This is a genomic window from Ciceribacter sp. L1K23 (assembly GCF_018122705.1).
Classification (GTDB): Bacteria; Pseudomonadota; Alphaproteobacteria; order Rhizobiales; family Rhizobiaceae; genus Allorhizobium.
This window is the reverse complement of record NZ_JAGRRC010000001.1, coordinates 1046162-1161504: the sequence shown is the minus strand read 5'-3', so window position 1 is coordinate 1161504 and position 115343 is coordinate 1046162. Positions and strand designations below refer to the sequence as shown.

The window sequence follows — 115343 nt, the reverse complement described above, 5'->3', positions numbered from 1 at the left end:
CTGCAGTTCCTCGATACCCGATTCGGCGAGACGCATGCGGCGCGCGCCTTCGAAATGGAACGGCTTGGTGACGACGCCGACAGTCAGGATGCCCTTGTTGCGTGCCGCCTGGGCAACGACCGGAGCCGCACCCGTGCCGGTGCCGCCGCCCATGCCGGCGGTGACGAAGCACATGTGGGTGCCGTTCAGGTGGTCGATGATCTCGTCGATGCACTCCTCGGCGGCTGCACGACCGACTTCCGGCTGCGAGCCGGCGCCAAGGCCTTCGGTGACGTTGACGCCGAGCTGGATGATGCGTTCGGCCTTCGTCATGGTGAGCGCCTGGGCATCCGTGTTGGCGACTACGAAGTCGACGCCCTGGAGGCCGGCGGTGATCATGTTGTTGACGGCGTTGCCGCCGCCCCCGCCCACGCCGAATACGGTGATGCGCGGCTTCAGCTCGGTGATGTCTGGCTTTTGCAGCTTGATAGTCATTTACCCATTCCTTCTCTTCTCGGCCGCATCGCCAAGCCGGCCAGATATGCTAACTTCCCAGCCCTGCCCGAACCTTGTGTCGGGCGAGGACAAACTCAAAAACTTTCCTTCAGCCACTGTCCCATGCGGGCAAACCGCCCTGAGCCGTGGTTGAACGGTGAAAACAGGCCGCCCTGCCCGGCATGGGTCTCCATGTCGGCCACCTGCGGATAGATCATCAGACCCACGGCCGTGGAGAACGCCGGCCCCTTGGCTGCGGCCGGGAGGCCGGCGACACCCATGGGGCGACCAATCCGCACGTTGCGGGCCAGGATGCGGCGCGCCGCTTCCGGCAGGCCGGTCAGTTGGCTGGCGCCGCCCGTCAGCACGACCCGCTTGCCGACCACAGGGCCGAAACCCGACTTCTGGATTCGGTCGCGCATCATTTCGAGCGTTTCCTCGATCCGGGCGCGAATGATGCGGGTCACAAGTGCACGCGGCACCTGATGCGGCTGGTCGCGCTCGTCCTCGCCGATCGGCGGGATGGAGATCAGATCACGTTCGTCCGTACTGTTGGCGAGCGCCGAACCATGAACAACCTTCAGACGTTCGGCGTCTTCGATCCGGGTGGACAGGCCGCGCGCGAGGTCGGTCGTTACGTGATGACCGCCAAGGCCGATCGCGTCCGTGTGGATGAGCTTGCCTTCCGCAAAAACCGAAATCGTCGTGGTACCGCCGCCCATGTCGATCGCGGCGCAGCCGAGTTCAACCTCGTCGTCGACCAGAGCAGCAAGACCACTGGCATAGGGCGTCGCCACGACGCCCTCGACGGTAAGGTGGGCACGGTTGATGCAAAGCTCGAGATTTTTCAGCGCGGCGCGTTCGGCCGTCACCACGTGCATGTCGACCCCGAGCGCGTCGCCGAACATGCCGAGCGGATCGCGGATACCGCGTTCGCCGTCGAGCGAGAACCCGGTCGGCAATGAATGCAGCACGGCGCGGTCATGGTTCTGCGACTGCTGGCCTGCCGCGACGAGAACCTTCTTCAGATCGCTTGCCTCGACTTCCTGGCCGCCGAGATCGATGGTCGCCGTGTAGACGTCGCTGGTGATGCGACCGGCCGACACATTGACGATCAGGCTATCGATGGTGAGACCCGCCATACGCTCGGCGGCATCGACCGCCAGACGGACGACGCTCTCCACCTGATCGAGATCGGCGATGACGCCCGACTTGATGCCGCGCGACCGCTGGTGGCCGATACCAATGATCTCGACGCTGTGTGTGCGACCGGGCAGGATCGCGCTTTCCTTGCGCGGCGTCAGCCGTCCGATCATGCAGACGATCTTTGTCGAGCCGATATCGAGAACGGAAACGACGTGAGACCGCTTCGACGACAGCGGCTTTATGCGCGGGAGGCCGAAGCCCTGGGAACCAAAGAAGGGGGTCATGTGCGCTGCCCCTGCTTCTTGAGAAACTTCTCGCGCTCGGCCAGCGCCTGCTCGCGCCGCTCCTGTGCCTCGGGCGTCAGGCGGATGGCGATCCGGTCAGGGAGACGAAGATCGATGGCGGCGATGTCGCGCTCCAGAACCTGCTGCTCCGCTTCCAGACGACCCAGACGATCCATGGCCTCCGCCATGCCGGTTTCCGGCAGCTTGATGATGACGCCATTATCGAGATGCACGTCCCAGCGACGGCTGGCGACGCGGACATAGGCCTTGATCTGCGGCGTGATGGCCGGCCAGCTTGCGAATTCGGTCTCGATCGAAGACGCCGCCCGCTCGGCATCGCGACCGACGAACAGCGGCAGCGAGGCGAACTTGTTGTCGCGGAGCGGCGCAATCACGCTCCCGTTCTTTTCGATGATCGAGAGTTCGGACCCATGCTGCCAGATGCCGAAGGCCTGACGCTCTTTCAGCATGACTTCGACGGTCCGCGGATAAACCTTTCGCACCTCGGCCGTTTCGACCCAAGGCAGCACAGACAGCGCCTGACGCGCCGCACCGATATCGAGGGCGAGCAGCGACGTGGTCCCATCAAGACCCAGAAGCTGAAGGATGTCGATTTCCGATGTGTGCTGATTGCCCGAAACACGGACGTCCTCGATCGCGAACCCGGCCGCCGACGTTAGCGACTGGGCGACGGTTTGGCCGTGTCCGCCGGCGATAACGCCGTAGCCGACAACGAAGGCACAGTAGGCAGCAAACGAAAGGCGACCGAGCGCAGGCGCGATCGTGATCCGGCCGGTGCAAAGCCCGATGACGAAACGCACGGCACGGCGCAGCGGACGAGGCAGCACGAACTGCTCCGCCTGTGGTGCGACCGCCAGCCGCCCCGCCATATCGTACCGACCATGGTCGTCTAGCGAGCGCACGACGCGTCCTCCACCATCCAACGAACGAAATCACCAAAAGAATAACCGGCGTGAGCGGCCATTTCGGGCACCAGGGAGGTCGGGGTCATGCCCGGCTGGGTATTGACTTCCAGCCAGATCAGATCGCCATCCCCACCGAGACGGTCGTCGTAACGAAAGTCCGAGCGACTCACGCCACGGCATCCGATCGCCTGATGCGCCTTGACCGCGAAGTCTTGTATTTTTTGGTAAATTTTCGGTGAAATTTCCGCAGGAAGAACGTGCCGGGAGCCTCCGGCGACGTACTTGGAATCGTAATCGTAGAAGCTGTGGCCCTGCGGCACGATCTCGATGACATCGAGCGCCTTGCCGTCCATAACGCCACAGGTCAGCTCGCGGCCAGCGACATAACGCTCGACCATGACACGATCGCCATAGCGCCATTCGGAGGAGCTCAGCACCTGCGGCGGATGAGACTGATCTTCCTGCACGATCACGACGCCGAAGCTGGACCCCTCGGTGACCGGCTTCACGACGTAGGGCGGCTTGATCGGATGCTCGTGACCGATCTCCTGGCGCATCATGATCCGCGCCTCGGCGACGGGAACTCCGGCATTGGCCGCAACGATTTTTGCCTGCCCCTTATCCATGGCAAGCGCGGAGGCAAGAACGCCGGAATGCGTATAGGGAATCTGGAGATATTCGAGCACACCCTGGATGGTGCCATCCTCGCCGAAGGGCCCATGCAGCGCGTTGAAGGCGACATCGGGCTTGAGGTCTGCGAGAACGGCGGCAATGTCGCGACCGACATCGACCCGCGTCACCTTGAAGCCCTCGCCTTCCAGAGCCTCGGCGCAAGCCTTGCCCGAAGAAAGACTGACCGGCCTCTCAGAGGACAATCCACCCATCAGGACGGCGACGTGCTTGCTACCCATGAACGCTCCGGGAATTACCGACTACCACACTGCGACGAAGCGACTCGAAGACAGTGCGCGCCGACGTGGGAGCAGTAGAACGACATTAAGGTTAATGAAGCGTTTACTTTTCTTAACCGGGAGCTGCGCCGAGCGGAAATTTTGCGAACCGTAGCCAAGCTTCATCGTTCCCGCCGGACGCTGGCCAGTTCAAGTCGACTGGCATCCGACACCGGCAAGTTCATGGCTTGAGAGGGCTTTTCGCCACTGTGGTTGCGCCGCCTGTTCTGCTATCGTCCGCCCTAAGGCCGCCACGGGAGAAGTTCGCAATGCTCACCAGACGTTCCTTCATGGGCGCCCTCTCCGCCGCCACCGTCTCCACCATAAGCGGTCCGCTCCGGGCCGCCACATCGACCGACATCACCTTCCTCGTGATCAACGACATACACGCCTGCCGGATGGGCGACGTGCTCAGCCCCGGTTGCGCCGAGGAGGGAAAAACCGATGAAAACCTGCTGCGCCACATAAGGGCTCTCAACGGCATCGCATCCCGTCAGTGGCCCCTGGAGATCGACGGCAAGCCAACGGACCTTCGGAGCGCCGGCACGGCGATCGGCCATCCTGTCGGGGTGGTCGCCTGCGGCGACCTGACAGATGATGGCGGTGGCCAGACGGCCGAGCTGTCGGAAGGATCGCAGCTGAAGCAATTCGCGCAACGCTACCGCCTTGGCTCGACACCGGACGAGGTCAATTACCCCGTCTATGTCGGCCTCGGAAATCACGACCTCGACCAGGACGGTCGATCGCCCAATACGGACTGGTACCGCGACGAACTGCGCGATTATGTCCGCATCAACCACAAGCCCAGTGCCTTCTTCAAGGCGCCCTTGCCGGCGGAGAACTATCACGAGGCGTCTGACAGCTATTCCTGGAACTGGCAGAGGCTGCATCTCGTGCAATTGCAGCGTTTCGGCGGGGATACGAGGAAAGGCGCGGCGACCGCCCTCTCCTGGCTGAAGAGCGATCTGGCGGAATTCGCTGCCGACGGGCGGCCGGTCGTTCTTTTCCAGCACTACGGATGGGACCGGTTTTCAACGGAGCGATGGGACCCGGAACGCACGTCCTTCGACGAGACCGGGAGCGGGCCGCCGCACTGGTGGAGCGACGAGGAGCGCAAAGCGCTCCTGGATACGCTGTCGGGCTATAATATCGCCGCGCTCTTTCACGGACACGAGCACGATGCGCCGATGATCTACAAGGCCGACGGCCTAGATATCGCCAAGGCAACGGCCGCCTACAAGGGCGGTTTCGGCATCGTTCGGATAACCGACGATTTCATGGATGTCGCGCTGGCGGAGGCGATCGACGACGAGGGCGGCGTGCGGTTCCTCGCCGCCCATCGCAAGTCACTGCCGAGCCTCTTTACTCGGCGGTGACGCCCATGAACGGTTTCACCTCGCGCCCCGGCATGAAGATGCCCAGGCGCTTGATCTCCCATTCGAGCTTGACGCCGGCGTTTTCGAACACTCGTTGGCGAACTGTCTCGCCGAGATATTCCAGATCGTAGCCGGTCGCGTGGCCCACATTGATCATGAAGTTGCAGTGAAGCGACGACATCTGCGCGCCGCCGATCATCAGCCCCCGGCAACCAGCCTCGTCGATCAGCTCCCAGGCCGAGTGGCCTTCCGGGTTCTTGAACGTCGAGCCGCCGGTCTTTTCCTTGACCGGCTGCACCGTCTCGCGGTGATGGCGAACCGCATCCATGTCGGCCCGGATCTTCGCCTTGTCCTCGGGGTATCCCTCGAAGGTGGCATGCGTGAAGATCAGGTCGGATGCGGCGGACGAATGGCGGTAGGAATAGCCCATCTCCGCCTTGCTGAGCCGGACAATATTGCCCTTGCGATCGACCGCCTCGACCTCGACCAGACGCTCTGACGTATCACCGCCATTGGCGCCGGCGTTCATGCGCACGGCGCCGCCGATCGATCCCGGAATGCCGTAGTAGAAATGGAAGCCGCCAATATTGTTGTCCATCGCCATGGCGGAAATGTGCTTGTCAGGGCAGATGGCACCGGCGCGGATCAGGTTTTCGCCGGCGAGTTCGACCTGGCCGAAGCCCTTGGCCGACAGCCGGACAACCACGCCCGGAATGCCGCCGTCACGCACCAGAAGGTTGGAGCCGACGCCGACCACCGTCAACGGAACCTCTTCCGGCAGCAGTTTCAGGAAGGCGATGAGATCGTCGACGTCGTGCGGCTGGAACATAAGCTCGGCGAGACCACCGGCCTGGAACCAGGTGACGCGATCCATCGGAGCGTCGGGCGTCAGGCGCCCTTTGAGCTCGTTGGCGCCCGGTCCGAGCGATGCCAGCAGTTTTTCTCCGTCGACCTGTTTCATTCACGCACTTCCTGTCAGGGCTTCCAATTCCTTGGGCAGCGCTGCCGCCCACTGCGTAATATTGCCCGCTCCGAGCAAAATGACAAAATCTCCGGGCTGCGCCACTGAGGCAACAAGTCGCGGAAGATCGGTGGGCGTTTCCAGGTAGCGGGCGTCGCGATGGCCGCCCGACTTGATGCGCGAGACCAGCGCTTCGGAATCCGCACCCTCGATCGGATCCTCGCCCGCCGCATAGACCGGCGCCAGCAGGATGCTGTCTGCATCGTTGAAGCAGTTGGCGAAATCCTCGAACAGGCTCGACAGACGGCTGTAGCGATGCGGCTGGTGGACGGCGATGATCCGGCCCTTGCACGCCTCGCGCGCGGCTCGCAGCACGGCGCGGATTTCGACCGGATGGTGACCATAGTCGTCGAACACCTGCACGCCGTTCCAGGTCCCCGTCAGCGTGAAGCGGCGCTTGACGCCACCGAAGCCGGAGAGCCCCTTGCGGATCGCGGCCTCGTCGATCCCGAGACGATTGGCGACAGCGATCGCAGCGCAGGCGTTCGAAATGTTGTGGCGGCCGGGCATGGGCAGCATGAGATTGTTGAAGTTGAACACCTTGCCGGTGCGGCGACGGCGGATCTCCACATCGAAGAACGATTGCGTGCCTTCCAGCCTTACGTTGGAATAGCGCACGTCGGCCTGCGGGTTTTCGCCATAGGTAATGACCTTGCGGTCCTCGATCTTGCCGACAAGAGCCTGAACTTCCGGGTGATCGAGGCACATGACGCCGAACCCGTAGAACGGCACGTTCTCGACGAACTGCCGGAAGGCGGCGCGAACGGCGTCGAAATTGCCGTAGTGGTCGAGATGTTCGGGATCGATGTTCGTGACGATCGCCACCTCGGCCGGCAGCTTCAAGAAGGTGCCGTCGGATTCGTCAGCCTCCACCACCATCCATTCGCCCTCGCCCATGCGGGCATTGGTGCCGTAGGCGTTGATGATGCCACCATTGATGACGGTCGGGTCGAGCCCGCCAGCATCGAGCAGCGCCGCGACCATGGAGGTCGTCGTCGTCTTGCCGTGCGTGCCGCCGATGGCGATCGCATTGCGGAAGCGCATCAGTTCGGCGAGCATCTCGGCGCGCCGGACGATCGGCAGCAGCTTTTCGCGCGCGGCGATCAGTTCCGGATTGTTCTTCTTGATCGCTGTCGAAACGACAACGACTTCGGCCTCGCCAAGGTTGGCCGCCTCGTGCCCGACGAAGACCTCGATGCCCTTGGCGCGCAACCGCTGGACATTGGCGCTGTCGGACTGGTCGGAGCCCTGCACCTTGTGGCCGAGGTTGTGTAGCACCTCGGCAATGCCGCTCATGCCGATGCCGCCAATGCCGATGAAGTGGACGAGCCCGATGGAGGTCGGCATTTTCATCTTGTCATTCCCTTGTAGTCCGAAACGCGTTTGCCAGCGGCAATAGCCTCCACAAGGTCCGCAAGCAAGCGCGCGGCGTCAGGTTTGCCGACATGGCGGGCGGCCGTTGCCATGGTGGAGAGCTTGTCAGGCTGCGTCATCGCGTTCTTGAGGAAGTCCGCAAGCTTCTCCGGCGTCAGCTTCGCCTGGGCGACGACCTTGGCCCCACCGCTTGCCTCGAGCGCCGCGGCATTCGCCGCCTGGTCATGATCGAGCGCGTAAGGATAAGGCACAAGCAGCGACGGACGGCCGATCACCGAAAGCTCCGACACCGTCGACGCACCGGAGCGGCAGATGACGAGATGCGCGGCGGCGATGCGGGCCGCCATGTCGGTGAAGAAGGGCGCGATCTCGGCGGCGATGCCCATCTTGGCGTAGCACTCCCTGACCCGCTCCTCGTCCTCGGGACGCGCCTGCTGCGTGACGACCAGACGCCGGCGCAGATCATCATCAAGCAGCGTGATCGCATTGGGGATGGCGGAGGAGAAGAACTGCGCGCCCTGGCTGCCGCCGAACACCACCAGCCGGAAGGGACCTCCCTCGGGCGACGGGGCATAAGGGATGTCGGCGGCCGCGATCACCGGCGGCCGTACCGGATTGCCCGTCAGGACCGTCTTGTCGAGATAAGCCGCGTCCTCGACGAGGAAACCGCCGGCGATCGCCCTCACCCTCTTGGCGAGCGCGGTATTGGCGCGCCCCATGACGGCGTTCTGCTCGTGTATCATCGTCGGCACGCCAAGGCCGCTTGCAGCCAGCAGCGGTGGCACCGTCGGATAGCCGCCGAAGCCGACGACAACAACCGGCTTGACCTCACGCACCAGACGGCGGGCCGCGCGATAGCCACTCCAGAGCGTCAGCAGAGCCCTGGCGATCGCGACCGGGTTCTTCGAGCCGATCGTCGCTGACGGAATGGAGTGGACGGCCTCGGCCGGAAAGCTGCCCGCGTAGCGCTGGACCCGGCTGTCGGTGACGAGGTGGACACGATAGCCGCGATCCGTCAGCGTATGCGCGAGCGCCTCAGCCGGAAAGAGATGCCCGCCGGTCCCGCCGGCGGAAAGAAAGACGATGCCCTTGGCCATGTTCGCTTACTCCGCCGGCACGCCGTGCATCGACCGGAACAGGCTGCGCTCCTGGGCGCGTTTTTCAGGTCGGTGACGCGTCAGCGCCAGGATGAAGCCGGCCGTCACGCAGATCGCGATCATCGACGAACCGCCGTAGGAAATCAGCGGCAGCGTCATGCCCTTGGCCGGCAAAAGTTCAAGATTGACGCCGATGTTGATCATCGACTGGCTGCCGATCTGCAACACCAGCCCGGCAACGGCGAAGCGGTTGAAGTCATCGCGCTCCCGGTAGGCGTGGCTGAGCCCGCGCAACACGAGGAAGGCAAACAGCGCCACAAGCGCCATGCAGAACAGGATGCCGAACTCTTCCGCCGCGACGGAGAAGATGAAGTCGGTATGGCTGTCGGGGATGATCCGCTTGACCACGCCCTCGCCCGGCCCCTGGCCGAACCAGTCACCGCGAATGATCGCCTCGCGCGCGGTATCGACCTGGAAGGTATCGCCCTCGCCGGTCCAGAACCGGTCGATACGCCCCGCCACGTGGGGCAGTGTCACATAGGCCGCGCCGAGCCCGGCGACGCCGATGCCGCCCAGGATGGTGATCCAGAGCCACGGCATTCCGGCCATAAAGAACATTGCGCCCCAGACGACCGTGGTGAGGATGGTCTGGCCGAGGTCGGGCTGCGCCACGAGAAGCGCGGCAACGACACCGAACAGGATGATGGCGAAGAGATTGCCGGGAATGTCGGGATGGCGGGCGTGTTCGGCGAACAGCCAGGCACAGATGACGACGAAGGCAGGCTTCATGAATTCCGAAGGCTGGATGGACAGACCTGCGATAGACACCCAGCGTCGCGCGCCCTTGACCTCAACCCCGAAGAACAGCGCAAGCACCATCAGCACGATGGAAATTGCAAGCAGCAGCACGGCGGCGCGGCGCACCTGTCTCGGAGACAGAAAGGACAGGCCAATCATCACGCCGATCGCGGGCAGCATGAAGAAGGCATGACGCTTGACGAAATGGAAGCTGTCGAGACCGAGGCGCTCGGCCACAGCCGGCGACGCGGCGAAAGAGAGCATGAAACCGATGCCCATCAGAAGCAGGAACAGCACCAGGAACAGGCGGTCGATCGTCCAGAACCAATCGGCGAGCGGTCCACGCTCTGCGCGGCTGACCATGTCATTTGCCTCCTTCGGGCACGTCCACGAGCATCGTCACACCGGCAAGGCCGGCAACATGCGCGACGAACGAATCACCACGCACTTCGAAATTCTTGTACTGGTCGAAGCTTGCGCAAGCCGGGGATAGCATCACGGCGACCTCCTGCCCGTCCGCTGCCGCATCGGCCGCCGCATGTGCCACGGCCCGCTCCAGCGTCCCGGAAATCTCGTAGGGCACCACGTCGCCGAGCGTTGCCGCGAAGGCGGAGGCAGCCTCGCCGATCAGATAGGCCTTGGCGATGCGCGAGAACAGCGGCTGCAGGCTGGTGATCCCCCCTTCCTTGGGAAGACCGCCGGCGATCCAGTAGATTCGATCGTAGCTTGACAGCGCCGGCGCCGCCGCCTCGGCGTTCGTCGCCTTGGAATCGTTGACGAAAACCACGCTTCCGATGCGGCCAACCGGTTGCATGCGATGCTTGAGGCCTGTGAAGGAAGACAGACCGGCCCGGATTTCGTCGGGCGTGACGCCGACGGCGAGGCAGGCGGCGATGGCCGCCGCGGCATTCTGGGCATTGTGGCTGCCACGCAGCGTCTGGATGCCGTTGAGGTCGGCCAGAATCGATGTCGCACCCTGGTGCGCCTCGATGATACGGTGCCCCTCGTTATAGAACCCGCTTGCGAGCGGCTGGCGTTTGGAGATGCGCACCACCTTGCCGCCGCCGTTTTCGATGCGGTCGGCGATCAGTGCGCAATAGCTGTCGTCCACGCCGACAATGGCCACATCGCTACCAGCGACCAGCCGTTCCTTAACCTCGGCGTAGTGCTGCATCGTCCCGTGCCGGTCGAGATGATCGGGCGTCAGGTTGAGCAGGATGCCGGCGGTCGGATTAAGCGTCGGCGCAAGATCGATCTGGTAGGACGAGCATTCGACAACGAAATACCGCCCGCCTTTCGGCGGCTCCAACGTCAAGACGGCACGGCCGATATTGCCGCCGAGCTGCGTGTCGCGGCCGGAGCTGGACAGGATATGAGCGATCAGCGCCGTCGTCGTCGACTTGCCATTGGTGCCGGTGATGGCGATGAACGGGCAGTCGGGCGCCAGCGCGCGACGCTCGCGCACGAAGAGCTCGACGTCGCCGATCACCTCGACCCCGGCGGTCTTCGCGAGCGTCACCGTCCAGTGCGGCTTCGGATGGGTGAGCGGAACGCCGGGGGACAGAACGAAGGCCGAAAGCGGCGTCCAGTCGATCTCATGCAAATCGCGCGTTGCGATCCCCTCGCCGGCGGCCTTGGCGACACTGTCGGGATTGTCGTCCCAGCAGACCACATCCGCCCCGCCGGCAACGAGCGCGCGTGCTGTGGCAAGGCCGGAACCGCCAAGACCGAACAGCGCGACCTTCTTGCCAGCAAAGGTGGTGACGGGGATCATGGAGCCCTCACCGCAGCTTGAGCGTCGAAAGGCCGAGCATCGCGAGGCCGACGGCGATGATCCAGAAGCGGATCACGACTTGGCTTTCCGTCCACCCGAGCTTCTCGAAATGGTGGTGAATAGGCGCCATCAGAAAGACGCGTTTCCCCGTCCGCTTGAACCAGAAGACCTGGATGATGACCGACAGCGTCTCGGCCACGAACAGTCCCCCGATGATCGCCATGACGATCTCGTGCTTCGTCGCCACGGCAACGGAACCGATGAGACCGCCCAGCGCAAGCGAGCCGGTATCGCCCATGAAGATTGCGGCGGGCGGTGCGTTGAACCACAGGAAGCCAAGACCCGCCCCGATGACCGCGCCCAGCAGTACCGCAAGTTCTCCGGTACCGGGCACGAAGTTGATCTGCAGGTAGTTCGCGAAGACCGCGTTACCGGAGACGTAGGCGATCACGCCGAACGAGGCGGCGGCGATCATGACAGGCACAATGGCGAGGCCATCAAGACCATCGGTGAGGTTCACCGCGTTGCCGGCAGCCACGATAACGAAGCCGCCGAAAAGCACGAAGAAGATGCCGAGATTGAGCAGCAGATCCTTGAAGAACGGGAAAGCCACCGACGAGCCGAAGGTCGAGCCCTGCGGACCCGAGGCCAGCGCGGTGCGCATCATGAAATAGACGGCGATGCCGGCGATCAGGAACTCGATGCCGAGGCGCGCCTTGCCCGAGAACCCCTTGTCGCTCTGCTTCGTGACTTTGAGGTAGTCGTCATAAAAGCCGATCGCGCCGAAACCGAGCGTGACGAGGAGGGTAGCGACGACATAGGCGTTTGACAGATCGGCCCACAGCAGCGACGAGCCGACGATACCCGCCAGGATCATCAGACCGCCCATGGTCGGCGTGCCCGCCTTCTTGAAATGCGTCTGCGGACCGTCGGCACGGATGGGCTGGCCCTTGCCCTGACGAACCCTCAGCGAGTTGATCATGGCGGGGCCGAACAGGAAGACGATCATGGCACCGGTGAACATCGCCGCGCCGGTTCTGAACGTAATGTATCGAAAGAGATTGAAAAATTGCAGGTCGCTCGACAGTTCCACCAGCCAGATCAGCATGGGAGCCCTTTCCGAAAAGCTCGATTAATTCAGGCGCTCCGTCTCGTGGAATGCCGGATACTTGTCAAGAAGCGCGGCCACGATCTTGCCGAATCCGGTTCCGAGCGAGGATTTCACCATGAGCACGTCGTTGGCCTTGACCTTGGTCAGCGCGAACTTCGCGAGATCCTCGGTCTTTTCCCGGTACTCGACGTGAACGCTGTCCGGCAGGGCATCGCGCAGCGCCCGCATCTCCGGTCCGGCAAGCCAGACGTGGCTCACGCCCGCGGCAAGGAGCGGGCTCGCCAGTTCAGCGTGCACCTTTTCCGAAAACGCCCCCATCTCCAACATGTCGCCAAGAACCGCGATCTGCCGCCCCTCGCCCTTCGCAGGCGTTTGCGCCAGAAGCGCTATTGCCGCACGCATCGATGCGGGATTGGCGTTATAGCTTTCATCGATCAGGGTGAAATTGCCCCTGCCGATCTTGAGCTTGTGGCGCTGTCCACGCCCCTTCACCGCCGCCAGTCCGCCAAGCGCCTGAACCGCCGCGTCGACATCCGCGCCGAGCAGTTTCACTGCGCCAAGCGCCGCCACCGCATTCTCGGCGATGTGCTTGCCGGGAGCAGAGATAAAGACTTCGCGCGTCTCGCCGCCGAAACTGGTCCAGATCGTCGAGCTCTCGGCCGAGCCGTCATATTCGGCAAGACGGAATTCGGCTTTCGCATGCTGGCCGAAAGCATGGATGTTGTCGACGCCGGCGGCCTGGGCGGCCTTGTCGAGGAAGTCGTAAAAGGCGTTGTCGCGGTTGAGAAGCGCGTGACCGCCGGGCTCGACGCCTTCGAAGATCTCCGCCTTGGCGGCAGCGATTTCCTCAAGACTGTTGAAGTTGCCGAGATGGGCGGCGGCGATCGTGGTGATGATCGCAACATGCGGCCTGACCAGCTTGACCAGCGGCCGGATTTCGTTCGGATGGTTCATGCCGATCTCGAACACACCATAGTCTGTGTCCTCCGGCATGCGCGCAAGCGTCAGCGGAACACCCCAATGGTTGTTGAAGGATGCGACGGCGGCGTGAACCTTGCCGGACGGTTCGAGAACAGTGCGCAGCATTTCCTTGGTGGTGGTCTTACCCACCGAGCCGGTGACGGCGACGATGCGGGCACGGCTGCGGGCACGAGCCGCGACGCCAAGCCGCTCCAGCGCCTGCAACACGTCATCGACCACGATCATCGGAACGGTGAGACGGCCAAGCGCCGGCAGCTTTGCCTCGCTGACGACGAGAAGCGATGCGCCATTGGCGACCGCAAGGCTTGCGAAATCATGGCCGTCGACGCGCTCGCCCTTGATGGCGAAGAAGGCTTCTTCCGGGCCGATCGAACGGCTGTCGATGGAAATACCGTTGACGCCCTCCGGCATCTGGCCGAACGGGCGCCCGCCCATGGCATCGGCCATTGCCTGCGATGTCCAGAGATAAGTCAATTCTTGAGCTCCTCCAATGCCTTGGTGAGTTCCGCATGGTCCGAGAACGGCAGCGTGACCGACCCGACTGTCTGTCCCTCCTCATGACCCTTTCCGGCGACGATCAGCGTGTCGCCGGACGACAGCATCGATACGGCAGTACGGATCGCCTCGGCCCGGTCGCCGATCTCGGTGGCACCGTTCGTCGCGGCCATGATCTCCGAACGGATCGTGGCAGGCTCTTCCGAACGCGGATTGTCGTCGGTGACGATCACCACATCCGCCAGCCGGCAGGCAATCTCCCCCATGATTGGCCGCTTGCCCTTGTCCCGGTCACCGCCGCAACCGAAGACGACGATGACGCGGCCGGTCGTGAAGGGCCGCACGGATTCCAGAACATTCTTCAGCGCATCAGGCTTGTGGGCGTAGTCGACGTAAGCGAGCGCGCCGTTTTTCGTGTGGCCGACCAGTTCCAGACGCCCGGCGGCACCCTTCAGATGCTCGAGCGCCTTCAAGGCCTTCGCCGCAGGCACGCCGGTCGATATTGCAAGACCTGCCGACACAAGCGCGTTCGCGATCTGAAAGTCACCGGCAAGCGGAATGTGCACCTCGAAGATATCGGAACCGGCATGGACCTCGGCGACCTGCTTGTGCCGGAAGTGCTCGACCCGCTTCAGCGTCAGGTAACCCCCTGCGCGACCGACGGTCCGCACATCGAGCCCGGATGCCTTCGCAACGCGGATGGCTTCCGCCGACCAGGGATCGTCGGAAAAGATCACCGCCGGAGCCCCCTTCGGCAGAAGTGTATCGAAGAGCCGCATCTTGGCGGCCATGTAGTCCTCGATCGTCGGATGGTAGTCCATGTGATCGCGGCCGAGATTGGTGAAGGCACCGGCAGCAAGCTTCACGCCGTCGAGGCGCGACTGATCGAGCCCGTGGCTGGAGGCCTCCATCGCGGCATGCGTCACGCCCTCTGCGGCAAGTTCGGAAAGCAGCTTCTGCAGCGCGACCGGATCGGGGGTGGTGAGCGAACCGTACTCCTCGCGGGTCGGCGAGATCACACCCGTGGTGCCGATCTGCGCGGCTGCGAGGCCGGCGGCGGCCCAGGTCTGGCGCGTGAAGGAGGCGACCGACGTCTTGCCAGCGGTGCCGGTGACGGCGACCATGGTTTGCGGTTGCGCACCGAAAAATCGTGCCGCGGCAAGCGCCAGGAAACGGCGGGGATTGTCGACAACGATGACCGGCACGTCCGCGTCGACGGCATGGCCGGCCACAACGGCAACCGCCCCGCGCGACACGGCATCGGCCACATAAGCGGCGCCATCCGCCTTCGATCCGGACAGCGCGACGAACAGCGCTCCGGGCGTCACCTTGCGACTGTCAGCTGTGAGACCCGCGACCTCCAGTCCGCCGGCACCGGCCGGAAGAGTTTCAAGGGGTGCCAGGTCGGATGCAAGATCGGTCAGTTTCATACATGTATTCCAATTGTCGGCCCGGCCTCCAGGAGACCGGACGAATCGCTGTTCACTCAGTAAGACACAAGCATGGACGAGCCATCTTCGCCAAAACTGGGTTCTACACCGAGAATTGCGGCGCTTCTGCGAATGAGATCCTTCGTCACCGGCGCGGCGGTATAGCCGGCGGTTGGACCGCCATTGTCGTCACCCGTCTTGGGCTCGTCGACGAAGGTCATCACCACGTATTTTGGGTCGGAAATCGGGAAGGCAGCGATGAAGGCATTGAAGTTCTTGTCGCTCGAATAGCGGCCGTTCACAACCTTTTCGGCGGTCCCGGTCTTGCCGCCAACGTCGAAGCCTTCGACGCGGGCACGACGACCGGAGCCCTGCGTTCCGTTCCATTCGAACAGGAAGCGCATGTCGTCGCTGGTCGATGGCTTCATGACCACCTGAGCGAGTGTATCGGCCTCCTCGCGAGAACGCGGGAGAAACGTCGGTGGAATGAGCTTGCCACCGTTGACAAGGGCCGAAACCGCGACAGCCGTCTGCAATGGCGTCGTCGAGACACCATGTCCGAACGAGATCGTGACCGAGTTGATCAGCTTCCACTCGCGCGGCTGCGTCGGCGTCGCGACTTCGGGAATCTCCGTGTCCATCTTGGTCAGCAGACCGATCCGCGTCAGAAACTCTTTGTGGGCTGCGATACCGACCGATTCCGCCATGCGGGCGGTCCCGATGTTCGATGAATACTGGAAGATTTCCGGAACGGTCAGGACGCGTCCCTTGCCATGAAAGTCCTTGATCGTGAAACCGCCAATGCGGATCGGATAGCGTGCATCGAAGCTCGACTGGAGCGTCACCTTACCCGAGTCGAGTGCCATCGCCGTCGTGAAAGCCTTGAAGGTCGACCCCATCTCGAACGTGCCGTTCGACATACGGTTCAGCCAGCCCTCCTTGGCGCCGACGGTCGGATTGTTCGGGTCGAAATCCGGAACCGATCCCATGGCGATGACTTCGCCGGTATGCGCGTCGAGGATGACCGCACCGGCGCCGAGGGCTCCGTATTTCGAAACGGCGTTGACTAGCACCTCGCGAACGATGTTCTGCACCCTCAGATCGATGGAAAGCCGGACCGGCTCGAGCGGAGCATTGCTGGTCAACCCCGCTGCGGCGAGATCGGCAAGGCCTTGCTGGTCAATATAGCGTTCCATGCCCGCCATGCCGCGATTGTCGATATTGACGAAGCCGACGATATGGGCCGCCGTCGGTCCGCCGGGATAGAAACGGCGCTTTTCCGGCCGGAAGCCGATGCCGGGAATGCCGAGCGCGAGAATCTGGCTCTGCTGCTTCGGCGTCAGCTGGCGCCGCAGCCACTGGAAATGCGAGCGCGGATTGGAGAGCTTGCGATAGGTGCCCTTGATGTCGAGGTCCGTCAGGACTGTCGCGAGCTTCTCGACCGCTTCATCCGGATCGACGATCTTGTGAGGCTCAGCGAACAATGAGACGGTGCGGATGTCGGTCGCCAGAACCTCGCCATTGCGATCCAGGATATCGGGGCGCGACGCCATCAGACGGTCGGCCGGCAGGATGGAGGAGACGACCTCCGGATGAGCATAGCCATATTGCACGAGGCGGCCGCCGATAACTGCGTAGAAGGCGACGAAGCCGGCCATCATCAGGCCGACGCGCTTGCGGGCCAGTTCCGCCTTTCGCTTGCCCGTACCCTTGAAGGTTCCGGTGTTGAGCGAGACACCGACCCTCTGGCTGTTGGCCGAGAAATGGGCCTGGCTTTTCAGAAGCATGATCCGTGACAAAAATGACATCAGGGCTTCACCGAACCTGTTTTGATAATATCCGTCACCGAAAGTCCGTCCTCTTCGGCCACTTCGGGCTGCGGAAGCTGCGAACGAAGCATCGGGAGTTCCGCCGGACGCGCCAGCTGCGTCGACTCCGTCGGCTGAAGCTTCAGCTCATCGCCATAGACCTGGACAAGACGGTCCAGCCTGTTCGGCTGCGTCAGCAGGGCCCAGTCCGCCTTGAGCAGGTCGATCGTGTCGTGCTCCAGCTTGATCTCGGCCTCGATACGGCGAACCTCTTCCAGCTTTTCCTCGGCGTGATGCTTGATCTTGTAGGTGACCGTCGCGGTGGCGACCATGGCGCCGATCATGATGAGGTCGAAGGTGCGCAGCATGTCAGCCTCCCAATCGCTCGAGGCTCGCCAGAGCCGGAAGGTCGAATATGGCCATGTCGGCCTTGGGAGCCGGCGCAGCGGTGCGGATGCCGGCCCGCAGCTTGGCCGAGCGCGCACGGGGATTGGCCTCGGCCTCCTCCTCGCTTGCGGACACCATGCCCTTGCCGAGCGGTTCGAAGATCGCCGGGGCAACTGCCGCCATCGGCATGTGCCGCGATCCGCCGCTCTTGCCGGAGCGCTCGGAGAAAAACTTCTTCACGATGCGATCCTCCAGCGAATGGAAGGTCACGACGACAAGGCGACCGCCTGGCTTGAGAACCTGCTCGGCAGCAAACAGCGCCTTGGCAAGCTCGCCCAACTCGTCGTTGACGAAGATGCGCAACGCCTGGAATACGCGCGTCGCGGGATGGATGCGGTCGGTCATCTTGCGCGGGGTGACGATCTCGATAAGTCCGGCAAGATCGCGGGTCGTGCGGAAGGGCTCTTTCAGCCGCTGCTTCTCGATCGCGCGGGCGATTCGGCCCGCTTGCTTCTCCTCGCCGAGAAACCCGAAGATGCGGGTGAGATCGGAGACCTTGGCGCGATTGACGACGTCGGCAGCAGAGACCCCCGAGGCCGACATGCGCATATCGAGCGGACCGTTCTTCTGAAACGAGAAGCCGCGCTCTGCCTCATCGATCTGCATGGAGGAAACGCCGATGTCGAGCACGACGCCATCAAGGCCGCCATCAGGGGCATGCTCGGAAAGACGGGAAAATTCCGAATGGATGAGCTTCAACCGGCCACCATAGCTCGCAACAAGCGCCTGACCGGCGACAATCGCGGTCGGGTCGCGGTCGAGCGCGATGACATCGGCACCTTTTTCCAGAATGGCCGAGGTGTAGCCGCCGGCGCCGAACGTACCGTCAAGAACGACCTGCCCCGCTTCGGGCGCAAGCGCCGCGAGAACCTCTGAAAGAAGAACCGGAATGTGGCGAACCGGTCCGCCTCCGGCTTCAGCTGAACCTCCGCCAGGATTCGCCATCATTCCGTTTCCTCGTCCTGCAGGGGCCGCTAGCCTCTCGGCTTGCGCCCCTCCCTCGCCGCCGTCTGCGCCGTCTGAAACGCATCGGGCCGCCAAAGCTGAAAACAATCCGACCGTCCGACAAAGGTCACTTCCGAAGTGATTCCGGTGAAATCGCGGATAAAATCCGTGACCATCAACCGGCCTTCGCCGTCCAGCCGCATATGAACGCCACCGCCATGCACGAGAAGCGACAGATCGTTCGCCTCCTGCGAAAACGGATCGAGCTGGGCAAGCTGCCGCTCGTACCGTTCGAACAGGTCCGGACCACCCACAGTGATCGCCGGAAAGACGAAGTCCTGCAGGCAATAGAGATCCTGGACCTCCTTCGCCATCAGGACGGCACGAAACGGCGCAGGCACGGAGACCCGGCCCTTCGCATCGATCCTGTTCGTTGCATTGGACAAGAAGCGGTTCATGAAAACCAGAAGCCGCCCCTATCGGCAGAAGGCGGAAAACCCGCCCGGTAAACCCAACAAATCGACATGCCACCGAGGAGCGAAAAGACCCGGCAAAAACACCGGAATGCGACCGGAACGACCGCTCTCGCCCTTGAGAAATACGAACCTTCATCGGCCCTTGCGTGGCGTGATTATGGGATACCATGGGACAATATGGGCGTCAATGGGACGGAACTCGATTCCCGACCTTCGTCGATCAATCATTTATATCCGGTTAAGCTTAACGAAAGGTTAGGAAACACCATCGACTCGCCCAATCGAGAGAGCGCCCGAGAAGAGAAATAAGTATTTATTTTCAGATATTTACGAGATTTTTCTTCACTCGCGCGAAGCTCTGGAAGGTGATCGCCAGTCGGCCTGTAAGCCGGGTTCTGTATGGCCCCGGTTTCCCGGAACGTGGCAGCCATTCATCTGGGACAGCACTTGCGCGCTGCCTCGTGCAACCCACCCGGATGACTGGCCCGGAAACCGGCTGGCTCGGGTTGCCCCGCGCCGCGTCATCCCTATTCGGTCTTGCTCCCGGTGGGGTTTACCATGCCGTCCCTGTCGCCAGGTCCGCGGTGGGCTCTTACCCCACCCTTTCACCCTTACCCCGAAGACGGGGCGGTTTGCTTTCTGTGGCACTTTCCCTGAGGTCGCCCTCGCCGGACGTTATCCGGCACCGTGTTTCCGTGGAGCCCGGACTTTCCTCACCCCACCGCCTTTCGGCATTGGTGGAGCGCGGCTGCCCGGCCGACTGGCAGGGGCTCCTTAGCGGAGACGGTTCGCGAATGCCAACAAATTCTCCCCGGGAGACGAACGGCGACACGTCGATCAGACGAACGTGGCGTTAAACTCCACCCCGTAGTCTCCGCCCGAGCGTCCTTCGAGCAGCAGCCCCGCGCCAAGCCGCCCGATCTCGTCGGAACTCTTGGCCGCCGCACCGCAGCCACCGGTAAGCACGCCGATCCGCTCGCTGGCGAAATCAACCGCGGGATAGCCGCTCGGCGTGAACGAGGTCACACAGGCAGCCATGGTCGGCGGAACATGCGCGAGATCGGGAACAAGACGGTCGATAATGCGCTTGAGGTGATCGCGCGTGCCCACCCTCCCGCCACTGCGGAACCACACCCGCACATCGGGCTCGTTCGAAAGCCGCAGATCATCCGGATCACCGCCGATCTTCAGATAGACCTTGCCGTCCGGATAACGAACCGGCGGCAGGAGATAGATGTGCTCGGAGGGGTCGTCCGGCTGGTGGATCAGCGACGGCATGCCCTCGAACAGATCGCTTCTTTCAGGCGTGATTTCGAAGAAGGCAACGGTGCGCGCGTAGACGCTGAGATCGAGCCGACGCGGCAGCAGCCTTTCGGCGATCGAGAAGCCGCCGGCGGCCACGAGCACCTTCTCCGCCGTATAGGAAGCGCCGCTATCGGTGGAAACAACAACGAGACTGCCCTCCTCCCGCACGGACACGACCGTTTCGGAAATCAGGGTCGCGCCAGCCTTTTCTGCCAGCCGCGACTGCGCCTCGACCAGCCGACGCGGATTGACGTAGCCGGCGTTCGACGCCTCGTGAACACCTTCGCAGGCATGGCCGAAACGGAAATAGGGAAATCGTGTCGCAAGCGTCGATGCATCCAGAAGTGTGGCCGCGACTCCAAGCGTTTGCGCTGCATCCCAGACGCGCTCGACATAGGGATCGCTGCCACCCCGCTTTGGTCCGACGACAAGGCAACCGGCCTCGACGTAGAAATCGATGCCGCTCTCGCTTGCGATTGCGTCGTATCGGGCGATGGAGCGGTTGGCGAGCAGGGCCCAGACGGGGCTCTGGTCGATCGTGCGGGTGATGCGCGCCTCATCGTAGTGACTGGCAAAAACGCCGGCATGACTGGCGGGATCGGCAGGTTCGGACGGGCCGATGACGGCAACGCCTTCGCTGTGCCAGGCGAGATACTTGGCCGCGGCGCTTCCCATCATGCCTCGGCCGATGATGATATATTTGAACTGTGCCGTCATCGATTCCCAACATCCGTTGTCCTGGAAATCGCGATAGCACGATAGAAATCCGCGCGCATCCGGGCAAATGCAAACCGGATGCGCAGCCGGGAAATGTCGTCAGTCGAGCAGGGCCATAACTTTGCCGCAGTAGCGCTTCGAAACCGGATTCATGCGCTTCGCGCCATGGCCGGCATTGTATTTCAGGATGGTCCTGCAGGTTTCGCCCCCGCCGAGCTGGTGTGCGGCTGCGAGATACTTCATGCCGAAGCGGATATTGGTGTCAGGATCGTAGAGGCCCTTCACGGAACCGCTATAGCCCATGGAGCGTGCTGTGGCGGGCTTGATCTGCATGAGACCAACCTCGCCTGCGCTGCCCCGCGCCTTGGGATTGAAGTTGCTCTCGATACGTACGACCGCATGTGCAAGGCTGACAGGCACGCCGTATTGCTTCGCATACTTGGCGATGATGTCGCCGTACGGGCCTTTCTTGGCGGCCTTGTCCTTCGAGCTTTCCGAACCGAACAGCGGCTTGATATGAACCTTGGTCTTGTCGTTGTCCCGGGCAAGGGCGGTGCCGGATAGAGGCATGGCGAGGGCAATGCTTGCCGCAGCAGCAACAATCAATCTGATCATGTGGGTATTCAGTCTCCGAACCTTAAGGGCGTGTTTTCAGGCTTTCGGCAAAGCTCTCTTGTTCGGCGTCCCGTAGGGAAGCCGGCCGATGATGCCCTTTCGTTGATGTTATGCGGTGGCGACCAACACGGGTGCCCGACCGCCTTTCAGCGCGGCCTTTAGACCCTGAATTTAAGGAATTCCTGTGGCACTGCGGGAAAAACGCGTCTGAGAGGATCCGAAGCGGCGCCTCGCCTCAACGGTAGCGCGGTAGCGCCGTCAACAAACGATGCAGCGTTTCGACGGTCGACATGTCGGCTATGCCATCGACGCGCTCCGGCCGGAAATGACGCTGGAACGCAGCAACGACGCCTTCGGTCGCGGCGCAGAATTCACCCGTGATCTCAACATTGTAGCCATAGAGCGACAGCATCGACTGCAAGGCTTCGACCGGCTGGCCGCGATCGCCGCGCTGGAAGAACCGCCCACCCCCGACCGGAACCGGATCGACGTAGTGGCCGACGCCGGCGGCAAACAGACTTCCCCAAGGGAAGTTCTCGCCCGGATCGACCTTGCGAACAGGGGCCACATCGGAGTGCCCGAGCACCCGCTCCGGCGGGATTTGCCAGCGCTCGCCGCAATCCCGACACAATTCGGCAACCGCGGCGATCTGCTTTTCCGGAAAAGGCGGCAAGCCGGCCGGATGCCCCGCATTGGCGATCTCGATCCCAATGGAGTGGGAATTGATGTCGGTTTCGCCCGCCCAGAAGCTTTTTCCGGCGTGCCAGGCCCGCATCCCCTCGGGCACGAGTTGCACGATCCGACCGTCTTCATGAACGAAGTAATGCGAGGAAACCTCGCTCTCCGGATTGCAGAGCCACGACAGCGCGCCCTCAGCCGACGGCATGCCGGTATAGTGCAGGAGGATGATATCGGGTGCATCGCAACCCACGCGCGGACCGCAATTGGGCGACGCCTGAACGCGCGCGCCCTTGAAATCCGGCTGGAATGGCTTCATGCGGCGCGGCGCTCTTTCTCGATCGCGGCGTAGGCAGCGTTGAATTCGGCCATGCGCTGGTTGGCGACGGCGTGAAACTCGACCGGAACGCCGCGCGCATGCAGGCGGTCGGGATGATGTTCCGCCGCAAGGCTCCTGTAGCGCTTGCGGATCGCCGCGAAGTCGTCCTCAGGCGAGACCCCGAGCACCCGGTAGGGGTTGCCCTCTAGATGCAGGTGGCGTTCGACGATGTCGGCGAAGCGCTGCTCGTCGATCCCGAAGATCTCGGCTATCCGGCTGACGAAGCTCAGTTCGCGTTCATGCACGGCTCCGTCGGCCTTGGCGATATGGAAGAGACCGTCGATGATGTCCTCGAGGACCGGGCATGCCTTTTCGCAGGTCCGGCACATGGCGGCGAGCCGCTCGGCGTAGGATTCGTAACCGGCGATGTCCTGCTTGGCGAGATTGTAGAGACGAGCGACGTTGCGCGCCTCTTCCGGCGGATAGTCAAAAATCGACCGGAAGGCGTCGACCTCCGCCGTGGTCACGACTCCGTCGGCCTTGGCCATCTTGGCAGACAGCGCGATGATCGACACGGAGAATGCGACGCGCCGCCGCGTGTCGGGATCGCCTTCGAACAGAGTTCGCACGGCTTCTATCATGCCCGACAGTGCGTTTCCGGCGGTATCGGCGACTACGCCGACAAGCCGGTCCCACAAGGATTGAATCTGTTCACAGGCGAAATCGAATATCATGATTCAGCATGACCAAATACCGCGTCCAAAAGCAAGCGAAGACGGCTGATGCGACATTAAACTTTATTCATCTTGCCTACCGGATGGATAACACCCCTTGAAAAGACGGGCCAACGTATACGCGAAGCCTCGCCTGCCGCTCTCACCACCACGACACCCAGGCAGCGATGATGAGACCGTGACAACCCAGGAGTGCGCCGCGAAAAATTGAAACGATTATATTCGCGCGATCTCTGTGGATTGGCCGAAAGCCCTCAATTTCCTGACAAATTTTCTTTACAGATGCGCCTTAACTGTCGCATCCATTCGCCCGAAAAGCCCTTGTCGGCATGTCTTTGTGTTTCAGGAGAGTTCGATGGCCAAACAAAAAGTTGCAATGCTGACCGCCGGCGGTCTCGCCCCCTGTCTCTCGTCCTCGGTCGGCGGCCTGATCGAACGCTACACCGATATCGCGCCCGACATCGACATCATCGCCTACAAGTCCGGCTTCCGCGGCCTGCTGATGGACTACAAGATCGAGATCACCAGCGGGATGCGTGAAAAGGCGTATCTGCTGCATCGTTATGGCGGCTCTCCGATCGGCAACAGCCGCGTGAAGCTGACCAATGCCGCCGACTGCGTGAAGCGCGGCCTGGTGAAGGAGGGTGAAAACCCGCTCCGCGTCGCCGCCGAACGGCTCGCTGCAGACGGCGTCACGATTCTCCATACGATCGGTGGCGATGACACCAACACGACGGCGGCCGATCTCGCCGCCTATCTGGGCGCCAACGGCTACAACCTCACCGTCGTCGGCCTGCCGAAGACGGTCGACAACGACGTCTACCCCATCAGACAGACGCTCGGCGCCTGGACGGCGGCGGAAGTCGGCGCTCGCTTCTTCGACCATGTCTCCAACGAACAGAGCGCCTCGCCGCGCACGCTCGTCATCCACGAGGTCATGGGCCGCCACTGCGGCTGGCTGACGGCGGCGACCGCCCGTGCCTACATGCAGCGCACCCGTCACAACGAGTATATCGAGGACTTCATGATGAACGAGGAGCTCAAGAACATCGACGGGCTTTACCTGCCGGAAACGCATTTCGACATGGAGTCGGAGGCGGCGCGCCTGAAGGACATCATGGACCGTACCGGCTTCGTCACCCTGTTCGTCTCGGAAGGCGCCTGCATGGACGAGATCGTCGCCGATCGCGAGGCAGCCGGAGAGGAAATCAAGCGTGACGCCTTCGGCCACGTGAAGCTCGATACGATCAATGTCGGCAACTGGTTCCAGAAGCACTTCGCCAAGCTGCTCGATGCAGACCGGTCGATGGTTCAGAAATCGGGCTACTATGCCCGCTCGGCGCCCGCGAACTACGACGACCTCCGCCTCATCCAGAGCATGGTCGACCTGGCAGTCGAAAGCGGCCTCAACAAGGTTTCCGGCGTCACCGGCCACGACGAGGACCAGGGTGGAAGACTGCGCACAATCGAGTTCCCGCGCATCAGGGGCGGCAAGCCTTTCGACCTCGATACGCCCTGGTTCAAAGAAGTGATGGACTACATGGGCCATAAATACCAACCGGCCCGTTGACGACTCCCCCAATCGGTGTCTTTGCTTTTCACCGGGAGGATGCGGATATGTCGTTTGAACTCTGGATCGCCTTCGTCGCGGCCTCGGCGGTTCTGGTTGCAATACCGGGACCGACGATCCTGTTGGTGGTCTCATACGCTCTGGGTCACGGTCGCCGGACGGCGGCGGCCACGGTCACGGGTGTGGTCCTCGGCGATTTCGTCGCGATGACCGCCTCGATGCTCGGTGTCGGCGCGCTGCTGATGGCCTCCGCCGATGCCTATGCGATCCTCAGGATCATCGGCGGCGCCTATCTCGTCTACCTTGGCATTCGCCTCTGGCGCGCACCGGTCGGAGACGGCCCTTTGGCAGACAACGACAACCTGCCCGAAGAAAAGCCGCTGCGAATCCTCGGTCACGCCTTCGTCGTGACGGCGCTCAATCCGAAGAGCCTGATCTTCTTTGTAGCCTTCCTGCCCCAGTTCATCGATCCGGCAAGACCGTTCCCGCTGCAGATGGCGATCCTAGAAGTCACCTTCCTCACCATCGCGGCGGCGAACGCGCTTGCCTACGCCTTAATCGCGGAAAAGGCGCGCGCTTACATCCGCCGCAAGGCGGTGCGCAAGGCGATCAACCGCACCGGCGGCACGCTGCTGATTGCCGCTGGCGCCGTTACGGCAGGGTACCGCCGCATCGCCGCGTGACCCGGCACGCTTGCGACGATGGTACGCCTCGGTTTATAACTGCCTCCGCATCGCCGCTTTTGCCGCAATTTGGCCGCCGGATTGTGAAAATCGACGAGACAGGATTCGGGACCGAAAAGGGATTCGGATCATGACGGGGACAATGGACGTTGGCATGACCTTTAGCAGACCTATCGCCCTCAAGCTGGGGACCGCCGCCCTTATCGTCGCAGGCATCAGCGGATGCAGCTCGAGCATGGAAGACGCGGCCCGACAGGAACTGAAGGCCAATCCGAAGGTTGCAACGCCCATCAGCAGCGATCAGGCGCTCATTGCCGCCCTCACCCCTGCCCCCGAGGATCCTGCCACGGCGACGCCGGCACCGGTTATCCCCGGCACGAACACACCAGCACCGCTTCCGAACTTCCGGGTCATGGCTCTGGCCGCATCAAGCGTGCCGCCGACGCCCGCCGAGGCGGAGGCCGTTGTCAAGGCACAGGAACAGGCTGCCCTTCAGGCGCCCGCCATGCCCACGACCTCGACCGAGCTTGTGACGACACTGGCTCCAGCGGGCGGACCGGACGAGGCAGACGATGTCGCCGCCACCACCACCCTTGCCACAGCAGCGACGGCCGTACCGAGCGCCAAGCCGGCGGGAGGCGCTCTCGCGTACGCGGCGACGCCGGCGGTCGCATCGTTCTCCGTGCTCGAAAACAGCTATGACGTGACACCGCCAGGCCCGCCGCCGGTTCTCGACAAGCCGGCGACGACAGGCCCGACCGTTCTCAACGCGCTGATCAAGAAATACGCTGCGCTATATGAGGTCCCCGAATCACTGGTTCACCGGGTCGTGCATCGCGAAAGCCGTTATAATCCCGCCGCATACAGCAAGGGCAACTACGGCCTGATGCAGATCCGCTACAACACGGCCAAGTCCATGGGCTACGACGGTCCGGCCTCCGGCCTGTTCGACGCCGAGGCGAATATCAAGTACGCGACGAAATACCTGAAGGGCGCATGGCTCGTGGCCGACAAGGACGCGGACAGCGCTATCCGGCTCTATGCCCGCGGTTATTATTACGACGCCAAGGCGAAAGGCATGCTGCACCTCGTGCAGTAACCTCTCTCTCGTCAGTTCAGGGCATCAATGACGGCCTTCACCAGCAATTGAGGCCGGTATCCCTTGTTGTAGGGCGTGAGCCCCATTCTGAGAACAGCCAGTCGCAGGCTCGGCACGATGGCGATGGTTTGTCCGTCATGACCCTGAAGCCAGAACGTGTCGGGCGGCAATCCGTAGTCTTCCCTTGCATCAAAGCCCGGTCCCACCGTCCAGGTCTGCATTCGAGAATAGCGTCCGCCTGACGCTTCCGTCGGCTCCGCCATGGCGGCGACATAGCCCTCCGGCAGCAGCCGTTCGCCGTTCCACATGCCGTCCTGCAACAGGAAGAGTGCGAACCTGGCCCAGTCGCGCGGGGTCGCATACATGTAGGAACTGCCAACGAACGTGCCTCGGGCATCTGTCTCGAAGACAGCGCTGGTCATGCCGAGCGGACGAAACAGGGCTTCGTCCGGATAGGCCAGAGCCTCGGGCCTGTCGCCGATCCGGTCCATCCACAGACGCGACAACAAGACGGCGGTTCCCGAGGAATAGTTGAATGCGGTTCCGGGGGCCTCGACCTTTGGCCGGGCACTGGCAAAAGCCGCCATGTCAGGTTCAAGGAACAGCATCCGCGTCACATCGGTAACGTCGCCATAGAGTTCGTTGAAGCGCAGGCCATCTTCCATCGCCAGCAGCGATCGGATTGTAATCGCCGAACGCGGATCGCCTTTCCAGTTACTGAAGAGATTGCTCTCGTCGAGCGACATCCGATCCTCAAGCACGAGACGGCCGAGAATTGCGGCATTGACGGTTTTCGTCATCGACCAGCCGAGCAGTGGCACGTCTGGCCCGAACCCGGCGCCATAGGTTTCACCGAGGATTCGGCCGTCCTGAACGACAACGACGCCGCGCATGCCGGGGCCCTGCAGGGAGGCATCCACAAGAACGGAGGCGATACGCGCATCAGTGACTGTGACATCGGTTCCCTCAGGCCACACACCGTCGGAGATAGCGGAAACAGTATCTTTCGGCGGCAGGTCACGCGCACGCTCAACATCACCGTCGGCCACGTTGGCACAGCCGAAGCCGGGTCGATTGACCGCCAGCGACGGCGCGATGAAGCCGAGCATGCTGGCTCGCACCGTGCCGGCGTCCCGATCGACGTTGACCGTCACAAGTCGCAACAGCGGATGACCCGGCGCCTGCACGTCGACGGCCAGAACCGACTCCGCGTCGCGTCCGGCAAGGAAGACATTCGAGCAGACCATCTTGGCGGCGTAGCCCGTTCCGACAAGAAGCAGGCTCGGAGGACTGACCACCAGCCAGCCCAGACCTGCGATGATCAGAACCACGAGACCGATCGCGAGACCTCGCAGCAGCTTTCCGACAATCCGCATCAAGCGCCTCCCGTTTTTTGTCATCGTTACCATGCAAGCAGGAAACGGCCCGGCATGAAACCCCCGTCGGTTGTCGCGGCGGCCGCATCCCCGGTTTTCCAAGGGGCCGTCATCAAACTGTAGCAGGAGGGGTCTAGAGCCCTTCGAACCGTAAAAGGGGATGGCAGAATCGATGACTGACCTCGCACCCGCTGCCGGCTTTCGCAAGAACGGAAAGCTGAAAAGCGCCCTGCTCCAGCACAAGGCGCTGTCGAAGGACGGATTTTCCGAGCGTCTGTTCGGCCTCCTGTTCTCCGGCCTCGTCTATCCGCAGATCTGGGAAGATCCGGACGTCGACATGGAGGCGATGGAGCTCGGCGAAGGTCATCGTCTCGTGACGATCGGCTCCGGCGGTTGCAACATGCTGGCCTATCTTTCGCGCAGCCCCGCAGCCATCGACGTCGTCGACCTGAACCCCAATCACATCGCACTCAACCGGCTTAAGCTCGCGGCTTTCCGGCATCTACCCGATCACGGCTCTGTCGTCCGCATGCTGGCAAGCGACGGAGTGGCGACCAATAGCCGAACCTTCGACCGCTACATCGCGCGGCATCTGGACGAGGTTACGCGCGCCTACTGGAACCGCAGGACGGCATCCGGTCGCCGGCGGATCGACGTCTTCAACCGCAATTTCTACCGCACCGGCCTGCTCGGCCGCTTCATCGGCGCCGGCCACTTGCTCGCCCGTATTCATGGAATCCGGCTGGAGGATATCACGAAGACCCGCTCGCTGCGCGAACAGCGGCAGTTCTTCGACGACGCGATTGCGCCGCTGTTCGACAAGCCGTTCGTCAAATGGCTGACGAGCCGCAAGAGCTCGCTGTTCGGCCTTGGCATCCCGCCGCAGCAATACGACGAACTCGCAAGCCTGTCGGACGGTGGCACCATCGCTCCTGTTCTGCGTCTCCGCCTGGAAAAGCTCGCCTGCCATTTTCCGCTCAAGGACAACTACTTCGCCTGGCAGGCCTTTGCCCGCCGCTATCCGAAGGCCGGCGAAGGAACCCTTCCCGTCTACCTGAAGCAGGAGCACTACGCAGCGATCCGCGCCAATGTTGACCGCGTCAGCGTTCACCACGCCACCTTCACCGAACTGCTGTCGACCAAGGCGGCGTCGAGCATCGACCGCTACGTTCTGCTCGATGCGCAGGACTGGATGACGGATGGCCAGCTTTCAGAACTCTGGGGCGAGATCACCCGCACCGCAGCGCCAGGCGCGCGGGTGATCTTCCGCACCGCCGCTGAAAAAAGCATCCTCGACGGCCGACTGCCGCAAAGCCTGCACGACCAATGGGTCTATCACGCCGACCGTTCGCATGCGCTGAACCTCAAGGATCGCTCTGCGATTTATGGCGGCTTCCACGTATACGAGAAGAAGGCCTGATGGCGACCGGCTCGATCATCTCCGGGGACGGCCATGCCGAACGCATGGACCGGATGTACCGCTACCAGAGGCACATCTACGACATCACTCGCAAATACTATCTTCTCGGCCGAGACCGGGCGATTGAAAAACTGGATGTGCCAGCCAGCGCATCCCTCCTGGAGGTGGGCTGCGGCACGGGTCGCAACCTGCTGCTGGCGCATAAACGCTATCCAGAGGCGCGCCTCTTCGGACTCGACATCTCCGAAGAAATGCTGTCGTCCGCACGCGCGAATTTCCGCTCCGCGGCCACAGCGCCCGAATTCCGCGTGGCCGACGCCACGAGCTTCACGCCCGCAGATTTTGGCACCGATGGCTTCGACCGGATATTGATCTCCTATGCATTGTCGATGATCCCAGACTGGGAGCGCGCGATCCAAGCCGCGCTGGCCGCCCTCGCCCCCGGTGGATCGCTGCACATTGTCGATTTCGGCCAGCAGGAGGGCCTGCCGCGCTGGTTCCATCACCTGCTCATACGCTGGCTCACGCGTTTTCATGTGACGCCAAGGGCGGAACTGGAGCATGTTATCCGGACAAACGCCGAAAAACGCGGCGCGCTGCTGGAGTTCGACCGGATCGGTCGCGGCTATGCCTGGCACGCGATCGTCAGGATCTGAGCAAAATCTCCGGTTGATCGTCATCTCATTTTCAGGATGATGGCTTCGAATCGCGCGCCATGTTCCATGCCGACTTGCAAGCGCGCATCGGATGCCCTCGATCTACGGACCGTTTCTTCATGCGCTGGCTCATTACGGCCCTCCTGCCAATCGCGTTTCTGGTCGGCGGCTGCACCGCATCGGGCTATGACGTGCTGGAAACGGCATCGGCCAAGCCGCGCTTCGCCGACAAGGATCCCCAGGATTTCGGCAGTGTCACGCCGCACCACCATTCGGTCCACGGCATCGACGTGTCGAAGTGGAATGGCGACATCGACTGGCCCAAGGTCCGGAAGTCAGGTGTTTCCTTCGTCTTCATCAAGGCGACCGAGGGCAAGGACAGGCTCGACCCGCGCTTTACGGACTACTGGCGCGGCGCCCGCGCCGCCGGCATCCCGCACGCGCCCTACCATTTCTATTACTTCTGCTCGACCGCCGACGAGCAGGCCGACTGGTTCATTCGCAATGTTCCCAAGGAATCCGTGCACTTGCCACCGGTTCTTGACGTGGAATGGAACCCGAGTTCACCGACATGCACCTACCGGCCCGGCGCTCTGACCGTCCGCACAGAAATGCAGCGTTTCATGGACCGGATCGAAGCCCACTACGGCAAGCGCCCGATCATCTATACCTCCGTCGACTTCCATCGCGACAATCTCGTCGGCGCCTTCAAGGATTACCACTTTTGGGTCCGCGCCGTCGCACAACACCCGAAGCACATCTATGCCGACCGCCGCTGGGCCTTCTGGCAATACACCTCGACGGGCCTCATCCCCGGTATCGAGGGAGACACCGACATCAACGTCTTTGCCGGTACGGAGAAGAACTGGCGCAACTGGGTCGCGACCGTTTCGAAAGGTTGAACCGGACGATTTTCATCCTTTGGCCTTGTTCGCAAGGCAGGAGAGGCTTGACTTTCGCCCCACTGTTGCGATCCGCTAAAACAGACAATTATTGAAGGACCTTCGAATGCGCGCACCCTTACGCCTTGCTCTCGCACTGTCGCTCTCCACCATGGTCGCAACCCCGCTTGCCGCCCAGCAATGCGGCGGCGATCTTGGCGCTTTCCTCGAAGGCGTGAAGCAGGAGGCAATCGCCAACGGCGCATCGCCAGAAGCGGCGGAAAAGGCGCTGCGCGGGGCGCAGATCGACCAGAAAGTGTTGTCACGCGACCGCGCGCAGGGCGTCTTCAAGCAGACTTTCCTTGAGTTCTCGCAGCGCACCGTCAGCCAGGCCCGCCTCGACATCGGCCGCCAGAAGATGAAACAGTATGCCGATGTCTTCGCCCGCGCCGAAAACGAATACAGCGTGGCCCCCGGGGTCATCACCGCTTTCTGGGCGATGGAAACCGACTTCGGCGCCGTGCAGGGGGATTTCAACACCCGCAACGCGCTGGTCACGCTGGCGCACGACTGCCGCCGCCCGGAACTCTTCCGTCCGCAGCTGCTGGCGCTGGTGATGATGGTCCAGCATGGCGACCTCGACCCTTCATCGAACACCGGCGCCTGGGCAGGCGAAATCGGTCAGGTGCAGATGCTCCCCAAGGACATCATCGAATTCGGCGTCGACGGCGACGGTGACGGCCATGTGAACGTCAAGCAGAGCTCGCCCGACGCCATCCTGACGGCGGCGAAGTTCATCCAGCATCTTGGCTACACCAAGGGCGAGCCGTGGATCCAGGAAGTGACGGTTCCCGACAATCTTCCATGGGAAAAAACCGGTTTTGACGCCGGAATGAAGGCCGGAGACTGGTTCGCCCTTGGCGTAACGCCGCGCGACGGCAATACCGCGTTTTCGCATCTGGAAGGAGAAATCCTGCTGCCGCAGGGGCGCAAGGGACCGGCCTTCCTCGCCTACCCGAACTTCAACATCTACCTCGAATGGAACCAGTCGTTCATCTACACGACGTCCGCCGCCTATTTTGCGACGCGCCTGTCCGGCGCCGAGCCGTACCGGAAGGGCAATCCGGAGCAGGGTCTCGATGACGGTCAGATGAAAGCGCTGCAGACAAAGCTGCAGGCGATGGGCCACGACGTCGGCAAGATCGACGGCATTCTTGGCGGCGGCACCCGCGTCGCTGTCCAGAAGGAACAGCAACGCCTCGGCATGCCGGCCGACGGATGGCCGACCCCGGCCCTGCTCAACGCGCTCTGAGTATGAAGGGTAGAGAATTTGAAGCCGCGGTCCCTGGCCGCGGCTTTTTCTTTACACCCATACAGATGCAATAATGACAAGAAACGGGTGGCGAGAGGCAATGAGGCCTTCTAGGAAGGAGGCAACGGAATTCCACTGTCGCACCGGATGCTTCCATGGCCGCGCCGCAAGACTATCGCCTCACCTCCAAAGCATGGCTTCTTCTTGTCCTCCTGGGACTGATCTGGGGAGGCTCCTTCTTTTTCGCCCGCATCGCCGTCGCCTATGTGCCACCCTTCACGCTGGTCCTGCTGAGGCTGTCGCTTGCCGCACTCGCTTTGCATGTCTGGCTGCGCGGCAGCTCCGATCTCTACGGCTCTCTAAGGCGGCACTGGAAGGAATTCCTGCTGATGGGGCTTCTCAACAACGCCCTGCCCCACAGCCTCATCTTCCTCGGGCAGACGCAGATCGGTGCAGGGCTTGCCGCCATCCTCAACGCAACCACGCCAATCTGGACAGTGATCATTGCCCATCAGATGACGGCCGATGAGAAGCTGTCGACCGCCAAGGTCACAGGCTGCCTGCTCGGTCTTGCCGGCACCATGGTGCTCATCGGGCCTAGCGCCCTGGCCTTGACCGACATACCGCTCTGGGCTGTCATTCTACCCGTCTCGGCCGCGCTGTCGTACGGTTTCGCGACCATCTATGGCCGTCGCTTCAGGCATCTTCCGCCACAGGTCACGGCCACCGGTCAGCTGACCGCGTCGTCGATGATCATGCTGCCGGTGGCGCTTCTCGTCGATCAGCCCTGGAATATCGGCCTTCCGCCCCTGACGGCGATCGCGGCGATCCTTGCGCTGGCCTGGCTGTCAACGGCCTACGGCTACATCCTGTTTTTCCGCATCATGGCGATTGCCGGCGCCACGAACACGTCACTCGTGACCCTGCTAGTGCCGCCGAGCGCGGTTCTGCTCGGGGCCGTGTTTCTCGGGGAACGGCTGGCTGTCACCGATCTGGCAGGGATGTTGCTGATTGGTTGTGGCCTCGTCGTTCTCGACGGGCGGCTCTTCGCACGCCGCGCGCGACCAGCCTAGCGGCGTGATCGAATCCCTTATTCACGCAATTAGTGTCCCGTTAACGCACGTTGGTAACGCCTGCGGCAATTTGCCGGCAACCAATTGGGATATCCATTAGAGATGTCGGATGAAATATTCGTCAGATATTTCAACAAATTGCCTGTTCTGGGCAAAAGTTTTCCACCGTTCCCCACTGCACCGCAGCACAGAATTCCCTTCCCAAGCGACACAAAACGGACATATTATCTAACGGTCAACACAAGGAGGCAGACATGGGACTGACCAATTCTCTCAATGTCCTGATCGTCGGTGCGGCGTTTGTGTTCATCGCGACAATGCTGTTCATCTAGCCGGAGGTGATGGACGGATCGGATGGAAAGCCATCCGGAGGCTCGGCAAAATGAGCCCTTAGCAATCAGTAGAAAGGCGCATGCGACAGGGCATGCGCCTTTTCTTTTTGTCGGAACTGAAAGCGAGGATCAGGCGGCGGCGCCCGTCTGGACCGGTTGCCCATCCCGGACACCGAGAAGCGACAGGACGGACGAGACAAGCGGTGCCTTGTTCATCGTATAGAAGTGAAACTCGGAGATGCCGCGACGGCGCAGGTCGTCAATCTGTTCGGCTGCCAGTTCGGCCGCCACCAGCGCACGCGCCTGCGGCTTGTCGTCAAGACCGACGAAGCGCTTTTCCAGCCATTGCGGCACCGAGGCTCCGCATGCGGAAGCGAAGCGCTTCAGCTGGTTGAGGTTCTGCACCGGCATGATACCAGGCACGACAGGAATGGAAATCCCGGCCGCGCGGACCCGCTCGAGGTAGCGCTCATAGACATCGTTGTCGAAGAAGAACTGGGTGAGCGCGCGGTCGGCACCGTTGTCGACCTTACGCTTCAGCATGTCGATGTCGGCGTCCACATCGCGGCTTTCCGGATGCTTCTCCGGATAGGCGGACACGGAAATCTCGAAATCGCCCATCTCCTTCAGCCCGAGGACCAGTTCGGCTGCATTGGCAAAGCCGCCCTCGTGCGGCCGATAGGTCGAGCCGACACCATCGGCCGGGTCGCCGCGCAACGCCACGAAATGACGAACGCCCGCTGCCTGGAAGGTCCGGACGACCTCGCGAACCTCGTCCTTCGTCGCACCAACACAGGTCAGGTGCGAGGCGGTAGCAAGCGGCGTATCGGCGATCAGCCGTGTGACGGTCGAGAGCGTCGGAGCCTGCGTGCTTCCGCCGGCGCCATAGGTGACGGAAACGAATTGCGGCTGAAAGCGCGACAGCTCGGAAATGCACTGCCAGAGCTGGCCGTCGGCCTCCGGCGATTTCGGCGGGAAGAACTCGAACGAGAACCTGATCGGCTGCGGACGATTGTCGGTGCGGGTCATCTCGGTTGCTCCCTTGATTTACGCGGCGGATTGCGCGGCCGCCGCAGGACGGCGGGCGAGCCAGATGGTGACGGTCAGCCCCTGAGGACCCTTGCCGGCGGGGCGAAGGTCGACGATCTTCTCGACCTCGAGACCGGCACGAGACAGCCATTCGGACATGGTCGAATGCGAGAAGCCGAGACGCACATGGGCATGCTCGTCGCGCAGGAATTCCAGCGAGTGCGGCGCGAGGTCGATGACGACCAGTCGCCCGCCGGGCGAGAGCATGCGCGAGGCCTCGCCAAGGGCGAGCTCGGGCTGCACGAGGAAGTGCAGCACCTGGTGAATGAGCACCAGGTCGAACTCGCCGCCATCGAGCGGCAGATTGAGAATATCGCCGAGGCGAACGGACGCTTTCAGGACACCCGCCTTATCGAGGTTCGCGCGAGCGACCGCGAGCATGTCGCGGCTTGCGTCAACCCCAACGGCGCGGCGATAGTTTTCCGACAGCAGCTGCAGCATGCGGCCGGTGCCGGTCCCGAGGTCGAGCAAGGAGTCCACCGGATCAGCGCCGACCAGCTTCAGCAGCGCAGCCTCGACCTCGGTGTCGTCGACATGCAGCCGGCGCAACTCGTCCCACTCGTCGGCATGCTGGCTGAAATAGGCCTGCGCCTTCTCCGCCCTCGCCCGCTTGACGCTGCCGAGACGTTCACCGTCGCGCTGGACCACCGGATCGCCGACATCGACCGCTGCAAGAAGCGTGCGCGCCAATTCCGCCGCACGCCCGTCCTGCTTCAGCCGGAAATAGGCCCAGGCGCCTTCCTGATAACGATCGACCAGACCGGCCTCCGCCAACAGCTTCAGATGCCGGGAGATGCGGGGTTGCGATTGGCCCAGTATATCGGTCAGATCGCTGACGGTGAGATCGCCGGAGGCGAGAAGCACCAAGAGCCGCAGCCGCGTCGGCTCGCCGGCGGCTTTCAGAAGTTCGACAAGTTCGTCACTGGAAAAGATCACGCTCGCCACCAAATGCAATCAAGATATAAACATGTCTTTATATCAACAATTGCACGAGTGCAAGCGGGAAACACGAAAGCGCCATTTCGTGGCCGGACAACGACAGGACTTGCTCACGTCAAGCGTCGCAGGACAAACAAAAACCCCGGCAAACGCGCCGGGGTTCCTGAACGAAAATTTTTGAAATGATCAGCGGGTCAGACGCTTGTAGGTGACGCGCTTCGGGTTGACCGCGTCAGCACCGAGGCGGCGGATCTTGTCCTGTTCGTAGTCTTCGAAGTTGCCTTCGAACCACTCCACGTGGCTGTCGCCCTCGAATGCGAGAATGTGCGTCGCCAGACGGTCGAGGAACATGCGGTCGTGGCTGATGATCACGGCGCAGCCGGCGAAGTTTTCGAGCGCGTCTTCAAGCGCACCGAGCGTTTCGGTGTCGAGGTCGTTGGTCGGTTCGTCGAGCAGCAGCACGTTGCCGCCGGCCTTCAGCATCTTCGCCAGGTGCACGCGATTGCGCTGACCGCCGGAGAGATTGCCGACCTTCTGCTGCTGGTCGCCACCCTTGAAGTTGAAGGCACCGCAATAGGCTCTGGAGTTCATCTCGAACTTGCCGAGCTTGATGATGTCGTTGCCGCCAGAGATTTCTTCCCAGACGTTTTTCGACCCGTCCAGCGAATCGCGGCTCTGGTCGACATAACCGAGATGCACCGTCTCGCCGATCCGGATTTCACCGCTGTCGGGGGTCTCCTGGCCGGTGATGATGCGGAAGAGCGTCGACTTACCGGCCCCGTTCGGCCCGATGATGCCGACGATGCCGCCGGGGGGCAGCTTGAAGGACAGGTTCTCGAACAGCACCCGGCCGTCATAGGCCTTCGTCAGGTTTTCCGCCTCGATGACCACCTGGCCCAGGCGTTCGCCGACCGGAATGATGATCTGCGCTTCGCCGGGACGACGGTTCTCGGCGGCTGCCACCAGTTCGTCATAGGCGCGGATACGGGCCTTGGACTTGGCCTGGCGGGCCTTCGGGGAGGAGGCGATCCACTCCTGTTCACGCGACAGCGCCTTTTGGCGACTACCTTCCTCGCGCTCTTCCTGGGCAAGACGCTTCGCCTTGGCCTGCAGATAGGCCGAGTAGTTGCCCTCGTAGGGGATGCCGCGACCGCGGTCGAGCTCGAGAATCCAGCCCGTGACGTTGTCGAGGAAGTAGCGGTCGTGGGTGACCATCAGGATGGCGCCCGGATATTCGCGCAGGTGCTTTTCGAGCCAGGCGATCGTCTCGGCGTCCAGGTGGTTGGTCGGCTCGTCGAGAAGCAGCAGGTCGGGCTTGCGCAGCAGCAGCTGGCAGAGCGCCACACGGCGACGCTCACCACCCGACAGTGTGTCCACGGCCGAGTCACCCGGCGGGCAGCGCAGCGCGTCCATGGCCATTTCGACCTGGCTTTCCAGATCCCAGAGGTTCTGGCTATCGATGATGTCCTGAAGCTTCGCGCCCTCTTCCGCCGTCTCGTCGGAGTAGTTCATCATCAGTTCGTTGTAGCGGTTCAGGATCGCCGTCTTGTCGGCAACGCCTTCCATCACGTTCTCGAACACGGTCTTCTTCGGATCGAGCTGAGGCTCCTGCGGCAGATAGCCGAGCGTGGCACCATCGGCGAGCCAAGCCTCGCCCGTCCATTCCTTGTCGAGCCCGGCCATGATCTTCAGAACGGTCGACTTACCGGCGCCGTTCGGACCGAGAATGCCGATCTTGGCATCGGGATAGAAGGACAGGTGGATGTTCTCAAGGATCTTCTTGTTGCCATAGGCCTTGTTGAGGCCGGACATGTGGTAGATGAACTGGCGTGCCATGAAGTGTCTGCTCCGCGCGTCAAAGGGAAAGTGGCCGCTATGTAGGCCAAAGCGGCACCTGGGGCAATGCCGGACGGTGGCTTCGGGTCCGATTGGGCCGGAAGTTGCGAATATGGTTGTGGATCGAAACGCTGCAGGCGTACCAAGGCCGCAAACGACATTGCGCCCGTGAAAAAAATCCCCTTCTGTCTCGCCATACATCGTGGAGGAGGATCCGGATGTTTTCCGAAACAAGGCGCCTTTCGAGCCCGAGCGGCGCCCTTCTTGCCTATCATTACGAGGAAGCGTTGGCTCCCGCCCGCGCGACCGTAGTCATATGCCATGGACTGATCGAGCATTCCCGTCGTTACCAGTCCTTCGCAAAATCGCTTTCAGCCAACGGTTTCAATGTTTATGCGCATGACCATCGCGGGCACGGCGAAAGTTGCTCGACGCATGCGCCCCTCGGGATTTTCGCCTTGTCCGGGGGGCCAGACAAGGTGATTCAGGACGTTCTGGCGATGCGGGAAGTCGCGCGGTCGGAACATCCGAGGCTGCCGCTGATTCTGTTCGGCCATTCCATGGGCGGATTGATCGCGCTCAATGCGGCGATCGCATATCCGCAGGCAATGGCCGGTCTGGCCATCTGGAACTCGAATTTCAACACGGGACGTGAAGGCAAAGCAGCGAAGTTCGTGCTGGCCCTGGAGCGCATGCTCAAGGGCTCTGACGTCCCGAGCAGCATCCTGCCAAGGGCCACCTTTGGTGCCTGGGGTAAGTCGATCGAGGATCGTTCGACCGAGTTCGACTGGCTGTCGCGCGACCCCGACGTCGTTGCCCGTTATGCCGCCGATCCGCTCTGCCGCTTCGACGCCAGCATCTCGATGTGGCAGGACGTTCTGGAACTGGCGCAGCGACCGATGCGCAAAGGTGCCCTGTCACCGCTCAACAAGCTAATGCCGATCCATCTCGTCGGCGGCGGCCAGGACCCGGCGACGCGAAATGCTGCCGACGTGCGCTGGCTGGCGAAACGGCTGCGGCATGAGGACTTCCGAAACGTCACCATGCGGATCTACGAGGAGATGCGGCACGAAACTGTCAACGAGATCGGACGCGAGCAGGCCATCGACAATTTTTGCGACTGGATCAACGGCGTCGCCAGAAAGGCGTCGCATTCGTGAGGCGATGATCTTTCGTCTGATCCGGAATGAGGTCATGACATAACTTCAAGTGCCTGGCGACGGCCGCCGGGCTATAGGGAAAGCATGACCATGGCGACGACCAGCCTTCCGCATTCGACCGCAACGAACAGGATCGTTCACGGCCTGGGCCTGATGGTTCTTGCCATGCTTCTCGCGCCACTGATCGACGTCTTCTCCAAGTTGGCCACGCAAACAGCGTCGCCGGCGATGATCACGGCCGGTCGCTTCTTGTTCCAGGCCCTGTTCATGCTGCCTTTCGTCATGGCCAACAGCGGATGGCGCGGCCTGTCCTGGCGCCAGAGCAAGTATCATGCAATCCGTGCCGTTCTGATCACGCTGTCGATGATCTGTTTCGTTGCCACGCTTGCCGTCATGCCGGTCGCCGATGCCGTCGCAATCTTTTTCGTCGAACCCATCATCTTGACCGTTCTCGCCAGCATCTTCCTCAAGGAAACCATCGGCTGGCGGCGCTACCTCGCCTGCGTGGTTGGCTTCATCGGGGCGATGATCGTCATCCGTCCGAGTTTTCAGGAGGTCGGCTTCATCACCCTGCTGCCGATCGTCACCGCATTCTGTGTCGCCGTCTTCGCGCTGATGACGCGCGCCCTCTCGCAAAAGGAAGATCCCTGGACGATGCAGTTCCAGATGTCGCTATGGGGACTACCGATCTGTGCGGTCGTGCTTTTCGTCGGGAACTTTGCAGGCTTCGCGCCGCTGACGCCGTCGCTGCCGGATAGCCTGACGATCGCATGGATGGCAGGGGTCGGGTTCGCTGCTGCGCTCTCCGGCATCCTTGCCGTCTTCGCCTATCGCGAGGCGCCGGCGTCCGTCCTGGCGCCGATGCAGTATCTCGAGATCGTCTCGGCCACGCTTTCGGGCTGGCTGGTGTTCGGTGACTTCCCGAATGCCGTCAAATGGCTCGGAATCTCCATCATCATTGGCTCGGGCCTCTTCATCATCTGGCGCGAGCGCAGGGCCGCATCCCGCCCGGTGACCGAGACCGAAAAGATCACCGCCACAGTTGAACCATGACAGACACGAATTCGAAACAGCCTCCGCTCAAGGGTATCCGCGTCATCGAGCTTGCTCGCGTGCTGGCCGGTCCGTGGGCTGGACAGATGCTCGCCGATCTCGGCGCAGACGTCATCAAGGTGGAAAACCCTGAGGGAGGCGATGACACCCGCGCCTGGGGACCGCCCTTCGTCGAGGGCAAGGATGGCGAAAACCTGTCGGCAGCCTATTATCACTCGACCAACCGCAACAAGCGCTCGATCGCCATCGATTTCCGCACCGAGCAAGGTCGCGACATCATCCGCCGGCTGGTCGCCACCGCCGATGTCGTCATCGAGAACTTCAAGCTCGGCGGCCTGAGGAAATACGGTCTCGACTACGACAGCCTGAAAGCCATCAACCCCAGGCTCGTCTACTGCTCGATCACCGGCTTTGGCCAGAACGGCCCTTACGCCGAATTCGCCGGCTACGACTATATCGTGCAGGGCATGTCCGGCTTCATGTCGATCACAGGCGAGAAGGACGGCGAGCCGATGAAGGCAGGCGTCGCGATCGCCGACATTTTTACCGGCATCTATGCCGTCACCGCGATCCAGGCGGCCTTGATCCATGCCATGAAGACCGGAGAAGGCCAGTTCGTCGACATGGCGCTGCTCGATGTCATGTCGGCCGTGCTCGCCAACCAGAACATGAACTACCTCGTTTCCGGCAAGGCGCCGGTGCGACTGGGCAACGCCCATCCGAACATTTCGCCCTACGAGGTCGTCCCGACCTCTGACGGCCATCTCATTCTCGCCGTCGGCAATGATGGCCAATTCCGCAGGCTTTGCGCCATCCTGGGGATCGCAGACATCGCGGATGACGAACGCTTCGCAACCAACAAGGCCCGCGTCGCCAACAAGGTCGAAACCCGCGAGATCGTGACCGCCCAGACGGTGAAATGGACGAAGCGCGACCTGCTGACCGCCTGTGAGACGAATGCCGTGCCCGCCGGCCCGATCAACTCGATCGCCGAGATGTTCGATGACCCGCAGGTCAAGGCGCGCGAGCTCCGGATCGACCTCGAGGACACCGACGGCAACAGCATACCCGGCGTGCGCACCCCGATCGTGCTGTCCGAAACACCCCTGACCTACAAGCGGCCGAGCCCGCGCGTCGGCGAGCACCAGGACGAGATCCTGGCTGAACTCGCGGAAATCGAACGAAAGGCATCGAAATGACAAAGAAGACCGGCGGCGAACTGATCGTCGAAGCCTTGAAGGCGAACGGCGTCAAGCGTGTCTCCTGCGTGCCCGGAGAAAGCTATCTCGCGGTCCTCGACGCGCTTTACGAAAGCGGCATCGAGACGCTGGTCTGCCGCCAGGAGGGTGGTGCGGCGATGATGGCGGACTGCTGGGGCCGGCTGACCGGAGAACCGGGCATCTGCATGGTCACCCGCGGCCCCGGCGCCACCAATGCCAGCGCCGGCCTCCACATCGCCCGCCAGGATTCGATCCCGATGATCCTTTTCATCGGCCAGGTTGCCCGTGACATGCGCGAACGCGAGGCCTTCCAGGAAGTCGAATATCGCCGCGCCCTGACCGAATACGCAAAATGGGTCGGCGAGATCGACGACGCCCGCCGCATCCCGGAATTCGTCACCCGCGCCTTCGCCGTCGCGACCTCGGGTCGGCCCGGACCGGTCGTGCTGTCACTGCCGGAGGACATGCTGACGGATATCGTCGAGGCCCCCGCCGCCCTGCCCTATACGGCCGTTGAAAGCCATCCGGGCCGCAGCCAGATTGCTGCGTTCGAGACCTTGCTGAGGAATGCCGAGCGGCCGATGTTCATCCTCGGTGGCACACGCTGGACCGACGAGGCGATCGCCGGCATCCAGGATTTCGCCAGCCGCTTCAAGCTGCCCGTCGGCTGCTCCTTCCGGCGCCAGATGCTGTTCGACCACATGCACCCATCATACGCGGGCGATGTCGGTATCGGCATCAATCCGTCGCTTGCAAAGGAAATCAAGGAGGCCGACCTGCTGGTCCTGATCGGCAGCCGCATGTCGGAAATGCCGTCCTCCAGCTACACCTTGATCGATATTCCCTACCCGAAGCAGAAGCTGGTCCACGTCTTCCCCGATCCGGGAGAACTCGGCCGGATGTATCGTCCCGATCTCGCGATCTGCTCCGGCCCCGCGGAGTTCGTGGAAGCCTTGAAGGACCTTGAGGCGCCTGCCGCTCCGATCTGGGCTGAGCGGAAATCAGCGATGCACGACGCCTATCTCAGATGGTCGACGCCGCCGAAATCCGGACCCGGCGACGTTCAGATGGGACCGGTCATGGAATGGATCGAGGCCAATACGGCTGACGACACCATCTTCACCAACGGCGCCGGCAACTACGCAACCTGGGTGCACCGCTTCCATCGCTTCCGCAAGTTCCGCACCCAGGCCGCCCCCACTTCCGGCTCCATGGGTTACGGCCTGCCGGCGGCGGTCGCCGCCAAGCAGCTGTATCCGGAACGCGAGGTCGTCTGCTTTGCCGGCGATGGCTGCTTCATGATGCACGGCCAGGAATTCGCGACCGCCATGCGCTACAATCTGCCGATCATCGTGATTGTCATCAACAACGGCATTTACGGCACGATCCGCATGCATCAGGAGCGGGAATATCCCGGCCGCGTCAGCGCCACCGGGCTCACGAACCCGGATTTTGCCGACCTCGCCCGCGCCTATGGTGGACACGGCGAAACGGTCGGGAAGACGGAGGAGTTCGCGGATGCCTTCCAGCGGGCTCGCGCCTCGGGCAAGCCCTCGATCATCGAGATCAAGCTCGATCCGGAAGCGATCACGCCGGCGCGGACATTGAGCGAGATCGCCGCTGCAAGCAGGAACGGCTAGAACATCACGAGGTGGGCTGGTCCTCAGCCCGCCAGTGACCGGATCGTATCCGTGTCGAGCGCGCAGAGCCGGCGGGCATCGTCCGCCGGCATGGCGCGGCCGAAGAGAAACCCTTGGCCGACATCGCAACCAAGCTCGGTCAGCGCTTTCAGCTGGCTTTCGCTCTCTATGCCTTCGGCGGTCATCGTGAGGCCGAGACCCCGGCCGAGGCCAAGCACGGCGCGAACGATCTTCGCCTGCCGTTCGTCTGTCTCGAACCCTTCCACGAAGCTTCGATCAATCTTGATCTTGTCGAAGTTGAATCGGGAGAGCTGGGAGAGGCTTGAATAGCCGGTTCCGAAATCATCGAGAGCGACGCGAATTCCCGCCGCATGCAGTGTGGATACCGTTATGTCGGCCTGATGCAGATCCTGCACCAGCGCCGTCTCGGTGATCTCGATCTCCAGCCTGTGGGGCGGCAGCCCGGTTTCGCCGAGGATCTGGATGATGCGCAGGCCGAGCTGCGGGTCGCGGAACTGCACCGGCGAAATGTTGAAGGCGAGATTGATATGGTTCGGCCAGCTTTTCGCCTCGATCGACGCCCGGCGCAGGAGCTGGTCGGTCAGTTCCACGATGAGCCCCGTTTCCTCCGCGAGGGCGATGAATTCCATGGCGGGTATGAATTCGCCGTTCTGCTCCCATCGGGCCAGGGCCTCGAAGCCATGGACCTTGCCGCTTTTGAGATCGACCAGAGGCTGGAAGTACGGGACAACGACATGTTCCCTGAGCGCGTTGCGCAGATCGCGCTCAAGCTCGATGCGGTGCTTCAAGGCGTCCTTCATCGAAGGCTCGAACCAGACTGTCTGGTTGCGGCCGCCGCGTTTGGCGACGTACATCGCAGCATCGGCATGTTGCAGGGCTGTCCGGACACCGCCCTTCCCCTTGGGCACGGAGGCAATGCCGATACTGGCGCCGATCTCGGCCGTCGTTCCGCTGAGCGCAAAGGGTTCGGAAAGCGCCGCCACGGCCGCGCTGGCTTTCGCCTGCGCCGCTTGGGCGTCGGTGGACCCCTGCAGCACGACGAATTCGTCGCCTCCGACACGAAACAGCGCGTCGCTTCCGTAGATGCCGCCGAGCCTGCGGGCGACCTCGAACAGCGCCTGGTCGCCGGCCTCGTGGCCCAGCAGGTCGTTGATCTTCTTGAAGCCGTCGAGATCGATGGAATGGACGGTGTAGCGGCCCGTGGTGCCGTTGGCCTCCATCGCCGCGACGGCCGCGTCGAGCCCCCTGCGATTGTGAAGATGGGTGAGCGGATCGTGTTCGGCGAGCCAGGCGGTGTCGCTTTCGGCGCGCTCCTTGGCTTTCAAGGCACGGGCAAGCTCAACCACACGCAGAGCAGCGTAGATCAGGCTGCCGATGCCGGCGGTGGCGAGAGCGAGGATCAGTTCGTCGAGCTGGTAGTCTTCATGGTCAGCGACATAGTCGACAAGGCTCTCGAAGGCATCGTGGCGAATCGCGGAGATCAGGACCAGCAGGCAGAACGCCGCCAGGATGATCGCGTCGGAAAAAGCCCGATTTCTGAAAAGACTGCGCACCGTATACGTCCACCCCCGCCTTCGTCCGGCCGTTTCCTGAACGGAAACCCTGGCCAGGCGCTCGGACAGTAGGACACACATATATTAAGCTATCCTTATAAAAGAGTAGAGATAGCGTTCTTTCTATCTTTTCCTGGTGTCTGCTTTGTGATTTCGCCGACTACGTCGCTGTCTCGGTCGCATTCGCAGCCGCGATCGCCCAAACGACAAAGCCGGCGTATCGGGGGATACGCCGGCCGATTGGCAATCGATCGTCGAAAGCTCAGAGCGCTGCAGTAACGATGAACTCGACCTTGTAGTCCGGGGTCGCGAGAGCGGCTTCGCTTGTCGCGCGCGCCGGCGGGTTCGCCGGGTCGATCCAGCCTTCCCATACGGCGTTCATTTCGCCGAAGGTCGACATGTCCGAGAGATAGATGATCGTCTGAAGAATCTTCGACTTGTCGGTACCGGCGGCGGCAAGCAGGCGATCAACTTCGGCAAGCGCCGACTTCGACTGTTCGGTCACGCTCGTGCCCTCGCCCACTTGGCCAGCCAGATAGACAGTGTTGCCGTGAACGACGGCGCCGCTCATGCGCTTGCCGGGCTCGATACGCTTGATGGTCATGGAAATGCTCCTGTTGGTGTCAGATATTGGTCCGGCTGGAACGCCGGCTCAGCCGCGCTGGTGGAGCGCGAGTTCGTAGGTGCGCGTGGAGCGCGCTCCGGAACGGCAATAGCCGAGCATCGGACGGTCGAAGTCGTCAAGCGCATCGACCATGTCGGCGACCGCCTCCGGCGTCACGCCCATCGGGCCGACGGGCACGTGCTTGATCTTGATCCCAAGTTCTTCCGCGCGAGCCGCGATCTCCGCGAATGTCGGCTGGCCCGGTTCCTCATTGTCAGGACGGTGGCAGACGATCGACTGGAAACCCTGCGCCTTGATCTCATCGAGATCGGCAACAGTGATCTGGCCTGTGACGGCGTATTCGTCGTTGATCTGCCTGATATCCATCGCCATCGTGCTCCTCGAATGAATGTGGCAAACACTTAAGGTGCCATCGGCAGGGCGTCAATCTAAACGAAGGCAAAGGTCAGCGCGTATTCACGGGTCTCGCCCGGCGCCAGCATGTCGAGCTCGCCCGCCTTTTCCAGTTCCGCCCGCCCGACCCAGCGGTGCGAGACGGGTTCGATGCCGAGAACGGCAGCCGGAGCGGACTGGTTGTGCCACATCTGCAGAAACGGCAGCGTGTCGGTGCGGAACCGCACGATGAGCGTCCGGCCACCGATAGCGGCGATCGGTCCGAGCCGTACCTCGGCCCAGCCGCCCTTGCCCGCCGGCACACAGAACACCTGACCCGCCGGATCTCCGAACCGCCAGCCAAGCGAACCCTCCTCGATCATGGCGCCGGATATCCGAGTGGCCTCGTCGAGATGCTTCGAGCCGATGTTCATGTGGTACATCAGCATCGCGGGGAACGGCGTCTCGCCGGAATTGCAGAGCGTATCGCGCAGATGCACCTCACCGTTGGCGCCGTCGATCCGCCAGTGTCGCGTCAGCAACGCCTTTCCGCCGTCGGCGAGGTCGACAGGCACTCTTGCCCGGCAATCCGCGTCGTCTCCGAGGCTGACATCGAGAATATCGGCCGGATGGGACGAGAACGAGCCATGCAGCGGATAGTTCGCGCCCACCTTGCCCGGTATTGGTTCAGGATGACGGATGTGATCGGGACCGCAGGTGAAGAGAAAGCCTTCAAGCGAATGGTCGATTCGGGGGTCGCCATCATCGGGAATCGCGCGACCCGGCGACAGGTCCACGCCGTCGACGACACAGGAACGAATGTCCAGCACGGACGTTGGATCGAGTGAAAGCCGCGGGCCCTTTGCCGCATTGAAATCCATGGAAAGCCGCCTCATCTGAATTTTTCGTGACACCGCCGATTTGCCATAAGGAAGGCATTGCTTTGCCACACTTTTCCCGCATCAAGCCGAAGCTGTTAAGACGGTGTTCACCATGAATTCACCTTTTGCGGCCTACTGTCAAATGGGGAATTTTGCCGAATACCGGAGTGGAATCTCAATGAAGGCTACCGTGACGAAAAGATGGATGACAGGCACGGCGCTTGCAGCTCTGGCGGCAGCGACATCGCTTTTTGCCACGCCCTCGGTGGCTCAGGATGTCTACGGCCGCTCACAGACGCTCCTGGTGACGCCAGAGGGCGACTTGCTGGGCTACACGCCCGAACGGGGTGAAGTCGTCGTGCGATACGACAACAGCGGTCGCCGCATTCTCCTCGACCGCTACGGCAACATGATCGCTTACGAGATGCCGGCGGAGGAGTATTTCCCGCGCCGCCATCGCGAACCCTACTGGGGCGGTCAGGTTGCCAACGCGCCTGTATGGGAAGATGACGTCATGACCGGATCGGTGCCAGGCGATCCCGCGATCGAGCGGCAACCGTTGGAGCAAGCCCTGCCCGGCTTCCCGGACGACAGCTTCGGCGCTCAGGAGCAGCCTGAACAGCCGATGACGAAAAAGGCGATCCCTGAAATCCCGGTCGGCAAGCTGTCGCGCCCGGAGGTCACGGCGTTGCAGGTCTTCCTCGACCGCGAAGGCGTGTCGCCCGGCGTCATCGACGGCAAGATGGGACAGAACGTCAACAAGGCGATCGTGGCCTGGGAACAGATCACCGGCGAGACGCTGGACCCGAATGACGCCGATGGCATCATCGAGCGGCTCCGCCTCTCCGGAGGCCTCGCCTTCATGAGTTACACAATCACTGCCGGTGACGCCGCGGGTCCCTATGTGGCGGCAATTCCGGAGGATTACGCCGAGAAGGCCGCGCTTCCGGCTCTCTCCTACACTTCGACCGCCGAGATGCTGGCCGAGAAATTCCACATGGATGAAGCCTATCTCCGCGAACTTAATCCGGGGGTCGATTTCACCATTCCGGGCACCATCATCAAGGTGGTAGATCCCGGCCCGGCCAAGAAAGGTTCGGTTGCGCGCATCATTGCCGACAAGGGATTGAAGCAGGTTTTCGCCTATGGTGAAGACGGCGCGCTGATCGCGGCCTATCCCGCGAGCATCGGCTCTACCGATACGCCGTCTCCCTCTGGAACCGTCACGGTCGAGCGAATCGCCCTCAATCCCGGCTATACATACAATCCGAAGGTAAACTTCAAGCAGGGCAACAACGACCGCGTTCTGTCGATCCCACCGGGTCCCAATGGTCCTGTCGGCACCGTGTGGCTGGCGCTGTCGAAGCCGACCTACGGCATTCACGGAACGCCGGAACCCTCGAAGATCGGCCGCACCCAGAGCCACGGCTGTATCCGCCTAACCAATTGGGACGCGACCGAACTTGCCAAGATGGTGAAGCCGGGCGTGACGGTCGAGTTCATCGACTGATCGTGACTTTGGCTCCTGAAACGAAAGAAGCCGCCGGATGGGATTACGGCGGCTTCTTTCGTTTGGCTTGGGAGGTTATCAGGCGGCGTTGCGCACCAGCCGCAGGAAGCGACGCGGCGTCTGCGAGCGGATGACCTTGACCGGCAGAAGCCGCATGACTTCGGCCGCAAATGCACGGGCGTTTTCCTGGGCCTTGTCGAGATTGCTGATCTTGGCAGGATCCATCCCGTACAAGGTGCCGCCACAGTCGAAAATCTCGCGATAGGCGCTGCGCTCGACGATCGGGGTATTGATGACGTTCACGCCGCGCGCCGAGAGCAAGCCCTTGATGGTCAGCAAGGCACGCGTCGTGACCATGGAGGTAACCCGGGTCAGAACGACGGAGTGCGCGACCTTCAGGTTACCCGCCTCCTCCATGAGTCGGATCAGATCGAGGATCTGGGCACCACCCTTGGCATCCATGGCACAGCCCTGGATCGGGATCATGACGTGGTCGGAGAGACCGATCGCCGCCGTCACCACCGCATCCCGGGCGCCGGCGAGGTCAACGACGACATAGTCGGAGGTAGCCGACAGCTCGCGCAGGTGCCCCTGCAGCGATGCGAGCGATACTTCGGAGACCACTTCGATATTGTGCTGCGGGCCGGACAGTTCGAACCACTGGCTGATCCACCGTTGAGGATCGGCGTCCAGAATGGCGACGCGGTAGCCCTGGTGGGCGAGTTCGGTCGCGAGAAGCAGAGCGGCTGTTGTTTTGCCCGCGCCGCCTTTGGCATTGGCAAAGGAGATGACTGGCATTCTAGATCCTCAAACGTATGGCCCGAGCCAATCATTGCTCTGCGGGACACCGGCTCATGGTGCCATATTCCCACTCTTTCTAATTATGGTTAACAAACCTTCAAGAATGGGGCGAAGATCTCATCTTTAAGAAATTTCTGATATATTTTCAGTGAATTGATATCAAAAAGAAAATCTCCCGACACGTTGTGCCGGGAGACGAAGGGGCACCCCCTGAATTGAGGGGTTAGAAGCAGGCTTCGAAAAGGCTCTTGGTGTTCTCCAGCGTCATCTTTACAGGATTGCCGCCGGCACTCGGGTCCTCGATCGCCATGGCCGACAATTCGTCGATCCGGTCGGGCTTGATTCCCATCGCCGTCAGATTGTCCGGCACGTTGAGTTCGGAACGAAGCGCCAACACGTAATCGTAGAAGCCATCGAAGCCGCCGGCGATACCGAGATAAGCTGCGGCGCGCTCGATCTTGTCCTCGATGGCGTCCCGGTTGAACTTGAGTACCGGCGGCATGACAACGGCGTTGGTCATGCCGTGGTGCGTGTTGTAGACCGCGCCGATCGGATGCGACAGCGCGTGGATGGCGCCAAGACCCTTCTGGAACGCGACCGCGCCCATGGCGGCAGCCGACATCATGTTGGTCCGTGCCTCGATGTCGGTCGCATCCTTGTAGGCGCGCGGAAGGAATTCCTTGACGAGCCGCATGCCTTCGAGCGCGATGCCCTGGCTCATCGGATGGTAGAAAGGCGAGGAATAGGCTTCCAGGCAGTGGGCGAAGGCATCCATGCCCGTGCCGGCGGTGATCATCTTCGGCATACCGACCGTCAGTTCCGGATCGCAGATGACGACACCCGGCAGGAACTTCGGATGGAAGATGATCTTCTTCACATGGGTTTCGGAATTGGTGATGACCGAGGCTCGGCCGACTTCCGAACCGGTGCCGGCCGTTGTCGGCACGGCGACGATCGGGGCGATGCCGTCGGAATTGGCCCGCGTCCACCAGTCGCCGATATCCTCGAAATCCCAGACGGGCCGCGTCTGGCCGACCATAAAGGCGACGCACTTGCCGAGGTCGAGACCGGAACCGCCGCCGAAAGCGACGACCCCGTCATGGCCACCATCCTTGTAGGCCTTGATGCCGGCCTCCAGGTTCTTCTCGTTCGGGTTCGGATCGACATCGGCGAAGAGTGCGCGGCCAAGGCCCGCCTCTTCCAAAACGTCGAGTGCCGTCTGTGTAATCGCCATGGGCGCCAAGCCCCGATCAGTGATCAGCAGCGGCTTCTTCATGCCGAGCGATTTGCAAGCGTCCGCCAGTTCCTTGATGCGGCCACGTCCCATCTTGACGGCGGTGGGATAGCTCCAGTTGGCGACGATGTTCATTTCGTGACTTTCTTCAGGTGATAGGATTTTGGACGGGTAAGGTTCTGGAAGCCGAGTACGGAAAGAGAGCCGCCCTTGCCGGTTTCTTTCACGCCGGTCCAGCAGAGCGCCGGGTCGAGATAGTCGGCGCGGTTCATGAAGACGGTGCCGGTTTCGATGTCGCGGCCGATACGGGCGGCCCGCTCCGGATCCTGCGTCCAGAGAGAGGCAGTCAGGCCGTAGGGGCTGTCGTTCATCAGGCCGAGCGCCTCGTCGTCGTTCTTGACTTTCATAATGCCAACGGCCGGACCAAAAGTCTCGTCCTTCATGAAGGCCATGGAGTGATCGACGTTCACCAGGACCTGCGGCATCAAGTAGGCGCCCCCATCGTCCTGCGGGAACAGCTTCGGATCGACAAGCGCCTTGGCGCCCTTCGAAACCGCATCGGCGATCTGCTCGCGCACGACCTTGGCGAACCGCTTGTTGGCCATCGGGCCAAGGGTCGTTTCCTTGTCGAGCGGATTGCCCAGCTTGTAGTTCGACACCCAGGCGACAGACTTCTCGACGAAGGCGTCGTAGAGGCTTTCATGCACATAGATGCGCTCGATGCCGCAGCAGCACTGGCCGGAATTGTAGGTCGCGCCGTCCATCAGCGTGTCGACGGCAGCGTCGAGATCGGCATCCTCCATCACATAGCCAGGATCCTTGCCGCCGAGCTCGAGGCCGAGACCCGCAAAGGTACCGGCAGCAGCGCGTTCGATCGAGCGACCGCCTTCAACCGAACCGGTGAAGTTGATGAAGTTGAAATTGCCGGCCGCGATCAGAGCGGACGTCGTCTGGTGGTCGAGGAAGAGGTTGATGAACACGTCATCAGGCACGCCAGCCTCGACGAAAGCGCGCACCATCCGCTCGCCAACTAGCAGCGTCTGCGTCGCATGCTTGATGACCACGGTGTTGCCCGCCATCAGGGCCGGCGCGATCGTGTTGATCGCGGTCATGTAGGGGTAGTTCCACGGCGCAATGACGAAGACGACACCATGCGGCTCGCGCTCGATGCGACGCTCGAAGGATGCGCTCTCTTCGATGACCAGCGGCTTCAGCGAGTCCGCAGCGATGGAGGCGACATAGTTCGAACGTTCGTTGAAGCCCTTGTATTCGCCGCCGTAACGGACCGGCCGGCCCATCATGTGGGCCAGTTCCGGCACCACCTCGTCGGCCATCTCGTTGAGGCGCGCCACACCCTTCAGCACGAGTTGCACGCGCTCCTCGAGCGGCCGGCGCGCCCAGGCCTTCTGCGCCTTGCGGGTACGCGCAACCGCCTCGGTCGCCGCTTCAAGCGACATGGCCGGGCGTTCGGCGTAAACCGATCCGTCGATCGGCGAAATGCATTGGATCATGGTCATTCCAGGGTGCTCCTCAAAAGCTCTTTGTCGCCGATACCGCGCCTCGATCCGTACCGCCATCCGTAAAGGTGACGCAGGGGTGCGTCATCGCGCTTCCCCTGGATCGGTCCGTCCGGCATGCCCTCCCTGATCGAGAGGTCGCCTAACTCTTCATATCGCCGCGATCGCGGCTTCGATATCTCCCCAAAGGGGTATCCTTAGCTCCCAGCCGATTATGCTCGCTCGAAACCGCGCGCGACTTCCCAGTCGGTGATCCGCCGATCATACTCCTCCTGTTCCCATTCCGCAGCACGGACATAGTGATCGACAACGTCATCGCCGAACGCCGCCCGCAGCATCTGGGAGTCCTTCAGAGTTTCGGCGGCCGCCCGCAGCGTGCGCGGGATTTCGCGGACGTCCCGCGCGCCATAGGCATCCCCCGTGAAGGCCGGTTCGAGCTCCATTTTCTTCTCGATCCCGTCTATGCCCGCGGCCAAAAGCGCTGCCATGGCGAGATAGGGATTGAGATCGGAGCCACCGACGCGGCATTCAACGCGGATACCCTTGGTGCCGTCGCCGCAAAGGCGGTAGCCGGCGGTGCGGTTGTCCTTCGACCAGATCGCCTTGGTCGGCGCAAATGTGCCAGCCATGAAGCGTTTGTAGGAATTGATGTATGGCGCGAGGAAATACGTGATCTCGGAGGCGTGGTTGAGCAGGCCGGCCATGTAGTGCGTCATGGTCTGCGACATGCCGTACTGACCCTTCTCATCGAAGAACAGAGGCGTCTTGCCATCCGCAGACCAGAGCGACTGGTGGATATGGGAGGACGAACCGGCAGCGTTGTAATGCCACTTGGCAAGGAAGGTGATGGCCTTCCCCTTCGACCAGGCGATCTCCTTGCAGCCGTTCTTGATAATCACATGCCGGTCGGCCATGGTTAGGGCGTCGGCATAGCGCACGTTGATCTCTTCCTGGCCGGCAGAGGCCTCGCCCTTGGAGTTTTCGACAGGGATGCCGGCGCCCTGCAGGCCCTTGCGGATCGCCCGCATCACGTCCTCTTCCTTGGTCGTCTGGAAGATGTGGTAGTCTTCGTTGTATCCAGAGACCAGTTTCAGGTCGCGATAGCCGGAAAGCCGCGCCTCGTCATAGGTCTGGTCGAAGAGGAAGAATTCGAGTTCCGTCGCCATGAAGGCCTTCATGCCCATGGCTTCGAGCCGGGCGACCTGCTTCTTCAGGATCGCGCGCGGCGAATGTGGCACCTCGGCATGGGTGGCATGGTCGAGCATGTCGCAGAGAACGAGTGCGGTGCCTTCGAGCCAGGGGATCCGACGCAACGTCGACAGATCCGGCTTCATGGTATAATCGCCATAGCCCTTTTCCCAGCTCGTCGCCTTGTAGCCGGAGACGGTTTCCATCTCCATGTCGGTGGCAAGCAGGTAGTTGCAGCTATGCGTTTCCTTATAGGCACTCTCGACGAAATACTCCGCCTGGAAACGCTTGCCCATCAAGCGTCCCTGCATGTCCACCTGACACGCCAGAATCGTGTCAATGCGCCCCTCGGCGACGTCCTTTTTCAGATCTTCGAATGTGTACGTGGTCATCTCGGTGTTCCCAGGGCAGCGATTGGCTCATGCCGTCTTGTTTTGTGAGGGCGACCCGGTCGAAACCGGATCGCCATGTCATGTCTTAGCCGTAACGGTAAGGCTTACCGGCCTTTTCCATGTCGGAATTGTACTTCTTGAGGATCTCGACGACCTTGCCGGTGCGCGGGGTCTGCTTGGCGACTTCCTCCCAGAACACATGCGCGGCATCTTCGACGGTCTTCCACTCAGCGTCCGGGATGCTCGTCAGTTCAAGACGACCACCTTCGGCACGCAAGCGCGCTTCGCCGCCCCAGTACCAATGCAGGCGCTTGTAGTGCGACGAATCCATGCACATCTGCCAGAGCGTCTGCAGATGCGGCGGGACTTCCTTCCAGCGGTCGGCATTGGCGAAGAACGAACCGCACCAGCCGCCGGAGACGTTGTTGGTGAGGAAGTACTTGGTCACGTCGACCCAACCCGAGGTGAAGACCTCAGTGATGCCAGACCAGGCGATCGCGTCGATTTCACCGGTCTGCATGGCAACCGGAACGTCTTCGAACGGGATGGTGACAGGGACGACGCCGAACTGCGACAGGAACTGACCGGCCGTCGGGAAGGTGAAGACGCGCAGGCCCTTCAGGTCATCGAGTTTGGTAATTGGCTTGTTGGTGGCGAAATTGCACGGATCCCAGGCGCCGGCCGACAACCACTTCACACCCACTTCCGTATAGGCTTCGTCCCAGATCTCGGCGAGGCCGTATTCGTAAAACAGCGTCGGCACGTCGAGGCTGTAGCGCGAGGCGAACGGGAAGTAGCCGCCGAACACCTTGATATCGACCGGCGAGTTCATCGAGTCGTCGTCCGACTGCACCGCATCGATGGTGCCGGCCTGCATGGCGCGGAAGAGTTCGCCGGTCGGCACCAGCTGGTCAGCCGTATAGAGCTGGATTTCCATCTCGCCGTTCGCCGCCTTGTTGAAGGCATCGACCGCAGGCCGGATGACGAATTCGGCAAGCGCAGCACCGGCATAGGTCTGCAGGCGCCAGGTGATCTTGGCGTTTTGCGCCTTCACGTAGGGCGCCGCCAGAACGGCGGGGGTGGCCATCGCGGCCGTCTTCAGGAATGAACGTCTGCTGTTGGTCATGTTGTTTCCCTCTTTTCTTCGTTTCTCTGGAAGACCGCGGGAACCTCAGGTCCTGCGGGTAGTGCTTGTACCGAGCCCGTTTGCCGGGCCTCTTGTCATTCGAACGCTAACCTCGAAGATAGATTTGGCTCGGGAGCCAGGTTGCGATCTGCGGAAAGACCATGATGATCACCATACCGAGCAACATGATCAAAACGAACGGCACGACAGAGCGGTAGATATCGATTAACCGGAAATCGGGCGGCGCCATCGCCTTCATGAGGAACAGATTGTAGCCGAAGGGCGGGGTCATGTAGGCGATCTGGCAGGTGATCGTGTAGAGCACGCCGTACCAGATCAGCGCGTTGTCGATCCCGAGATCGAGCTTGCCGACGAGCGGGATGTAGAGCGGCGCGACGATGACCAGCATCGCCGTGTCGTCGAGAAACGCGCCCATGACCAGAAACGACAGCTGCATCATGATCAGGATCTGCCAGGGCGATAGGCCGATATCGTTGACCAGCAGGTTTTCGATCGCGCGCACTGCACCCAGTCCGTCAAAGACCGCGCCAAAGCAGAGTGCAGCCAGGATGATCCACATGAACATGCAGGAGATGCCGAGCGTCTGCTCAAGCACCCGGTTCCAGACAGCCTTCGTCAGGCGGCCCTTGTACCAGGCCGCGAACAAGGCACCCAATGCCCCGACCGCCGAGCTCTCGACAAGGCTGGTGATGCCCATCAGGAAGAGACCCATCATCAGGAAGAAGATGATGAATGGCAGCACGCCGGCACGCGCAAGCTTCAGCTTCTCGACCATCGGCATGTCGCGCTCTTCCTTGGGAAGGGCCGGACCAAGCGCCGGATTGAGGCGGCAACGGATGATGATGTAGATGCAGAACAGCGTTGCAAGCAGCAGGCCCGGGAACACGCCGGCGAGCCAGAGCTGGCTGACCGGCTGGCGCGCGATCATGCCGTAGAGCACGAGAACGACGCTTGGCGGGATCAGGATCCCCAGCGAACTGCCCGCCTGGATGACGCCCGAGACCATGATCTTGTCATAGCCGCGGCGCAACAGTTCGGGCAGCGCGATCGAGGCACCGATCGCCATGCCGGCCACGGACAGGCCGTTCATGGCCGAGATCACCACCATCAGGCCGATCGTGCCGACGGCGAGACCGCCCGGCATACCGCCAAACCAGACGTGAAAGGCCTTGTAGAGATCCTCCGCGATACCGGATTCCGACAGCATGTAGCCCATGTAGATGAACAGCGGCAGCGTCAACAGCGGATACCACTTCATCAGCTTCATGCCGGCCGAAAAGCCCATTTCGAAGCCGCCATTGCCCCACAGCACCGCAGCAGCAACCACGCCGACGAAGCCGATGGTCGCGAACACGCGCTGCCCGGTCAGCATCGACATCATCATCGACGAGAACATCAGGAGCGCGATCATTTCATAGCTGAGGAAGTCGGTCACGCGATCGGCCTCCCGATGGCGACCGCCAGATCCTTGATGAAGATCGACGTCGCCTGCAGGAAGGTGAGCAGGATGCCGATCACCATGACAATCTTGACCGGGGCCATATAGGGGGACCAGGAGGAGTAGCTGGTTTCGCCGTACTCAAGCGCGTAGGTCGTGCTCGACACGCCGCCCCACAGGAGGAAGAACAGGTAGACGAACAGCATCATGATCGTGATCACGTCAACGAGCGCCTTGGTCTTCGGCGACCAGCGGCCATAGAGCAGGTCCATGCGCACATGGCTGTCGAGCTGAAGCGAATAGGCGCCGCCCAGGAGATAATAGCCAGCCATCACGAACTGCGCCATTTCGAGTGTCCAGTGCGCCGGCAGGAACATGCTCTTGGACAGGGAAGAATAGAGCAGGATGCCCATCATCACGAAGACGCCATACATGACGATCCGTCCGACGCGCCGGTTGAACGCATCGATCACGCGCACATAGGTCCTGATCGCCTCAGGCATGAGCCACGTCTCCCGCTTTTATCTTCAATCGCATGCGTTCCCTCTTTTTTCTCGTATGCGCTTGCGTTGCTATTTCAGCCCGTTCAGGGGGCGAAGGTACCAAGGGCGGCATTGATGAGCCGCGCCAGATAACCGGCCGCCCTCTCCTGCCCGTCCACATCCGCGATCAGGTCGTTCCTGACCTCGATCATGACATTCAGCAGACCGAACGGAAGAGCGTGAAGCCTCAGGCTGTGCGTCACCCCGTCGGCAGGACCATAGGGCTCGTTGCGCTCCACTCGGTAGCCCTCCGTCGCACCATTGAGCATGGCATCGGCGAGACGGCTGTCGTCGTCGTGCAGGATGCCGATTTCGACATCGCGGCGCTTTCCCATGTACACGGGTGTGAAGCTGTGGATCGTAACCAGAACCGGCGCCGCGCCCCGCTGCCGACGAAGCGCGATCTCGCTTGCGACCCGGTCGTGGAACGGCACGTAGAGCGCGGCCGTACGGGCGAACTTCTCCGCCGGCGAGAGGTCGCGATTGCCGGGTATCTCGTAGATTTCGCTCACCTCCGGCATCGCCGAAGGCGATTCCGGAGGTCGGTTGCAGTCATAGATCAACCGGGAAAATCGCTGTGAAATCAGCGTCGCGTCCAAAAGCTCCGCCATGCGCTTGGCAACGGCAAGCGCACCGGGATCCCAGGCAATGTGGCTGATCAGGGCATCTGACGAAAGACCGAGATCGCCGACGCTGGCCGGCAGTCGTCGCGATGCATGCTCGCAGACGAGCAGCACGCGGCCCTGGCTCTCCGGCCTGTGCACCGCCACGGCTGCGCCGTCGCTTGCCGCCAGGATGTCCGATCGCGTCAGCATGTAAGGTTCCCCGAGGCTGGAATTCGAGAAAAGAATTCTTCACCTTCCTGTCACTGTCAATCGTGTTTCTGAAAAAATCTCTTCACGAAGAGGATTGACCCGGCCGAACTCCAGGGCAATAGTTCGGAAAAAAGCGGTAGAAGCCGCACGCCGGGGAACAAGAAAGACATCCGTTTGAACGCAACGGCCAAAACCGTTTTCGACGCCATCCACGCGCGCTTCGGCGAGCTGACGCGCGCGGAACGATTGCTGGCCGAAAGCCTGCTCGACAACTATCCGGTGTCGGGCCTCGGCAGTATCACGACGATTGCCGAAAATGCCGGCGTGTCGACGCCAACGGTGGCGCGGATGGTTCAGAAACTGGGCTACAAGGGCTACGCCGAGTTTCAGGCGAACCTTCACCAGGAGCTCGAGGCGAGCCTGTCGAACCCGATCGCCAAGCACGACCGGTGGGCGTCGAATGCGCCCGGCATGCATATCCTCAACAGATTCGCCGACGCCGTGATGAACAATATGCGCCAGACGCTGTCGGGTCTCGACAGCGCCATGTTCGACAGCGTCGTCGACCTCCTCAGCGACCGCAAGCGCAACCTCTATTTCGTCGGCGGCCGCATCACCGGCGCGCTCGCCGAATATTTCTTCACCCATATGCAGGTCATCCGCCCCAAGACGGCGCTGATCTCGTCGAACACCAGTTCCTGGCCGCAGCATGTGCTCAACATGAGCGAGGGCGACATTCTGGTGATGTTCGACATCCGCCGCTACGAGGCCGACATGGCACGGCTGGCCGAGGCCGCCAGAAACAACGGTGTCGAGATCATTCTTTTTACCGACCCATGGACCTCGCCGGCAGCCAGGCATGCCCGCCACGTATTCAAGATCGACATCGAGGCACCTTCGGCCTGGGACTCGTCCGTCGTCACGCTCTTCGTCGTGGAAGCTCTGATCGAGGCGGTGCAAAGCGCCGCCTGGAGCGAGACCCGCGAACGCATCAACACGCTCGAAGGCCTGTTCGAACAGGCCCGTCTCTTCCGCAAGCCTAAATAGCCGACGAAAGGAATGACACACAGAAGATCGACAAAAATATCAAAGGGATGAGGGGAAACACCGACGCTTGCGGCACGCGTCTGGCTTCCGTCACACAAGTATCATCGAAGACGAATAACAGTCGCGCCGACACGCGACACCAACAAGGAGAAAGACCGTGTTCCAGAACATCACCCGCCTTCTTTCCGCTACGACGGCGCTCGTCGTGGCCTCCACTTCCCTCGCCGTGGCAGAACCCAGCGCAGAGCTGATCGAAGCCGCTAAGAAGGAAGGCATGCTGACCACCATCGCCCTGCCCCACAGCTGGTGCGGCTATGGCGACGTCATCGCCGGCTTCAAGGCCAAGTACCCGGAAATCCAGGTCAACGAGCTGAACCCGGACGCCGGTTCGGCCGACGAAGTGGAAGCCATCAAGGCCAACAAGGACAACAAGGGCCCGCAGGCTCCTGACGTTGTGGACGTCGGCCTCGCATTCGGCCCGCAGATGAAGGCCGAAGGCCTGCTCCAGCCCTACAAGGTCTCCACCTGGGACGAAATCCCGGAGAACATCAAGGACGCCGAAGGCTACTGGTACGGCGACTACTACGGCGTTCTGTCGTTCATCGTGAACAAGGATCTCGTCGAGAACACGCCAGCCGACTGGGCCGATCTGCTGAAGCCGGAATATGCCGGCCAGGTCGCTCTCGCCGGTGACCCGCGCGCTTCCAACCAGGCTATTCTTGGCGTTCTTGCCGCTGGCCTCCACAAGGGAGCCAAGGCTGGCGAAGAATCCGGCAAGGCTGGCCTCGAATACTTCGCCGAGCTGAACAAGGCAGGCAACTTCGTTCCGGTCATCGCCAAGGCAGGCACGATTGCCCAGGGCGCGACCCCGATCGCGATCGCATGGGACTACAACGTTCTCGCATGGCGCGACGAACTCGCCGGCAACCCGCCTGTGGAAATCGTCGTTCCGAAGACCGGCGTTCTGGCCGGTGTCTATGTCCAGGGTATTTCTGCCTATGCACCGCACCCGAACGCTGCGAAGCTGTGGATGGAATACCTCTACTCCGACGAAGGCCAGAACCTGTGGCTCAAGGGCTACTGCCACCCGGCGCGCTTCAACGCCATGGCCAAGGCCGGCAAGATCGACCAGGCTCTGCTGGATGCGCTGCCACCGGCTGAGAGCTATGAAGCCGCTGTGTTCCCGACCGTTGAAGAGCAGAACGCCAACAAGGCCGTCGTCACCGGCGGCTGGGACAGCGTCGTCGGCGCCAACGTTCAGTAAATCCGGCTGACATTCAGGCTCCGGTCCGCCTGGCGGACCGGAGCTTGCCATTTCCCCGCTTCTGCGCCTTACTTCATAAATTGTTTACCATGCCCGCCGCGAAGGCTCTCACATGACCCAAGCTCCTCCCGCACGCAGGATGCGTTTGCCCCTGACATGGCTGGGCATCATGCCCTTCGTGATCTTCATCACGATGTTCCTGATCCTGCCGACGATGCACATCGTCATCGGTGCGTTCCAGACCCGCGACGGAAGCTTCACCCTTCAGAACATCATCGACCTGAACTCCGGGACCATCCCTTCGAGCTACTGGATTTCGGTGAAGATTTCGGTTGCCTCGGCGGCGCTCGGCAGCCTCATCGGATTTGCGATGGCGGCGGCCGTGGTGTTCGGCGCGGTGCCGCGGTGGGTCAAGTCGCCCCTTCTCACCTTCTCGGGGGTTGCCTCCAACTTCGCCGGCGTGCCCCTGGCTTTCGCCTTTCTGGCCACCTTCGGTCCTGTCGGCCTGGTTACCGTCTTTCTCCGCACCAATTTCGGCATCGTCCTGCAGCGGGATCTCGGCTTCAACATCCTGAGTTTTTGGGGCCTGACCGTCACCTATCTCTTTTTCCAGATACCGCTGATGATCCTGATCATCACGCCGGCACTTGAAGGCCTCCGCCGCGAATGGCGCGAAGCTGCTGAAATCCTTGGCGCGACAGCGCTGCAATACTGGCGCATGGTCGCCCTGCCAATCCTTTTTCCCTCCCTACTCGGCACGTTCGCACTGCTCTTCGCCAACGCGTTCGGCGCCGTCGCCACCGCCATCGCGCTGACCGGATCGAGCCTCAACATCGTGCCCATACAACTCTATGCGCAGATCCGCGGCGACGTTCTCGGCAACCCGCATTTGGGCTACGCCATGGCCTTCGGCATGATCGTCGTCACGGCGATCGCCAACGTCGTCTACATCTGGCTGCGCATCCGCGCCGAAAGGTGGCTGAAATGAGCATCTGGGCACGCATTGCCGGCTGGGCCGCGCTGATTTTCGGCCTCCTTTACTTCTTCGTCCCGCTGGGTGGCCTCTTCGAGTTTTCGATGAAGGCCCGTCGCGGCGTCTACAGCTTCGACGCCTACGTCAAGGTCTTTGCCGACCCGCAATTCCAGCAGACGTTCGGCTATTCCGTGATCATGGCGCTGGTGACGATCGTCTTCGGCGTTCTGCTCGTCGTGCCCACGGCCTTCTGGGTGAGGCTGAAGATGCCCTGGGCTCGCCCCTACGTCGAGTTCCTGACACTAATGCCGCTCGTCATACCCGCTATCGTCATCGTCTTCGGCTATATCAGGCTCTACAACACATCAAGCTGGCTGCCGCTGACGGGATCGGTGATCGGAACAAACCTGCTGCTCGCCTTCGGCTACACGATCCTTGCGCTGCCTTACATGTATCGTGCGGTCGATACCGGATTGCGCACCATTGACGTCGCGACTCTGACCGAGGCGGCGCAGAGCTTAGGAGCCGGATGGACAACGATCCTCGGCCGGGTCATCCTCCCGAATGTCATTCCGGCAGTGCTCTCCGGCGCTTTCCTGACATTTGCGATCGTCATTGGCGAATTTACCCTCGCCGCCCTTCTCGATCGCCCGGCCTTCGGCCCGTATTTGCAGCGCATTGGTGCCAACAAACCATATGAACCTTTCGCTCTTTCGGTGATCGCCTTCGCCATTACATGGGGTTGCCTGGCTCTGATTCAGCTCGTCTCCCGCTTCCAGAAATCCGCCCAGCGCCCGGCCTGAGGACCATCCATGACATTCCTGACCCTCACCAGCATTCAAAAATCCTTCGGGCCGGTCAAAGTCGTCCATGACTTCAACATGTCGATCGACAAGGGCGAATTCGTCTCCTTCCTCGGTCCGTCCGGCTGCGGCAAGACGACCGTGCTGCGCATGGTCGCAGGCTTCGAGACGCCAACCGCCGGCAGTATCGTCATCAACGGCAAGGACCAGTCTCGGTTGAAACCGAACCAGCGCAACATCGGCATGGTGTTCCAGGCCTATGCATTGTTCCCCAACATGAACGTCTTTGACAACGTCGCCTTCGGTCTCAAGATCCACGGCATGCCGAAGGCGGACATCGAAAAGCGCGTCAAGGAAATGCTCTCGCTCATCCATCTGGAGCATCTGGGCGAGCGCTACCCATACCAGCTGTCCGGCGGACAACAGCAGCGCGTGGCGCTCGCCCGTGCGCTGGCGCCGAAGCCACAGGTTCTGCTTCTGGACGAGCCGCTGTCGGCGCTCGACGCCAAGATCCGTGTGTCGCTCCGCGAGGAAATCCGCCAGATCCAGCAGCAACTCGGCATCACGACGATTTTCGTAACGCACGACCAGGAAGAGGCGCTGTCGATCTCAGACCGGGTGGTGGTGATGAATTCAGGCCGGGCCGACCAGATCGGCACACCCTTCGAGATCTACAACAAGCCCGCAACGCGCTTCGTCGCCTCTTTCGTCGGTACGCTGTCGACCATCGACGCCACTGTCGTCGACAGCGCATCGGGCAAGGCGAAGATCGGTGAACAGGTCATCGACCTGAAGCAGGCGCTTCCCGCCGCGCAGGGCGAGCGCATCCAGCTCGCGGTGCGGCCGGAAGCCGGTTCGATCGCCGATGGGGCTAAGGGCGATTTCGCACTCGACGGCCAGGTCACATCCAGCCAGTTCCTGGGTTCGGTGATCCGTACCCGCATCAATGTCGCCGGCAGCGTCGTGTCCTTTGACATGTTCAACGATCCGGGGGTCAAGCCACCGGCCATCGGCGACATGGTGTCGGTGAAGGTCGACACCGCGCACGTTCACGTCCTGCGCGATTAAACCTCCGCCCCGATAAACCTTCTGCTCACGTTTCCCCGTCATTGTCTGCTGGCGGACAAAACGGGCAAGCCGAGGGAGGTGGCAGTGGCATCGGGATGGAGACACTTTTCCGATCTGTCGGAAAGGCATTTTCTGGAGGAATACCAGCGTCTTCGGCGCGGCTCTATAACCCGAAGGCAGTTTTTGCGCGCCACCGGTCTTGCCCTTATGTGCACGTTGATCCCCGGTCTCGCCAGGCGTCCGGCCTCGGCAACGGGCGATACCAAACAGTCGGTTCGCCTCGGCACTTGGCCGAACTATCATGACCCGGAAGTTCTAAAGGCCTTCACAGAGGCCACCGGCCTTGATGTCGAAATAGAGGTATTCGGGTCCAACGAAGAGATGCTGTCGCGTCTTCGCTCCGGCCGCGCGCGCTGGGACCTCTTTATTCCGACCAACTACACCATCTCCACCTATCGCGACCTCGACCTTATCGAGGAACTTGACGGCAACCGCTTACCGAACCTCGACATGGAGATGGAGAACACGCGTTTCACCCGACCCGGTATCATCGATGGGCGCGTTTATGCCATCCCGCGCAACTGGGGCACGACGGGCATGGCGTTCAATGGCGACATCGTGTCGACCACGCCGACGACGTGGAAGGATTTCTTCGACCTCGCCGCGACGGAGGCAAGCGGCCGCACGATCGTCCATGACTACCAGCTGACGACGATCGGAAACGCGTTGGTTTCGCTCGGCTATTCCTTCAACTCCGTCGATGAAACCGAACTCGCGGAAGCCGAAAAGCTCCTTTTGGCATTGAAGCCCCACCTTCTGGCGGTCGACAGCGACTATCAGGCGGCGATGCGGGCCGGCGACGCATGGCTGTCGATGTGCTGGTCCAACGATGCCGCCCAACTTGTCCGTGACGTGCCGGCCATGAGGTATCAGATCGGGGCGGATGGTGGCGAGGTCTGGACGGATTTCTACGCAATCCCCAAGAGCGCGCCAAACAAACGGGCCGCGTACGCACTCCTCGATTTCCTGCTAGCGCCTGCAATCGCCAGCCGCGAACTGGCCAACAGCGGCGCCGGCGCCACCGATGGACGGGTGCTGCGTCTCCTGTCGGAGGAACTGGTGAAAAGCCGCATCAGCTATCCCGATGAGGCTGCGCTCACGCCACTGGAATTCGGCGCTGCCGTGACGCTGACCAATCCGCTTCGCCAGGAAATCATGGCACGCTTCCGCGCAGCTTGAGCGCCAGCCTCAGGCCGGTCGAAGCCGTCGACGCGTTTCCGACGGGCTTTCCCGAAAATTGGCGCGATAGCTCCGGGCAAAGGCAGACGCCGAGTTGAAGCCCGTGGCAGCCGCGATATCGGCAAAGGCAGCACGCGTCTCGATCACCTTCCGCCGCGCCGCATTGAGCCGGAGAGCCAGATAGTGCACGTGCGGCGACACGCCGACCGTCGTATCGAAAAGCAAGGACAGGTGGCGAGCGCTGACGCCCACCCGACGCGCAAGACGCGGCAGGGTCAGCGGCTGCTCGATATGCTCCTCCATCAACCGCATCGCGTGGCCGACACGGGAATCGACCATCCGGATGCTGCCGGTGGACGGCATCGCCGAAGCCGAAGCATCGACACCGCCCTGCTCGTGAATGAACTGCCGCGAGACTTCCAGCGCCAGCGAATACCCATGCCGCCGGCGGATAAGCTCAAGCATCAGGTCGAGTGTCGGCAGCGACCCGCCCGTCGTGATCCGTTTTCCGTCGATCACATAACGCTCGCGCACCGTCCGAATCTGCGGATAGGTGGCTGCAAAGTCATCATAATCTTCCCAGTGCGTCGTCGCGGAAAAGTCGTCGAGCAGCGCGGTGTCGGCAAGGAACCACGACCCCGATTCGACGCCCGCCACCAGCGAACGGTAACGTGCGGTCTTCGCAAGCAGGGTTTTGAGCGCGGATGTCGCATGACGACGCCAGTTGTGGCTGGAGAGCACGAAAAGCGGCGCAGTCTCGCTTTCTGGTCGGAAGGCACCGCAGACCGGAACGGGGATGCCGCTTCGCGTCTCGATCGCCTGTCCGTCGGGACTGAAGATCCGCCAGCGGTACAGTTCGAGTCCGCTGATCCGGTTCGCAACGCGCAGCGGCTCGATCACCGACGCGACCAGGATCAGGTTTGTTTCAGGGATGACGAGCAGGTCTATTTCCGTGCTCTCTCCCGCGAAATGCTGCGTCGCCATAATCACTCCAGATCCGTTTATGTATGAAATGCAGCACAAAATGAAAAGCATCGCAAGCCGGATTGCCTCGTAATGCCCCTAGACAATAAGGGAGAACGACCGTGCCGCTAGCCATGAACCGCGATGTCTTTATCACCTGCGCCGTCACAGGAGCCGGCGACACGACGTCGAAATCGAGCCACGTTCCGATCACGCCGAAGCAGATCGCCGAGTCAGCGATCGACGCGGCCAAGGCCGGCGCCGCGATCGTCCATTGCCACGTCCGCGATCCGGAGACCGGTGCCGCCAGCCGTCGCAACGAGCTGTACCGCGAAGTCACCGACCGGATCCGCTCGGCCGACATCGACGTGGTGCTCAACCTGACCGCCGGCATGGGCGGCGACCTCGTGTTCGGCGGCGTCGAAACACCTTTCCCGGTCAATCCCAACGGCACCGACATGGCCGGCGCCACCGAGCGCGTGTCCCACGTCGCCGAATGCCTGCCGGAAATCTGCACGCTCGACTGCGGCACCATGAACTTCTCGCTCGGCGACTACGTCATGACCAACACGCCGTCGATGCTGCGCGCCATGGGCCAGATGATGACCGATCTCGGCGTCCGCCCGGAGATCGAAGCTTTCGATACCGGTCACCTGTGGTTCGCCAAGCAACTCGTCGAGGAAGGCATCATCGAGGACCCGGTCCTCATCCAGCTTTGCATGGGCATCCCGTGGGGCGCGCCTGATGACCTCAACACCTTCATGGCCATGGTCAACAACGTTCCCTCCAACTGGACCTTCTCGGCCTTCTCCATCGGCCGCAATGCGATGGCCTATCCCGCAGCTGCCGTGCTGGCCGGCGGCAATGTCCGCGTCGGCCTTGAGGACAATCTCTACGTCGGCAAGGGCCAGCTCGCCACCAATGCGCAGTTGGTCGAAAAGGCTGTGCAGGTTGTGGAAGGCATGGGCGCCCGCATCATCGGCCCGGCCGAGGTCCGCGAGAAGCTGAAGCTCACCAAGCGCGCACCGCGCGGTTGATCGGGTTCGAACACAACGAGACGGGGAATTTCATGACCAAGATCAGCAAGGCAGCCTGCATCGGCGGCGGCGTCATCGGTGGGGCCTGGGCCGCCCGCTTCCTTCTGGGCGGCATCGACGTCCACATGTTCGACCCGCATCCGGAGGCAGAACGCATCGTCGGCGAGGTGCTCGCCAATGCCGAGCGCGCCTATGCGATGCTGACCATGGCTCCCCTGCCCCCGCGCGGCAAGCTCGTCTTCGCAAAGAGCGTTGAAGACGCCGTGCAAGGCGCTGACTGGATTCAGGAAAGCGTGCCCGAGCGCCTGGAGCTCAAGCGCGGCGTCATCACCCAGATCGATGCGGCCGCGAGCCCCACTGCCCTGATCGGGTCGTCGACGTCGGGCCTGCTGCCGACCGACCTCCAGCGCGACATGAAGCATCCAGAACGCCTGTTTGTCGCCCACCCCTACAACCCGGTCTACCTTTTGCCGCTCGCCGAACTCGTCGGTGGCGAGAAGACCTCCCCCGCTGTGCTCGAGGATGCCAAGGCAAAGCTCGCCACCGTCGGCATGAAGGGCGTGATCATCAAGAAGGAGATCGAGGCCTTCGTCGGCGACCGCTTGCTGGAAGCCGTCTGGCGCGAGGGCCTGTGGCTGATCAAGGACGACATCTGCGATACCGAAACGCTGGATGACGTCATCCGCTACTCCTTCGGCATGCGCTGGGCGCAGATGGGCATGTTCGAGACCTATCGCATCGCCGGCGGCGAGGCCGGCATGCGCCACTTCATCGCCCAGTTCGGCCCCTGCCTCTCCTGGCCGTGGACCAAGCTGACCGACGTGGTCGATCTCGATGACGCGTTGACCGACAAGATCGCCAGTCAGTCCGACGCCCAGTCCGGCGCCTACGGCATCCGCGACCTGGAACGCATCCGCGACGAAAACCTGGTCGGTATCATGCACGCCCTGAAGGGCGGCAATGGCGGCAAGGGCTGGGGTGCGGGCAAGCTGCTTTCAGACTTCGAAGCCCACCTCTGGGCCAACGCCCCGAAGCCTGACGTCAAGCCCTCCTCCGAGCCGATCCGTCTCCTCGACACCAAGGTCAATCCGTCCTGGGTTGATTACAACGGCCACATGACCGAGTTCCGCTACAACCAGTGCTTCGCCGATAGCGGGGATGCGCTGCTGCGCCTGATCGGCGTGGACATGGACTATGTCGCGGCCGGCCACAGCTACTACACCGTCGAGGCCCACAACCAGTGGCTCGACGAAGGCAAGCTCGGCGATTCTCTCTACGTGAAGGCGCAAATCCTGCCTTGCGACGGCAAGAAGCTGCATAGCTTCATGTGGCTGCACCGCGCTTCAGACGACGCGTTGCTTGCGACCTGCGAGCACCTCATGCTTCATGTTGCCTCAAAGGAAGGCAAGGTCGTCCCGCCGCTTCCGGCCGTCCTTCAAAAGCTCGAGCCACTGCTCGCTGCCCATGCCGGCCTGCCGCTTCCTGCCAGTGCCGGGCGCGTGGTCGGACAGAAGAAAGGCTGAGGGAGGAACGCCATGAATTTCGGGCTCACCGAAGAACAGGAGATGATCGTCAAGACGGTGCGCGACTTCGTCGAGACGGAAATCTATCCGCACGAGGACATGGTCGAGAAGACTGGCGAGGTTCCGAAGGAACTCGGCCAGGAGATCGCCCGAAAGTGCAAGGAGATCGGCTTCTTCGGCTGCAACTTTCCCGAAGAAGTCGGCGGCGCCGGCCTCGACCACACCACGTTCACCCTGGTCGAGCGCGAGCTTGGCCGGGGCTCCATGGGCCTGACGGTCTTCTTCGGCCGCCCCTCCGGCATCCTGATGGCCTGCAACGACGAACAGCGCGAGCGGTATCTTCTGCCCGCCGTGCGCGGCGACAAGTTCGACGCGCTGGCGATGACCGAACCCGACGCCGGCTCGGACGTGCGCGGCATGAAATGCTTCGCCAAGCCCGATGGCGACGACTGGATCGTCAACGGCACAAAGCACTTTATCAGCCACGCCAACATCGCCGACTTCGTCATCGTCTTCATCGCGACCGGCGAGGAGGACACTCCGCGCGGCCCCAAGAAGCTGATCACCTGCTTCCTTGTCGACCGCAGCACGCCGGGCTTCGAAATCCGCGAGGGCTACAATTCCGTGTCCCATCGCGGTTACAAGAACTGCATCCTGACCTTCGACAACTGCCGCCTGCCAAAGAGCCAGATACTCGGTGAACTGCACAAGGGTTTCGACATCGCCAACGACTGGCTCTATGCAACGCGCCTTACGGTCGCCGCGACCTCCGTCGGCCGCGCCCGCCGCGCATTCGACTACGCGCTGAACTACGCCGCCGAGCGCAAGCAGTTCGGCAAGCCGATCGGTGCAAACCAGGGCGTTTCCTTCAAGCTCGCCGACATGATCACCGATATCGACGCTGCCGACCTGCTGACGCTGTCCGCGGCCTGGCGCCTCGACAACGGCCTGCCCTCGAACCGGGAAATCGCGTCGGCCAAAGTCTTCGCCACCGAAATGCTGGCCCGCGTCACGGATGAGGCGATCCAGATCTTCGGCGGCATGGGCCTCATGGACGACCTGCCGCTCGCCCGCTTCTGGCGCGACGCCCGCGTCGAGCGCATCTGGGACGGGACGTCCGAAATCCAGCGGCACATCATCAGTCGCGATCTGCTCCGACCGCTAGGAGCGTGACGACATGATCAGAAGCCTCGACCGCCTCATTCGGCCCAAATCCATCGCCGTCTTCGGCGGCAAGGAGGCGGGTCGTGTTGTCGAACAATGCCGCAAGATGGGCTATGCCGGAGACATTTGGCCGGTCCATCCGACGAAGGAAGAAGTCCATGGCTATCGCTGTTACCGCAGCGTCGCCGACCTCCCCTCTCCCCCCGACGCTTCCTTCGTCGGCGTCAATCGGGCTCTGACCATCGAGATCATCGGGCAGCTATCGGCCATCGGCGCCGGCGGTGCTGTCTGCTACGCCTCCGGTTTCCGCGAGGCCGTCAGCGAACTGGCCGACGGCAGCGACCTGCAGGATGCGCTCGTCGCGGCGGCCGGCGACATGCCGATCATCGGGCCGAACTGCTATGGTCTCATCAACATGCTGGACGGCGCGCTGCTCTGGCCCGACCAGCACGGCATGGTCCGCACCGATCGCGGCATCGCCATCCTCACCCAGTCGTCCAACATCGCCTGCAACATCTCCATGCAGATGCGCGGCCTGCCGATCGCCTATCTGATGACGGCCGGCAACCAGGCCCAGACGGGTCTGTCGACACTGGCCAAGGCGGTCCTGGAAGACGAACGCGTTACCGCGGTCGGTCTTCACATCGAGGGTTTCGACGATATTGCCGCGCTGGAAAGCCTCGCCATGCGCGCCCGCGAACTCAAGAAGCCCGTGATCGCGCTGAAGGTCGGCAAATCGGAAGCCGCCCAGAAAGCGACGGTATCTCACACGGCTTCGCTCGCCGGAAATGATGCGGTCGCCACCGCCCTGCTCGAACGGCTCGGCATCCCGCGCATCGACACGCTCCCCGAAATGCTGGAGACACTGAAGCTGCTGCACGTCTTCGGACCGCTGGAAAGCGCCGAGATTTCCTCGATGAGCTGTTCCGGCGGCGAGGCATCGCTGATGTCGGATGCCGGCGAACGGCACAAGGTCGTCTACCGCGACCTGAAGCCGGAACAGTTTAAGCCGCTGCGCGAAAGCCTGGGCGAGATGGTAACGCTTGCCAATCCGCTCGATTACCACACCTTCGTCTGGGGCAATCTCGAACGCCAGACCGCCGCCTTCACGGCAATGATGCAGGGCGGCTATGCCTTGAACCTGATTGTTCTCGATTTCCCGCGCGCCGATCGATGCGACGGCTCGGACTGGCTGACCACTTGCAAGGCTGTGATCGCGTCCACCCGTGCAACCGGAGCCCGCGCCGGCATCGTCGCCAGCATGGGTGAGAACATGCCGGAGGATGTCGCGCTGTCACTGATAGCCGATGGCGTCATCCCCTTCTTCGGCATAGACGAGGCGCTGACGGCGGTTGAGACGGCTGCCTTTATCGGCGCTACCTGGCGCAAGCCGAAGCCTGCGCCGCTTCTGCACGCGGCACCATCCGACGGCAAAACCCGTATGATCTACGAGGACGAGGCCAAGGCCGAACTCGCCGCGTTCGGCGTCCCGGTCCCGAAGGGGGCACAGGCCGCAACGCCCGAGGAGGCAGCGTCTGCATCAAGCTCGATCGGCTTTCCCGTGGCGCTCAAGGGCATGGGAATCGCCCACAAGACGGAAGCGGGTGCGGTGAAGCTGAATCTGAAGACGGAAGACGAAGTTCTTGCCGCCGCACGTCAAATGGCCTCCGTCGCGAGCGGTTTTCTTGTGGAAAAGATGGCGGCTAAGCCGGTCTGCGAGATCATCATCGGGGCGACGAGAGACCCGGTGGCCGGGCCTGTTCTGACCGTCGGCGCAGGTGGCGTGCTGGTCGAACTTCTGGAAGACGCCGTGACCTTGACGCTGCCGACCGATCCTGAAACGATCCGCGCCAACATCGCACGTCTCAGGATATCGAAGCTTCTCGCTGGCTATCGAGGCAATCCGCCGGGAGATATCGACGCGCTGGTACAAACGGTCGCGGCTGTGGCACAATATGTCGCAGCCAATGCGGCAACGGTGGAGGAACTGGACCTTAATCCCCTTATGGTTTTGCCTGAGGGGGATGGTGTGGTCGCAGTCGACGCCTTGATAAGGAAGAGGAGCTGACGCCATGAGCGAGCCCATCCGGACCCGCCGCGAAAACGGCATCCTCGAGGTCACCATTGACCGCCCTAAGGCCAACGCGATCGATCTCGTCACCAGCCGCATCATGGGCAAGGTGTTCCAGAATTTCCGCGACGACGATACGCTCCGTGTGGCCATCATCACCGGCGCCGGCGAAAAATTCTTCTGCCCGGGCTGGGACCTTAAGGCAGCCGCTGCGGGCGATGCGGTAGACGGCGACTACGGCGTCGGCGGCTTCGGCGGGATGCAGGAACTTCGTGACCTGAACAAGCCGATCATCTGCGCGGTCAACGGCATCTGCTGCGGCGGCGGCTTCGAAATCGCGCTGTCCACGGACCTGATCCTGGCCGCAGAACATGCGACCTTTGCCCTGCCGGAAATCCGCTCCGGTACGGTTGCGGACGCCGCCTCGATCAAGCTGCCGAAACGTATCCCCTATCATATTGCCATGGATATGCTGCTGACCGGCCGCTGGCTGACTGTCGAGGAAGGCCATCGCTGGGGTTTCGTCAACGAGATCCTGCCCGCCGACAGACTGATGGATCGCGCCTGGGAGCTCGCCCGCCTGCTGGAAAGTGGCCCTCCCCTCGTCTACGCGGCGATCAAGGAGATCGTTCGCGACGCGGAGGGCAAGGATTTTCCGACGGCGATGAACAAGGTCACCAAGCGGCAATACCGGACCGTCGACATTCTCTATTCGAGCGAGGATCAGCTCGAGGGTGCGCGCGCCTTCGCCGAGAAGCGCGATCCCGTGTGGAAAGGACGATAATCGAGGTCGCTCCAACGGCAAAGGGAGGTTCTGCCAGCCGAAACGCCGGCTTTTATCCGCCTATCCCATATGGGCGACAACAAGGAATCCGTGTCACGAACACGAACGATTGGGCAAAAACAGAGAAGGAACTGGGGAATGAGTGATTTTACTAATTATTTGAAGGGCCGTGTGTCGACGGGCGGCATGAGCCGCCGCGAATTCATGGGCCGCGCCATGGCAGCGGGCCTGACGCTGACAGCCGCAAGCACGCTTTACGCAGCTGGCGCCGCCGCCCAGGAACCGAAGCGCGGCGGACATTTGAAACTCGGCCTCGAAGGCGGCTCCGCCACCGACAGCAAGGACCCGGCGAAATTCCTGTCGCAGTTCATGTTCTGCGTCGGCCGCTGCTGGGGCGACATGCTTGTCGAATCCGAACCGCTGACCGGCGCCCCTGTTCCGGCCCTCGCCGAAAGCTGGGAAGCCTCTGCGGACGCTGCGACCTGGACCTTCAAGATCCGCAAGGGTGTCCAGTTCCATGACGGCAAGGAACTGAAGGTCGACGATGTGATCGCCACCCTGCGGCGCCATACCGACGAGAAGTCGGAATCCGGCGCGCTCGGCGTTATGAAGTCGATCAAGGACATTGCCGCAGACGGCGACTACGTCGTCCTGACGCTGACCGAAGGCAATGCCGACCTGCCGCTGCTCTTGACCGACTACCACCTGGTCATCCAGCCGAACGGCGGAAATGACGATCCGCTCGCCTCGATCGGCACCGGCCCATACAAGATGACGAGCTTCGAGCCCGGCATCCGTGCCACCTTCGAGAGAAACCAGAACGACTGGCGCTCCGACCGTGGCTATGTCGACTCGATCGAAATCATCGGCATGAACGACGCCACCGCCCGCATCGCGGCTCTGGCATCCGGTCAGGTGCACTACATCAACCGCGTCGATCCGAAGACGGTCTCGATGCTGGAGCGTGCCCCCAACGTCGAGATCCTGAGCACCTCGGGTCGCGGCCACTACGTCTTCATCATGCATTGCAACACCGCGCCGTTCGACAATAACGACCTGCGCCTGGCGCTGAAATACGCCATGGATCGCGAGAACATGCTGAAGACCGTTCTCGGCGGCTACGGCAAGGTGGGCAACGACTTCCCGATCAACGAGACCTACGCTCTCTTCCCGGAAGGCATCGAGCAGCGCGCCTATGATCCTGACAAGGCGGCTTTCCACTTCAAGAAGTCGGGCCACTCCGGCCCGGTTCTTCTCCGCACATCCGAAGTTGCCTTCCCCGGCGCCGTCGACGCGGCGGTTCTCTATCAGGAAAGCGCAAAGAAGGCTGGCATCGACATCGAGGTCAAGCGCGAGCCTGGCGACGGCTACTGGTCGAACGTCTGGAACGTACAGCCGTTCTCGACCTCCTACTGGGGCGGCCGTCCGACGCAGGACCAGATGTACTCCACCGCCTATCTTTCGACGGCGGACTGGAACGACACCCGCTTCCTGCGTCCGGACTTCGACAAGATCCTGCTGGAAGCCCGTTCGGAGCTGGACGAGGCCAAGCGCAAGGACATGTACCGCGACATGGCGATGATGGTCCGCGACGAAGGCGGCCTGATCCTGCCGATGTTCAACGATTTCGTGAATGCCGCGACGAAGAACGTCAAGGGCTACGTCCACGACATCGGCAACGACATGTCGAACGGCTACGTCGCGACCCGCGTCTGGCTGGAAGGCTGAGTTCCGCACGCATGCGGGGCGATAAGCCCCTTATCGGTCGATCGACCCGCGGCAGTCCCTGCCGCGGGTCATTCCCGCTATAAAGGACCTGGGCAGACTGACCATGACCAACCTTACGGATGCCGGCGACGCGCCGGCTCGAAAACTGTCGGAGCGATATCCGCTCGCCGCGCTCGTCATCCAGCGCCTGGCGCTGAGCTTCGCGCTTCTTCTGGCGGTGTCGGTACTGATCTTCGGTGGCGTGGAGGCGCTTCCCGGCGACTTCGCAACCACCTATCTCGGCCAGTCGGCGACACCGCAGGCGGTCGCCAACATCCGCTCCGAACTCGGCCTCGATCGCCCCATTACGACGCGCTACTTCGAGTGGCTCGGCGGCGTACTGCAAGGTGATTTTGGCACCTCCTGGGCCAGCCGCAATTCCGTGACAGAACAGATCGGCAAGCGCCTCGGCAATTCCCTGATGCTTGCCGGCCTGGCCGCGGCGATCTCCGTGCCGCTGGCGGTCGGCCTCGGCATGCTCGCGGTCCACTTCCGCAACCGGCTGCCCGACCGCATCATCAACGTGGTCTCGCTGGCAGCGATCTCCCTGCCCGAATTCTTCATCGGTTACCTGCTGATCCTGTTCTTCGCCATCAACACAGGCATCGCCACGTTCCCCTCGACCGTACACGACGGCATGAGTTGGTCCGACCGCCTGTCGGCGATGGCGCTGCCGACCGCGACGCTCGTGCTTGTCGTGCTCGCCCACATGATGCGCATGACCCGCGCCGCGATTCTCTCGGTCATGTCGTCAGCCTATATGGAAACCGCCGAATTGAAGGGCCTGTCCGCCTTTCGCGCCATCGTCAAGCACGCCGCTCCGAACGCCATTGCGCCGATCGTGAACGTCGTTGCACTCAACCTCGCCTACCTCGTCGTCGGCGTGGTGGTGGTCGAGGTGGTCTTCGTCTATCCCGGCATGGGCCAGTACATGGTCGACGCCGTGACGGTCCGCGACATGCCGGTCGTCCAGGCCTGCGGTTTGATCTTCGCCGCCGTCTACATTTTCCTGAACATGCTGGCGGACATCATCGCCATTGTCGCCAACCCGAGACTGAGGCATCCGAGATGAGGCTGAAAGAAATCCCCATCAGCGCCTGGGTAGGCATTCTCGGCATCTTGCTGGCCTTCTTCTGCGCGCTTTTCGCGCCATTCATCGCCCCTTACGGCGAGCGCGAGATCGTCGGTAGCGTATGGGAACCCATGGGTGGCACCTACCTTCTGGGCACCGACAACCTTGGTCGCGACCTGCTGTCGCGCATGATTTACGGGGCGCGGACCACCCTCTTCGTGGCGCTCGCCGCCACCCTGCTGTCGTTCTCGATAGGCATCATCCTGAGCTTCACAGCCGCTGTATCGCGCGGACTTCTCGACCAGTTTCTGTCGCGCTTCAACGACCTGATGATGTCGATCCCGACCCTGATTTTCGCGCTGGTCGTGCTCGCGGTCCTGCCGCAAAACCTCTTCGTGCTGATAGGCGTCATGGCGATCCTCGATTCCACCCGCGTCTATCGCCTCGGCCGCGCCGTGGCGCTCGATGTCGCGGTCATGGAATTCGTCGAAGCGGCACGTCTTCGCGGCGAAGGACGGCTCTGGATCATCTTCCGCGAGATCCTGCCCAATACGCTCTCGCCCTTGCTCGCCGAATTCGGCCTGCGCTTCGCCTTTTCGATCCTGTTCCTGTCCACCCTCTCCTTCCTCGGCCTCGGCATTCAGCCGCCGGCCGCCGACTGGGGCGGCATGGTGAAGGACAACAAGGACGGCATCATCTTCGGCATCTCCGCCGCCCTCGTTCCGGGTTCGGCGATTGCCGCGCTCGCCGTCTGCGTCAACCTGGTGGTCGACTGGCTGCTGAAACGAACCTCCAGCCTGAAGGGAGGCCGCGGCGATGCCTGAGCTCCTGTCTGTTCGCAATCTCAAGATCGAGGCGACCTCCTACCCGCCGGGCGAGCCGCCAAAGACCATCACCATCGTCGAGGGCGTCTCCTTCGATCTGTCCAAGGGAAGGGTCCTCGGACTGATCGGCGAATCCGGCGCCGGCAAGTCGACGATCGGCCTGTCAGCGATGGCATACGGGCGCGGTGGAGTTCGCATCACCGGCGGAGAGGTCCTGCTCGACGGCGAGAACATTCTCGCGCTGGGCAAGTCCGGCATCCGCAAGGTCCGCGGCGCCCGGGTCTGCTACGTGGCGCAATCGGCGGCCGCCGCCTTCAATCCGGCCCACAGGCTCGGCGACCAGGTCATCGAGGCGAGCCTCAAGCACGGACTGATGTCACGCGAGGAAGCCAAGAAGCGCGCCGTCTACCTGTTTGGCGTTCTCGGACTGCCCGACCCCGAGCACTTCGGCGACCGGTATCCGCACCAGGTCTCCGGCGGTCAGTTGCAGCGCGCCATGACCGCCATGGCGCTCTGCCCGAACCCCGAATTGATCGTGTTTGACGAACCGACGACGGCGCTCGACGTGACGACCCAGATCGACGTGCTGGCCGCGATCAAGCACGCAATCGAGGAAACGGACACGGCCGCCCTCTACATTACCCACGACCTCGCCGTCGTCGCCCAGATCTCGGACGACATCATGGTTCTCCGCCATGGCAAGACAGTGGAATACGGCACGGCCCAGCAGATCATCGAGGCGCCGGTGGAGGAGTATACCAGGGCGCTCGTCAATGTCCGCCAGACCGGCAAGGAAGAAGCGGCTGACCAGTCGAACACCCTGATCAAGGTCGAACATGTAACAGCCGGCTACCCGAACGGCTTCAAGGTTCTGCACGACGTCTCGCTGCACCTGCCGAAGGGACAGACACTTGCCATCGTCGGCGAATCCGGCTCGGGCAAGTCGACGCTCGCCCGCGTCATCACCGGCCTCCTGCCGCCGCAGGAGGGAACCGTCTCCTTCGACGGCCGCCCCTTGCCGAAGGCCCTCAAGGACCGCTCGCGAGACGATCTGCGACGCATCCAGCTGATCTACCAGATGGCCGACACGGCGATGAACCCGCGCCAAACGGTGCGCGACATCATCGGCCGGCCACTGACGTTCTATTACGGCCTCCACGGTGCGGCAAAGACGGCGCGCGTGAAGGAACTGCTGGAGCAGATCGAGATGGGCTCCGGCTTCGTCGACCGCTATCCCGCCGAACTTTCCGGCGGGCAGAAGCAGCGCGTGGCGATCGCCCGTGCTCTGGCAGCGAAACCCGAAGTCCTCCTCTGCGACGAGCCGACCTCGGCGCTCGATCCGCTGGTGGCCGAAGGTATCCTGAAACTGCTGATGCGCCTGCAGGCCGAAACCCAGCTCTCGTATGTGTTCATCACCCATGACATCGCCATCGTCCGCGCGATAGCCGACTCCGTGGCTGTCATGCACAGGGGACGGCTGGTGCGGTTTGGGCCGAAGTCGAAGGTGCTCGCTCCGCCCTTCGACGACTACACCGACCTGCTGCTGAAATCCGTGCCGGAGATGGAAATCGGCTGGCTCGAAAAGGCGCTCGCCACCCGCAAGATGGAGAGCGCGGGCAACTGACCCGCGCTCAATACTCGTTCGGAACCGTCAGAAGCTCCGCCTCCGGAACGTCGAGAAAACTTCGGACCGTCGGCGGCAATTGCCGCGACGACAGCGGCAATACTCCGCATCGCGACAACAGTTGCCGCAGGTCCGGCTCCGCGCCGACATGCCGCCAGATCATGCGGGACGCATAGGGAAGATTGCCCTTGCGCCAGGAAACGCCCATAGTCGTTCCCCTGAGATAGGCCTTCTGGTGGATCTCGAACGGTAGCAGGATCGTCTGCGACAGCATCGTATTGATGCCCCTCGCCCGCTCGTAGATAAAGATACGATTGCGCAGGAAGGCGGCGAGGCCGACATATTTCGTATCCTGCCGGATTTCCCTTTCCCGGTCCCTTATCCGCTCGACCGTCTTCACATGCATTTGGCCGTTGTGCTCGTAAAGCCGGCTGCAGGAGCAAACGGCAAGGCCGGGCCAGGACAGCGACAGATGATAGGTCTGGTAATAGCCGGCATGCTTTCGAAGCGCCGCGAGATCGCCCGGAAGTCCTTTGAGGAGGTCGGTGGCCTCGGCCCCGCCGCGCTCAGGCCGGTGCAGCTTCTCGCCGAATACCCTGGTAGACAACGAGAAATCCGAGGCGGAGAGTCCGAAGAAGGCGGCGATCCGTGCCAGGTTGTGCGGCGACGGTCTCGTTTCGCCATTGATGTAGCGGTTGAACTGCTGCCGGTTGATGCCGACCTCGCGGCAGATGTGAGAGATCGAGCGCTGTGTCGCACACGCCGTTTTGAGATTTTCGATGAAGACATCCATGGCGTGACAGACCGTAAGAAGACAACCGTGACGGCAGCGTAAATTCGCTTAAAAATGCGTCATACAGCGAAATTGTGTGGCGCACCACTCGGATTACGGTCTCGGCGACAAATCCGAAAAGGGGATCTCCAAATGTCCGATTTCAGCAAGGGTCGCACCGGCCTTATCCTCCCCACCTCCATCGACCGCCGCACCTTCCTTGGAGGCACGGCCGCCATCGGTCTCGCGGCCGGTTTCTCCGGCAGCCTGCTCGCCTCACCCGCTCGCGCTCAGGAACCGAAGCGCGGTGGCGATCTCAAGCTCGGCCTCAAGGGCGGCGCCACCAGCGACGTGCTTGATCCCGCCACATACAGCGCATCCGTCCTCTTTGTGATCGGCCGCCTCTGGGGCGACACGCTGGTCGAATCCGATCCGAAGACGGGCGCACCGGTGCCGTCGCTTGCAGCCTCCTGGGAGCCGTCCGCGGACGCATCGGTCTGGACTTTCAAGATCCGCGATGACGTCGCCTTCCACGACGGCAGCAAGATGGGCGTGGCTGACGTGGTCGCCACATTGAAGCGCCACGCAGATGAAGCCTCCCAGTCCGGTGCCCTCGGCCTGCTGTCCTCGATCACCGGGATCGAGGAAAAAGCCGGAGACCTTGTGCTGACGCTGAAGGAAGGCAATGCCGACCTGCCGCTGATGCTGACCGATTACCACCTGATCATCCAGCCGAAGGGCGGCGTCGATGCGCCTGCCGCGGCAATCGGTACCGGCCCCTACACGATGAAGAGCTTCGAGGCCGGTGTTCGCGCCACCTTCGAAAAGAATGGGAGCGATTGGCGTCCTGACCGTGGCTTTGTCGACAGTGTCGAGATTCTGGTGATGAACGACACCACGGCGCGTGTCGCGGCCCTCGCCTCCGGCCAGGTCCACTTCATCAACAATGTCGATCCCAAGACCGTACCTCTGTTGACGCGTGCGCAGTCGGTCGAGATTATCAGAAACGCCGGCAAGGGCTTCTACAGCTTCCTGATGCACTGCGACACGGCACCGTTCGACAACAACGATCTTCGCCTCGCATTGAAATACGCGATCGACCGGCAGGCGATTCTCGACCAGGTGCTCGGCGGCTACGGCACGCTCGGCAACGACTACCCCGTCAACGGCAACTATGCGCTGGCACCCGATGATATCGAGCAGCGCGTCTACGATCCGGATAAGGCCGCCTTCCACTTCAAGAAGTCCGGTCACGACCGTCCCGTCCTGCTGCGCACGTCGGACGCCGCCTTCGCCGGTGCGGTCGACGCGGCGATCATGTTCCAGGAAAGTGCCAAGAAGGCCGGCATCGAGATCGAGGTCAAGCGCGAACCGGAAGACGGCTATTGGACCAATGTCTGGAACGTCCAGCCCTTCTGCGCCTCCTATTGGGGCGGTCGCCCGACACAGGACTCGCGCTACTCGACCTCCTACCTCTCGACAGCCGAGTGGAACGACACGCGGTTCAAGCGAGATGACTTCGACAAGATGCTGCTGCAGGCCCGCTCGGAGCTCGATGAAGCCAAGCGCAAAGACCTTTATCGCACGATGGCGTTGATGGTGCGCGACGAAGGCGGCCTCATCCTGCCTGTTTTCAACGACTACATCATGGCGTCGACGAACAAGCTCAAAGGCTACGTCGATGATATCGGTAACGACATGTCGAACGGCTATATCGGCAGCCGTATCTGGTTCGACGCGTGAGAATGGAAGCACGGGAAAACATCGTGAGCAGCAAACGCCCCTTCACCGTAATCGAAAACGAGTGGATCACCCTCAAGGACGGCACGCGGCTTGCCGCGCGCATCTGGATGCCGGATGGCGCCGAGGCCGATCCGGTACCGGCCGTCTTCGAGTTCCTGCCCTACCGCAAGCGCGACGGGACCTCGCCGCGCGACGAGAGCACCTATCCGCACTTCGCCGCCGCCGGCATCGCCGGCGTGCGCGTCGACATCAGGGGTTCCGGTGAATCAGATGGCGTCATCGATGGCGAATACACGCCGCTCGAACTGGCGAACGCCTGCGAACTGATTGGCTGGATCGCGGCCCAGCCGTGGTCGAACGGCTCTGTGGGCATGATGGGAATTTCCTGGGGCGGCTTCAACTGCCTGCAGGTCGCGGCGATGAACCCGCCGGCGCTGAAGGCGGTCATCTCCATCGCCTCCACCACCGACCGCTACAACGACGACATCCACTACAAGGATGGCTGCCATCTCTCTGCCCAGCTCTCGTGGGCTGCCACCATGCAGGGCTACCAGTCGCGCTCCCCCGATCCTGACATCGTCGGCGACCGCTGGAAGGAGATGTGGCTGGAGCGGCTGGAGAAGGAACCCTTCTTCATGAACGAGTGGCTGCCGCACCAGCGCCGCGACGCCTTCTGGAAACACGGCTCCATCGCCGAGGATTTTTCCGCGTTCAAGATCCCCGCCCTCGTCATCGCCGGCTGGGCCGACGGCTATCGCAATACGCCGATCAAGGCCGTCGAGGGCTTAGGCGACAAGGCCAAGGCCCTCATCGGTCCCTGGGTTCACAAATATCCGCACTTCGCCTGGCCGAAACCGCGCGCCGACTTCATCGGAGAGGCTATCGCCTTCTGGAACCGCTGGCTGCGCAACGAACAGAACGGCGCCGAAGCAACGCCGCAGATGCGCGCTTACATCCTCGACGCGATCCGCCCTGCCCCGCGCCGTGACCACGACACCGGCCGCTGGATCGCCAAGGATGTCTGGACAGCACCGAGCTTCCAGACCTTCGCAGTATCCGGCACTGGCGCCCTCACGCTCGGTGGCAAGTCGGGCGCCAATGCCCGCGACGTTTTCCTGAAATCGCCGCTCGACACGGGAACGGCCTCCGGCGAATGGTTCACGCTGAAGCCTGACGTCGAGATGGCGATCGATCAGCGCAGTGACGATGCCGGCTCGCTCTGCTTTGACACCGCTCCTCTTGACGCCGATGTCGATTTCCTCGGCCGGCCGACCGTGACGGTGGAGGTCGGCTGTGACGCCGACTGGGCAAACCTCGTCGCCCGCGTCGTCGACGTCCATCCGGATGGCACGGCTTATCGTGTCTCGTTCGGCATGCTGAACCTTGCCCATCGCGAGAGCAACGAACACCCGAAAGCCATGCCGCACGGCGAAAAGGTCCGCATCACCGTCACGCTCGACGCCTGCGGCTATCGTTTCCGCGCCGGCCACCGGATCCGGCTCGCTCTATCGACCAGCTACTGGCCGATGATCCTGCCGCCGCCTTCCGATCCGGGCCTAACGATCGACACCGCCAGCCTCGAACTCAAGATGCCGGAGCTCGGAGATCACCGCGACATAACGGTGAGGGAGCCGGACGATCCGAACCCGCTGCCGACCTACATCGAACACGAGCCGTCGGAAACCTTGCGCGAGGTCATCCGCAACCTCTCGGAAAACACGACGACCTACCACATTCTTGAGGATACCGGCGTATCCGAACATCCCGGCACCGGCCTCTCGACCCGTCAGGTTCGCGAGGAAAACTGGACGATCTCGCCGGGCGATCCCCTGTCGATGACCGGCAGTTCGACCTGGACCTGCGACATGTCTCGCCCCGGCTGGTCGGTTCGCTCGGTCGCCACATCGACGATCGCCTGCACCGCGACCGAATGGGTCATCGCGGCGCATGTCACCGCCTACGAGGGCGATACGCTGGTCTTCGAGCGGCATCACGGCGAGCGCATCGCGCGTGATTTCATGTGAGCGACGTGCTTTGATGGCTCGCCGCCGGCTAAGGCGGCGAGTCGCAGGGAGTATGTGATGAAGGCGATGTTCTACGAGCGTTTCGGCGAGGCACCCAAGATTGCCACTTTGCCGGATCCCACGCCACCCAAGGCCGGCGTCGTGCTCTCCATCACAGCGACCGGCCTCTGCCGCAGCGACTGGCACGGCTGGATGGGTCACGACCCGGATATCAATCTGCCCCACGTGCCCGGCCATGAATTCGCCGGCGTGATCGAGGCCGTCGGTCCCGAGGTGAAGCGCTTCAAGGTCGGCGATCGCGTCACCGTCCCCTTCGTTTCGGGCTGCGGCCATTGTTTCGAATGCAAGTCGGGCAACAGCCAGGTCTGCGAGGAACAGTTCCAGCCGGGCTTCACCCATTGGGGCAGCTACGCCGAACTGATGGCGCTCGACTATGCCGACCACAATCTGGTGAAGCTGCCGGACGAGATCGACGATGCGACCGCCGCGAGCCTCGGCTGCCGTTTCGCGACCTCATTCCGGGCCGTTGTCGACCAGGGACGGCTGAAGGGCGGCGAGTGGCTCGCGGTCCACGGCTGCGGCGGCGTCGGTCTCTCTGCGATCATGATCGGCAAGGCGCTCGGCGCCAATGTCGTCGCCATCGACATTTCCGAGGAAAAACTTGCGTTTGCCCGCTCGCTCGGCGCCACGGTGACCATCAACGCATCCGTCGAAACCGACATCCCCGTCGCGGTTCGTGATGCCACCGGCGGCGGCGTGCATGTCTCGGTCGATGCGCTCGGCCACCCCTCGACCTGCAATCACTCGATCCTCAACCTGCGCCGCCGCGGCCGCCACGTCCAGGTCGGCCTGCTGTTGGCCGCGCAAGCGCGCCCCGCGCTTCCTATGGACCGCGTCATCGCCCACGAACTGGAAATCTACGGCAGCCACGGCATGCAGGCGTGGCGCTACGACGCGATGCTTGCGATGATCTCCGCCGGAACGTTGCAGCCGCAAAAACTGATCGGTCGGCATATCTCGCTGACGGAGGCCGTACCGGCACTAGCAAATATGGACCGTTTCGCCGAAAGCGGTATCACCATCATCGACAGCTTTGCCTGAGACACGCGCAAGCTGTGCTTGCGTTAACCACACAAGCACATGTTCCTTATGTAGAAAGTTCTGATTTTAATAGATTGTTGTCTATTATCATCAATACTGAGGTCACTCACTCATCCGGAGACCTCATCCATGTCCCTGTTCGGCCTCGGCAGTGATGCCAGCCTCGTTATCGACGCCCTGAACAAATCGCTCGCCATCATCGAATTCACGCCCGAGGGCGAGATCCTCGATGCCAACGAGAACTTCTGCAAGGCGATGGGATATCAACGCTCCGAAGTGGTCGGCAAGCATCATCGCATGTTCATCGCTGTCGAGGAGGCGAACTCATCTGCCTACCGCGACTTCTGGAAACAGCTCGCGTCCGGCCGCTTTGACCGCCGCCAGTACAAGCGTTTCGGCAAGGGCAACCGCCCGGTCTGGATCGAGGCTTCCTATAACCCGGTGATGCGCGGCGGCAAGGTTTTGAAGGTGGTCAAGATCGCCACCGACATCACCGAGGCGAAGCTCAGGGAACTCGACAGCAATGGCAAGATCGATGCGTTGAGCCGTTCCCAGGCCGTCATCGAGTTCACCCCGACGGGCGAGATCCTGACGGCCAACGAGAACTTCCTCCAGACGCTCGGCTACAGCCTGAACGAGATCGTCGGCCGCCATCATTCAATGTTCTGCGAAAAAGACTATGCGCGGTCGGCCGACTACGCCACCTTCTGGTCCCGTCTGGCCAAGGGCGAATTCTTCGTCGACAAGTTCGCCCGCGTCACCAAAAGCGGCGCCCGCATCCATATCCAGGCGAGCTACAACCCGATCGTCGACGACACCGGCAAGGTCTGGAAGGTCGTCAAGTTCGCCTCCGATATCACCGCCCGCGTCAACGCGCTGACGGAACTGGGTGCAGGACTTACCCGTCTCGCCGACTGCAATATTCGAGTGACGATCGACAACCCCTTCCCCGAGGAATTCGAAAGCCTCCGGCACAACTTCAACACCTCGATAGGCCGTTTCCAGGAAACGCTTGAGCTGGTTCTGTCCGAGACCGCGCAGCTGACTTCAAACAGCAGCCAAATGCGCAGCAGTTCCGAAAGCCTCGCCCATCGTTCGGAACAGCAGGCCGTATCGCTGGAGCAGACATCGGCCGCCCTCGAACAGATCACCGAGACGATCCGGGAATCCACGGAGCGGACCCGCAGCACCCGCACATTGGTTCAGGATGCCCGCAAGGCCGCGTCGGAATCGGTCGATGTCGTGAAATCCACAGTCGACGCCATGGGCCGTATCGAGACGGCCTCGAAAGAGATCGGCAACATCATCGACGTAATTGACGAGATCGCCTTCCAGACCAACCTGCTGGCACTCAATGCAGGCGTTGAGGCGGCGCGCGCCGGCGAGAGTGGCAAGGGCTTCGCCGTCGTCGCGCAGGAAGTGCGCGAGCTTGCCCAGCGGTCGGCCAAGGCGGCACAGGAGATTGCCCAGCTGATTGCCAAATCAACGTCCGAGGTCCAGGAAGGCGTGCGCCTTGTGGGTGACACGGGGGATGCACTGAACCGCATCCAGACCTTCGTGCAGTCCATCGACACCAATGTCGAGGCCATCGCCCATGCCGCGCAGGAACAGTCGAGCCGGCTTGGCGAGATCAACGCCGCCGTCAACTCGCTCGATCAGGCGACCCAGCAGAACTCGGCCATGGTCGGCGGGATGACGAGTGTCGGTCAGGCGCTGGCAGAAGGGGCGCGCAAACTCACCGAGATCGTCGCGACCTTCAAGCTCAACCGCCGCAAGGCAATCCGCGAACCCGGTTCTGCCGCGGCCGCAGCAGCACCGCAAAGGCGAGCGGCCGCCTAGGCCAACCCCTTCCGGGCAGCGTCCGCTCCGGCGAGACGTGACACCGCTCCACAAAGCGCGGCAAATCCGGCTCTTGCCCCTTCGCTCATATGCCTGGCCCGCAGCCAGGCATGCACCATCTGCGGCTCCTCCCGGAACCAGACCTCGACACCCGCTTTCGCCAGCCGCGCCGCATAGTCACGCCCATCATCCCGGAGCGGATCGAAACGGGCGACGGTGATGAAGGTCGGCGGCAGCCCCGCGACATCCTCCGTCAGCAGCGGATGAGCAACCGCGTCGTCACCAGGCGCCTGCAGGACTTCCCGATAGTAGCGAACGTCGGACGTCGACAATCCGGGCGCCTCGGCCATCTCGTCATAGGAACCGGTCCTCAGATCACCGCCAAGCGCGGGATAGATCAGCGCCTGTCCGATGATGGCACGCGACCAGCCCTCCTGCAAAGCCCGGACACAGAGGCCGGCCGCCAGATTGCCTCCGGCACTGTCACCGATGACAACGACCTTCTCTCCCGCCTGTACGAAGCTTCTCAGTACCGCGAGGCAATCCTCATGCTGCGCCGGCCAGACATGCTCCGGCGCGAGACGGTAATCGACAGCCGTCAGTTCCGCACCGACAGCGTCGGCGATCTCTGCACAAATCGAGTCGTGGCTGTCGAGCGAACCGACGACGAAGCCACCGCCATGCAGATAAAGCAGCCTGACCGCTGTCCTGGGCCGAGAGGGTCGGTACCGCCGCACCGGAATGCGATTATCGATCAGGAAATCGTCGGTGACCACTCCCTCCGGATGCGCCGGCGAAAATTCCGCGCAGAGCGCATTGTACCACTGTCGCTGCTGCCCGATCGAGGCATCGACCGCATCCGCCGGATAGAAGGCGTCGCACTTTTCGAGAAAGGCCAGGATGCCCTCCTCGCTCGGCATGGGTTTCGTCCCGGCTGTCATTGAATTCCCCTGGCGCTTCCGGATCTTGTCACCGATCATGCCACGGCGTCAGGCATGACACCTTGCCAAAAGCGACAGCCAGGAAGCAGGCGAACCACCGCGCGTCACGCGGCATCGTCCACAGCCGCCTCCGGCTTCGCGGGAATGTAGTTGAGCACAGGGCCCAGCCACCGCTCCACCTCCCGAACCGCCATGCCCTTCCGTGTCGCATAGTCCTCGACCTGATCGCGCTCCACCTTGGCAACGCCGAAATAGTAGCTGTCCGGATGGCCGAGATAGAGGCCGGACACCGAAGAGCCTGGCCACATCGCCATGCTCTCGGTCAAGGTCACCCCTGTCGCCTTCTGCGCGTCCAGCAGCCGGAACAGCGTGGTCTTTTCCGTATGGTCCGGCTGGGCCGGATAACCGGGCGCGGGACGGATACCGGCATAGGGCTCGCCGATCAGGTCCTGCGGCGCATAAGCCTCGTCGGCGGCATAGCCCCAGAATTCCTTGCGCACCCGCTCGTGCATGTGCTCGGCGAAGGCCTCGGCGAACCGGTCGGCCAGCGCCTTCACGAGGATCGACGAATAGTCGTCGTTGGCGCGTTCGAATCGCTCGGCAATGGCGATCTCCTCGAAGCCCGCCGTAACGACAAAGCCGCCGACATAGTCCTGAATGCCGCTGTCGAGCGGCGCGACGAAATCGGCGAGCGCAACGTTCGGTCGCCCGTCACGCTTCGACAACTGCTGGCGAAGCGTGAAAAACGTCGCCAGTTCTTCCTGTCGCGATGGATCGGTGAAAAGACGGATATCGTCTCCAACAGCGTTCGCCGGCCAGAAGCCGATGACGGCGCGCGGCCGGAACCACTTCTCCGCGATGATCTTCTGGAGCATCGCCTGCGCATCAGCAAACAGCTGCCGCGCCGCCTCCCCTTGCGCCTCGTCCTCGAGGATTGCCGGGTAGCGGCCCTTGAGTTCCCAGGTCTGGAAGAACGGCGTCCAGTCGATGTACCGGGCAAGGTCCGCCAGATCATAGTCGTCGAACACTTTCGTGCCGAGGAAGCTCGGCGCCGCGGGCTTGTAGGCCGACCAGTCGACCGTCACCTTGTTGGCCCGCGCTGCCGCCAGCGGCAGCCGCTGCTTCTCGGCTTCCGCCCGCGCGTGGGCATCCGCAACTTTCCGGTACTCATCGCGAATTCCGGCCAGATACGTATCTTTGTTGTCGGGCGAGAGAAGCGATGACACCACGCCGACGGCACGGCTCGCATCGGTCACATAGATCGCCTGGTTGCGCGTGTACTGCGGCGAGACCTTGACCGCCGTGTGCACGCGACTCGTGGTGGCCCCCCCGATCAGCAACGGGATGTCGAAGCCCTGCCGCTCCATTTCCGAGGCGACATGCACCATCTCGTCGAGCGAGGGCGTGATGAGGCCGGATAGGCCGATAACATCGACCTTCTCCTTGATCGCCGTCTCAAAGATCTTCGTCGCCGGCACCATGACGCCAAGGTCAATGATCTCGTAATTGTTGCAGGCGAGCACGACGCCGACGATGTTCTTGCCGATGTCGTGCACGTCGCCCTTCACGGTCGCGAGCAGGATCTTGCCCGCGCTTTCGCGTTCGCCGCCTCCGTTCGCAAGCTTCTCCGCCTCCATGTGGGGCAAGAGCACCGCAACTGCCTGCTTCATCACTCGGGCGGACTTGACGACCTGCGGCAGGAACATCTTGCCCGAACCGAACAGATCGCCGACGACGTTCATGCCGGCCATCAGAGGGCCTTCGATGACATGCAGGGGCCGCTCCGCCACAAGCCGGGCTACCTCGGTATCGGCTTCGATATACTCGGTGATGCCGTTGACCAGGGCGTGTTCCAGGCGCTTCTCGACCGGCCACTCGCGCCAGGCCAGATCCTGCGCTCGGGCTTCCTTGCCTGGCCCACCCCTGAAGCGTTCGGCAATCTCCAGCAGCCGCTCCGTCGCGTCGGCACGACGGTTCAGCACCACATCCTCGCAGGCCTCCCGCAATTCCGGTTCGATGCTCTCGTAGACCGCCAGCTGCCCGGCATTGACGATGCCCATGTCCATGCCGGCCTGGATCGCGTGGTAGAGGAAGACGGCGTGCATGGCCTCGCGCACCGGCTCGTTGCCACGAAACGAGAAGGAGAGGTTCGAGACGCCGCCGGATATATGCACCAGCGGCATTCTCTCGCGGATCGTCCGGGCGGCCTCGATGAAATCGCGGCCGTAATTGTTGTGCTCCTCGATACCCGTCGCCACAGCGAAGATGTTCGGGTCGAAGATAATGTCCTCGGGCGCGAAGCCCGCTTCCTCCGTCAGCAGCCGGTAAGCTCGCTCGGCGATTTCCACCTTGCGCTCGTAGGTGTCGGCCTGCCCCTTCTCGTCGAAAGCCATGACGACCACCGCAGCACCGTAATTGCGCACGAGACGGGCCTGCGCGAGAAAGCTCTCCTCGCCTTCCTTCATCGAGATCGAATTGACGACCGCCTTTCCCTGAACGCACTTCAGGCCGGCCTCGATGATCGAGAACTTGGACGAATCGATCATGATCGGCACGCGGGCGATATCCGGTTCGGCCGCGATCAGGTTGAGGAATTCGACCATCGCCTTCTCGGAATCGATCAGGCCCTCGTCCATGTTGATGTCGATGATCTGCGCTCCGTTCTCCACCTGGTCGCGCGCGATTGCGAGTGCGGAGGCATAGTCGCCAGCGGTGATCAGTTTGCGGAACTTGGCCGAGCCCGTGACATTGGTGCGCTCGCCGACATTGACGAACGGGATGTCCTTGGTGAGCACGAACGGCTCGAGACCGGACAGCGACATGAACGGTTTGTGCTCGGGCACCTGACGCGGCTTGAACGGTGCCACCGCCTCGGCGATGGCCCGGATATGCTCGGGCGTCGAGCCGCAGCAGCCGCCGACCACGTTGACCAGACCGTCTTTCGCGAAACCCTCGATCTGCGCCGCCATCATCTCGGGCGTTTCGTCGTACTGCCCGAATTCGTTCGGCAGGCCTGCGTTCGGATAGGCGCAGATGAAGGTATCGGCAACGCCGGACAGCTCCTGCAGGTGCGGCCTCATGGCGTCGGCTCCCAGAGCGCAGTTCAGGCCGACGGTGAAGGGGTTGGCGTGTCGCACCGAATACCAGAAGGCCGATGGCGTCTGGCCGGAGAGTGTACGGCCCGAAAGGTCTGTAATCGTCCCTGAGATCATCACCGGCAGGCGGATGCCTTTCTCGGCGAACCGCTCCTCGCAGGCAACGATGGCCGCCTTTGCGTTTAGCGTGTCGAAGATCGTCTCGATCAGGATGATGTCGGCACCGCCGTCGATCAGGCCGTCGATCTGCTCGGCATAAGCGAGCCTCAGATCATCGAAGGACACCGCGCGATAACCGGGATTGTTGACGTCGGGCGAGATGGAGGCTGTCCGGTTCGTCGGTCCGATGGCGCCGGCGATAAAGCGGCGCTTGCCATCCTCGCGCTCGGCCCGGTACGCGGCCCGGCGCGCGACACGGGCGCCTTCAAGGTTGAGATCGTAGACGGCGCCCTCCATCGCGTAGTCGGCCTGCGCGATCTTCGTCGAGGAGAAGGTGTTCGTCTCCAGGATGTCTGCCCCGGCCATGGCGTAGTGAAAATGAATCTCCTCGATCGCGCTCGGCTGGGTGAGGATCAAAAGGTCGTTGTTGCCCTTCTGGTGGCAGGCACAACCGAGAAACCGCTCGCCGCGAAACTGGTCTTCGTCGAAGCCGAGCCCCTGGATCTGCGTGCCCATAGCACCGTCGAGGATCAGGATGCGCTCCCGCGCCGCCTTTGCCAACGCTTCGGCAATCTCCTGCCCGTCCCTCAGTCCCCTCTCCGGTCCAAAAAGATTGTTGAGCATGAGCGAATTTCCTTATTCCATAAGCGACACGATTTCAAAAGCACATAAAGACATGTTTATGTCAACATACCTTTATGCTGTTCGTCAAGTCCGAGTCTCAGTCTCTCTCGCCGTGACAAAGACCGGAAGCGCCGCTATACGAACCATCGGATTGCAGACGGCGGAGGAACGATCATGGAACTTGCGAACACGACGGGGACACTCCCCCGGCACTGGACCGATCGCCCGCACCATCGCCGCTGGCTCTTGCAGCAGGCCGCAGGTCTTTTTGATTTCTTCCAGTTCGCATCGATCAATCCAAAAGGCGGCTTCTACGACCTCGACCGTCGCGGCAAGCCGCTCAAGCTGGACAATCCGGTGCGGGGCATCCACGCCAGCGCCCGCATGGTCCACTGCTTTGCAATCGGCGATCTCCTCGGCCAGCCGGGATCCGCCGAGGTCGTCGATCATGGCATGACCTTCCTGTGGAAGCGCCACCGCGATCAGGACAATGGCGGCTACTACTGGCAGGTCGATGACAACGGCGCGATCGATCCGTCGAAGCAGGGCTACGGCCATGCCTTCGTGCTGCTTGCCGCCGCCTCCGCCAAATGTGTCGGTCATCCGCTCGCCGACGATATGCTGGCCGACATCACCGAGGTTCTTGAAAGCCGCTTCTGGGAGCCGGAGCACGGTGCCATCGCCGAGGAATTCTCCGCCGTCTGGACGCCGGTGCCCGGCTATCGCGGACAAAACTCCAACATGCACCTGACCGAAGCGCTGATGGCAGCGTTCGAGGTTACCGGTGAGCGCCATTATCTCGACAAGGCGGAAAGCATCGCCGACCTGATCATTCGCCGCCGCGCCACAGAATGCACCTACCGTCTGCCGGAACACTTCGACGAGCAGTGGACCCTCGACCGGAACTACTATCATCGCAACGAAATGTTCCGACCGGCGGGCACCACGCCGGGCCACTGGCTGGAATGGGCCCGCCTCGTGCTGCAACTCTGGACCCTCGGCGGCAAGGTGCACGACTGGATGCCGGAGGCGGCACGCGGCCTCTTCTTCCAGTCGATGAAGCTTGGTTGGGACAAGGAGCGCGGCGGCTTCTACTACACGCTCGACTGGGACAACGTGCCGGATAAGAAGATGAAACTCTGGTGGCCACTCTGCGAGGGTGCCGCCGCTGCGCACTATCTGAACCAGCACGCGCCCAGCGACTTCCACGAGGAAAGCTATCGCAAGATCTGGGGCTTTATCTCGCGCTACACGCTCGACCGCGAGAACGGCGGATGGAACGAGGAACTGAGCGACGACCTGAAACCGTCAAATACGCTCTTCCCCGGCAAGGGCGACATCTACCATGCCCTCCAGGCCTGCCTGATCCCGCTATTCCCGGCCGAAGGCAGCCTGACGAAGATGATCACGGAAATGCCTGACGCGGCAGCCTGAACGCGCTTACTGCGGAGGCGTGCCGTCCGTGCGGAAGGACGCCACAAAGGACGTGCCCTCGGCCAGCGCACCGACGCACCGGATCGTCACGGGGCCGCGGCTCGGATCGGTATAGCTGCAGCGTCCCGTCGCACGAACCGCCTGTGGCTTCACGGCCTCCTCGCCGGTGTTGAACACAACCCGGTCGATCGGGAAACCGCCGCGCTTGTCGGTCGCCTTGCCGCTGAACGTCACGATGTGATTGTTGGCCATCAGGAAATAGATGCCGTTGCGGCCATCCGCGTGCTCGGAACCGCCCAGCATACCCGTGCAGGCCGGCGTCATGTCCTGTTTGCCCATGGCGACGCGCAGGCATTGCCCGGAGAACGTGACGAATTCCGGCGCCTTCAGCCCGCTTCTTGCCTGCCCGGCCGAAGGTGCGGCGAGAAGGACTGTGGCGGCCATCAGAGCCAGGGCGATCTTCATTGGCGATCTCCGGATAGATACAATGTGCTTCCAAGACTATCGCGGCCGCCTTTCGTGAAGCTTGGCCAGGCCTCGCCAGATACATACATGCAGCATGTATCAAAAGAAAAAGCCGGACTCTCGCCCGGCTTTCAGTGCGTTCGTTGTGATGGTTCAGTTCATCGCGGCGGCTGCTTCCCGCATCCGGCGCTTGGCGCGCCTTGAAAGGAAGACCGGGAACACCGCGACCGCGATGGCCATGCACCACAAAACGATGCAGATCGTGCTGCTGAAGAGGATGGAGACCTCCCCGCCGCTGATTGCCAGCGCATTGCGCAGGTTCACCTCCATCACCCGCCCGAGCACGAAGCCCAGGATAATCGGCGCCATGTCGAAGCCTGCCTTGCGCAATAGCCAGCCGGCCATGCCGATCGCGAACATCAGGTAGATCGAGAAGATCGACGCATGGGTGGAGTATACCCCGACGATCGACAGGACCAGGATGCCGGGCACCAGCAGCCAGTTCGGCACCGTCAACACGCGGGCGAAGATCTGCACCAGCGGCAGGTTTAGCGCCAGCAGGATGAGGTTGCCGACGAACAGCGATGCCACGAGACCACCCACGATCTCCGGCCGTTCCGTCAGCAGCATCGGCCCCGGCTGGATGTTGTAGAGCATCAGCGCGCCCAGCATGACGGCGGTGGTACCGGAACCCGGAACCCCCAGCGTCAGCATTGGCACAAATGCGCCGCAGGCCGTGGCGTTGTTCGCGGCTTCCGGCGCGGCGAGCCCACGCACGTCACCCTTTCCGAACGTGCCTTCGGTATCGGAAATACGCTTTGCTGTTGTATATGAGATCGCGCTCGACACCGAAGCACCCGTGCCGGGAAGAACACCGACGACGAAACCGATGATGGCGCTGCGCACGGTGGTACCGGCGCTCTTGGTGATGTCGGAGAGACGCGCGGTCATCCGGCCGAGTTCGCGGATCACAGTCATCCCACGCCCCTGGTTCTCCAGGATGATCAGCGCTTCGGAGATCGAGAACAGGCCGATCACGAGAACGACAAACTCGATGCCGTCGCCGAGTTCCGGCTCGTTGAACGTGAAGCGGTAGGCGCCGGACGTCGGATCGAGACCGACGGTCGCCAGCATCAGGCCGAGCGTGCAGCCGATCAGCGTCTTGACCGGCTGGCTGCCGACCATCGAGCCGAGCGTCGCGAACGCGAACACCATCAGGACGAAGTATTCGGCAGGACCAAAACCGATCGCCAGACCGGAGAGGATGGGCGCAAAGAGCGCAAGACCCGCCGCCCCGAACATGCCACCCACGAACGAGGCGAGACCCGACAGCGCCAGCGCCTCGCCGGCGCGGCCCTGCTTGGCCATCGGATAGCCGTCGAGCGCCGTCATGACGGCACCGGCGTCACCTGGAACGTTGAGCAGGATGGAGGAGATGCGGCCGCCATATTCGGCACCGCAATAGATGGCGGCAAGCAGGATCATCGTGCTTTCCGCCGGCAGGCCCATCGTATAGGCGATCGGCAGGAGAAGCGCGATGCCGTTGATCGGACCGATGGCCGGCAGTGCGCCGACCAGTGTGCCGATGAAGCAACCGACGAGACCGATCAAAAGGTTCTGAAAGGTGAGCGCTACGGCGAAACCCTGCCAGAGATATTCGAAGTTCATGGAATTGATCCTTTCCGGTTCCGGTCCCGAGCCTCAGCCGAACAATGCGCCGACGGGCAGGTAGACCTCCAGAAGATAGGAGAAGACGAACCACCACAGAGCCGCATGACCGACAGCCCCGATAAAGGCCTTTACCGGTGGCGCGCCGAAGATGAGCGCCGCTCCGAAGGTGAGAACAAAGATCGAAATGGCAAAGCCGGCCGGCTCGAACAGTGCGACCGAGACGATCAGCAGTACCGGCACCGAGAGGACGCGAACGAGAAGCGCGCCTGAAGGGAAGCCTTCGGCCGATCCCGGCGAAGCGATATACCAGATGCACAGCAGCCCGAGGACAATCGCGAGCGCGACAGGAAAAACCCGGGGGCCGAGCGGATCGGAGGAGAAGGCGTATTCGATCATGCTGCCGCCGATACCGTAGGCGAGTGCAAGCAGGATAAGGCAAAGCGCCGCGCCACGGCCGATCAACTGCACGGCCCGGGCTGATGGATGATGGTTTTCTGACATGGTGTCACCCCCTGTTCTTATGAATAAGCCGCCGGATCGTGATCGCCCGGCGGCGCAGGTCTGGATGAATGTCTTCGCCCTCGTTTCCCTCCGTCACCTGACGATGCAGGTGACGGAGGGCGGTCCGCCTCGTGTCTTGGGAGGATCGTCGAGGGGAGTGGAAATTACATGCCGGCTTCCTTGGCGAGGATCTTGAAGCGCGCCACGTCTTCCTTCACGCGGTCTTCGAAGGCCTTGCCGAGCAGGGTGAACTCGAACAGGCCGCGCGCTTCGCGTTCCTTGGCGAACTCCGGCGTGGCGGCGGCCGTTTCGAAGGCCTTTACCCACCAGTCGTAGTCAGCGTCGGACACGTCCTTGCCGACGTAGTAGCCGCGCCAGACCGGCCAGTCGATGTCGTAGCCCTGTTCGCGGGCTGTCGGGACGTCGGCCAGTTCGCCGGGCAGGCGCTCCGGCGCCATGACGGCGAGGATGCGGACCTTGCCGGCAACGTGGTGCTTGCCCATTTCGGCCGCGTCACCGGAGCCGACCTTGATATGGCCGCCTTCAAGCGCGGTCAGAACGGCTCCGCCGCCTTCCAGCGCAACGTAACGCATGGTCTTCGGATCCTGGCCGGCAGCCTTGGCAAGCAGCGAACCCTTCATCCAGTCCTGCGAGCCTACGGCACCGCCGCCACCGATCGGGAACTGCGTGGAGTCCGCCTTGAAGGCCTCGATGAGTTCACCGAGCGTTTTGTAGGGCGAATCGGCGGATACAACGAGAACGCCGTAGTCGGCACCGAGCGCGCCGAGCCAGCGGACCGCATTCTCGTCGTACTGGCCGAACTTGCCCTGGGCAATGAGGAGCGCCGAGCCGGAGGAGGCAGCGGTGATCAGATTGCCGTCGGAGCCGCGCTTGCCGATCACATGGTTATAAGCAACGGCGCCGACCCCGCCTTCCATGTAGGTGACCGCCATCGGCTGCGAGATCTGCTTGGTCTCGAGCAGGGCGTTGGCTGCCAGACGGCAGGTCAGGTCGAAGCCGCCGCCGGGCTTTGCGCCGGCCAGGCATTCGGGCTTCGAAGGCTCGGCAGCGGCGGTCGCGGCGAAGGCGGCGACAGCAATCGCTGCGCCGAAAAGGGTCTTGCTGAAATCTCGGATCATGGATGTCTCCCGTTTATCCTGTAGCACCGAAAAGAACCGCAAACGGCGACTGGCCCGCTTTTCGCAAGGCAGCGGCGACAAGGCGCACATCCGTTGGGTTCCCTCCCGGACCGGCTTCCTGCTCTCTCCCTGAAACCGGCAGCGCCAAACTAGGACACGTTCCTGTCACCATCCTGTCAAACTTCCGCCCCACCGGTAAACGCGCGTAAACCGGATACTTGCGAGCCCTCGGGCCACATGCGATCATTGCGCGTGCGCATACTTTTGGTCGAAGATACCCTCGATGTGGGCGAAGCAATTTGCCGGCGCTTCCAGCAGACGGGGCATACCGTCGACTGGGAGACCGACGGAGCGGCTGCGGCCGACATTCTGGCATTCACGGAATACGACCTGGTGATCCTTGATGTCATGCTGCCCGGCATGGACGGGTTTTCCGTCCTACGCGGCCTGCGCCAGTCAAAAAGCAGCGTACCCGTGCTCGTTCTGACGGCCCGTTCCGAGATCGATGACCGGGTCGGCGCCCTCGACCTCGGCGCCGACGACTATCTCGTCAAACCCTTCGACTTCCGCGAACTTGAGGCCCGCGCCCGCGTTTTGATGCGTCGGCGCAGTGGCGGGGAATCGACCAACACGATCGTCTGCGGCGACGTGACGTTGGATCGGACCAATCGCTCCGTCACGGTCGGCAAGCGGGAAGTCCAGCTGAAGCGCCGTGAGATGACGCTGCTGGAAATTCTCGCCTCGCGTCCCGGCAAGGTGTTCAGCAAGGAGGAACTGCTCGACCAGTTATTCGGCTTCGAGGAGGCGGCCGGCGCCAATGCGATCGAGCTCTATATCGGACGCCTGCGCAAGAAACTCGAAGGCGCGAAGGCCCGAATCGTGACACTGCGCGGTGTCGGTTACCAGCTGGTGTCCGATGACTGAATCAAGAAGCTCCCTGTTCTCGCGCCTCATGCGGCGTGTGGCGATCGTGCTCGGACTGGGCGCGGCCTGCCTTATAACCGCTGCATGGTTCTACGCCCGCGCCGCCGCCGACGAGGCCTATGACCGGCTGCTGCTCGGCGCGGCATTCCAGATGTCGGAAAATCTGGTTCTGTCGGACGGCGAACTCGATTTCAACTTGCCGCCCTCCGCGTTCGAACTGCTCGGGCTTGCGCAGCGCGACCGGATTTTCTACCGCATCATCACGCCGACCGGCGAGACGCTGACGGGTTACGGCGACCTTTCGCCCGATCTCGATCTTGCCGATAGCCGCGCAGTTCCGCTCTTCGGTCGCATCACCTATCGCGACGTCGAGGTTCGAACCGTCACCACCGCGCGGGCCATCACCTACGGCGAGGGCACCGGCTGGGCCTACGTGATCGTGGCCCAGACAACCGATGCGCGCCGCTCGCTCGCCGCGGAACTGACGACCCGCGCCACCCTGCTCGTCCTCGTCATGAGCCTGCTGGCACTCGTCGGCACGGCGCTTGCCGTGCGTCACTCGCTGCGCCCGGTAGACGACCTCGGCGAGGCGCTACGCCAGCGCGATCCGCAGGATCTGACGCCGCTCACCCTCGCGGTCCCGCGCGAGCTTTCCCCCTTCGTCACCTCGATCAACCATTTCATCACCCGACTCAACGAGCGCGTAAAACTTCTGCAGCGCTACGTCGCTGACAGCGCGCACCAGATCCGCACGCCGCTCACCGCCCTCACCTCGCAGGTCAGCCTGATCAACGAGACGAAGCTGGCACCCGAGGACCGGCGGCACCTGGAGCGGGTCAGAGACCGCACGGCGGAACTCGCGCGCTTCACCAACCAGTTGCTCAACCATGCGATGGTGATCCACCGGATCGATTCGACCCATCTGGTGCCGGTGTCTCTGAACGAGGTGGCGCGCCTCGCCTTCCGCGCCGCCGTACCGATCACCGTCGACCCCGATATTGTCGTCTCCTTCGAGGCCGCCGAGCCGGACGCTTCGGTACTCGGCGATGCGCTGAGCCTTCGCGAAGCGATCGTCAACATCATCGACAACGCGCTGCGCCATGGCGCAAAAGCCCGGCTCGACGTGCGCGTGACACGCACGGAAAGCCATGGTCTTGTCGAGGTGCGCGACGACGGCCCCGGCATCCCCGCCGACGAATGGAGCAACGTGACACGGCGCTTCTATTCCAGTCGCTCCGACAAGGGCGCATCCGGCCTCGGCTTCGCCATCGCGGCGGAAGTTGCGGCCACGCTCAAAGGACGGATCGGCTTTCGCGAGAAGACCGACGACCAGCTCTTCTGCGTCTACATCGAGCTTCCCCTGCTGGAGGAGAGCCCATGAGAACAACGCCGATCTATCTTGCCTTGACGCTCTGCCTCCTTCCCTCCCTCACCCAAGCGCTTGAAGGCGATCGGGAGATATTCTCGGCAAAGGGCGAGGAGACAGCCCGCCTCGTGGTACATGCAGCAACCGATCTGGAGGCCATGCGCCCGCTGATCGAGGATTTTCAGACGAAGGAACCGGGTGTGACCGTGGAATTCGTCGACTACGTCACCAACGACCTGTTCCGCGAGGCGCAGGACGCCTGCGCCGGCAGGGCGCGCGGCGGCGACATCCTGCTGTCGTCCTCCGTCGACCAGCTGGTGCGGCTCGCGAACGACGGCTGCGCCCAGCCGCACACCTCGCGCGAGACGCAGACCACGTCGAGCTGGGCGAACTGGCGGGACGAAATCTTCGGCTTCACCTTCGAGCCGGTCGTCTTCGTCTACGACCGTCGATCCGTGCCGCCGGAAGATGTGCCCCAGAGCCACGAGGCGCTCGCCGACCTTCTGCGGCGCAAGCCCGAGGTCTATAGCGGCCGCATCGGCACCTATGACATCGAGGCCTCCGGCGTCGGCTATCTCCTCGCCTTCAACGATTCGCGGCAGGCGCCAACCGCCTATGGCCGGCTGGTCGAAAGCCTGAGCCGAATCGATACGGTAATTCGCTGCTGCAACAACGAGGTGCTGGGCGAACTCGCCGCCGGCCGCGTTCGCCTCGCCTACAACGTGCTCGGCTCCTATGCCTACGGCGCGGCGCTCAAGAACCCCGATTTCGGCATCGTTCTGCCGGAGGATTACACCTTGGTGCTGTCGCGCGGCGCGATGATCCCCTCGACGGCTCCTAACCCTCTGCTCGGCAAGATCTTCTTGGATTACCTGCTCTCGCCGCGGGGCCGCCAGCTGGCGCGCGAAAAATCCTTCTTCTTTGCCGAGGGGCTGGCGCTGCCCAAAGGCGTCGAAGGCCCCCCGTCCCTGATGGAGTCAGGCATCGGCCGCCCCATCCGCATCGGCCCCGCGCTGTTGGCGGCGCAAGACGAGATCCAGCGGAGGCAGTTTATCGAGGACTGGAAGGGATTGATTGGGCGGTAACCGGTCTGGCGGCGAAGTAGCGTTAAAGTGGCTGGGCGATATCGCCGAATATAGTTTGAGTGCAAAACAAATCAGCCCAAAAAACATAGCTGAATGTCGCAATTGACTTTCAAACACGCGTCAAGAAACTGCGTCTCTTGAAAAGAGCGGATCTTGAAGCGGTACTCGATCACAATGTATTAGATCATGATACGCCTCACCGCCTCGATGCCGCATTCCAGTACATAGATGACGATGGCGAGGATAGAGGCAAAATATGAGCAGAGGGACACGCCCTCAGTGTCGATGATGGCCAATAAAGAGTGCGCCCCGAAAAACAAAGGCACAAACTGCAAAAACTGCCCACCTGTATTCATCAATGCTTTCAGATCGAGATTTTTTCTCCCAGCCAATCAATTTCAATTTAGATTTAATTATAGAAAATATTAGATAAAATAAAAATATTAGATAAACATATCGGGAAAAACAGTCCAGAATACCCACCAAGGATCATGACGATCATGGGTAAATTGGCAACAATCATCCACCGAAACAGAGTTTTCTTCATGCACGTATATTCTTTATAACGAGCGGGCGAATTAACGTGCTTTGAGGAGAATTTAACTTCCCGCCTTACCGAAAAACAACATCCAAGAGTAGTTTCTGTCGCGTTGCAAAGGGTTGACACAAAGCTTGAGATACAAGCCGCCAAAGCCAACTCATCTAGCCGGTTACAAAATCATCGGACACCGATATCTCCACCGACCTCGCCGATATATAAAAATCGCTGAACTGAATATCCTCTAACGTGCCTTCATTTGGGAGATCGCCCCAGCAGTCGAAATTCATATAAAACATGTCATCTGCCTGAAAAAAGGACACCCCGAACGAAACGACGGCCATGCTCGTTTTAGTTGGCTGAAAAAGCTTGTATTCTCCAACATCCGAAAAGAGAATTGTACACCGTTTGCGCCGATGCTGATCGTCTTGATCGTCTTGGCAAATAAACACGACAGATACAGTTCCGGAAGGTGACGACGCGTAGTCAATACGGATGCTTTCCAGGACGGAATCATTGAAGAAATCAAACCTGTAAAGAACATCGTTGATCAAACGGGAAATCGAGTTAGCCGGTTTACGAAGTTTTGGGTATCTCATCACTCTCTCGGCATGACGCAGCGGGACAAGCGTCCTCGGAAACCAATTCGGTGGCAGCGAGCATAAATGAGTTTTGAACCTCGCCATAGATTTTTCGACACTCTTCTTTCGGAATGGATCGAACGGGTACCGAATGAGCTTGACGTCGATGCCGTCGGCCTGTGGCAGATCGTGGGTTCTGGGCGAGACGGCTTCTCGTTGCAGGGAAAGGAGTTAGCGGACTTCGTAAACGGCTGTGTTCTCGCTTTGCTACGCAATGGCGCGGTCCCTGTGCGACCCAGCGCACAACCGAATGAGTTTTGGCGAAGGGACATTCGCTACGAAGGCTGCGATGAAGAGATTGCCCTCTCAATCGTCAACGAGTGGACCATGTCGGGCAGCGACCCGGATCATGACGGACTGTGGTTTTTTCGCTTCCATTCCGCAGGAATGCAATACCGACGTCAATTGACAATTAAACAAGATCAGAAAACAGAAATGGTGGGCCCGGAGGGAGGGACCGCCGTGTACACCCAAAAGCCCTGAATTACAGAGCGCCACTCGCATCCTGATACTTCCGGATACATTCGCGGGTTCGGCGATGTGTACGGAGCTCGACAGAAGGTGTCAACAATATGGAATATTTCGCCGGGCACAGTCGATCCCGCGTCTATCAAGTCGTTACTTGTTCACGCTCCTGCGGCTGCACATTTAACCGGTCTCAATATGCGCGAATTCCCGCCGTCCCGCCCACTGCGGCGCTATGCTGACGGCTCCGATATGCTCATCTTTATAAGGGGGCAGGGGTAGCCTCACGCCCTTCCACGTCAATTCTTTCCTTTCCTTCGGATCGAGCCACGCGTCTCGATCCGATCCGCGTGGCGGACCGGGGAAACAATGGACGCGGAACCTTGTCGATCGGTGACTGTCAGCGCGGCGGCTCTTATGCCCTACGGGCACCGCCATGCCCATTCTGGCCAAGGCGGGGCAAGAGCCTAGGCCGCCACGCTGTCAGTCAACCCCTGCCTAGCGTCGCGACATCCCAACTCCTGTTAACGAACCGATCGCCATGCGATCGGCAATCGCGGAGTGATCTCTGATTGACCTGGGCTCGACTCTCAAGAATCTGTATAAAATCATTGTTTTCAATGATTTATGGAGATTCAGGGTGGAAACCAAGACGACGCGCATTCCTGGTTTGGCAATAGACGTGGTTGTTGTTGAGACGGCGCAATCCGACAGCCTCGGACACCTGTTCTACGTCGCGCTGATCTATGTCCGTCATCGCCGGACCGGTGCACAGCGCCTTGTTCAGCGCACCCGGATTCCGGGCACAGGGCAGTCGCTGGCCCACGCCGTTCAACAACGAGGAATTCGAGCGCTAGAAACTTTTTTGTCGGCGAGGTGAAATATTTTTCTACGGCTTCATAAGGACTCGTTATGCCTCGGCAAGGACTCGATCTCCATTGAGTCCTTGCCGCTAAGGATTCATAGACCCATCGAGGGCGAGCTAGATGCGCCGCAAGGATATGAAATTCCTCGATTATTCTTCATAAGTCAGCCACCTTCTCCATCGTCAACAATGATTGACAGACAGAAACGGAGACGACAGTGGCAGACATCACTAACGAGACTATCGCCCGCCAAATCATGGCAGAGTTCAACGCATTCAAAGACACCTACGATCGTTACCTCGACCGAATGGATGACCTCGTATGCTCGCTCGGCGAAAACAGTAAGATTAGGCTGAAAGCCCGCTACCTCGTGGTAAATACCACTCATATTTCACAGTTCATCATCAACGGCAGCTACGTTGTGAGGACTATCGATGGGATGCTCAAGAAAGGGGAAGTCTGATGCTGGCCGCTCAACTCGTTGGCTGGGAGCGCGACCATACTGTATCCAGCGACACCGAGAGCACATGGACGAACCTACTCATAGTCGGAGGCGGCCCCGACGACAGTTATGACATGTGCGTGGTGGGGGAGCCGGGTCGCATCGGCCCCACCTTTTACGATGTCACCGGCACCCGAGAAGGTACCGCCGTCACGTTTGCAAACGGTTGGTCATCATCTTGGGACGAGGCGTGCCGCCTTGCCGAGACTATGGCTCGCCGCGCATCGATTAAGTCAGTCAAGTGAGAGGAATGACAATGGACTTCAATACCTGGAAGACCCTCCCGCCTGTTGAAGAGATGGCAACGCGCATCGGATTCGGTGCCGAGCTGTCCCGATCCCTCAACTGGGATGACTACACCAGTAGGTTCATTCAGGCGAACGACGACGGCGGGAAAATCGTAAAGGCCGCCCAAGATCTGTGGGGTTATCTTTCGACCGGAGAGCGCCCAGTTCTTGCTGCTATGCTGCATGCAGCAGATTTCTCAAGCTTCGCTGACAGATGGTCAGACGGAGAGGTATGGAGGGATCTTGACCGCACCTACGGCAAACATGCCGCAGCAGTCGCATTTGCCATTCTCCGACAATAAACCCGGCATCAGTAGCGGCGGCCCGCTCGTAGAGCACCATACAACCTTCCAGAGCGGCTAGAACGTTGATGGCGGGGCGACTGTGCCCCGCTTCCTACCAAAAACGCAGAAAGGTAGGCCGAAGCCTCCCGATCCGAAATCTCTACTGATGCAGAGAAAGCCGCTTATTCAGCGGATAACTGTGTGCAGTAACCAAGCAGAGCTCAGCTATCAGACCAACAGATATACTTCAGAGCCACCTATTCGGCGGTTCCCATGTCAGTGTTTCTTTCGTCCCGCTGACCAGAAAAGCATGACGCAGATCGAACACGCTGGCAAGATGCAAAACGCAACTTTCTGCGAAATTATTGACTGTTAAGGCATTGTAATTGTTGACAATAAGGAACTGCGCCGGAGTGGCGCATGCGGCAGTCATGGCTTCGAATTGCTGGGCTTATCCTGATCGTTATCATCGCCTCCGATACCCGGCTTCGAGCCAGTTCCCGCTTTGCCCCCAGCCGCGTCTTTTTTGGCCTCGCGGGCCTTCTGGTCCTGATCCGCCTTCCATGCTCGAAAAGCTCCCAGCACGCCTCCGCTTACCTCCTCGTCAGATGCACCAGAGCGGGCATAAGGCCGGATCGCAGACCAGTCAGCGTCACGAAACACGGCATCGAGCCACGGACGGCATTCGACAGGCAGCCGTGCATAGACCTCGGCCCTAGCCATATCGTGCGCCACTGGCCGGGCCAGATCCGTCATGAGCCGAGGCCATGAAGGTGCGCGCTTGTACGTCCGAGGCTCCGGCTCGGACAACTGGACTGTGACCGGCACGGGACGAGGAGGCTCCGGTAAGGGAGCCGCAGAAGCCGATCGCATATCCGGAAGCGGGGGGAATAAATTGATGATGAAGGAGGCGAGGGCGAGAAGCTGGATGAAAACGGACATCGCGGGGTCGATCCGCTTACGCCGATGGATCTTCCGCGCGCTGGCTTCCGCCCGCAGTCTGTCGGCACAGTTGCGCCGCCTTTGCCGTTTCTCTGTCATGCCCGCTCCTCCGATCTGGTAATTCAAGGTTGCGGTCTGGCAGGGACCGGCGCAATGACGGCGGCAGGCTCATACAGTGCGAGGCGCGCACGCAGCTCGTCGCGCTGCGCACCGAGCTCGGCGGCGGAGACCGATAGCGCCGATAGCCTCTTCTCGGCCTTAGCCCGCCGTTCAGCTTCAGCAGCAGCGGCAGCGCGCGCCGATGCCTCCGCCTGCCTCCACCTCTCGATAGTCGGGCGGAGCTCCTCCCGGACACGAGCGACGATCAATGATTTGCGAAGGCCGTCCCAGAGCGCGCGAATAGCGCCGCCCAAGCCCCTCAGACGACGAGCGGCACGTGTGTCGCGCTCGGCCTGTGAAATCGCCCTACGGGCAGCTTCCTCACGTTTAAGGGCCTGTTTTTCGGCCGCCTTAGCGGCATCAGCCCTGCGCACCGCGTCGGCGCGAATAGATGCCGCTTTCTCTGCGACTTGGCGGGCGAAAGCATCGGCCTTGACCTTCAGAGCAGCAGCCTCCTCTTGCGCGGCCTTCAGGGCCTGCGCCTGGTGTCGCTCCTGGTGCCACTCAGCGCGTGAGAGGCGGCGCTTGGCAGGGCCGAGCCTAGTTAGCCCAGCAGGCATCCCCACCGCGAGGAAATACCTGTCCTGCCAATCACGCATTGCGGTCTTGTAGGCACGATCGGAACGCTGACGCAGGGCCTTCTCATCCTCACCTTCGACAGATGCGGCAGCCAGCACAGCCGCCCTCGCGACCTGTCCAGGATGAGAAGCCGAGGCCCGCATTTCAGGATCGCCGGGCAGACCATAGATGTGGAGATGCCATTGCCGTTCATCGGTGTGGCGCACGACTGTCCGCAGATCGTCGCCGAGCTCCTGTCGAGCCCAGGCAACGTTGAGGGCTTCCCACCTCTCGACCTCCTGCCGCTTCTGCGGATCGGCCTCCACTTCCTCAACCGTATAAGGATGAGAAACGACGATCGTGCGGAGCGTGTGCTGTTCCTTCCCCACGGATCGCGTCTTGCCTCCGGCGATCGTCTTCCGGGCAACGGCAACCCGGTCATCGTGCTCGCGCTCCAGGTCCTCTACTGAACAGCCCCAGACGACATCCGGAGGGCGCGGAGAAGACACGTGCAGTGAGGCCGCGGGATCACGGCGAGCCTCAGCTAGAACGAAGGAAACCGTGCGGCCTCCCTTGTCGCCCTTCCTTGAGAAATTCTGCATGTGCGCAAACTGAAACCCGGCCATCTGAACCCTCCCAATCTGGAGAATCTTGCCCACCGGCGGCGCAGGAATCCATGTTATTAGTGACCGACTAATAGCACCAAGGTGCTGTCGGCTCTCCCGAGGGGCTAGGCAGGGGCCTAGCGACCTTCTCATGGACTTGAGCGATGACGAGCGTCGTCGTCACGCCGCTGTCCGGCTGTTATCACCCCAGCGCTCCGAGGGGTGATAGGGAGCCGAAAGCCTACGCGTCGCCCAGCCCGATTCGTAGGCCTCCTGCATCGCCAGCCTCTGAGCCCTCTGCTCAGCTTGTTCGGCCGTCTCGTAAGGAATGATGTCATCCTCTGTCGGTGGCCGGGGCTTCCATTTGACGATTGTCGCACCTTCAAAGCACGAGAGGATGCTCCTTACGTCGTCATCAATGTCTTCTTCGGCCAGCAACTCATCCTCGTGCGGGACAGTTGGCCGACATGTGTGAACGATATACGGAGCGGCTTCCGCCGCTTCCCGTACATCGTCCGCCGACATGGTCTTGTCCATCGCCATGCGGGCCACGCGGAGCGCTTCCTCCGGAGGAGGCGCAAACGCCTCGTCCCACCACTGGCGTGCCTGGCGCTTCCACTCGCTTATGTCGACGCAGTCCTCATCAGACAACCGCGCTGGGTCATAGTGCTGCACCATGATCATCGGTTCCGCCCAAGAGGTATGCCGCCACTGAGGCAGCGACAGGCCGAGAACAATGTTGGCTGGCGGCGGTCGATCTCCCGGCTCATTACGCTTCTTCACTTCGCGCTTCTCTGAGGCATCAGTGGGCACGTTGCCGTCCTCGTCGGAGCCGTCGCCAATATCAGTAGGCTTGCCGTCATCGGCCTTGCGCGACAGCTTCCTCACGCGCATCAGCTTGCCGTCGCCGTGTCCTACATGGACGCGTACGACCTTCTCCTTTCGCTCGTTCAGGTCCCGCAGCCATTCCGCGAACGGGCCTAGAGGCTGGCAGATTTTTAGGCGCTGGGTTTCCTTGTAGAGCCACACGAGTTCGTCGTCGCTCGCCGCAAGGGTGTCAGCGGGCTTTGAGCAGTACTTTACGATCTCCTCGACATTCTCGACCTTGCCGTTGTCCTTCCACTCCGATCCGATGAACTCAAAGGTCTCCCGTAGGAAGTTTTCCCATTCCCCCTTCATGTTGCGCATCGGCCAGTAAATCACGTTGGCGTGGACGTGGTAGAGTATCGTGTCCGCCGGATACCGATCCGTCATGCCACGTTCTTCCGCTGTCTTCCTCGTAAACTCGATCCCCCGGAACAACACCTTAACGCCATATTTCTTCACCCGATGCGCCCACTTAGAGATGCGCCGGGAAAGAGACTGGATCTCGTCACGGAGCATCCCAAAGGCAGGGACCGGTTGGGGAGCGGTGAACACGGCATAGCGCATGTACTTGCCGACATATGCCGTCTTGTGGCTTGTGCCGGACATGAAGAGCTTAAGGGCATTGACCATTGGCCTGCGGTCACGAGCGGCGATTGTCGGTAGGAACCGCACAGCGCGGTAGACCGGAAGAGACTCTACAATGCCTGTCACGGCTGAGATCAATGTCACGTCGCCGTCGCGGATAACATCGATACCACCCCGAGCCAGCGCCGCAACAATACGTTCCGTCTGTTCGGTAAGGAGCCGCGAAGCTGCGGCGCGCTTCGCCCAGGCAACTGGGTCCATCTCCCATCCTGTATTCGACCGCAGAACGTCATGATGGAATTTCTTCGCAGGCCCGTTCGCGACCATTTCCATGGCGGTGCGGGCTGCCAACGCTTCCGCTGCGCGCTTCGCGAGGCCGGGCGAGGCATTGTCAACAATTTGGTTTTGAAAAACAGTCTTCGGCGCGGCTTCGGATGGTGAATATCCGCGCCCGGCGGTCAACCAGCCGTCAATGGCGGCTTTACAATGCTAGTGATGTCGTTCAACATTCTCGAACACCTTGATGAAAAACCGCCGGAGGGGGCCAACCCGTTGATGGCGGTTTTTCAATGGTCAGTCGAAAGCGATTACCCGTCAAGGCATCTCCAGACAAAACAATGGTCGTCACCTTTTCAGAGGATGGCTGAGATTGCCTTAACAAAGCTCGCTTCTTCTTCCTCGATTGCGGCCGCGTCCAGATCAATCATTCCATTGTAAACGCTGAATTCTCCTACCTTCCCGCAAAACTCCACATGGGATCGCCCTTTGGGACGACCAGCGTGGAGCAACATTACATGTTGGGCCCCATATTTCGCGCCGTAGAGAACAACCTGATTTATATCGTTTCGATCAGGCACATTCGGTGCGCCTTTGTATTTCGCGTCGATGATAATCGCTGTTTTGGCGTTTACTTCGATGACAATATCCGGCGTTACAGCGGGGTTCTTTAGTCCCGATCTGACGGGATCAAACAGCTCCGTCTTTGCGCCTTGTTGACCACCGCGATTCCCGTCTTTGATCGCCACGCGGCTATCATTGGAAAACCCTTCGACAAGAACCCTCCTCATGTAGTCTTCGAATACCCTCGCCATGTCGATCAACAGAGAAGGAAGGAGTGCGACCTCTCCTGCTCCGCGGATGGACAAGCTCGCATCAAAGATAATCAGTTGCGCGATCATCATCGCATCTGCGTAGTCCTGGCGCTCGCTGGGCAGAGCTCGGATCATCCTGGCGATTGAAGATGCCGCCATTTCGGCATCCGAGGGCTTTGAAAGCGTATCTAGCCGATCCACTGCACGCTTCAACCTCTGCAAACGGCCACGGTTTCGATCGTCGGTTGTGCCAACATAACGAGTAAGAAGCTTCTCGAAGGCATATCGTAGGACACGGTTGGGGCCGCAGTCCGATGTTCTTTGAAAAGAAGATGACACAGCGACCGGTCTACCAAGCTTTTCAGTGCGCCAAGCACTTTGGAACGGATAGATCCGGCCGACGGGAAACGATCCTGTCCGCGTTTCACGGACGTATGTCTTCAACAACCCTAGCTCGCTTATACGGTCGAAGGTTGCTAGCAACTGATCGGCAAGTATCTCAACCAGAGACGCTGGTTGCTCCTGTGCCTCGGCGAACTTGCGAGCATGATGGCGCAGGATATTCGGCGTATACCCAGCGGCCATTCCGACCAGTCGCTCAAGATTGCCAATCGGAACGCGTGGCGCAACTTCAAGAGCAAAGGAGTCATTCAATGGGATGTAACCAACCCATCCGCCGCATTGGATCGCTGGACGGTTCCTGTGATATGTCGGCCGAAACAGATTCATGATGTCGTCGTAGACATCGATAGAGCCGTCAGGCCTCAACAACTCAAGCGGCAGGGCAATGGTCTCCTGTTCGGTTGCAGAAATAATCTGCCGCTCAGTGCGCAGGGCAACGGCGAAGCCCTGATCCGCCATAAGCCTCGCAAGAGGTGCAAGTGCTTCCGATCCCATTATTCAGCCTGATTGGCCGGAGTATTCTCTTGTCCTGCGGCATTACCGTCAGGGACGGGCTGCACCACTGCTACCTGCGGCGGTTCAGGAACGACGCTCAACCAGAGCCTTTGAATCCGTTGCAATAGTTCCCTGTCCAGGCGGCAGGCCTTCCGAAAGAAGGGGAGCAGTCGATAATCCCAGACGCGACGAGCGCTTGCTTCGTCTAGACAGTTGTTGAAATATGCATGGCCGAGGTGCACAGCATCGTCTGGAATTTTCAGAACCGCCTCAAAGAACGCCGCAACTTTATCCACAAAAGGCTCTTTGGCACCTTTGTCCAAGAGGATCTTCCGAAGGTCAACTACACTGGGTGGCATATCGATCTGGGCAAACCGACGTTCTAATGCAACGTCCATCTCATCAACGCCCTTATCCCATGGGTTCATCGTTGCAAGGATGATGAGATTTGGGGGAACCACAAGCGTGCTGCCTGATGCCATCAGGCATGGCAGCCCCCGCTTGTCCATCTCCATGTAGGTTAGTGCTTCACCAAACACCCGAGCCACGTCGCATCGACTGATCTCATCGATAACAAGAACGAACGTATCATCTGGCAGCTCTGCTGCATCGTCGCAGAGCAGGGGGAAGACCTTCTTATGCAGTTCGAAGCCGCCGCCATCTTTCGGCATGAATCCTTCCATGAAGTCTTCATACTGATAGGAAGCATGAAACTGGACTATCCTTACGTTGTCAGGATTCCCGGAAAGTGCCTGCGCAATTCGCTTTGCGTACCAGCTTTTTCCGGTGCCAGGTGGACCAGAAAGTATGACCCCAGCAAAGCCCATATCCAATGCCGCCCTGACTTCAGCTAAGGTCTTATCCTCAGCAGGCAGCGGTTCCAACGCCTCGGCTTGCTCAGTGGGCTCTGGGGTGGTTGCTTGGAGGCCGAGGTCATCAATTGACAGAGGTCTAATGCGGTATGCTGTGATGCTAGGCATTGATGTCACCGTCAGTCGCGATCTCAAAATCCGAAGGCGAGAAGCCTGCGCTATCATCCTCGAACAAAAGATTGAACACAACAATGCCAGTTCCGACCGTCAAGCCGAACTCGTCTCTGAAGAGGGATATGGCGTTCTGGATCAATGGCTCGGCCAAACGAAGCCCGTAGTCTCGGTAAAGGAATGCTACCAGCGCCCCGGCCGGAACTTTTCTGTTTTTCAGCAAGCTCTCAAAAGCCGCTTCAGCATGACCTTCCTTGAGAGAGTAGGTTGCCTCACGATTTGTCCCGTGAACGTCTATGATACCGGCCAGCGGGCTCTCTGCTCGAATTGAGGACGGTGAATATGAGCCAGAGACGTTCGAGTTGAACAGGGAGAGTCTGCCCTTGCCTCTCGATTTGAATGGCCTGACATAAGGCGACCGCTCCGGAGCTCCAAGAACGTGAAGATAACGTTCGTGAAACTCCTTTATGTCAGTGACTTTTACAGGTTCAACGCCGCGTCCGACCCTCAAGGCTCGGAGGATCGCCAAATACCCCGAGAAGTGTTCATGTATAGGTTGCCGCTCCAATGAGGCAATCGAGCGCAGCACCGTTTCCTTGGTGAAGACGTAAACTTTTTCAGTTGGTTCCGCCACTTCGTGTAGGCCTCTTCGACTCACTTATCTGAGCCAAATCTACACCAATCGCGCTTCGTCCAACATCCTTCGCTGCCCTCAAAGTTGTACCGGTCCCCATGAAGGGATCCAGAACTATACCCGGACGAAAAGGTGCACCGCACCCGCAGTCAGTCCATCCAACCGTTTCGCGCTTCGCAAAAGTGAATTCCCTGAAGTAGCCACCTAAAACAGCTTTTGCTTCTGCCGCCAGTGCTTTGACGGCCGCCGAATTGCGTCCAGTACCAGTCTGAACGCGCATCGCCTTTCCAGCGTCAGAAATGCCAGTCGCTTGAATCGCCATGATGTGAGCAGGGGTGAGACCATGCTCCTCCGCGAGTTGCATAGCGCGTTTTGCTTGCGGTCGGCTTTCGTCCAGCCTGCTGGTCCGTTTCACTATTCTTTCACGGGGCTTGCCGCAACACGTGCAGACCTGCTCTGGGCAAGCCAAAGACAGAAGTCTGTCCACCAGTTCAACAGGGTATGGCGCGAGGTGGTTGCTGGTGTCGCGCCGAAGCCCAATCTGCCACACATCGCTCGGACCTGTGCCGTTACCGTACTTCTCTGCGTAGCCGAACTGATCATAGTAGTAATCACGACGCTGTGGCGTGAAATGAATTATATATTCGTGGCGGCTTTTCAGGCGATCCTTAGCCGGGTCAGGCATCCCAGCCTCCTTAACCCAGATGATCCTGTTTCTCACTGTCCATCCAGCGTCCTGCGCGGCAATTTCAAGTCGACCGGGCGTATTGGCAAGCGAGCCGCGATGGTAAGTGTCTCCAATATTGATGAACACAGAACCCCATTTCGGGATGATGGATTTCCAGTTTTCCATGCAATCCAACAAGCTGCGAACGAACGCGTCAGCGGTCGGCTCTTGTCCAATTTGGCCCTCGACACCGTAGTCGCGCTTGAGCCAGTAGGGAGGTGACGTGATCACCAAGTCTGCGTCGCCAGATTTCAAAGGAACCTTCCGAGCATCGCCGAACAATTTTTTTGTAAACGGCGACATGATTTCTCGTTCGGGCAACTCAGCGCTTTCGTTGGCCTCAAGGGGAGTGGTGATTTGAATGTTCATAGGTTCGCCGCTCCGGATGCAGGACTCAAGTTTGTATATCTGACCCTACAAGATCGGGTCGGGGTCGTCGAGGGGGGGGGCGAAGAAAAAAGACGGTAGTTCATGATTCGTCCATCGCTTGCGTTGCATGAAACGAAAGGGGATTTTTAATAGAACATATGCGGAACATAGCAAAATTTCTGGTCTTGGCAACCGCTTTAGCTAACTCGAGAGGAAGGCGCTGAAGTCAAGCCCCTCGGGCGGGCGTATTCGCATAATTCGTTTTACTTCCTTAGGTTTCAGAAGTTTGGCGCCATAGTTGGCGCTGACACCTTGGAAGGCGTGGCCGCATTGTTTATCAGCAAGGCGTGGTCCGACGCTGTCTCGGATCCAATCCTTGGCGTTGTGTCGCAAACTGTGGAAAACCTGTTTCTGGGTCACATGGATACCCAAATCCTTCATCCAGTTTGCCATCTGCTTTTGTGCCGCATCCGCTGGATCTTCGGCCTGATGAAACCGACTGAATACGAACCCGTCTTGTGTCTTCACCGTCTTCGCATACTCTACGAAGCCGAGGTCACTAAGAAGCGGGTGGATTGCGACATACCGTTTTGACGTTTTCGTTTTCACCGGACGGTCAACTGTCTTGCCTGAAATCAAAAGTGGCTGAGTTAAGTCGATAACTTCGTTACCTTCAATCTCCACGAAGTCACTGCGTTGCAGGTAGATCAGCTCGGCAAGGCGCATTCCCGTCAGTAGACCTGCAATCGGCAGCCACGATTGATGTGGCTTGCTCCGACGCTTGGACGATGCCGCATCGCGTATCCAGACATTCAGAGACGAGACTGTCAGCGGTTCACGCTCGATTGCCTCTTCCACATCCTTCGGCATTGTGATGCGGTATGCCGACATGTCGCGCAGCCCCGGCACACCGGCTGCGACTCGGCTCCAGATGTTCTTTATCTCGGATAGGTAGCTGCTAACGGTTGTCTCTGACAGGCAAGCCACTCGCTGCTCAAGAGGCAGTGAGGCGTTTTTTTCAATCGCCTGCGTCAACGTCATGCCCTTAAAGAGTGGCTTCTTCTTCCAATTCGTAGGCAGTTTGGCGAGGGCGGTAGCGTAATCTTGCATATGGATTGGTAGATAATAGCTGAGCGGCTTGTCCCCGATAAGCTCAAGGAACACTGCAAAAGAGGTCGCCAGCCGCTCCTCGTATCTTCTCCCATCTTCATCGTTGGGATCTAAGGCGGCCAGACGAGCATCTAGGATCGCCTGCCCAGCTTCGCTAAACAATGTTGTCGGCTGGAAGGCACGCCTATCTGTTTCTGGCTCACGGGCTTGCGGCGAAGTAGAGGGCGTTACCGGACGCGTCCCGCCAAGGATCGTGACGATAGATTCGTAAGTAGCGCGTTCGGACTCCCACGCAGCCTTGTCAACCGCTAGCGCTTGGCCCACCCTGTCAAGTCGTTGCCGCAGAGATGCCAAATGCTCACTTTGCTGTTTGGAATATCGGTAATGCGGTGGAATCGGCCCGTCAGGGAAAGTCTCGAATTCCGAACGTCGTTCCGGATGCTTATTTAGAAACTCTGATTTCTTTTTGCGGCTGAGCCCGGTCAATTTCGGGTGCAACATCGCGGTCTCTGTCTTGATGTCATTGAGCTCGGCCGCAATCGTACTCAGCGTGGACGTGAGGATCTCTCGCGTCATGTCCCTCTCCTCAATACTTTGAGTCATTGCCCCAGCGAGAATCCTGGCACGGCGACGGGCTTCCTCGATCGAAAGTGGGCCTAAATTGATCCTGATCGGAGATGCTCCCAACTTTCTATGCAGCCTAGCTGGGATCCGTTGCTGGAATGTAAAGCCGGAAGGCCTGCGCCATAGATACATAACGAACCCTTTTCAAATGGGCCGCGCTGTGTACGGTCGTGTGTACACTGTAGTGTACGACGCGAGTTGAGAGCCTGAAATCTGATCAAACGCTGGCTTTTGGATGTTGGTGGGCCCGGAGGGAGCGCCCACCATCGCTCAAAAGCCTTAGAAGTTGGGGCTTGAGGGATCGCGAGGGGGACACGATGTCCCCCTTCTGTGGCTTCGTATCGCACAACAGCGAACAGCGGACAAGAGTGTCCGGCTGCAAGTACGGTCATCGGAACGGTGTGAAGGACGACTTGCTGACAAAGTGTTCGGTGTAGGGATTCCCGTTGCCCCGCTTGACTCCTCCACTTAGCGATTGACAGATCAACATCGCCCGTTCTCTAAATACAACGCTAAGATGAGGTACATGTCGCTGCATGTTTAGGTACTGGAAGATACAAAACTTCAAATCCTTCAAGACTCCACCGCCCTTGCCTATGAGCAAGATTAATATCCTCGCGGGTGCAAACAGTAGCGGCAAAAGCACGATCATACAGAGCATGCTGCTTCTGAAGCAGACGGTTCAGTATGGCTCTCCTGAGAGAGGCATAGCGCTGAACGGCCCCCTTCTGAGAATGGGCGAGTTTGGTGATATTAGAAACTTCGACGCAGAAGGCGCCAACGTCACTATTGAATTTGAGCTGGAGCCTGAAAACGAGGGCGAGTTTGGCAGTTGGCGAAGTCATGGCGTGTTGCCTCTTCAAACCACCGCACTGGAAGATGTCGCTCTAATTCGCGTCGAAACGGAACTAGGGCAAGACTTTGTACAGGATTCGGACGGTGCTGTTAAGTCGAAGCTAGCCCTTAGGCGCGCTCATTTCGCGGCCTATTTCACCGACGATGAGGCCAAGGAACCCCAGTTTATAGATTTAATATCCAAGGGCAAGGCGCCGCAGGACGGCATTGCAGAAGCGTCCAGGGCTTTTCATGCTCGCACAGACGACGAGAGCAAAGAACAACTTGCAGCGTCACGCCCAAAATTACGTATAATCGGAGGGACTGTACGCCATTTCCTCCCAGATTATCTGTTGATAGAATATGATGCCGCCGCCCAACGAGCGGCAGAGTTAGCTGCTTATATGTGCGGGACGGCATCAAGCTTACTTACCCGAAGCAGCCAAGGGGAGCAGAGGGTACCAGCTGGCGTTTTGGCCGTAGTTAATCAGTGGCTTTCAGGCAAGAAGGCTATGGCTATAAATGACGCAGCACCGGCTACAGCGAATGTCATCCGCCATCGTATCGCACCCCTTCTATACGGAGGAACGGCACGGAATTTCTCAAACACTTTCTCCAGAACAGAAAAAAGTCGTTCGGAAGAAGCACTGCTGAGGAGTCTAATAACAGAGGCGATGCTGGCTGAAACGGAGTCTAAGACAGCCTATGACCTAGACGTGCCACGAGCGATGAAACTTGCCTCTGACTACGTGAGGGAATTTTTTCGTAAAGGCGTTCGGTATCTGGGACCGTTACGAGACGCGCCCCGTCCTGTTTATCCACTTGAAGCGTTGGAAAGCAGCACAGACGTTGGATATCGTGGCGAGCACACCGCAGCTGTGTTCCAACTCAACAGCCACGCCAGACTGGCCGTTCACTTGCCGCCGGAAGACGATTTTGAATCCGACTACCTGACATACGCACAGTCGGAAACACTGAGCCTCCACGACGCAACTGTGCTATGGCTTGCATATCTAGGAGTTGCGGATGAGGTGAAGGCGACAGATAGCGGAGTATTCGGTAACAGGTTACAAGTGGCCAACGGCGACACAAGCCGCTGGCACGACCTAACGAACGTTGGAGTTGGCGTGAGCCAAATTCTTCCGCTTGTAGTCACCTCCCTGCTCGCACCCGCTGGAAGCGTGCTGATTTTCGAGCAGCCGGAACTCCACCTTCATCCACGAGTGCAGGCGAGACTTGCGGATCTCTTCATCGCGCTGGCGCTAGATGGAAAGCAAATGGTCCTCGAAACCCATAGCGAGTACTTAATAGACCGAATCCGCCTCCGAATTGCCCTCTCAGATGACCCTGGCGCAGCTCAGCTGGTGAATATTTTGTTCACAGAGAAGCATAGTGAAGAGAGTAAGATTACGCCCGTTGAAGTTTCCGAATACGGAGCGATCTCTAACTGGCCTAAAGACTTCTTTGACCAAAGCCAGAAAGACGTTGCACGCCTACTGAAGGCCGCCGCAACTAAAAGGGCAAAAAAAGCTAAAATAAAATGAACAAAATATATCTTGATACAGCCCTCCTCGCAGTGCCTAATTATGCTATTGATGCAGAAACTGGGCAAGAGCTCATCGACAGAATAGTTCATTTCTCCGAACTAGCAGATCCGGACATTCCTTTGCAACTAATAATCTCAAGCACTGCGGAAGAAACGCTATGGGGCAGCAATTTTGGTCCAGATTACGAACAAATTGACCAGTTTCTTGACATCATGGAACTAAAAAACTTCTATTCGACGAATGATATACTTCAGAGATATCAACTTCTTTTTCAGCATTGCGCTCGAGCTGCCGATGTAAATCTTGTTGAAGTTGATTCATTAAGCCATTTCTCCGTTCAGCCGCAGCTTCCGGCTGCTTCACCGGCACAACTTATTAACGAAACGCAACGGGTATTTGCCACTGCTGCGGCTCTTGCGGTTATACAGCAGCCAGTGCGAGTTGGCTCAGCGTTCTACTCTTCTCCGAGTTCGGAATATGAAGTGCAAGCGACGCTCGCTACGATCTGCGGACATGGGAGCGGCCACTTTGATCCTCTGCCAGCACACATCCATGCAACCGTGTCTACGTTCACCCACCTTAGAGACTTGGTATCATCCGACGTTGCTGACGAGCTTTGGCGTATAGCTCAGACAGCAGAAGATATTCATTTCTCCATCACTTTGGGTGCCTTGGCCTTGCAGGTAGAGACCGGTGAAGGAGTTAATGTGTCTGCTCTAGAAAAATTCTCTATCGGTTCTGAATTCGTAAACAGCTTGCAGCAGGTAGAGTGTTGGGGAACCGGTCGATTTTCGGGGACAACTCGTGAACTTTGCAGCCAAATCGTCGCGAAAAAATGCAATCGAAAAATCAATCCATTCAGCCTGACAGGTCAGCATATCCGAAGCTTCGATAGCGCTCGGGCGTGGCGAACGCATTTGACCAACAGTGGCTTGGGGCTCCGCCTTATGTTCTGGCAAGGCAAGAACGGAATAGAGTTTGCTAATGTTGACGTTAAGGGCGGCGAAAGAATTGACACTGGCTCCGAAGTACCCGCTGCGGCGCCGGATATACGTGGATGCTTCAATTGAGGATCACCCGGCGCATCGGACGCTATCATGATTGATGAAGTCGTTGCAGCGAATATAGGTGAAGGGCCGTGATCACTTGCGTTCACAAAGACCTATCAAGCGGACCTTGGAAAAGTGCAATGCGCTTTTGATGTTTCGGTACTGGTGAGCTAACAATCGACCGATACGGGAGTGTATTGGGGTAAGAGAGTTGGCGTCTAGCGCATATCAAGGCGGCTTGTTTGCAAGCGATTTTGTCGAGAGTTCAATCACGAGCTTGCCCGATTGGAAGAGCGTATCAGACGCAGACATAACATCACTGCAAGCAGATATAGCGGCCGTCTATGCCCGCTTTCCCATAGACCAAACTCCCAATGAGACACAGACAGAAGACGACCTGATTTGGCGCGTACTAGCGACCTTGGGTTGGAGCGAATACCTCAGGCAACAGAACCTCACCGCCAAAGGCCGCGACGATGTGCCGGATGGCCTGCTGTTCCTAAATACAGCCTCGAAAGACAACGCCAATGCCATTCCAGAAGAGTGGCGACGCTACGAGTTTGGAGCGGCATTGGTGGAAAGCAAGCGGTGGCTTAGACCACTAGACAGGCGCTCAGAAAAGCGCGACGAAGTGACCGCACCGTCAACCCAGATGCTGCGCTACCTACGGCGCGTAGACGACCTTACCAACGGCAATTTGAGGTGGGGTATCTTAACCAATGGTGCCCGCTGGCGACTGTACTACGCCGGAGCACAGTCGATTGCAGAGGATTTCTTTGAGATCGACTTGGCCGCAGTACTGGACTTGCCCGGGCACAACGATGGCCTGTTCGCACTGTCAGAAGATGACAGAAAGCACTGGCTGAAGGTCTTTGCCCTAGTTTTCCGTCGTGAGGCATTTGTCCCGACGGTTGACCATCGCACATTTCATCAGCGTGCCATTGATGAAGGCAGGTTCTACGAAGAGCGGGTAGCCAAGAACCTGTCAGACCTTGTCTTTGGCTTCGCCTTTCCTGCCTTGGCGCAAGGCATCGCCAATGCCGCACCAAAGGCCGAACTTCAGGAGGTCAGGGAAGCTGCTCTGGTCTTGCTCTACAGGCTTCTGTTCATCCTTTATGCAGAAGACCGCGATCTATTGCCTATTCGTGATCCAAGATATGACGACTATGGCCTGAGAGAGAAGGTTCGGCTTGACGTTGGACGCAGGAAAGATGCCAACGACACGTTTTCTCACACTGCCGCTCGGTATTGGTCGATCTTGGATGACCTTTGCAGGATGATTGACAAGGGCGACAAGTCGATCGGCTTGCCACCATACAATGGCGGGCTCTTCGACGCAGACCGAACACCCCTGCTTGCCACTGTCCGTCTTGGCGATGCCCTCATGGCTTCCGTGATGGACACGCTGTCGTTCACG

Annotated in this window: 95 protein-coding genes, 1 other RNA gene and 1 pseudogene (2 of these 97 running past the window's edge); 44 read left to right on the top strand and 53 right to left on the bottom strand. The window is 61.1% G+C overall.

The genetic code is table 11. From position 1 onward, the window contains the following. From ftsZ to J5J10_RS05290, 4 genes are all read right to left on the bottom strand, one after another. Positions 1-474, bottom strand: the 5' end (the start) of a protein-coding gene (ftsZ, locus tag J5J10_RS05305; protein WP_211929116.1) for a cell division protein FtsZ. It extends 1257 nt beyond the left edge of the window; 474 of the gene's 1731 nt are visible here — the first part of the coding sequence; the start codon lies at positions 472-474; the stop codon falls past the left edge of the window. Positions 475-569: 95 nt separating this feature from the next. Further along, positions 570-1904, bottom strand: a complete 1335-nt coding sequence (gene ftsA, locus J5J10_RS05300) for a cell division protein FtsA (RefSeq protein WP_208551483.1) — start codon at positions 1902-1904, stop codon at positions 570-572. Next, positions 1901-2794 carry a cell division protein FtsQ/DivIB gene (locus J5J10_RS05295; RefSeq protein ID WP_208553586.1) on the bottom strand — a complete coding sequence of 298 codons (894 nt, stop codon included), beginning with the start codon at positions 2792-2794 and terminating at the stop codon, positions 1901-1903. Before J5J10_RS05295 ends, ftsA begins: the two co-directional genes overlap by 4 nt. Before the next feature lie 20 nt (positions 2795-2814). Beyond that, positions 2815-3741 carry a D-alanine--D-alanine ligase gene (locus J5J10_RS05290; RefSeq protein WP_211929115.1) on the bottom strand — a complete coding sequence of 309 codons (927 nt, stop codon included), beginning with the start codon at positions 3739-3741 and terminating at the stop codon, positions 2815-2817. A 308-nt stretch (positions 3742-4049) separates the two neighbouring features. Between J5J10_RS05290 and J5J10_RS05285 the strand changes: the two genes are divergently transcribed. Next, positions 4050-5156, top strand: coding sequence for a metallophosphoesterase (locus tag J5J10_RS05285; RefSeq protein WP_211929114.1), 1107 nt, complete (start codon positions 4050-4052; stop codon positions 5154-5156). On the opposite strand, the gene murB is transcribed toward J5J10_RS05285, so the two are convergent. The 17 genes and pseudogenes from murB to J5J10_RS05200 all read right to left on the bottom strand — a co-directional run bounded on the left by murB (position 5143) and on the right by J5J10_RS05200 (position 23281). Continuing rightward, on the bottom strand, positions 5143-6117 hold the full coding sequence (gene murB / locus J5J10_RS05280) for a UDP-N-acetylmuramate dehydrogenase (RefSeq protein WP_211929113.1): 975 nt from the start codon (positions 6115-6117) through the stop codon (positions 5143-5145). The two genes, J5J10_RS05285 and murB, sit on opposite strands and share 14 nt — an antisense overlap. Further along, complete coding sequence (gene murC / locus J5J10_RS05275) at positions 6118-7530, bottom strand: UDP-N-acetylmuramate--L-alanine ligase (RefSeq protein WP_211929112.1); 1413 nt, start codon at positions 7528-7530, stop codon at positions 6118-6120. Then, entirely contained in the window at positions 7527-8648 is a 1122-nt protein-coding gene (gene murG, locus J5J10_RS05270) for an undecaprenyldiphospho-muramoylpentapeptide beta-N-acetylglucosaminyltransferase (RefSeq protein ID WP_211929111.1), read from the bottom strand. The genes murC and murG overlap by 4 nt, the downstream gene beginning before the upstream one ends. 6 nt (positions 8649-8654) lie before the next feature. Continuing rightward, on the bottom strand, positions 8655-9809 hold the full coding sequence (gene ftsW, locus J5J10_RS05265; RefSeq protein WP_208551488.1) for a putative lipid II flippase FtsW: 1155 nt from the start codon (positions 9807-9809) through the stop codon (positions 8655-8657). Between the two features lies 1 nt (position 9810). Further along, entirely contained in the window at positions 9811-11220 is a 1410-nt protein-coding gene (gene murD / locus J5J10_RS05260) for a UDP-N-acetylmuramoyl-L-alanine--D-glutamate ligase (RefSeq protein WP_211929110.1), read from the bottom strand. Positions 11221-11227: 7 nt separating this feature from the next. After that, positions 11228-12328: a phospho-N-acetylmuramoyl-pentapeptide-transferase gene (gene mraY / locus J5J10_RS05255; RefSeq protein ID WP_208551490.1), complete on the bottom strand. Its 1101-nt coding sequence runs from the start codon at positions 12326-12328 to the stop codon at positions 11228-11230. Between the two features lie 24 nt (positions 12329-12352). Further along, positions 12353-13786 carry a UDP-N-acetylmuramoylalanyl-D-glutamyl-2,6-diaminopimelate--D-alanyl-D-alanine ligase gene (locus tag J5J10_RS05250; RefSeq protein ID WP_211929109.1) on the bottom strand — a complete coding sequence of 478 codons (1434 nt, stop codon included), beginning with the start codon at positions 13784-13786 and terminating at the stop codon, positions 12353-12355. Continuing rightward, the gene (locus J5J10_RS05245) at positions 13783-15237 is read right to left on the bottom strand and encodes a UDP-N-acetylmuramoyl-L-alanyl-D-glutamate--2,6-diaminopimelate ligase (protein ID WP_211929108.1); all 1455 of its coding nucleotides are present in this window, start codon (positions 15235-15237) and stop codon (positions 13783-13785) included. Before J5J10_RS05245 ends, J5J10_RS05250 begins: the two co-directional genes overlap by 4 nt. A gap of 56 nt (positions 15238-15293) precedes the next feature. Beyond that, positions 15294-17045 (bottom strand): penicillin-binding protein 2, encoded by a 1752-nt coding sequence (locus J5J10_RS05240; RefSeq protein WP_208551493.1) that lies wholly within the window; start codon positions 17043-17045, stop codon positions 15294-15296. A 23-nt stretch (positions 17046-17068) separates the two neighbouring features. After that, a pseudogene (locus J5J10_RS05235) lies at positions 17069-17413 on the bottom strand (hypothetical protein); the annotation flags it as partial. 1 nt (position 17414) lies between these two features. Continuing rightward, positions 17415-18440: a 16S rRNA (cytosine(1402)-N(4))-methyltransferase RsmH gene (gene rsmH, locus J5J10_RS05230; protein WP_211929107.1), complete on the bottom strand. Its 1026-nt coding sequence runs from the start codon at positions 18438-18440 to the stop codon at positions 17415-17417. Positions 18441-18466: 26 nt separating this feature from the next. Further along, a complete protein-coding gene (gene mraZ, locus J5J10_RS05225; RefSeq protein ID WP_208551496.1) occupies positions 18467-18895 on the bottom strand; it encodes a division/cell wall cluster transcriptional repressor MraZ in 429 nt (142 codons plus the stop codon). A gap of 386 nt (positions 18896-19281) precedes the next feature. After that, positions 19282-19677, bottom strand: an RNA gene (gene rnpB / locus J5J10_RS05220) — RNase P RNA component class A. 73 nt (positions 19678-19750) lie between these two features. Beyond that, a complete protein-coding gene (locus J5J10_RS05215) occupies positions 19751-20935 on the bottom strand; it encodes an FAD-dependent oxidoreductase (RefSeq protein WP_211929106.1) in 1185 nt (394 codons plus the stop codon). A gap of 99 nt (positions 20936-21034) precedes the next feature. Then, complete coding sequence (locus J5J10_RS05210) at positions 21035-21550, bottom strand: lytic transglycosylase domain-containing protein (protein ID WP_208551498.1); 516 nt, start codon at positions 21548-21550, stop codon at positions 21035-21037. 235 nt (positions 21551-21785) lie between these two features. Then, a complete protein-coding gene (locus J5J10_RS05205; RefSeq protein ID WP_211929105.1) occupies positions 21786-22547 on the bottom strand; it encodes an N-acetylmuramoyl-L-alanine amidase in 762 nt (253 codons plus the stop codon). Next, the gene (locus J5J10_RS05200; protein ID WP_211929104.1) at positions 22544-23281 is read right to left on the bottom strand and encodes a DnaJ family molecular chaperone; all 738 of its coding nucleotides are present in this window, start codon (positions 23279-23281) and stop codon (positions 22544-22546) included. The genes J5J10_RS05205 and J5J10_RS05200 overlap by 4 nt, the downstream gene beginning before the upstream one ends. Positions 23282-23636: 355 nt before the next feature. On the opposite strand from J5J10_RS05200, the gene J5J10_RS05195 reads away from it, so the two are divergent. The 3 genes from J5J10_RS05195 (at position 23637) to J5J10_RS05185 (ending at position 26633) form a co-directional block, all read left to right on the top strand. Next, the gene (locus J5J10_RS05195) at positions 23637-24851 is read left to right on the top strand and encodes a pyrophosphate--fructose-6-phosphate 1-phosphotransferase (protein ID WP_211929103.1); all 1215 of its coding nucleotides are present in this window, start codon (positions 23637-23639) and stop codon (positions 24849-24851) included. 47 nt (positions 24852-24898) lie between these two features. Continuing rightward, complete coding sequence (locus J5J10_RS05190; protein WP_211929102.1) at positions 24899-25534, top strand: LysE family translocator; 636 nt, start codon at positions 24899-24901, stop codon at positions 25532-25534. A gap of 154 nt (positions 25535-25688) precedes the next feature. Further along, entirely contained in the window at positions 25689-26633 is a 945-nt protein-coding gene (locus J5J10_RS05185; protein WP_249116679.1) for a lytic transglycosylase domain-containing protein, read from the top strand. Between the two features lie 11 nt (positions 26634-26644). Here the strand turns inward: J5J10_RS05185 and J5J10_RS05180 are convergent, their stop codons facing one another. Next, the gene (locus J5J10_RS05180) at positions 26645-28009 is read right to left on the bottom strand and encodes a serine hydrolase (protein ID WP_211929101.1); all 1365 of its coding nucleotides are present in this window, start codon (positions 28007-28009) and stop codon (positions 26645-26647) included. Between the two features lie 172 nt (positions 28010-28181). Between J5J10_RS05180 and J5J10_RS05175 the strand changes: the two genes are divergently transcribed. The 5 genes from J5J10_RS05175 (at position 28182) to J5J10_RS05155 (ending at position 33351) form a co-directional block, all read left to right on the top strand. Beyond that, positions 28182-29429: a DUF3419 family protein gene (locus J5J10_RS05175; protein WP_211929100.1), complete on the top strand. Its 1248-nt coding sequence runs from the start codon at positions 28182-28184 to the stop codon at positions 29427-29429. Beyond that, a complete protein-coding gene (locus J5J10_RS05170; protein ID WP_211929099.1) occupies positions 29429-30085 on the top strand; it encodes a class I SAM-dependent methyltransferase in 657 nt (218 codons plus the stop codon). The genes J5J10_RS05175 and J5J10_RS05170 overlap by 1 nt, the downstream gene beginning before the upstream one ends. A gap of 119 nt (positions 30086-30204) precedes the next feature. Beyond that, positions 30205-30987, top strand: coding sequence for a GH25 family lysozyme (locus J5J10_RS05165; protein WP_211929098.1), 783 nt, complete (start codon positions 30205-30207; stop codon positions 30985-30987). A gap of 151 nt (positions 30988-31138) precedes the next feature. Continuing rightward, entirely contained in the window at positions 31139-32278 is a 1140-nt protein-coding gene (locus J5J10_RS05160) for a lytic murein transglycosylase (RefSeq protein WP_249116832.1), read from the top strand. 155 nt (positions 32279-32433) lie between these two features. Next, positions 32434-33351, top strand: coding sequence for a DMT family transporter (locus J5J10_RS05155; protein ID WP_208551508.1), 918 nt, complete (start codon positions 32434-32436; stop codon positions 33349-33351). Between the two features lie 461 nt (positions 33352-33812). On the opposite strand, the gene metF is transcribed toward J5J10_RS05155, so the two are convergent. From metF to ettA, 3 genes are all read right to left on the bottom strand, one after another. Next, on the bottom strand, positions 33813-34712 hold the full coding sequence (gene metF, locus J5J10_RS05150) for a methylenetetrahydrofolate reductase [NAD(P)H] (protein ID WP_211929096.1): 900 nt from the start codon (positions 34710-34712) through the stop codon (positions 33813-33815). Between the two features lie 18 nt (positions 34713-34730). Continuing rightward, positions 34731-35717 carry a metalloregulator ArsR/SmtB family transcription factor gene (locus J5J10_RS05145; RefSeq protein WP_349252040.1) on the bottom strand — a complete coding sequence of 329 codons (987 nt, stop codon included), beginning with the start codon at positions 35715-35717 and terminating at the stop codon, positions 34731-34733. A gap of 180 nt (positions 35718-35897) precedes the next feature. Continuing rightward, the gene (gene ettA / locus J5J10_RS05140) at positions 35898-37547 is read right to left on the bottom strand and encodes an energy-dependent translational throttle protein EttA (protein ID WP_211929094.1); all 1650 of its coding nucleotides are present in this window, start codon (positions 37545-37547) and stop codon (positions 35898-35900) included. A 218-nt stretch (positions 37548-37765) separates the two neighbouring features. On the opposite strand from ettA, the gene J5J10_RS05135 reads away from it, so the two are divergent. From J5J10_RS05135 to J5J10_RS05120, 4 genes are all read left to right on the top strand, one after another. Next, positions 37766-38707: an alpha/beta hydrolase gene (locus J5J10_RS05135; RefSeq protein WP_211929093.1), complete on the top strand. Its 942-nt coding sequence runs from the start codon at positions 37766-37768 to the stop codon at positions 38705-38707. 90 nt (positions 38708-38797) lie between these two features. Beyond that, entirely contained in the window at positions 38798-39760 is a 963-nt protein-coding gene (locus J5J10_RS05130) for a DMT family transporter (protein WP_208551513.1), read from the top strand. Continuing rightward, positions 39757-40959, top strand: a complete 1203-nt coding sequence (locus tag J5J10_RS05125) for a CaiB/BaiF CoA-transferase family protein (protein WP_211929092.1) — start codon at positions 39757-39759, stop codon at positions 40957-40959. The genes J5J10_RS05130 and J5J10_RS05125 overlap by 4 nt, the downstream gene beginning before the upstream one ends. Then, on the top strand, positions 40956-42620 hold the full coding sequence (locus J5J10_RS05120) for a thiamine pyrophosphate-binding protein (RefSeq protein WP_211929091.1): 1665 nt from the start codon (positions 40956-40958) through the stop codon (positions 42618-42620). The genes J5J10_RS05125 and J5J10_RS05120 overlap by 4 nt, the downstream gene beginning before the upstream one ends. A gap of 23 nt (positions 42621-42643) precedes the next feature. Here the strand turns inward: J5J10_RS05120 and J5J10_RS05115 are convergent, their stop codons facing one another. The 4 genes from J5J10_RS05115 to J5J10_RS05100 form a co-directional block, all read right to left on the bottom strand. Further along, positions 42644-44194, bottom strand: coding sequence for an EAL domain-containing protein (locus J5J10_RS05115; RefSeq protein WP_349252039.1), 1551 nt, complete (start codon positions 44192-44194; stop codon positions 42644-42646). A gap of 262 nt (positions 44195-44456) precedes the next feature. Continuing rightward, positions 44457-44798 carry a RidA family protein gene (locus J5J10_RS05110; protein ID WP_208551517.1) on the bottom strand — a complete coding sequence of 114 codons (342 nt, stop codon included), beginning with the start codon at positions 44796-44798 and terminating at the stop codon, positions 44457-44459. A gap of 48 nt (positions 44799-44846) precedes the next feature. Continuing rightward, positions 44847-45185: a TIGR01244 family sulfur transferase gene (locus J5J10_RS05105; RefSeq protein WP_211929089.1), complete on the bottom strand. Its 339-nt coding sequence runs from the start codon at positions 45183-45185 to the stop codon at positions 44847-44849. A gap of 62 nt (positions 45186-45247) precedes the next feature. Further along, complete coding sequence (locus tag J5J10_RS05100) at positions 45248-46072, bottom strand: aldose 1-epimerase family protein (RefSeq protein WP_211929088.1); 825 nt, start codon at positions 46070-46072, stop codon at positions 45248-45250. Positions 46073-46277: 205 nt separating this feature from the next. Between J5J10_RS05100 and J5J10_RS05095 the strand changes: the two genes are divergently transcribed. After that, complete coding sequence (locus tag J5J10_RS05095) at positions 46278-47582, top strand: L,D-transpeptidase (protein WP_211931141.1); 1305 nt, start codon at positions 46278-46280, stop codon at positions 47580-47582. 78 nt (positions 47583-47660) lie between these two features. On the opposite strand, the gene J5J10_RS05090 is transcribed toward J5J10_RS05095, so the two are convergent. From J5J10_RS05090 to J5J10_RS05055, 8 genes are all read right to left on the bottom strand, one after another. Beyond that, complete coding sequence (locus tag J5J10_RS05090) at positions 47661-48380, bottom strand: ParA family protein (RefSeq protein ID WP_208551520.1); 720 nt, start codon at positions 48378-48380, stop codon at positions 47661-47663. Between the two features lie 226 nt (positions 48381-48606). Beyond that, positions 48607-49752, bottom strand: coding sequence for an iron-containing alcohol dehydrogenase (locus J5J10_RS05085; protein WP_211929087.1), 1146 nt, complete (start codon positions 49750-49752; stop codon positions 48607-48609). Beyond that, on the bottom strand, positions 49749-51134 hold the full coding sequence (locus J5J10_RS05080) for an aldehyde dehydrogenase family protein (RefSeq protein WP_211929086.1): 1386 nt from the start codon (positions 51132-51134) through the stop codon (positions 49749-49751). The genes J5J10_RS05085 and J5J10_RS05080 overlap by 4 nt, the downstream gene beginning before the upstream one ends. A 212-nt stretch (positions 51135-51346) precedes the next feature. Then, positions 51347-52714, bottom strand: a complete 1368-nt coding sequence (locus J5J10_RS05075; protein ID WP_211929085.1) for a glutamine synthetase family protein — start codon at positions 52712-52714, stop codon at positions 51347-51349. Between the two features lie 85 nt (positions 52715-52799). After that, the gene (locus J5J10_RS05070) at positions 52800-53840 is read right to left on the bottom strand and encodes a TRAP transporter substrate-binding protein (RefSeq protein WP_208551524.1); all 1041 of its coding nucleotides are present in this window, start codon (positions 53838-53840) and stop codon (positions 52800-52802) included. A gap of 106 nt (positions 53841-53946) precedes the next feature. Continuing rightward, positions 53947-55272, bottom strand: coding sequence for a TRAP transporter large permease subunit (locus J5J10_RS05065; RefSeq protein WP_211931140.1), 1326 nt, complete (start codon positions 55270-55272; stop codon positions 53947-53949). Between the two features lie 20 nt (positions 55273-55292). Further along, positions 55293-55802, bottom strand: coding sequence for a TRAP transporter small permease subunit (locus J5J10_RS05060; protein WP_211929084.1), 510 nt, complete (start codon positions 55800-55802; stop codon positions 55293-55295). 83 nt (positions 55803-55885) lie between these two features. After that, the gene (locus J5J10_RS05055; protein WP_211929083.1) at positions 55886-56656 is read right to left on the bottom strand and encodes an N-formylglutamate amidohydrolase; all 771 of its coding nucleotides are present in this window, start codon (positions 56654-56656) and stop codon (positions 55886-55888) included. 174 nt (positions 56657-56830) lie between these two features. Between J5J10_RS05055 and J5J10_RS05050 the strand changes: the two genes are divergently transcribed. From J5J10_RS05050 to J5J10_RS05025, 6 genes are all read left to right on the top strand, one after another. Then, positions 56831-57703, top strand: a complete 873-nt coding sequence (locus J5J10_RS05050; protein WP_208551527.1) for a MurR/RpiR family transcriptional regulator — start codon at positions 56831-56833, stop codon at positions 57701-57703. Positions 57704-57860: 157 nt separating this feature from the next. After that, positions 57861-58967 (top strand): ABC transporter substrate-binding protein, encoded by a 1107-nt coding sequence (locus J5J10_RS05045; protein ID WP_208551528.1) that lies wholly within the window; start codon positions 57861-57863, stop codon positions 58965-58967. Between the two features lie 112 nt (positions 58968-59079). After that, positions 59080-59955: an ABC transporter permease subunit gene (locus J5J10_RS05040; RefSeq protein WP_246745845.1), complete on the top strand. Its 876-nt coding sequence runs from the start codon at positions 59080-59082 to the stop codon at positions 59953-59955. Beyond that, positions 59952-60743 carry an ABC transporter permease gene (locus tag J5J10_RS05035; protein ID WP_208551529.1) on the top strand — a complete coding sequence of 264 codons (792 nt, stop codon included), beginning with the start codon at positions 59952-59954 and terminating at the stop codon, positions 60741-60743. The genes J5J10_RS05040 and J5J10_RS05035 overlap by 4 nt, the downstream gene beginning before the upstream one ends. Positions 60744-60752: 9 nt before the next feature. After that, complete coding sequence (locus J5J10_RS05030) at positions 60753-61811, top strand: ABC transporter ATP-binding protein (protein ID WP_211929082.1); 1059 nt, start codon at positions 60753-60755, stop codon at positions 61809-61811. A gap of 84 nt (positions 61812-61895) precedes the next feature. Next, positions 61896-63050, top strand: a complete 1155-nt coding sequence (locus J5J10_RS05025; protein ID WP_349252038.1) for a spermidine/putrescine ABC transporter substrate-binding protein — start codon at positions 61896-61898, stop codon at positions 63048-63050. Positions 63051-63059: 9 nt separating this feature from the next. On the opposite strand, the gene J5J10_RS05020 is transcribed toward J5J10_RS05025, so the two are convergent. Next, a complete protein-coding gene (locus tag J5J10_RS05020; RefSeq protein ID WP_211929081.1) occupies positions 63060-64034 on the bottom strand; it encodes a GlxA family transcriptional regulator in 975 nt (324 codons plus the stop codon). 101 nt (positions 64035-64135) lie between these two features. Between J5J10_RS05020 and J5J10_RS05015 the strand changes: the two genes are divergently transcribed. The 9 genes from J5J10_RS05015 (at position 64136) to J5J10_RS04975 (ending at position 75879) form a co-directional block, all read left to right on the top strand. Further along, positions 64136-65050, top strand: coding sequence for a 3-keto-5-aminohexanoate cleavage protein (locus tag J5J10_RS05015; protein WP_208551533.1), 915 nt, complete (start codon positions 64136-64138; stop codon positions 65048-65050). A 32-nt stretch (positions 65051-65082) separates the two neighbouring features. Then, on the top strand, positions 65083-66573 hold the full coding sequence (locus J5J10_RS05010; RefSeq protein ID WP_211929080.1) for a carnitine 3-dehydrogenase: 1491 nt from the start codon (positions 65083-65085) through the stop codon (positions 66571-66573). 12 nt (positions 66574-66585) lie between these two features. Continuing rightward, positions 66586-67746: an acyl-CoA dehydrogenase family protein gene (locus J5J10_RS05005; RefSeq protein WP_211929079.1), complete on the top strand. Its 1161-nt coding sequence runs from the start codon at positions 66586-66588 to the stop codon at positions 67744-67746. A 4-nt stretch (positions 67747-67750) separates the two neighbouring features. Continuing rightward, complete coding sequence (locus J5J10_RS05000; protein ID WP_211929078.1) at positions 67751-69805, top strand: acetate--CoA ligase family protein; 2055 nt, start codon at positions 67751-67753, stop codon at positions 69803-69805. A 4-nt stretch (positions 69806-69809) separates the two neighbouring features. After that, a complete protein-coding gene (locus J5J10_RS04995) occupies positions 69810-70592 on the top strand; it encodes a carnitinyl-CoA dehydratase (protein WP_211929077.1) in 783 nt (260 codons plus the stop codon). A gap of 138 nt (positions 70593-70730) precedes the next feature. After that, entirely contained in the window at positions 70731-72320 is a 1590-nt protein-coding gene (locus J5J10_RS04990; protein ID WP_211929076.1) for an ABC transporter substrate-binding protein, read from the top strand. A 103-nt stretch (positions 72321-72423) separates the two neighbouring features. Then, a complete protein-coding gene (locus J5J10_RS04985) occupies positions 72424-73431 on the top strand; it encodes an ABC transporter permease (RefSeq protein WP_211929075.1) in 1008 nt (335 codons plus the stop codon). Continuing rightward, positions 73428-74255, top strand: coding sequence for an ABC transporter permease (locus tag J5J10_RS04980; RefSeq protein WP_208551540.1), 828 nt, complete (start codon positions 73428-73430; stop codon positions 74253-74255). Before J5J10_RS04985 ends, J5J10_RS04980 begins: the two co-directional genes overlap by 4 nt. Then, a complete protein-coding gene (locus J5J10_RS04975; protein WP_211929074.1) occupies positions 74248-75879 on the top strand; it encodes an ABC transporter ATP-binding protein in 1632 nt (543 codons plus the stop codon). The genes J5J10_RS04980 and J5J10_RS04975 overlap by 8 nt, the downstream gene beginning before the upstream one ends. A 7-nt stretch (positions 75880-75886) precedes the next feature. On the opposite strand, the gene J5J10_RS04970 is transcribed toward J5J10_RS04975, so the two are convergent. Then, complete coding sequence (locus J5J10_RS04970; RefSeq protein WP_208551542.1) at positions 75887-76672, bottom strand: helix-turn-helix transcriptional regulator; 786 nt, start codon at positions 76670-76672, stop codon at positions 75887-75889. A 132-nt stretch (positions 76673-76804) separates the two neighbouring features. On the opposite strand from J5J10_RS04970, the gene J5J10_RS04965 reads away from it, so the two are divergent. The 4 genes from J5J10_RS04965 (at position 76805) to J5J10_RS04950 (ending at position 83358) form a co-directional block, all read left to right on the top strand. Beyond that, positions 76805-78394: an ABC transporter substrate-binding protein gene (locus J5J10_RS04965; RefSeq protein ID WP_211929073.1), complete on the top strand. Its 1590-nt coding sequence runs from the start codon at positions 76805-76807 to the stop codon at positions 78392-78394. A gap of 2 nt (positions 78395-78396) precedes the next feature. Beyond that, entirely contained in the window at positions 78397-80418 is a 2022-nt protein-coding gene (locus J5J10_RS04960) for a CocE/NonD family hydrolase (RefSeq protein WP_211929072.1), read from the top strand. A 57-nt stretch (positions 80419-80475) separates the two neighbouring features. Further along, complete coding sequence (locus tag J5J10_RS04955; RefSeq protein WP_211929071.1) at positions 80476-81519, top strand: zinc-dependent alcohol dehydrogenase family protein; 1044 nt, start codon at positions 80476-80478, stop codon at positions 81517-81519. A gap of 129 nt (positions 81520-81648) precedes the next feature. Then, positions 81649-83358, top strand: coding sequence for a PAS domain-containing methyl-accepting chemotaxis protein (locus J5J10_RS04950; protein WP_211929070.1), 1710 nt, complete (start codon positions 81649-81651; stop codon positions 83356-83358). On the opposite strand, the gene J5J10_RS04945 is transcribed toward J5J10_RS04950, so the two are convergent. Both J5J10_RS04945 and metH read right to left on the bottom strand, forming a co-directional pair. After that, positions 83355-84299, bottom strand: a complete 945-nt coding sequence (locus J5J10_RS04945; RefSeq protein WP_249116678.1) for an alpha/beta hydrolase — start codon at positions 84297-84299, stop codon at positions 83355-83357. The genes J5J10_RS04950 and J5J10_RS04945 overlap by 4 nt on opposite strands. Before the next feature lie 104 nt (positions 84300-84403). Then, positions 84404-88177 (bottom strand): methionine synthase, encoded by a 3774-nt coding sequence (gene metH / locus J5J10_RS04940; protein WP_211929069.1) that lies wholly within the window; start codon positions 88175-88177, stop codon positions 84404-84406. Between the two features lie 174 nt (positions 88178-88351). On the opposite strand from metH, the gene J5J10_RS04935 reads away from it, so the two are divergent. Then, on the top strand, positions 88352-89611 hold the full coding sequence (locus tag J5J10_RS04935; RefSeq protein ID WP_211929068.1) for an AGE family epimerase/isomerase: 1260 nt from the start codon (positions 88352-88354) through the stop codon (positions 89609-89611). Between the two features lie 6 nt (positions 89612-89617). Here J5J10_RS04935 and J5J10_RS04930 read toward each other — a convergent pair whose 3' ends face one another. The 4 genes from J5J10_RS04930 to J5J10_RS04915 form a co-directional block, all read right to left on the bottom strand. After that, positions 89618-90076: a hypothetical protein gene (locus J5J10_RS04930; RefSeq protein ID WP_211929067.1), complete on the bottom strand. Its 459-nt coding sequence runs from the start codon at positions 90074-90076 to the stop codon at positions 89618-89620. Positions 90077-90229: 153 nt separating this feature from the next. Continuing rightward, complete coding sequence (locus J5J10_RS04925) at positions 90230-91744, bottom strand: tripartite tricarboxylate transporter permease (RefSeq protein ID WP_208551549.1); 1515 nt, start codon at positions 91742-91744, stop codon at positions 90230-90232. A 33-nt stretch (positions 91745-91777) separates the two neighbouring features. Then, positions 91778-92248: a tripartite tricarboxylate transporter TctB family protein gene (locus J5J10_RS04920; protein WP_208551550.1), complete on the bottom strand. Its 471-nt coding sequence runs from the start codon at positions 92246-92248 to the stop codon at positions 91778-91780. Positions 92249-92412: 164 nt separating this feature from the next. After that, on the bottom strand, positions 92413-93387 hold the full coding sequence (locus J5J10_RS04915; RefSeq protein ID WP_208551551.1) for a tripartite tricarboxylate transporter substrate-binding protein: 975 nt from the start codon (positions 93385-93387) through the stop codon (positions 92413-92415). A gap of 252 nt (positions 93388-93639) precedes the next feature. Between J5J10_RS04915 and J5J10_RS04910 the strand changes: the two genes are divergently transcribed. Genes J5J10_RS04910 through J5J10_RS04900 form a run of 3 tightly spaced genes read left to right on the top strand, consistent with a single transcriptional unit; the run spans position 93640 to position 96762 of the window. After that, on the top strand, positions 93640-94311 hold the full coding sequence (locus J5J10_RS04910) for a response regulator transcription factor (protein ID WP_208551552.1): 672 nt from the start codon (positions 93640-93642) through the stop codon (positions 94309-94311). Further along, on the top strand, positions 94304-95692 hold the full coding sequence (locus J5J10_RS04905) for a sensor histidine kinase (RefSeq protein ID WP_211929066.1): 1389 nt from the start codon (positions 94304-94306) through the stop codon (positions 95690-95692). Before J5J10_RS04910 ends, J5J10_RS04905 begins: the two co-directional genes overlap by 8 nt. Then, positions 95689-96762 (top strand): ABC transporter substrate-binding protein, encoded by a 1074-nt coding sequence (locus J5J10_RS04900; protein WP_211929065.1) that lies wholly within the window; start codon positions 95689-95691, stop codon positions 96760-96762. The genes J5J10_RS04905 and J5J10_RS04900 overlap by 4 nt, the downstream gene beginning before the upstream one ends. A 702-nt stretch (positions 96763-97464) precedes the next feature. Here J5J10_RS04900 and J5J10_RS04895 read toward each other — a convergent pair. Next, a complete protein-coding gene (locus tag J5J10_RS04895) occupies positions 97465-97899 on the bottom strand; it encodes a hypothetical protein (protein ID WP_208551555.1) in 435 nt (144 codons plus the stop codon). Between the two features lie 66 nt (positions 97900-97965). Between J5J10_RS04895 and J5J10_RS04890 the strand changes: the two genes are divergently transcribed. From J5J10_RS04890 to J5J10_RS04875, 4 genes are all read left to right on the top strand, one after another. Further along, positions 97966-98424 carry a hypothetical protein gene (locus J5J10_RS04890; protein ID WP_211929064.1) on the top strand — a complete coding sequence of 153 codons (459 nt, stop codon included), beginning with the start codon at positions 97966-97968 and terminating at the stop codon, positions 98422-98424. Positions 98425-99046: 622 nt separating this feature from the next. Continuing rightward, positions 99047-99286: a hypothetical protein gene (locus J5J10_RS04885; protein WP_211929063.1), complete on the top strand. Its 240-nt coding sequence runs from the start codon at positions 99047-99049 to the stop codon at positions 99284-99286. A 203-nt stretch (positions 99287-99489) separates the two neighbouring features. Beyond that, the gene (locus tag J5J10_RS04880) at positions 99490-99735 is read left to right on the top strand and encodes a hypothetical protein (RefSeq protein WP_211929062.1); all 246 of its coding nucleotides are present in this window, start codon (positions 99490-99492) and stop codon (positions 99733-99735) included. Positions 99736-100030: 295 nt separating this feature from the next. Next, entirely contained in the window at positions 100031-100363 is a 333-nt protein-coding gene (locus tag J5J10_RS04875) for a hypothetical protein (RefSeq protein WP_211929061.1), read from the top strand. A 1046-nt stretch (positions 100364-101409) separates the two neighbouring features. Here the strand turns inward: J5J10_RS04875 and J5J10_RS04870 are convergent. From J5J10_RS04870 to J5J10_RS04840, 7 genes are all read right to left on the bottom strand, one after another. Continuing rightward, complete coding sequence (locus J5J10_RS04870) at positions 101410-102630, bottom strand: hypothetical protein (protein ID WP_211929060.1); 1221 nt, start codon at positions 102628-102630, stop codon at positions 101410-101412. A gap of 159 nt (positions 102631-102789) precedes the next feature. Continuing rightward, complete coding sequence (locus tag J5J10_RS04865; protein ID WP_211929059.1) at positions 102790-104523, bottom strand: hypothetical protein; 1734 nt, start codon at positions 104521-104523, stop codon at positions 102790-102792. A 170-nt stretch (positions 104524-104693) separates the two neighbouring features. Continuing rightward, entirely contained in the window at positions 104694-106013 is a 1320-nt protein-coding gene (locus tag J5J10_RS04860) for an McrC family protein (protein ID WP_249116677.1), read from the bottom strand. A 35-nt stretch (positions 106014-106048) separates the two neighbouring features. Beyond that, on the bottom strand, positions 106049-107029 hold the full coding sequence (locus J5J10_RS04855) for an AAA family ATPase (RefSeq protein WP_211929057.1): 981 nt from the start codon (positions 107027-107029) through the stop codon (positions 106049-106051). Continuing rightward, positions 107022-107666, bottom strand: a complete 645-nt coding sequence (locus J5J10_RS04850) for a hypothetical protein (RefSeq protein WP_211929056.1) — start codon at positions 107664-107666, stop codon at positions 107022-107024. Before J5J10_RS04850 ends, J5J10_RS04855 begins: the two co-directional genes overlap by 8 nt. Next, positions 107650-108762 (bottom strand): site-specific DNA-methyltransferase, encoded by a 1113-nt coding sequence (locus J5J10_RS04845; RefSeq protein WP_211929055.1) that lies wholly within the window; start codon positions 108760-108762, stop codon positions 107650-107652. Before J5J10_RS04845 ends, J5J10_RS04850 begins: the two co-directional genes overlap by 17 nt. Positions 108763-108963: 201 nt before the next feature. Then, the gene (locus J5J10_RS04840; protein ID WP_211929054.1) at positions 108964-110448 is read right to left on the bottom strand and encodes a hypothetical protein; all 1485 of its coding nucleotides are present in this window, start codon (positions 110446-110448) and stop codon (positions 108964-108966) included. Between the two features lie 707 nt (positions 110449-111155). Here J5J10_RS04840 and J5J10_RS04835 point away from each other — a divergent pair. The 3 genes from J5J10_RS04835 to J5J10_RS04825 form a co-directional block, all read left to right on the top strand. After that, positions 111156-112874: a DUF3696 domain-containing protein gene (locus J5J10_RS04835; RefSeq protein WP_249116676.1), complete on the top strand. Its 1719-nt coding sequence runs from the start codon at positions 111156-111158 to the stop codon at positions 112872-112874. After that, positions 112871-113947: a hypothetical protein gene (locus J5J10_RS04830; protein WP_211929052.1), complete on the top strand. Its 1077-nt coding sequence runs from the start codon at positions 112871-112873 to the stop codon at positions 113945-113947. Before J5J10_RS04835 ends, J5J10_RS04830 begins: the two co-directional genes overlap by 4 nt. A gap of 190 nt (positions 113948-114137) precedes the next feature. Continuing rightward, positions 114138-115343: the start of a hypothetical protein gene (locus tag J5J10_RS04825; protein WP_211929051.1), read on the top strand. 2868 nt of this gene lie beyond the right edge of the window; only the first 1206 of its 4074 coding nucleotides appear in the window; its start codon is at positions 114138-114140; its stop codon lies off the right edge, out of view.

What these genes read in the sequence shown, in the direction of transcription:
- J5J10_RS05110 (WP_208551517.1), bottom strand. Translation starts at nt 44,798, where the DNA reads ATGACCATCAAGCGTATCGAGCCCGGCAAGCGCATGAGCGGCGCCGTC.
- J5J10_RS05005 (WP_211929079.1), top strand. Translation starts at nt 66,586, where the DNA reads ATGAATTTCGGGCTCACCGAAGAACAGGAGATGATCGTCAAGACGGTG.
- J5J10_RS04890 (WP_211929064.1), top strand. Translation starts at nt 97,966, where the DNA reads ATGAGTTTTGAACCTCGCCATAGATTTTTCGACACTCTTCTTTCGGAA.
- J5J10_RS05165 (WP_211929098.1), top strand. Translation starts at nt 30,205, where the DNA reads ATGCGCTGGCTCATTACGGCCCTCCTGCCAATCGCGTTTCTGGTCGGC.
- J5J10_RS05040 (WP_246745845.1), top strand. Translation starts at nt 59,080, where the DNA reads ATGACCCAAGCTCCTCCCGCACGCAGGATGCGTTTGCCCCTGACATGG.
- J5J10_RS05285 (WP_211929114.1), top strand. Translation starts at nt 4,050, where the DNA reads ATGCTCACCAGACGTTCCTTCATGGGCGCCCTCTCCGCCGCCACCGTC.
- J5J10_RS04975 (WP_211929074.1), top strand. Translation starts at nt 74,248, where the DNA reads ATGCCTGAGCTCCTGTCTGTTCGCAATCTCAAGATCGAGGCGACCTCC.
- J5J10_RS04950 (WP_211929070.1), top strand. Translation starts at nt 81,649, where the DNA reads ATGTCCCTGTTCGGCCTCGGCAGTGATGCCAGCCTCGTTATCGACGCC.
- J5J10_RS05095 (WP_211931141.1), top strand. Translation starts at nt 46,278, where the DNA reads ATGACAGGCACGGCGCTTGCAGCTCTGGCGGCAGCGACATCGCTTTTT.
- J5J10_RS05060 (WP_211929084.1), bottom strand. Translation starts at nt 55,802, where the DNA reads ATGCCTGAGGCGATCAGGACCTATGTGCGCGTGATCGATGCGTTCAAC.
- murG (WP_211929111.1), bottom strand. Translation starts at nt 8,648, where the DNA reads ATGGCCAAGGGCATCGTCTTTCTTTCCGCCGGCGGGACCGGCGGGCAT.
- J5J10_RS04830 (WP_211929052.1), top strand. Translation starts at nt 112,871, where the DNA reads ATGAACAAAATATATCTTGATACAGCCCTCCTCGCAGTGCCTAATTAT.
- J5J10_RS04845 (WP_211929055.1), bottom strand. Translation starts at nt 108,762, where the DNA reads ATGAACATTCAAATCACCACTCCCCTTGAGGCCAACGAAAGCGCTGAG.
- J5J10_RS04915 (WP_208551551.1), bottom strand. Translation starts at nt 93,387, where the DNA reads ATGATCCGAGATTTCAGCAAGACCCTTTTCGGCGCAGCGATTGCTGTC.
- J5J10_RS04835 (WP_249116676.1), top strand. Translation starts at nt 111,156, where the DNA reads ATGCTGCTTCTGAAGCAGACGGTTCAGTATGGCTCTCCTGAGAGAGGC.
- J5J10_RS05290 (WP_211929115.1), bottom strand. Translation starts at nt 3,741, where the DNA reads ATGGGTAGCAAGCACGTCGCCGTCCTGATGGGTGGATTGTCCTCTGAG.
- rsmH (WP_211929107.1), bottom strand. Translation starts at nt 18,440, where the DNA reads ATGATGGCGAATCCTGGCGGAGGTTCAGCTGAAGCCGGAGGCGGACCG.
- J5J10_RS05010 (WP_211929080.1), top strand. Translation starts at nt 65,083, where the DNA reads ATGACCAAGATCAGCAAGGCAGCCTGCATCGGCGGCGGCGTCATCGGT.
- J5J10_RS05065 (WP_211931140.1), bottom strand. Translation starts at nt 55,272, where the DNA reads ATGATCGCGCTCCTGATGTTCTCGTCGATGATGATGTCGATGCTGACC.
- J5J10_RS04995 (WP_211929077.1), top strand. Translation starts at nt 69,810, where the DNA reads ATGAGCGAGCCCATCCGGACCCGCCGCGAAAACGGCATCCTCGAGGTC.
- J5J10_RS05130 (WP_208551513.1), top strand. Translation starts at nt 38,798, where the DNA reads ATGGCGACGACCAGCCTTCCGCATTCGACCGCAACGAACAGGATCGTT.
- J5J10_RS04905 (WP_211929066.1), top strand. Translation starts at nt 94,304, where the DNA reads ATGACTGAATCAAGAAGCTCCCTGTTCTCGCGCCTCATGCGGCGTGTG.
- J5J10_RS04895 (WP_208551555.1), bottom strand. Translation starts at nt 97,899, where the DNA reads ATGAGATACCCAAAACTTCGTAAACCGGCTAACTCGATTTCCCGTTTG.
- J5J10_RS05070 (WP_208551524.1), bottom strand. Translation starts at nt 53,840, where the DNA reads ATGACCAACAGCAGACGTTCATTCCTGAAGACGGCCGCGATGGCCACC.
- mraY (WP_208551490.1), bottom strand. Translation starts at nt 12,328, where the DNA reads ATGCTGATCTGGCTGGTGGAACTGTCGAGCGACCTGCAATTTTTCAAT.
- J5J10_RS05080 (WP_211929086.1), bottom strand. Translation starts at nt 51,134, where the DNA reads ATGACCATGATCCAATGCATTTCGCCGATCGACGGATCGGTTTACGCC.
- J5J10_RS04955 (WP_211929071.1), top strand. Translation starts at nt 80,476, where the DNA reads ATGAAGGCGATGTTCTACGAGCGTTTCGGCGAGGCACCCAAGATTGCC.
- J5J10_RS04875 (WP_211929061.1), top strand. Translation starts at nt 100,031, where the DNA reads ATGGACTTCAATACCTGGAAGACCCTCCCGCCTGTTGAAGAGATGGCA.
- J5J10_RS05175 (WP_211929100.1), top strand. Translation starts at nt 28,182, where the DNA reads ATGACTGACCTCGCACCCGCTGCCGGCTTTCGCAAGAACGGAAAGCTG.
- J5J10_RS05000 (WP_211929078.1), top strand. Translation starts at nt 67,751, where the DNA reads ATGATCAGAAGCCTCGACCGCCTCATTCGGCCCAAATCCATCGCCGTC.
- J5J10_RS05205 (WP_211929105.1), bottom strand. Translation starts at nt 22,547, where the DNA reads ATGAAGCCATTCCAGCCGGATTTCAAGGGCGCGCGCGTTCAGGCGTCG.
- J5J10_RS05195 (WP_211929103.1), top strand. Translation starts at nt 23,637, where the DNA reads ATGGCCAAACAAAAAGTTGCAATGCTGACCGCCGGCGGTCTCGCCCCC.
- murC (WP_211929112.1), bottom strand. Translation starts at nt 7,530, where the DNA reads ATGAAAATGCCGACCTCCATCGGGCTCGTCCACTTCATCGGCATTGGC.
- murB (WP_211929113.1), bottom strand. Translation starts at nt 6,117, where the DNA reads ATGAAACAGGTCGACGGAGAAAAACTGCTGGCATCGCTCGGACCGGGC.
- J5J10_RS05190 (WP_211929102.1), top strand. Translation starts at nt 24,899, where the DNA reads ATGTCGTTTGAACTCTGGATCGCCTTCGTCGCGGCCTCGGCGGTTCTG.
- J5J10_RS05030 (WP_211929082.1), top strand. Translation starts at nt 60,753, where the DNA reads ATGACATTCCTGACCCTCACCAGCATTCAAAAATCCTTCGGGCCGGTC.
- J5J10_RS05125 (WP_211929092.1), top strand. Translation starts at nt 39,757, where the DNA reads ATGACAGACACGAATTCGAAACAGCCTCCGCTCAAGGGTATCCGCGTC.
- J5J10_RS05085 (WP_211929087.1), bottom strand. Translation starts at nt 49,752, where the DNA reads ATGAACATCGTCGCCAACTGGAGCTATCCCACCGCCGTCAAGATGGGA.
- metH (WP_211929069.1), bottom strand. Translation starts at nt 88,177, where the DNA reads ATGCTCAACAATCTTTTTGGACCGGAGAGGGGACTGAGGGACGGGCAG.
- J5J10_RS05245 (WP_211929108.1), bottom strand. Translation starts at nt 15,237, where the DNA reads ATGAAACTGACCGATCTTGCATCCGACCTGGCACCCCTTGAAACTCTT.
- J5J10_RS04980 (WP_208551540.1), top strand. Translation starts at nt 73,428, where the DNA reads ATGAGGCTGAAAGAAATCCCCATCAGCGCCTGGGTAGGCATTCTCGGC.
- J5J10_RS04860 (WP_249116677.1), bottom strand. Translation starts at nt 106,013, where the DNA reads ATGGCGGATCAGGGCTTCGCCGTTGCCCTGCGCACTGAGCGGCAGATT.
- J5J10_RS05170 (WP_211929099.1), top strand. Translation starts at nt 29,429, where the DNA reads ATGGCGACCGGCTCGATCATCTCCGGGGACGGCCATGCCGAACGCATG.
- J5J10_RS05155 (WP_208551508.1), top strand. Translation starts at nt 32,434, where the DNA reads ATGGCCGCGCCGCAAGACTATCGCCTCACCTCCAAAGCATGGCTTCTT.
- J5J10_RS05100 (WP_211929088.1), bottom strand. Translation starts at nt 46,072, where the DNA reads ATGGATTTCAATGCGGCAAAGGGCCCGCGGCTTTCACTCGATCCAACG.
- J5J10_RS05160 (WP_249116832.1), top strand. Translation starts at nt 31,139, where the DNA reads ATGGTCGCAACCCCGCTTGCCGCCCAGCAATGCGGCGGCGATCTTGGC.
- J5J10_RS04935 (WP_211929068.1), top strand. Translation starts at nt 88,352, where the DNA reads ATGGAACTTGCGAACACGACGGGGACACTCCCCCGGCACTGGACCGAT.
- J5J10_RS04960 (WP_211929072.1), top strand. Translation starts at nt 78,397, where the DNA reads ATGGAAGCACGGGAAAACATCGTGAGCAGCAAACGCCCCTTCACCGTA.
- mraZ (WP_208551496.1), bottom strand. Translation starts at nt 18,895, where the DNA reads ATGAACCGCTTCTTGTCCAATGCAACGAACAGGATCGATGCGAAGGGC.
- J5J10_RS04870 (WP_211929060.1), bottom strand. Translation starts at nt 102,630, where the DNA reads ATGGCCGGGTTTCAGTTTGCGCACATGCAGAATTTCTCAAGGAAGGGC.
- murD (WP_211929110.1), bottom strand. Translation starts at nt 11,220, where the DNA reads ATGATCCCCGTCACCACCTTTGCTGGCAAGAAGGTCGCGCTGTTCGGT.
- ettA (WP_211929094.1), bottom strand. Translation starts at nt 37,547, where the DNA reads ATGGCACGCCAGTTCATCTACCACATGTCCGGCCTCAACAAGGCCTAT.
- J5J10_RS05090 (WP_208551520.1), bottom strand. Translation starts at nt 48,380, where the DNA reads ATGCCAGTCATCTCCTTTGCCAATGCCAAAGGCGGCGCGGGCAAAACA.
- J5J10_RS05240 (WP_208551493.1), bottom strand. Translation starts at nt 17,045, where the DNA reads ATGTCATTTTTGTCACGGATCATGCTTCTGAAAAGCCAGGCCCATTTC.
- J5J10_RS05035 (WP_208551529.1), top strand. Translation starts at nt 59,952, where the DNA reads ATGAGCATCTGGGCACGCATTGCCGGCTGGGCCGCGCTGATTTTCGGC.
- J5J10_RS05180 (WP_211929101.1), bottom strand. Translation starts at nt 28,009, where the DNA reads ATGCGGATTGTCGGAAAGCTGCTGCGAGGTCTCGCGATCGGTCTCGTG.
- J5J10_RS05075 (WP_211929085.1), bottom strand. Translation starts at nt 52,714, where the DNA reads ATGACCACGTACACATTCGAAGATCTGAAAAAGGACGTCGCCGAGGGG.
- J5J10_RS05120 (WP_211929091.1), top strand. Translation starts at nt 40,956, where the DNA reads ATGACAAAGAAGACCGGCGGCGAACTGATCGTCGAAGCCTTGAAGGCG.
- J5J10_RS04855 (WP_211929057.1), bottom strand. Translation starts at nt 107,029, where the DNA reads ATGCCTAGCATCACAGCATACCGCATTAGACCTCTGTCAATTGATGAC.
- J5J10_RS04965 (WP_211929073.1), top strand. Translation starts at nt 76,805, where the DNA reads ATGTCCGATTTCAGCAAGGGTCGCACCGGCCTTATCCTCCCCACCTCC.
- J5J10_RS05020 (WP_211929081.1), bottom strand. Translation starts at nt 64,034, where the DNA reads ATGGCGACGCAGCATTTCGCGGGAGAGAGCACGGAAATAGACCTGCTC.
- J5J10_RS04920 (WP_208551550.1), bottom strand. Translation starts at nt 92,248, where the DNA reads ATGTCAGAAAACCATCATCCATCAGCCCGGGCCGTGCAGTTGATCGGC.
- J5J10_RS05185 (WP_249116679.1), top strand. Translation starts at nt 25,689, where the DNA reads ATGACCTTTAGCAGACCTATCGCCCTCAAGCTGGGGACCGCCGCCCTT.
- J5J10_RS05135 (WP_211929093.1), top strand. Translation starts at nt 37,766, where the DNA reads ATGTTTTCCGAAACAAGGCGCCTTTCGAGCCCGAGCGGCGCCCTTCTT.
- J5J10_RS04900 (WP_211929065.1), top strand. Translation starts at nt 95,689, where the DNA reads ATGAGAACAACGCCGATCTATCTTGCCTTGACGCTCTGCCTCCTTCCC.
- J5J10_RS05105 (WP_211929089.1), bottom strand. Translation starts at nt 45,185, where the DNA reads ATGGATATCAGGCAGATCAACGACGAATACGCCGTCACAGGCCAGATC.
- J5J10_RS04970 (WP_208551542.1), bottom strand. Translation starts at nt 76,672, where the DNA reads ATGGATGTCTTCATCGAAAATCTCAAAACGGCGTGTGCGACACAGCGC.
- J5J10_RS04930 (WP_211929067.1), bottom strand. Translation starts at nt 90,076, where the DNA reads ATGAAGATCGCCCTGGCTCTGATGGCCGCCACAGTCCTTCTCGCCGCA.
- metF (WP_211929096.1), bottom strand. Translation starts at nt 34,712, where the DNA reads ATGACCCGCACCGACAATCGTCCGCAGCCGATCAGGTTCTCGTTCGAG.
- J5J10_RS04945 (WP_249116678.1), bottom strand. Translation starts at nt 84,299, where the DNA reads ATGACAGCCGGGACGAAACCCATGCCGAGCGAGGAGGGCATCCTGGCC.
- J5J10_RS04990 (WP_211929076.1), top strand. Translation starts at nt 70,731, where the DNA reads ATGAGTGATTTTACTAATTATTTGAAGGGCCGTGTGTCGACGGGCGGC.
- J5J10_RS05215 (WP_211929106.1), bottom strand. Translation starts at nt 20,935, where the DNA reads ATGACGGCACAGTTCAAATATATCATCATCGGCCGAGGCATGATGGGA.
- J5J10_RS05055 (WP_211929083.1), bottom strand. Translation starts at nt 56,656, where the DNA reads ATGCTGACGCGATCGGACATCCTGGCGGCAAGCGACGGCGCAGCCGTG.
- J5J10_RS04840 (WP_211929054.1), bottom strand. Translation starts at nt 110,448, where the DNA reads ATGACGCGAGAGATCCTCACGTCCACGCTGAGTACGATTGCGGCCGAG.
- J5J10_RS05295 (WP_208553586.1), bottom strand. Translation starts at nt 2,794, where the DNA reads ATGGCGGGGCGGCTGGCGGTCGCACCACAGGCGGAGCAGTTCGTGCTG.
- ftsA (WP_208551483.1), bottom strand. Translation starts at nt 1,904, where the DNA reads ATGACCCCCTTCTTTGGTTCCCAGGGCTTCGGCCTCCCGCGCATAAAG.
- J5J10_RS04925 (WP_208551549.1), bottom strand. Translation starts at nt 91,744, where the DNA reads ATGAACTTCGAATATCTCTGGCAGGGTTTCGCCGTAGCGCTCACCTTT.
- J5J10_RS05200 (WP_211929104.1), bottom strand. Translation starts at nt 23,281, where the DNA reads ATGATATTCGATTTCGCCTGTGAACAGATTCAATCCTTGTGGGACCGG.
- ftsW (WP_208551488.1), bottom strand. Translation starts at nt 9,809, where the DNA reads ATGGTCAGCCGCGCAGAGCGTGGACCGCTCGCCGATTGGTTCTGGACG.
- J5J10_RS04985 (WP_211929075.1), top strand. Translation starts at nt 72,424, where the DNA reads ATGACCAACCTTACGGATGCCGGCGACGCGCCGGCTCGAAAACTGTCG.
- J5J10_RS05210 (WP_208551498.1), bottom strand. Translation starts at nt 21,550, where the DNA reads ATGATCAGATTGATTGTTGCTGCTGCGGCAAGCATTGCCCTCGCCATG.